This is a genomic window from Streptomyces sp. NPDC102258, assembly GCF_055584685.1.
Genome location: NZ_JBVJLO010000019.1, coordinates 1 through 110,965, shown reverse-complemented (window position 1 = coordinate 110,965; position 110,965 = coordinate 1). Strand labels below are relative to the sequence as shown.

Below are 110,965 nucleotides of genomic sequence, written 5' to 3'. Positions count from 1 at the left end.
CGCGGACGCGGTTGCCGGCGGCGTCGGGGGCCCAGGTGCTGTAGGCGTAGAGGAGGGAGATCCGGCCGGAGGCGGCGTCCACGACGGGGGCCGGGTTGCCGTAGGCGCCGGGGTCGCCGGCGCCGCGGATGACCTCCATGGGGCCCCAGGTGCGGCCGTCGTCGGTGGAGCGCTTCATGACGAGGTCGATGTCGCCGATGTCGTTGCAGCTCGCGGTGCGGGCCTCGGCGATGGCCAGCAGGGTGCCGTCCTTGGTGGTGGTGAGGGCGGGGATGCGGTAGCAGTCGTAGCCCTCGGTGAAGGCGCTGAACGGCGCGGACACGGCGGCCGTCAGCCCGGGCCGGCCGCCCCCGGGCCTGCCGTCACCGTCGCCGTCGCCGTCGCCGCCCGGGCCGCCGGTGCCGGTGGGGCCGTCGGGCAGCAGGGCGAGGAGCAACACCACGGCGAGGGCGGCCACGGCCCCGGCCGCCGCCGAAAGCCGGGCCCGGGCACCTCTGGGAAATCGGACAACCGGCTGATTCGAGCTCACCCGTGCAGGCTAACGCGGACGCGATCACGGTCGGCGCGCCGGGGCGGTGGGGTGGGGGTGTGGGGTGTGGGCCGGCCTCGGGTATGACACTCCGCCGATGTACGAAGGCCTGGGAAAAGTACATCCGCAGTGTGACGTCAACGCGGCCGGGCGTTCCTACCGTTGAGGTGTGAATCCAGGACCGGCTCCCCGAGCGGGCCGGGCTGGACCGCACGATGACGGATGGAGAGAGCCCGTGAAGCGACGCTCGTTCCTGGTGGGCGCGGCCGTGGCCGCCGCCCTGGCCGGGACCCTGACCACTGCCACTACGGCCACCGCCTCTCAGGGCCCCGCACCGGTACAACCAGCGGCGAGCGCCCTGGCGTTACCCGCTCCTTCGGGACACCAGCAGGTCGGCAGGACCACCGTCCACCTGACGGACGCGGACCGGGCCGATCCGTGGGTCCCCGCCGAGAGACGGGAGCTGATGGTCTCCCTCTGGTACCCGGCCGACGCCCCTTCGGGCGGATCCGCCCCGTACATGACGGCCGCGGAGTCCGAGCGGTACGTGGAGGCCAACCGGCTGGGCGTCGCGAAGGACCTGTTCAGCACGGTGGCCACGCACGCGACGGCCGACGCCCGCCCGGTACGGGTGCGCGGCGGGCTGCCGCTGGTCATCCTGTCCCCCGGCTTCGGCATGCCGCGCGCCACGCTCACGGGCCTGGCCGAGGAGCTCGCGAGCCGTGGCTACGCCGTCGCCGGGATCGGGCACAACTACGAGGCCGACGGCATCTCCTTCCCCGACGGGCACACGACGTCCTGTGTGGCGTGCGTGGAGCCGGACAAGGACAAGCTGTACGAGAAGGTCGGCGGCATACGGGCCGCGGACATCTCCTTCGTGATCGACGAGCTGACCGGGAAGCGGCAGCCGGCGGTCCCGCTGAACGGCGTGAACGTCGACGCGGGCCGGATAGCCGTCGTCGGGCACTCGGCGGGCGGTTTCAGCACGGTCCCGGCCCTCCTGAAGGACCCCCGCGTGAAGGCGGGGGTCAACATGGACGGCAACTTCCGCTACCCGGACCACGAGACGCCCGTGAACCGGCCGCTCCTGATGCTGGGCAACCCCGGTCACATACCCGGCGGCGGGGACCCGACCTGGGGCCAGACCTGGAACCAGTTCACCGGCTGGAAGCGCTGGCTGACCGTCGACGGCACCGCGCACCTCTCCTTCACCGACCTCGCGCCGCTGGCCAAGCAGCTCGGCATGCCCCTCCAGCCCCTGGACGGCGACCGCGCCGACACCATCGTCCGGCGCTACGTCACCGCCTTCGTCGACACCCACCTGCGCGGCCGGTGCGAGCCGCTGCTGGACGGTCCCTCGGCCGCCTTCTCCGAGGTGCGGTTCCAGCAGCCGTAAGGGCGGGTCCGGGTGGGCGTGGTCTAGCGGCGGGTGCGGAGTTCGGTCTTGAGGACCTTGCCGCTCGCGTTGCGCGGAAGGGCCGGGAGGAACTCCACCTCGCGGGGCACCTTGTAGTTGGCCATCTCGCGGCGGGACCAGGCGATCAGGTCGTCGGCGGTGAGGACGGAGCCGGGGCGCCGTACCGCGTACGCCTTGCCGACCTCGCCGAGGCGGGGGTCGGGGATGCCGACGACGGCGACGTCGGCGACGTCGGGGTGCAGGCCGAGGAGCTGCTCGATCTCGGCGGGGTATGCGTTGAAGCCGCCGACGATGAACATGTCCTTGATCCGGTCGGTGATGCGCAGGTTGCCGGCGCCGTCGAGGACGCCGACGTCACCGGTGCGCAGCCAGCCGTCGGGGGTGAGGGCGCGGGCGGTGCCCTCGGGGTCCTCGAAGTAGCCCCGCATCACGTGGTGTCCGCGGACCCAGACCTCTCCGGGCGTGCCGGCGGGCCGCTCGGCGCCGTCGGGGCCGGTGATCCGCAGCCGGGTGTCGGGGATGGCGCGTCCCGAGGTCTCGGAGACGACTTCGGCGGGGTCGCCGCGGCGGCACATGGTGACGATGCCGCTGGCCTCGGAGAGCCCGTACGCGGTGAGGACGGTGGCGATGTGCAGCTCGGTGCGGAGCCGTTCGACGAGCTGGAGGGGGACCACGGCGGCGCCGGTGACGACCAGGCGCAGGGCGGACAGGTCGTGGTGGGCGCGCTGGGGGTGGTCCAGGAGCGACTGGTGGAGGGTGGGCGGGCCGGGGAGTACGGAGATCCGCTCGGCGGCGATGTTGGCGAGGACGGTGTCCACGTCGAAGACGGGCTGGGGGACCATCGTGGCGCCGCGCATCAGGCAGGCGATGATCCCGGCCTTGTAACCGAAGGTGTGGAAGAAGGGGTTCACGATCAGGTAGCGGTCGTCTTCGCGCAGTCCGGCGAGCTCGCTCCACACGGCGTAGCAGCGCAGGGTCTGGGCGTGGGTGATGACGGCGCCCTTGGGGCTGCCGGTGGTGCCGGAGGTGAAGATGATGTCCGAGGGGGCGTCGGGGCGGATCGCCTCGGTGCGGGCGCGGACGGCGTCGGCGGGGACGGCGTCGCCGCCGGCGAGGAAGTCCTTCCAGGTGCGGAAGTCCTGCGGGGCGTCGTCGGTGAGGACCACCACCTGTTCCAGGTGCGGCAGGCCGGGCAGGGGTCCGGCGGTGCCGGGGCCTTCGGCGGCGGCGCGGCGCAGGGAGGCGACGTAGGAGGTGCCGAGGAAGGTGCCGGTGACGAAGAGGAGGCGGGCGCGGCTGCGCTGGAGGACGTACGCGGCCTCCGCGCCCTTGAAGCGGGTGTTGAGCGGGACGAGGACCGCCCCCGCGGAGACGGCGCCGAGGGCGGAGACGATCCACTCCAGGGTGTTGGGGGCCCAGACGGCGACCCGGTCGCCGGGCTCGATCCCGGCGGCGAGGCAGGCGGCGGCGGCCCGCTCGACGCGCTCGCCGAGCTGCGCGTAGCCGACCCGGATCCGGCCGTCGACCACGGCTTCACGGTCCCCGTACCGTCCGGCGGCCTCCCGGACGAGCGCACCGATGGTCCCCCACCGAAGGTCCCCCCGCGGATCGGAAGCGTCACCGCCCCCTGCCACCGACACTTCTTCCATCGTCCGCCCCTCCCCGCGATCCCAGTAGCTGACTAACCGTCAGATTAGCGGTAGCCTTCGCGGCTGTCAGCACTGGCGACGACCCCACTCCCGGAGGTGGCGATGGCGGCAACGCTCAAGGACGCTACGGCAATCGTCGGCATCGGCCAGACCGCCTTTGCCAAACAACTGCCCGCTTCCGAAAAGGAATTGGCGTGCCGCGCCATCCTCGCGGCGCTCGCCGACGCCGGCATCGCGCCCGCCGAGGTCGACGCGTTCGCCTCGTACACGATGGAGGAGACCGACGAGGTCGAGGTCGCCAAGGCGATAGGCGCCGGCGACGTCACCTTCTTCTCCAAGGTCGGTTACGGCGGCGGCGGCTCCTGCGCCACCGTCGGCCACCTCGCCTCCGCCGTCGCCACCGGCCAGGCCACCGTCGGCGTCGCCTGGCGCTCCCGCAAACGCGGCTCCGGCCCCCGCCCCTGGAAGAACACCGCCGTCCAGCTGCCCACCCCGGGCCAGTGGACCCGCCCCTTCGGGCTGCTGCGCCCCGCCGACGAGATCGGCATGCTGGCCCGCCGCTACATGCACGAGTACGGGGCCACCCGCGACCACCTCTTCAACGTCGCGATGGCCTGCCGCAACCGGGCCAACGAGAACCCGGCCGCGATGATGTACGAGCGCCCGCTGACCCGCGAGATGTACATGACCTCCCGCATGATCAGCGAGCCGCTCTGCCTCTTCGACAACTGCCTGGAGACGGACGGGGCCCTGGCCTGCGTGATCGTCTCCGCCGAGCGCGCCCGCGACTGCCGCCAGAAGCCGGTCTACGTGCACTCGGTCGCCCAGGGCCTGCCCGCCCAGCACCACGGCATGGTCAACTACTGGAACGACGACCCCCTCTCCGGCCCCGCCTGGACCGCCGCCCGGCACCTGTGGAAGCAGGCCGACTTCGGACCCCAGGACGTGGACGTCGCCCAGATCTACGACGCCTTCACCCCCCTGATCCCGCTCTCCCTGGAGGGCTACGGCTTCTGCGGGCGCGGCGAGGGCGCCGCCTTCACCGAGGGCGGGGCCCTGGAAATGGGCGGCCGGCTCCCGATCAACACCGGGGGCGGCGGGCTCAGCGAGGCCTACGTCCACGGCTTCAACCTGATCAACGAGGGCGTCAAGCAGCTGCGCGGCATCTCCACCGCCCAGGTGCCGGACGCCGCGACCTGCCTGGTGACGGCGGGCGAGGGCGTCCCGACGTCCGCGATCCTGCTGCGCGCCTGATCCCGCCCCCCCAGTCCCCAGGAGCCACCATGACGACGTCGACGACCGCGTCCGCCGAGGCGCTGCTGCTCCCCGTCCCCGACGAGGACGGCGCCCCCTTCTGGGAGTACGCCGCCCGCGGCGAACTCCGGATCCAGGCCTGCGCCGCCTGCGGCCGGCTGCGCTTCCCGCCCCGCCCCTGCTGCCCGCACTGCCAGTCCTTCGACAGCGAGTGGCGCCCGATGAGCGGGCGGGGCCGGATCTGGTCCTACGTACGCCCGCACCCGCCGCTGCTGCCCGCGTACGCCGCGCAGGCCCCGTACAACGTGATCCTCGTGGAGCTCGCCGAGGACCCGCTGATCCGGCTCGCGGGCAACCTCGTCACCTCCGCCGACGCCCCGCTGAACTCGGTGGACCCGGCCCGGCTGCGGATCGGCGCCAAGGTGCAGGCGGTCTTCACCGAGACGGGCGGGATGAGCGTGCCGCGCTGGATCCTGGAGAGGGCATGACCCTGCGGGTGGAGCGGGACACGGCGGCCGGGGTCGCCGTCGTCACCCTGGACCGGGAGCGCCGCCACAACGCCATCGACCTGGCCACGGCCGCCGCGCTGGAGTCGGCGTGGCGGGAGGTGCGGTACGACGAGGACGTCCGGGCGGTGGTGCTGACGGGCGCGGGCCCGGCCGCGTTCTGCACCGGCGTCGACCGGGGGGTGGAGGTGGCGCAGCCCGCGTCCCCGTACTCGGTCGACGACCCGCTCCTGACCATCGGCCCGAAGGCGAACGACCTGTGGAAGCCCGTGATCGCCGCCGTCAACGGCATGGCGTGCGGCGGGGCGTTCTACCTCCTGGGGGAGGCGGACTTCATCGTCGCCTCGTCGTCGGCGACGTTCTTCGACCCGCACACGACGTACGGGATGGTCAGCGCCTACGAGGCGGTGTACATGGCGCAGCGGATGCCCTTCGGGGAGGCCGCCCGGATGTCCCTGATGGGCACGGCGGAACGGCTCTCCGCGCGGCGGGCGTACGAGATCGGGCTGGTCTGCGAACTGGCCGAACCCGGGGAACTCCTGGAGGCGGCCCTGCGGTCGGCGCGCACCCTGGCGGGCTTCCCGACGGAGGCCGTACAGGGCACGGTGCGCGCCCTGTGGTCGGCGAAGCAGGCGGCCCTCCAGCAGGCTCTGTCCCAGGCCCCGGCACTGATCGCGCTGGGCAACCTGACGCCGGAACGCCAGTCGGAACTCTTCGCGGCCCGCCGCCCGGGACCGGACTTCCGCCTGCGCTGATCAGCGGGCGGGTCCGGCGGGCTTGGTGGTGGGCCGCAGGCTCTTGCTCTTCCCCGACCCGGTGTCGGGGGCGGAGGGGCTGGATGTGGCGCCGGCCGCGACGTTCCGTACGCCGGTCACGCGGCAGTTCCGCACGTCGCCGGCGCGGGCGGGGTCGGCCATCGGAACGTCGGCCGTGCCGGTGGCCCGCGCGCCGAGGGTGACCGTCCCGGAGGCCGTCCCCACGAGCACCCCGCCGGCCCCCTCACTGGTCAGGAACACCTCGAAGGTCGCCCGCCGGTCCAGCAGGGAGGTGACCTCGACGGTGGTGGAGGGCCGGGAGCCGTCCCCGCAGGAGACCACCCGGGCCGTGGCGGCCACCGCGGTGGCGGAGGGCGAGGGGGTGGCGGTGGCGCCATAGCTCCCGCTGGTGCCGCTCCGCCTGCTCGTGCTGCTCGTGCCGCTCTTACCGCTCTTACCGCTCGTGCGGCTCTTGGAACTGGAACACCCGTGGCCGCCACCGCCGCTCTTGCTCTTGCCGTTGCCCGAAAACCCGGTCAGCGCCAGCACCACGGCCACCAGCACCACCCCGAACCTGGCCCGACTGCTCCCCCGCCGCGCGAACATGACGTGAACCCCTCCCCGGGTGGTCGATGGCGGGCACGCTACCAAGCCGCGGCGGGACCTCTCAGGGCCGTTCCGCGCCCCGCCGCCCGACGTATCCGCATACGCCACCCCACAACCGGACGCACTCCCTCCACTCTGTCCGCCGCCAGCGAAGACACCGCCCCAGCCGCTCCCCCGCCCGCGAAACCGTGGTTCCATCCCGACACCCGAACCCGGCGGCAACCGCACCACCCGCGTCCCTTCGGTGAGCCCGAACCACCTTGAGGAGCACGCACCAGTGCGCACCATCGCCACCGAGATCACCATCGACGCCACGCCCGAGGAAGTCTGGGCGACGCTGACGGACCTGCCCCGTTACTGCACCTGGAACCCGTTCATCCGGGCGGCCTCCGGCGAAGCCGTGCCCGGCTCGCGGCTGCGCCTGACCATGTACGGGGAGTCGGGCAGGCCCACCACCTTCCGGCCGACCGTCCTGGTGGTGAAGCCCGCCACCGAGTTCCGCTGGTCCGGCCGCTTCCTGGTGCGCGGGCTCTTCGACGGCGAGCACTACTTCCGCCTCAGCGAAGGCCCCGGCCGCACCACCCGCATGGAACACGGCGAACGCTTCCGCGGCCTGCTGGTCCCCTTCCTCGGCAAGCTCCTGAACGGCACCGCCCGCAACTTCACGGCGATGAACGAAGCCCTCCGCACCCGCGCCGAATCGGCCCGCACCACCTCCTGACGCCCCTCACCCCACCACGGCGACGCCGAGCATGTGCGAGCTCGCGGCCAGCAGTTCCGGATACGGCTCGGCCAGTCGCGCCGCGGTGAGCGCCGCGTCGAACATCCTCGACCCGGCCAGGCTCTCCCCGGTGTGCTGCTCGGCCGCCTTCAGCGCCGCCCAGGCCGGACCCTCGACGCCGTACACCAGCGGCGTCCGGAGTCCGGCCTCGCGCATTTCCCCGTACAGCCCCTCGCCGGTGTGGAAGTAGGCGCTGGTGAAGCCCTTGCGCCCCGCTTCGTGGACCCCGCCGACGAGGATGTCGGCGACGGCGTCCCGGACCCGGTCGTCGGCGAGCCGGGTGGTGGCGACGTGCTCGAAGAGGGACGCGTACCGGCCGATGGCGGCGACGGCGACGACCCCGCCCGGCCGGACGACGCGCGCGGCCTCCCGCAGGGCCCGGATCCGGTCGCCGCGCTCGGTCAGGTGGTACAGCGGCCCCAGCACGAGCGCGACGTCGTACGCCCCGTCCCGGGCCTCCAGCGCCCGGGCGTCACCGAGCACGCTCCGGAACCCGGCGGCCCTGGCCTCCTCCACGTGCCGCGGCACGGGATCGACGAGGTCGACCTCGTACCCGTCCCCCACGAGCCACCGGGCATGCGCCCCGGACCCCGCCCCGATGTCGATGACCCGCGCCGGCGCCCCGGGCAGATGCCGCCGCAGCAACTCCTGGGTCCGCACCATTTCGAGCAGCCCGTCCGCGCTGGTGCTCAACCGCTCGGATTCGCTGATCGTCTCGCTGTAGAAGGCGATGATCTCTGGCTCGACGGAGTAAGCGCACATGCCCCCGATTCTGGGCGCTGGCAGCACGGCGCGGTAGATCCTAATGGGCGCGCACGGGAGGCCGTAGGCGCCGGGGCCCGGACGCGGCGGCGGCCCCGGTCCCCCGGTGGGGGCGGGGCCGCGCGGCGGGGGTGGGGTCAGGCGGCGTCGACGACGCCCGAGGCGGCGATTTCGACCTTGCCCTTCGGGGCGCCGGACTGGGAGCCCAGGGCCTCGATCTGGTCGACGAGCTCCTTGCCCTCGACGACCTCGCCGAAGACGACGTGCTTGCCGTCGAGCCACGAGGTGACGACGGTGGTGATGAAGAACTGCGAGCCGTTGGTGTTCTTGCCGGCGTTCGCCATCGACAGCAGGTACGGGCGGTCGTGCTTCAGCTGGAAGTTCTCGTCGGCGAACTTCTCGCCGTAAATGCTCTTGCCGCCGGTGCCGTTGTGGTTGGTGAAGTCGCCGCCCTGCAGCATGAACTGCGGGATGATGCGGTGGAAGCCGGAGCCCGCGTAGCCGAAGCCGTTCTGGCCGGTCGCCAGCTCGCGGAAGTTCTTCGCCGTCTGCGGCACGACGTCGTCGAAGAGCTGGAAGACGATGCGGCCGGCCGGGGCGCCGTTGATGGTGATGTCGAAGTAGACGTTGCTCATGGGGTCCATCCTGTCACTCCTGGTGCCGTGCGCTACCTGGAGGGGGGCCGCGTCGCCTTACGCGGACCGCGTAAGGCGACGCGGCCGGGGTCAGGAGGCCGTCCGGGTGCCGGTGCCCTTGGCCGCGTCCAGGGCGTAGACGCAGCGGTCCTTGCTGCACGCGTAGACCACGCCCGCCTCCGCGACCGGGGCGCCGGTGATCTCGCCGCCCGTCGCCAGCTTCCAGCGCAGCTGGCCGCCCGCCGCGTCCAGCGTGTACAGGCAGTGGTCGGCGGAGCCGAAGTGGACCCGGCCGTCCGCGACCGCCGGGGAGCCGGTGATCTCGCCGCCCGCCGCGAACCGCCACTTCGGGGTGCCGGTGACCGCGTCGAGGGTGTACAGCGCGCTGCCCGCGCCCAGGTGGACGTTGCCGGCCGCCACCAGCACCGGGTCCGCCGCCGGGCGCGGCTCGGTGGCGATGCGCCAGCGGTCCTTGCCGGTGGCGGCGTCGAGGGCGTAGACGGTGCCCAGGTAGTCGGCGAGGTAGACGCCGCCGCCGGTCACCGCCGGGCCGGGGGCGAAGGCCGGGGGTGCCAGGAACACCGCCGGGGCCTCGAAGTGCCAGCGGACCCGCCCGGAGGCCCGGTCCACGGACAGCACCCGGGTGCCGGCGCTGACGTACACGTTGCCGTCGGGGGCGGGGGTGACGCGGACCGGGACGTTGCCGCAGGAGGCCGCGTCGCCGACCGGGTAGGACCAGGCCTCCTGGCCGGAGCGGGCGTCGAGCGCGCGCAGCCGGGCGTCCTGCCACACGTAGACCGTGCCCTCGTGCAGGACCGGCGCCGCCTCGGGCGTCTCGAAGTCGGACTGCGCGCCGGTCAGCTCCCACAGCTTCTGGCCGTTCGACGCCTCCCAGCTCTGTACGCCGCCACCGCGCGTGGCGGTGATGACGGTGCCCCGCCCGGCGCGCAGGGCGTACACCCAGGCGTCGGTGGACAGCCGCCACCGCTCGGAGCCGTCGGCGGCGTCGAGCGCGTAGAGGGAGGGGCCGTCGGAGGCGTGGATGCGGCCGTCGGCGACGGCCATGGACCAGGCGACGTCCCGCGTCTTGAACTGGCGCCGGCCGCTGCCGACGTCCAGGGCGTGCACCTCGAAGGAGGTGACGTACAGCAGGTCGCCCGCGACGGTCGGGGTGCCCCACACCTCGTTGGACATGCGGAAGCGCCACGGCCGCCAGCGCCCGCTGTCCGGCGACGGGCCCGGGCCCGTCGCCGGTACGGACGGGGAGGCCGGCACCGCGGCCGCCACGCTGCCCAGGGGCGGCCGGACCCAGCCGGTCGCGGAGTCGGCGCCGCCGGGCGAGGCGGGTGCCGGGGCGAGCGCCGGGGCGGCGGCGCGCGGGCCGGGCCCGATCGGCACCGGCGAGGAACCCAGCAGCACGGGCGCGCCCGGCACGGAGGCGAGCGCCGCCACCGGCGGCCGGTCGGGGCGCGGCGGGGCGGCCTGCCCGGTGCGCGGGTCGGCCCACGGGTCGGCGGCGCCGCGCGGCCGGCGGTGTGTGGCGGGCCCGGCGGCGGGCCCGGCGGCGAGCCCGCCCGCGGGCTGCGACACCGGCCCGGACCGGGGTCCGATGTGCGGCTGCGGCGGGACCACGGGCGGGGCGGGCACCGTACGGTGACCGGCGCGGCGGGCCTCGATCATCGCGACGGCCCGCTCGGGCAGCCACGCGGAGGCCGTCCCGCTGTCGTCACCGCCGTCGAAGAGGTGCGGGGCCAGCTGCGCCTGGAGGTCGGCGGGGGTCGGCCGCCGGGTGGCCTCCATCTGCATGCAGGAGTCGATGAGCGGCCGCAGCTCGTCGGGCAGACCCTCCAGGTTCGGGCCCTCGCGCAGCAGCATGAACACCGTCTCCACCGGGTTCGCCCCGTGGTACGGCGGGTGCCCGGTCGCGGCGAAGACGAGCGTCGAGCCGAGGGAGAAGACGTCGGAGGCGCCCTTGACGCTGCGCGAGTCCTTCGCCTGCTCGGGCGACATGTAGGCGGGGGTGCCGACGGCGACGTTCGTCATCGTCAGCCGGGTGTTGGAGACGCCGCTGGCGATGCCGAAGTCGATCACGCGCGGGCCGTCCTCGACCACCAGCACGTTGGACGGCTTCAGGTCCCGGTGCACCAGGCCGGCGCCGTGGATCGACTGGAGCGCCTCGGCGATGCCCGCCGCGAGCCACCGTACGGCCTGGGCGGGCATGGGCCCGCACTCGTTGACGATCTCCTCCAGGGACGGCGCCGGCACGTACGCGGTGGCCAGCCACGGCACGGCGGCGCGCGGATCGGCGTCGACGACGGCGGCCGTGTAGAAGCCGGAGACGGCGCGCGCCGCCTCCACCTCCCGGGTGAACCGCACCCGGAACAGCTGGTCCTCGGCGAGCTCCGTGCGCACCGTCTTGATCGCGACCCGGCGTCCCGATGCCGACCGTGCGAGATAGACCAGCCCCATGCCGCCGGCGCCGAGCCGTCCGAGCACCTCGAAGGGGCCGATCCGTCTCGGGTCGTGCTGCGTCAGCTGCTCCACCACTCGCCTCCACACCTCCCCGTACGGGCCCCGACCGGACCCGCTGCTTCTCCCGGCACGTAGCCGGCGCGGCGCCGGCACGCGGCCGGCGCGCGCACGGCGGCACGGCGGCCGGACCGTGCGGCATCCGTCCCCGCTGCGATCCGTCCCCGCTGCGTGCAGCGTCCCACCGCGGGCGGGCCCGCGGTCGCGCACGTCGATTCTGTCAGGCCCGCGCCTGGTCCGGCCCCGGCTCCCGCGCTCGTTTCACGTGCCGGTCTTCACACGGGGCTCCGAGAGCAGCCCGAAGACGGCTCCCTGGTTGTCGGCGACGACCGCGATCCGCCCGTAGGGCGTGTCGAACGGATCGGCGGTGACGCGTCCGCCGAGCCGCTGGACGGTGGCCACGCTCTGGTCGCAGTCGGGGACGGCGAAGTAGGCGAGGAAGTGGGCCGGCATGATCTCCGGGAACGCGTCGGTGATGAGGGTGCGGCCGAGGACGGCGGTGTCGGAACCGGGGGCCGCGCCGGGCGGGGACCAGACGCGGTAGGCGATGCCGGTCTCCGGGTCGTCCTGGTCCTCGGGGACGTAGCCGAAGACCTTGGCGTAGAAGGCGTCGACGGCGTCCCGGGCCCGGGTGTAGACCTCGGACCAGCAGTACGTGTACGGCTCTTGCTGGGCCTCGAAACCGTGGTGGGTGCCCGGCTGCCAGAGCCCGAAGACGGCCCCGCCGGGGTCGGCGGCGAGTGCGGCGGTGCCGTAGGGGCCGACGGGCTGCGGGTCCATGACCATCTGGCCGCCGGCGGCGCGGATGCGCTGGGCGCAGGCGTACGCGTCGTTCGTGTACAGGTACACGCCCCAGACGGTGGGCATGCGGCCGTCGGGCTTGGGGGCGAGGGCGGCGACGTTGCGGCCGCGGCTGTAGGCCTGGGTGTAGTGGCCGTACTCGGGGCCGGCGGCGGTGGGGAAGGTCCAGCCGAACAGCTCGCCGTAGAAGCGCTTGCCCGCCTCGACGTCGGGCAGCGAGGCGTCGACCCAGCAGGGCGAGCCCTCCACGAATCCGGCCATGGGGCGAGTCCCTTCCGTTCGGGTTCGTGCTGTTTTCTTGCGTTTCGGACATGATCTGCCCGAAAACTTGTCCACACCCTGTTGATAAGACTATTCGGGGGATACGCCACGATACGGGTGGGGTCCGGCGGGGCGCGCGGGAGGGCGCGCGGGCGGGGCGGGACGGGGGCAGGGCACGGGCGGGGCGCGGGCGGGGCACAGGCGGGGCGCCGGCAGCGTGCGGTCCGGTTTGGCCGGAACGCGTCGGTTACGGCCCGTCGGGGGGCCCGTCCCACCAGGTCGGCGGGTGCGTAACCCCATTTGCAGGCGGCCGAATAGCGCGCCGATCACCCCTCGGTAAGCTGACGGCATGACAGGACAAGTACGCACCGTCGACGGGCGTGTCGCCGGCCGGCGCGGCCAGGCGACGCGGCAGAAGCTGCTCGACTGCCTCGGCGAGATGCTCAGCTCCTCGCCGTACCGCGACGTCAAGGTGATCGACGTCGCCCGCAAGGCCGGTACCTCCCCCGCGACCTTCTACCAGTACTTCCCGGACGTCGAAGGCGCCGTCCTGGAGATCGCCGAGCGCATGGCCACGGAGGGCGCCCAGTTGACGGCGCTCGTCGAGGGCCGCAACTGGGTCGGCAAGGCCGGCTGGGCGGCGGCCGAGGAACTCGTGGACGGCTTCCTGGAGTTCTGGCGGCGCAACGACGCCATCCTGCGGGTGGTCGACCTGGGCGCGGCCGAGGGTGACAAGCGGTTCTACAAGATCCGCATGAAGATCCTGAACTCCGTCACCAACTCCCTTACGGAGTCGATGAAGGAACTCCAGGCCAAGGGCAAGGTCGACAAGGACCTCAGCCCGGCGGCGATGGCGGGTTCACTGGTGGCGATGCTCGCCGCGGTGGCCTCGCACCAGAAGGGGTTCCAGACCTGGGGCGTCAAGCAGGCCGAACTCAAGCCGAACCTGGCGCTGCTCGTGCACCTGGGCATCACCGGGAAGAAGCCGACCAAGTGACGGCGGACCCTCACCTGGGGTGAGGGTCCGCCGGGCCTTGCCCTCTCCGCTTCGGGGTCAGCGACGCTCCAGGCGGAACAGCCTGATCTCCCGCTCGATGCGCGCCTGGTACGTCGCGTACGGCGGCCAGAACCGCAGCACCGCCCGCCACGCCTCCTCCCGCTCCACGCCTTCCAGCAGCCGGGCCCGTACGGGGATGTCACGTCCCTGCCAGTTCACGTCCGCGTCCGGGTGCTTCAGCAGGTTCCCGGTCCAGGCCGGATGGCCGGGGCGGCCGAAGTTGGAGCCGATCAGCAGCCAGCTCTCGCCTCCGCGCTCCGGCATGCACGCGAGCGGGGTGGTCCGCGGCTCACCCGTCTTCGCGCCCTTGGCCGTGAGGATCACACCCGGCAGCATCTGCGCGCTGAGCAGGACCTTTCCCCTGGTCAGGCGGTGCACCGCCTTGTCCATGGCGGGGATGAAGTGCGGGGCGATCCGGGCGAACAGCACGGTCGAGGAGACCTTCTGCATCAGCTTGACGCCGAGAGCCACGGCCATCAGACGGCCACCCTTTCGTTCTTGCCGCCGGCGGGGGCCGGGGCGAACAGCCCCGAGCGCTGCGCCGCGTGCGCGCGGAGCCGGTGGACGGGGCCGAAGAGCAGGTCGTCGGCCGCCGCCCGCTTGAAGTACAGGTGGGCGTCGTGCTCCCAGGTGAAGCCGATGCCGCCGTGCAGCTGGATGGCCTCGCCCGCGGTGGTCCGCAGCGCCTCCAGGGCCTGGGCGAGGGCGAGCGGGCCCTGGTCCGGGTCCCACGCGGCGTAGTAGGCGGCCGAACGGGCCGCCTGGACGTGTACGTAGAGGTCGGCGAGCCGGTGTTTGACCGCCTGGAAGGAGCCGATGGCCCGGCCGAACTGCTCGCGCTCCCGAACGTATTCCACGGTCCGGGCCAGCGCCCGGTCGGCCGCGCCGACCGCCTCGGCGGCCAGGACCGCGGCGGCGGTACGGCCGGTGGCGGCGAGGGCGGGGAGCGGGTCGGGGGCGGCGTCGCTCCGGCCTGCCGGGTCGCCGAGCAACTCGGCCGGCACCTCCCGCAGTTGTACGCGGCCCTGCGGGCGGGTCTCGTCCAGGGTGGGCTGCCGGGTCCGTACGAGTCCGGGCGCGTCCCCCCGTACGAGGAACAGCAGGGTCCGGCCGCGGGCGAAGCCGCCGGTGTGGGCCGCGACGAGCAGCAGATCGGCGGCGTGCCCGTCGAGCACCTGGGCGGCCTCACCGTAGAGCCGCCAGGCGGGAGCATCGGGAGCGCCGGAGGCGTCGGGGCCGTCCGGTGGCGGCACCGGGCGGGCTTGGACCCCGCCCGCGCGGCCCCCGCCGGCCCAGTCGCCGGGGGCGTTGTCGCCGGTGAGCCCGAGGGCGGTGGCCAGGGCGGGCCCGGGCACGGCGAGCGCGGCCGTCAGCTCCCCGGCGGCGAGCGGGGGCAGCAGGGCCGCCCGCTGTGCGGGGGTGCCGAGGGCGGTGATCAGCGGGGCGGCGAGCGCGGCGGTGGCCAGCAGGGGCGAGGGCAGCAGCACGCGGCCGGTCTCCTCGCAGGCCAGCGCCAGGTCGGCGGGGGCGCAGCCGACGCCGCCGTACTCCTCGGCGACGGCGATGCCGGGCAGGCCGAGCTCCCCGGCGAGCTGCCGCCACAGTGCGCGGTCGTGCCCGGTGTCGGTGCGGGCGGCGGCCTTGACCTCGTCGGGGCCGCAGCGTTTGCCCAGGATCTCGCGCAGGGTGCGGCGCATCTCGTGCTGCTCCGCGGTGAAGGCGGCATCCATCGTCGGGCTCCTCCCCGTAACTGACGGGGCGTCATGTTAGGGCGGCCGGAGCGAGAAGCACAGGGGGCGGGAGCGGCGGGAACGGCGGGGCCGGTCGCGGCCACGGTCGCGACCACGACCACGACCACGACCACGACCACGGTCTAGCATCTGACGACACGTCAGCTGTACCGTCCCCCCATGCCTGGACCCGCTGCCACTGCCGGACCCGCCACCGCGTCCGCCCCCCGGGCCGTCCCCCGGCCCGCCCCCGGCCCCCTCGCCCACGCGCCCGGTTCACGCCCGCGCCGCCGGGTCGCGGTGGTCGGCGTCGCCCTCTCGGACTGCGGCCGGGTCGACGGCCCGACCCCCTACGCCCTGCACGCCCAGGCCGCCCGCCGCGCCCTGGCCGACTCCGGCCTGGACCGCTCCGTCATCGACGGCTTCGCCTCGGCGGGGCTCGGCACCCTCGCCCCGGTGGAGGTCGCCGAGTACCTGGGGCTGCGCCCCACCTGGGTCGACTCCACCTCGGTCGGCGGCTCGACGTGGGAGGTCATGGCGGCCCACGCCGCCGACGCCATCGCGGCGGGCCACGCCAACGCCGTCCTGCTCGTCTACGGCTCCACCGCCCGGGCCGACATCAAGGCCCGGCGCCGCACGTCGAACCTCTCCTTCGGGGCGCGGGGACCGCTCCAGTTCGAGGTCCCGTACGGCCACACGCTGATCTCCAAGTACGCGATGGCCGCGCGCCGCCACATGCACGAGTACGGCACGACCCTGGAGCAGCTCGCCTCGGTGGCCGTCCAGGCCAGGGCGAACGCGGCCACGAACCCGGACGCGATGTTCCGCGACCCGATCACGGTCGAGAAGGTCCTCTCCGGGGAGATGATCGCGGACCCGTTCACGAAACTGCACTGCTGCATCCGCTCGGACGGCGGCTGCGCGGTGCTGCTGGCCGCGGAGGACTACGTATCGGACACGGCGAAGGCACCGGTGTGGGTGCTGGGCTCGGGCACCTCCGTCTCACACACCACGATGTCGGAGTGGGAGGACTTCACCGTCTCCCCGGCGGCGGTCTCGGGCCGGCTGGCCTTCGAGCGGGCGGGCCTGACCCCGGCGGACGTGGACGTCGCGGAGATCTACGACGCCTTCACGTACATGACCCTGGTGACCCTGGAGGACCTCGGCTTCTGCGCGAAGGGCGAGGGCGGGGCGTACGTGGAGAAGGGCCGCCTGCTGCGGGAGGGCGAGCTCCCCGTCAACACCGACGGCGGCGGCCTGTCGGCCTGCCACCCGGGCATGCGCGGCCTGTTCCTCCTGGTCGAAGCCGTACGCCAACTCCGCGGCGAATCCGGCCCGGGCCAGGTCACCACACCGGACGGCCACCACCCCCGGGTAGCCCTGACCTCGGGCACGGGAGGCTGGTTCTGCTCATCGGGAACGGTCCTGCTGGGCCGCGACTGAGGAACCGGAGCCTCAACCGGGCCGCATCACGGAAGGGTTTGGCGCTTTCCCGTCCGTCTCATCGTCCTTCCGGGGGCCGGTCGCCCATGGTCAGGACCACGACCCCGATCTTCGGCATGTTGCTGTCCGTTCCTTTCACCCGCTTGCGGTACCCGCTCGCGACCGGCTGGATCTTCCGTGCCGCCTCCCGGTTGCGGTCGGAGATGACGCCCGCGCACGAAGCCCAGGGACGCCCTACCAGTGCACCACACCCCAGTTGGGCGACCTGATCGGTGACCACGTCCAGACCGGCAGCGTGGTGATCACCCTCGGCCGGGTCACCGCCGTCGGCTGGCAGACCTCAGAACGTTGACCATGTGGCCGACGGTGATGAGCCACAGACGGCCGACGGACGCTATGCCGGGCGAAGTGTGTAGCGATCTGACGCGCCTGACCCCCTTGCGGGAGCCGGATGGTGGTCCTGTCGCCGTTTGGTGTGGTCTGGCCGCTCCCGGCCCGGAAAGGGATCGATGCCCGCCCGTGTGCCCGGCCACCCGACCGGGGGCGCTCGAAGGTCGCTGACACGGCAGGGACATCGGTACTGCCCCGTGAACGTTCTTTTGGGGGTTTCCCGGGAGTCTTCGTTTTTCCGGGGTGGGGCGGTGGGTCAAGGGTGGCCGAAGGCCATCGCGAAGCGACGCGACCGAAGGGAGCGCCCTTGACGCGCCGTCCTGCCCCGGAAGGACGAAGAGACGGACGGGAAATCACCAAATCCCTCCCTGATGCGGACCGGTTGAGGCCCCGCACCCCCGACCCGCCACACGGTCACGAAGCCCCGCTCTAGCCTGGGGCCATGACCAGCGACGACTTCCTCAGCACCCTGCACTCCCTGCGGGTGTGGGACACCCCGCTTCCCGGGTTTGACGCCGACGCCGCGCCCGACGGGCCCCTGGACCTGTTCCGGGAGTGGTTCGTGCAGGCCGCGCGGGCGGGGCAGGCCGAGCCGCACACCATGAGCCTGGCGACGGTGGATGCCGATGGGCTGCCCGACGTACGCGTGCTGATGCTGCACGACGCCGACGAGCGGGGCTGGCACTTCGCCTCGCACGCCACCAGTGCCAAGGGGCGTCAGCTGGCCACGCACCCCGTGGCGGCGCTCTGCTTCTACTGGCCCACCGTCGGGCGGCAGGTGCGGATCCGGGGCCGGGTGGGCGCGTGCGGGCCCGAGGAGAGCCGGGCGGACCTGGCGGTCCGCTCGCGCGGGGCGCTGGCGGCCGCGCTGACCGGGCGGCAGAGCGAGGTGCTCGGGTCGGCGGGGGAGCTGCTGCGGGCTTCGGAGGCGGCGTGGGAGCGGGCCGGGGCGGAGCCGGACGCGCCCGCGCCGACCTGGACCCGGTACGTACTCGACCCCACCGAGGCGGAGTTCTTCCAGGGCGACGCCGCCCGCCGCCACACCCGGCTGCGCTACCGGCGCACCCCGGCCGGCGCCTGGACGCGCGAGCTGCTCTGGCCGTAGGCGACGACCGGCCGCGACGGCCCAGCCCGACCCGGCCCGCGGACAGCCCCAGACACCCCAGGCCAACCGGCCAGGCGCGCTCCCCGTCAGCCCGCCGGACGGAACACGGCTACGTGGATGCCCTCCGACCGCTCCCGGAAGGTGACCTCCAGGGGCATGCCGATGTGGAGGTCCTCGTACGGGCAGTCGGTGATCTCCGTCATCATCCGGGGGCCCTCCGCGAGGTCGACCACGGCGGCCGCGTACGGGACGCGGGTGGCGAACGGTGGGAGGTCGTTGCGGTGGATCACCGACCAGGTGTAGAGCGTCGCCCGGCCGCTCGCCGGCTCCCAGGTCACCCGCTCCTCCCCCGCCCAGCAGAACGGGCAGAACTCGCGCGGGTAGTGGTGGGCGCGCCCGCAGTCCGCGCAGCGGCGCAGCAGCAGGCGGCCCTCGGCCGCGGCGTCCCAGTAGGGGCGGGTGAAGTCGTCCGCCTCGGGGAGGTCGTAGCGCGGTGTGCCGCTGCCGGCGCCGGTGCTCACTGGAAGATTCCGATCCACGCGTCGAGGGACCAGGTCTGCCAGGCCATCGCGAAGAGGGCGACGAGCGAGATCAGCGCCATCATGGCGTTCTGCCCCTGCTCGGCCCAGTCGTGGATCATCAGGACCAGGTAGAGCAGGTTCAGCAGCAGCCCGCCGACGAGCGCCACCGGGGTCAGGAAGCCGAGCACCAGGCCCAGGCCGAGGGCGAGTTCCGCGTACACGACGACGTACGCCATCAGCCGGGGCCGCGGCTCGACCACCTTCGCGAAGCCGCTCTTCACGAAGGGCCAGCGGTGTTTGCCCGCGACGTCGGCGGCCCAGGCGATGCCGGTGCCGCGCTCGAACCAGCCCTTCTTGTCCTTGTGGCGCCAGCTCTCCAGCCACCACAGCCCGAGCCCGACGCGCAGCACGGCGAGCCATTCGGCGCCGCTGAGCCAGATGCTCTGCATCCCTCATCCACCATCCATCCTCTATCTGACGCTACGTCAGTTCAGCGGACCGGTCGCGTTCCCGCAAGACCTCGCACCACCCCGGGCGTCCACCCACCCGCCCGCCGTGATCGATCCGCAATCGATTCCCTCCTCGTCCGAGACCCATCAACGCTGTGTGTCGATACGCTCACTCCTCATGCCCGCTGCCGACCAGACCGCCTTGACCAGCACCCAGCCCCGCCCCGTGTACGTGATCGGCGCGGGCCCCGGTGGCCTCGCCGTCGCCGCCGCCCTCCGCGCCCGCGGCGTACGCGCCGTGGTCGTCGAGAAGGCCGACGCCGTCGGGGCGTCCTGGCGGGGTCACTACGAGCGGCTGCGGCTGCACACCACCCGGCGCCTGTCGGCGTTGCCCGGGCTGGCGATACCCCGGCGCTTCGGGCGCTGGGTCGCCCGCGCGGACGTGGTGCGGTACCTGGAGAAGTACGCCGAGTTCCACGAGCTGGAGCTGGTCACGGGCGTCGAGGTGACCCGGATCGATCCGGCCGCAGACGGGGAGGGATGGACCCTGTACGCCTCGGGCGGGCGGGTGCTGGCGGCCGGGGCGGTGGTCGTGGCCACCGGGTTCAACCACACCCCGGCACTGCCCGACTGGCCGGGCGCCGACGGGTACACCGGGCGGCTGCTGCACGCCGCCGCCTACCGCGAGCCGGGCCCGTACGCCGGGCAGGACGTGCTCGTCGTCGGCGTCGGCAACACCGGGGCCGAGATCGCCGTGGACCTCGCCGAGGGCGGGGCGGCCCGGGTGCGGCTCGCCGTGCGGACGGCCCCGCACATCGTGCGCCGCTCGACCGCCGGGTGGCCGGCGCAACGGACCGGGATCCTGGTGCGACGGCTGCCGGTGCGGGTGGTGGACCGGCTGGGGGCGCTCGTCGCGCGGGTCTCCGTACCGGACCTGTCGGCGTACGGGCTGCCGCGCCCGGCGACCGGGCTGTACACGCGGGCCCGGCAGGGGGCGGTGCCGGTGCAGGACGTGGGGCTCATCGAGGCGGTGCGGCGGGGCCGGGTGGAGCCGGTGGCCGCCGTCGCCTCCTTCGACGGGGACGCGGTGGTCCTGGCGGACGGTACGCGGATCAGCCCGGACGCGGTCATCGCCGCGACGGGGTACCGGCGGGGGCTGGAGGGGCTGGTGGGGCACCTCGGCGTGCTGGACGAGCGCGGGCGTCCCCTCGCGGGCGGGGCGCGGACGCCGGCGGGGGCGCCCGGGCTGTATTTCACCGGGTACACGAACCCGATCAGCGGGATGCTCCGCGAGCTGGCCCTGGACGCCGAGCGGATCGCCCGGGCCCTGGCCCGGCACGAGCGGCGAGGCGGCCCGCGCCCCCGCACCCGCACCCGTACCCGCCGCACCCGTACCGACGCCGACGCCACCGCCGCCACCCCTACCGCCGCGTAGGCCGAAACAGATCTGGACCGCCCACGGGCCGCTCTGCCACCGTTCACGTACACACACCACCTCCACACCTTTCCGCTGCACCCCTGTTCCTGACGGCGCGTCAGTTCAGTAATCTGACTACGCGTCAGCTATGGATTTCATCGAGGTTCATCGAGCAGGAGCGGGCGGAACGATGCTTGGATCTACTCACGGCACCCTCACCACCGACTTCCGCGCACGTGTCGAGGCCTGCGGGGAGACCCCCAGGACGGCCGTCCACTCCACGGCGGCGCCGTCCGCCGAGGGCGCGGGCGCGCTGGACGTCAGCGGACGGCCCCTGCACTCCGATGTGCCCGACCTGGACCGGTTCTTCCGGCCCGAGTCCGTGGCCGTCGTCGGCGCCTCCGACGCCGACGGCAGACCGAACACGGGCATCACGCGGCAGCTCATCGCCTGGGCCGGGCGCGTCGGCGCCCGCATCCACCCGGTGCACCCCACCCGCGCCAGCGTGTTCGGGCTGCCCTGCCACGCCTCCGTGGCGGACCTGCCCGAACAGGTCGACCTCGCCGTCCTGCTGGTCTCGGACCCGCTCCCCGTCATCGAGCAACTGGCCGACACCAAGGTCAAGTTCGCGGTGGCCTTCGCCTCCGGCTTCGCCGAGACCGGCGAGGCCGGCGCCGCCGCGCAGGCCCGCCTCGCCGCCGCCGTGAAGCGCTCGGGGCTGCGGCTGCTGGGCCCGAACACCAACCTCAACGCCTTCGAGGAGTTCCGCCAGGACCTCGACGGCCCGGCCATCGCGCTCATCACCCAGTCCGGCCACCAGGGCCGCCCCGTCTACACCCTCCAGGAGCTCGGCATCCGCCTCTCCCACTGGGCTCCGACGGGCAACGAGGCCGACCTGGAGACCTCCGACTTCATCTCCTACTTCGCCGAGCGGCCCGAGGTCGGGGCCATCGCCTGTTACGTGGAGGGCCTCAAGGACGGCCGGCAGTTCCTGCTGGCCGCCGACCGGGCCGCCCGGGCCGGGGTCCCCGTCGTCGCCGTCAAGGTCGGCCGCACCGAGACCGGCGCCCGGACGGCCGCCTCCCACACCGGCAAGCTGACCGGGGCCGACACCGTCGTGGACGCCGCGATGCGGCAGTTCGGCGTGATCCGGGTCGACGGGCTCGACGAGCTCCAGGACACCGCCGCCCTGCTCGCCCGCGCCCGGCCCCCGCAGGCGGACGGGGTGGTGGTGTACTCCATCTCCGGCGGCACCGGCGCCCACTTCTCCGACCTCGCCACCGAGGCGGGCCTGACCCTGCCCACCCTCTCCGAGGAGAAGCAGCGCGAGCTGCACCAGTGGATCCCCGACTACCTGGGGGTCTCCAACCCCGTCGACAACGGCGGCCACCCCGTCGGCGACTGGCGGGGCCGCAAGATCATCGACGCGATCCTGGCCGACCCCGCCGTCGGGGTGCTGATCTGTCCCATCACCGGCCCGTTCCCGCCGATGAGCGACAAGCTCGCCCAGGACCTCGTCGACGCGGCCGAAGCGACCGACAAGCTGATCTGCGTGATCTGGGGCTCCCCCGTCGGCACCGAGGAGGCGTACCGCACCACCCTGCTCGGCTCCTCGCGGGTGGCCACGTTCCGTACGTTCGGCAACTGCATCACCGCCGTACGCGCCTACCTCGGCCACCACCGCTTCACCGCCTCCTACCGCTCCCCCTTCGACGAGGCCCCCCGCACCCCCTCCCCCTCCTTCCGCAAGGCCCAGGCGCTGATGCGGCCCGGCCAGCAGCTCAGCGAGCACGCGGCGAAGCAGCTGCTGCGCGCGTACGGGATACGGGTGCCGCGCGAGCAGCTCGTCACCAGCGCGGCGGCGGCCGTCCGGGCGGCGGGGCTGGTCGGCTACCCGGTGGTGATGAAGGCCTCGGGCCCGCAGCTCGGGCACAAGACGGAACTCGGCCTGGTCAAGATCGGGCTCACCTCGGCGAGCCAGATCCGCGACGCGTACCGGGAGCTCACCGACATCGCCCGTTACGAGAACGTCCCGCTGGACGGGGTCCTGGTCTGCCAGATGGTGGAGCGGGGCGTGGAGATGGTCGTCGGCGTCACCCAGGACGACCTCTTCGGACCCACCGTCACCGTCGGACTCGGGGGCGTCCTGGTGGAGGTCCTGCGGGACGCGGCGGTACGGGTGCCGCCCTTCGGGGAGGACCAGGCCCGGCACATGCTGACCGAGCTGCGGGGGCACCCGCTGCTGGAGGGCGTACGGGGGGCGCCGGCGGCGGACGTCGACGCGCTGGTGGAGGTCATCCTCCGGGTCCAGCGGATGGCGCTGGAACTGGGCGACGTCCTCTCCGAGCTGGACATCAACCCCCTGATGGTGCTGCCGCGCGGGCAGGGGGCGGTGGCGTTGGACGCGCTCGCCATCTGCCGCTGACCTGGCCGGTCGTTTCCGTGGCCCCCCGGCCCGGTCCGGGCTGCGGGGGCTCGCGGGTGGCCCCCGGGCCCACGGCGGGTGCGGCGCCGTTCCGGGGGCTCCGCCCCCGCGCCCCCGCGCCTCAAACGCCGGCGGGGCTGTATTCGGCCCCGCACCTCACACCCCGGGGGGCTGTATTCGGCGGCGGTGTGACCCGTACGCGCGAACCGGCAGCCGACGCCCGCCCACCACCTCCACACCGCAGGGAGTCACTCCATGGCCAGCGACGACCCCACCACCCCCACCGATGACGTCCTCCACCGCATCGAGGGCGGTGTCTCCTGGATCACCCTCAACCGGCCGCAGGCCATGAACGCCGTCACCTGGGAGCAGCGTGAGCGGGTCATCGGGCTGCTCGGGGAGGCCTCCGCCGATCCCGGTGTGCGGGCCGTCGTGCTCACCGCCACCGGCAAGGGCTTCTGCGCGGGCGCCGACCTGCGCGGCGGCCCCGCGACCCCGGCCGGGGAGCGGATCGCGGGGGACGTCGCCCGGATGATCCGGCTCGGCGCGCAGCGGCTGATCACCGCCGTCCTGGACTGCGAGAAGCCCGTCATCGCCGCCGTCAACGGCACCGCCGCCGGCATCGGCGCGCACCTCGCCCTCGCCTGCGACCTCGTCGTCGCCGCCGAGGGGGCCCGGTTCATCGAGGTGTTCGTCCGCCGTGGCCTCGTACCCGACGGCGGCGGCGCGTACCTGCTGCCCCGGCTGCTCGGCCCGCAGAAGGCCAAGGAGCTGATGTTCTTCGGGGACGCCGTCCCCGCGGCCGAGGCCGCCCGACTCGGCCTCGTCAACAAGGTGGTGCCGGACGCGGAGCTCACCGCGGCCGCCCGCGCCTGGGCGGAGCGCCTCGCGCAGGGCCCGACCCGTGCGCTGGCGCTGACGAAGCAGCTGGTCAACGCGTCCCTGGACGGGGACCGGGCGGCCGCCCTGGCCGCCGAGGCCACCGCCCAGGAGCTGAACATGTCCACCGCCGACGCGAACGAGGGCGTGGCCAGCTTCGTCGAGCGCCGCGCCCCCACCTACCTCGGGCGCTGAGGCCCGGGTCCGTCACATCCGGGGGTCCGGCTTCAGCAGCGCGAACACCGCGCCGGCCGGGTCCGCGGCCCAGGCGATGCGGCCGACCTGGGGTACGTCCGCGGCCGGCATGAGGACGCTCCCGCCGCCGCCCCGGATCTTCTCGACGGTGCCGTCCACGTCGGCGACGTGGAAGTACGGGACCCAGCGCGGCTTCTCGTCCGACCCGGCGTCCGACCCGGCGCCCTGCGGCGCGACCCCGCCGAAGGAGCCCTGCTCCTGGTCGCCGTCCGCGATGCTGAGCACCTCGTACCGCATGCCGGGCGCCTGCATCTCGGAGTGCCGCCAGCCGAAGAGGCCGGCGTAGAAGGCGATGTCCGCGAGCGGGTCCGGGACGTGCAGCTCCACCCACACCAGGGAGTTCTCCTCGGAGGCCACCTCCAGACCGCCGGTCTTCGCGGGCTGCCAGCACGCGAACTCGGCGCCCTGCGGGTCGGTGAACTGCGCCAGCCAGCCCTCGCCCATGACGTCCATGGGCTCCATCCGTACGGTGCCGCCGCCCTCGCGGACGGCCCGGGCGGTGGCCGCTGCGTCGGGGCTCTGGAAGTGGACCATCCAGGCGGACTTCGCGCCCTCCTCGGTGAGCGGGCCCAGCGCGGCGACGGTCTTGTCCCCGATGCGGAAGAAGCCGTAGCCGCCGGCCTCGGGGCCCGCGGAGGCGAACTCCCAGCCGAAGACCCGGCCGTAGAAGGCGGCGGTCGCCTGGGTGTCGGGGCTGCCGAGATCGAGCCAGTTGGGGGATCCGGTGCGGAAGTCGGTGCCGAGCATGATGCCTCCTGGGAGTGGGCGGGTCCGCGGGTACCGCCCGACACGATGCCGAGCCGCCGTGCGCGCGGACCCGTACGGGCCGTGCGGGGCGGGCCGTTTCACCCGTACGGCGGAGGGGCGCCCCGAACCGGCCCACCCCTTCCCAACTGACGTACCGTCAGGTTCAATCGTCCTGTGATGGGACACGCAGGGATGGCGGCCACCGTCGTCCGATACCTCAGGTCGGTCGGCTCGCCCACCTCCGCGGGGCCGGAGCCGGATCACGTCGACGCCCTGCCCCGCCCCGACCTGCGGGCCGTCGGGGAGGACGAGCGGGCGCCGGTCAGCCCCGCCGAGTTCCGGGCCGTCCTCGGGAACTTCGCGAGCGGCGTCACCGTCATCACCGCCCCGCCCGCCGAGCCCCCCGAGCCGGGTGGGCCCGCCGAGGGCCCGGCCGGATTCGCCTGCCAGTCCTTCGCCTCGCTCTCCCTGGACCCGCCCCTGGTCACCTTCATGGTGGCCCGTACGTCGACCACCTGGCCGCGGATCGCCCGCGCCGGGGTGTTCTGCGTCAACATCCTCGGGGCCGACCAGGGCGAGCTGTGCCGGGCCTTCGCGGTCAGCGGCGCCGACAAGTTCGCGGGCATCGCCTACCGGCCCGCCCCGGCCACCGGAGCCCCGCAGCTGGCGGACGTGCCCGCCTGGATCGACTGCCGGATCCACGCCGTCCACACCGGCGGGGACCACCTGATCGTGGTGGGCCGGGTCGAGGCCATGGGTGCGGCCGGCGAGGGCGCCCCGCTCCTCTTCCACAAGGGCCGCTTCGGCCGCCTGGCCGACTGAGCGCCGGGGTCCGGCCCCCGCCCCCGAAAGGGCGGGGCCCGGACCGCCCAGCGGGTCAGAAGGTCAGCACCCCGCGTGCCACCCGGCCGTGTCTGGCGTCGTCCACCGCCTTCGCGAAGTCCTCGACCGGGTAGGTCTCCGTCACCAGTTCGTCCAGCAGCAGCCGGCCCTGCCGGTAGAGGTCGGCGTACAGGGCGATGTCGCGCTGCGGGCGCGAGGACCCGTACCGGCAGCCCATGATCGTCTTGTCCAGGTACATGGACGAGACGAGGAACGACGCCTCCTCCCGGAAGCCCGGCACGCCCAGCAGCACCGCCTGTCCGTGCCGGTCCAACAGGTCGACGGCCTGCCGGATCAGCTTGACGTTGCCCACGCACTCGAAGGCGTGGTCCGCGCCCGTCGGCAGGATCTCGCGCACCGCCGCCGAGGAGTCGGGGACGGCGGACGCGTCGATGAAGTGCGTGGCGCCGAACTGCCGGGCCACCGCCTCCTTCGCCGGGTTCGCGTCCACCGCCACGATGGTGCCGGCCCCGGCGATCCGGGCGCCCTGGAGGACATTGAGGCCGATCCCGCCGGTGCCGATGACGACCACCGACTCCCCCTGGCCGACCTTCGCCCGGTTCAGCACCGCGCCGACGCCCGTGAGCACCCCGCAGCCGATCAGCGCCGCCGAGGCGGCCGGGATGCCGGCGGGGATCTTCACCGCCTGGACGGCCTTGACGATCGTGCGCTCCGCGAACGCCGAGTTGGAGGCGAACTGGTACAGCGGCTTCCCGCCCCGGGAGAAGGGCCGGCCGGGCATCCCGATCGCCTTGCGGCACATCGTCGGCCGCCCCCGGTCGCAGTCGGCGCACGCCCCGCAGTTCGCGAGGGTGGACAGCGACACGTGGTCGCCCGGCGCCACGTGCGTGACCCCCGCGCCGACCTCCTCCACCACCCCGGCGCCCTCGTGCCCGAGCACCACCGGCGGCGGGAACGGGATCGTCCCGTCGATCACCGAGAGGTCGCTGTGGCACAGCCCGGCCGCCGATATCGCGACCAGCACCTCCCCCGGCCCGGGATCCCGGATCTCCAGGTCGTCGACCACCTGGGCCTGCTTGCCGTCGAACACGACGCCTCTCACCTGGGCTCCTTAGGCAGGCCGAGCACCCGCTCGGCGATGATGTTCCGCTGGATCTCGTCCGAACCGCCGTAGATCGTGTCGGCCCGGGTGAACAGGAACAGGCGCTGCTCCTCGTCGAGCCCGTCCTCGTACGCCGCCCCCCGCTCCCACGGCCCCGGCCCGGCCGTCGCCGCCGCGCCCCGGACGGCCACCGCCAGCTCGCCGAGCCGCCGGTGCCAGCCGCCCCACAGCAGCTTGGCCACGCTGGGCGCGCCCGGATCGCCGCCGCCCGGGTCCCCCGCGCTGCCCAGGGTGCGCAGCGCGTTCCACCGCATGGTGCGCAGCTCCGCCCACTGCCGTACGAGACGGGCGCGCAGGACGGGATCCGGCGCGCCCGAGGCCGCGTACGCGCCGACGATGCGCTCCAGTTCGGCGGCGAAGCCGATCTGCTGGACGAGGGTGGAGACCCCGCGTTCCAGGGCGAGCAGTCCCATGGCGACGCTCCAGCCGTCGCCCTCGCCGCCGACGGTCTCCTCGGCGACGGCGCCGTCGAAGAAGACCTCGTTGAACTCCGCCGTGCCGGACATCTGCCGGATCGGGCGGACCTCGACGCGGCCCGGCTGGTCCATCCGTACGAGGAGGAAGGACAGGCCGTGGTGGCGGCGCGAGCCGGGTTCGGTGCGCGCCAGCACGAAGCACCAGTCGGCTTCGCGGGCGAGGGAGGTCCAGATCTTCTGGCCGGTGACGCGGTGGCGCCCGTCCGCCGGGTCGCGGACGGCGGCCGTACGGATCGCGGCGAGGTCGGATCCGGCGCCGGGTTCGCTGTAGCCCTGGCACCACAGTTCCTCGCCGCGGGCGATGCCGGGCAGGTAGCGGGCCTGCTGGTCGGGGGTGCCGTGGGCGATGAGGGTGGGGGCGAGGAGGTTCTCCCCGATGTGGCCGACGCGGCCGGGCGCGCGCAGCGCCGCGTACTCCTCGGCCCACACCACCTGGCCGGTGAGGGAGAGCCGGCGCTGCCCGTGGGCGCCGTCGGGGACCTCCCAGCCCTGGCCGATCCAGCCGCCGCGGCCGAGCTCGCGTTCCCAACTGCGGCGGGCGGCGACCGCCTCGTGCTCGCTGCCCGGGCCGCCGAGGCCGCGGGCGTCCTCGTACGGGCCCACGAGGTGCTCGGTGAGCCAGGCGCGGGCCCGGGCGCGCAGTTCCTCGTCCTCGGCCCCGAAGCTGAAGTCCACGCCGCCCCTTACGCGTTGGGGCGGTCCTTGGCGGCCGCCGCCCTGGCCATGGCTTCCAGCTGTGCGAGCAGGGGCATCGGGTCGGTGCCCACCGTCCCGGGCAGGAAGTCGGCGATCTTCTCGGGGGTCCAGGCGCCGTCGGCGTAGGCGGCGCGCAGTTCGCGGGGCTGCGCCCAGACGGCGATCTTGGGGCCGGCGATCGTGTAGACCTGCCCGGTGATGCCCTCGGCCTTGGCACGGTCGCTGAGGAGGTAGGTGACGAGGGCGGCGACGTCCTCGGGTTCGCCGATCTCCTTGAGCTCCATGGGCACGTTGGCGGACATACGGGTGCGGGCGACGGGGGCGACGGCGTTGGCGGTGACCCCGTACTTGCTCAGGCCCAGGGCGGCGCTGCGGACCAGGGAGATGATCCCGCCCTTGGCGGCGCTGTAGTTGGCCTGGGCGACGGAGCCCTGGTGGTTGCCGCTGGTGAAGCCGATGAGGGTGCCGGTGCCCTGCTTGCGCATGACGGCGGAGGCGGCGCGGAAGACGGTGAAGGTGCCCTTGAGGTGGGTGGCGACCACGGGGTCCCATTCCTGCTCGGACATGTTGAACAGCATCCGCTCGCGCAGGATCCCGGCGACGCAGACGACGCCGTCGACGCGCCCGTACTCGGCGAGGGCGGTGTCGACGATGCGCTGGCCGCCCGCCATGGTGGAGATGTCGTCCGCGACGGCGACGGCCTGCCCTCCGGCGGCGGTGATCTCCTTGACCACTTCCTCGGCGACCTCACTGGTGGGCTCGCCGCCCTCGATCCCCACGCCGTAGTCGTTGACGACGACCCGGGCGCCCTCGGCGGCGGCGGCGAGTGCCACGGCCCGCCCGATGCCCCGGCCCGCGCCGGTGACGGCGACGACCTTGCCTGCCAAGAAGTTCCCCACGTCCGGCCCCTTCCCGCGTTTTCTGACGGTCCGTTAGATTCTATGACCAGCCGGATCCCTTCGCACAAGCCCCCGGCGGCCGCGGACCGTTGCCGGCGGGGCCGCGGCACCCGCCGAGGAACCGAGGAGCTGATGGAAGCCATGACCCTGCCCGCCGAGTTCCACGAGATCGCCAAACGCGTCAACAACTGGGGCCGTTGGGGCGCCGACGACGAGATCGGCACCCTGAACCTGATCACGGGCGAGGTCGTCCGGGCGGCCGCCGCCGAGGTCCGTACGGGCCGCCGGATCCCGCTCGCGCTGCCGCTGCGGGAGGACGGGGTGCAGGCCGGCCTGATCCCGGGCCGGATCAACCCGCTGCACACGATGGTCCAGATCAACCAGGAGATCTTCGGCCCCGGGACGGTGGCGTGCAGCGACGACGCCGTGACGATGGGCCTCCAGTCGGCCACCCACTGGGACGCCCTGACGCACGTCTCGCACTCGGGCCGCATCTACAACGGCCGCCCCGCGTCCACGATCACCGCGCACGGGCGCGCCGAGTTCAGCGGCATCGACAAGGCCACCCCCATCGTCTCGCGCGGGGTCCTGCTGGACGTGGCCCGCGCGAAGGGCCTGGACCGGCTGCCGGGGGGCCACGCGGTCACCCCGGAGGACCTGGCGGAGGCGGAGGAATTCGGCCGGGTCACCGTACGGGCGGGGGACGTGGTCCTGGTCCGGACCGGCCAGATCCAGGTCTACCTGGCGGGCGACAGGCACGGCTACGGATTCCCGTCGCCCGGGCTGTCCGTGCGCACCCCGGAGTGGTTCCACGCGCGGGACGTGGCGGCGGTCGCGAACGACACCCTGACCTTCGAGATCTTCCCGCCGGAGATCGAGAACCTGTGGCTGCCGGTGCACGCGCTCGACCTGGTGGAGATGGGCATGCACCAGGGCCAGAACTGGAACCTGGAGGAACTGTCCACAGCCTGTGCGGAAGCGCGCCGCCACTCCTTCCTCCTCTCCGCGATGCCGGAACCCTTCACGGGCGGCACGGGCACACCGGTGGCCCCGGTGGCGGTCCTCTGAGGGGGTTCGCCCGGTTTGCACCACGCGCCCGGCGCGGCCCCGCACCCCTCGGGCCGGGCGGGCGGAACGCCCACGCCAGGCCCCGCAGAACCGTTACGGCGTGCGCTGCGACGCCCGTACTCCCGTACGAGAGGCCTGAGGTCGACGAGACGGACGGCAACCGCCGATACACCCACCAACGCCCGACAAAGCCCCCTTCGCGACCGATTCCACCCTTCATGGGCCTCTACGCCTCCGAAAGGATGGTTCGCGTCACCGAGTCGCTCCCCGGGCGCACGTCCGGGATCAGACGCAGAGGGGGACCACCATGTCAGCGCGTACGGCCCTGGCGCTCATGACCGCTACGGCGGCCCTGCTCGCGGGGCCCGTCCTGTCCGCCCAAGCCTCGACCGCCACCCCGGCCGCCACCTCGACCGCTTACGCCGCGCAGGCGCGGGCCGCCGGCCTCACCGACCAGCAGGCCGGACAGCTCCAGCGCCGGGTCGACGCCGCCCTCGCGGCGGACCCGGCGGCCCGCCAGGTCTCCGCCAACACCCTCACCACCGCCGGCGGCACTCTCACCGTCGCCATCCCGGGCCGCGCGGAAACCCGCGACCCGGCCGCCCCCGACACGGCCCTGGCGTGCAACGACGGCCACCTGTGCATCACCGACGGGCGGGGCTATACCTACGACTACTACCGCTGCGGCTCCTACGACTTCGACGGCATCGGCAACGGCACGTTCAACAACAACCAGACCTCCGGCACCCGGGCCCGCTTCTACAACGTTGACGGCAGCGAACGCTGGTCGAACGTGGCGAAGTCCACCGGCACCGCCACCTGGACCCCGATCTACAACATCCGCCCCTGCTGACCCCCTCCCCACCCCGGCGCCCGAGCCCCCGCCCACCCCCGGGCGACCGGCTCGGGCGCCGGCGCGTACCGCCGTACGGCACCGGGGGGCCGCCGGGCCGCGTGCCCCCTCAGCTCTCTGCCCACGCCCCCACCGCGAAGCTGAACCAGACGGCCTTGACGCAGTCGCCCTGCGCCACCGCGGCCCAGTCGTCGGCGCAGGCGGCGACGAGCAGGAGCCCGCGCCCCCGGGTGGCCAGCGGCGCCGGCGCGCCGCGCTCCGGCCACCGCTCGGGGGCGCAGTCGTACACGGAGACGGTGACCCGCCCGGTCGCGAGGACGACCTCGACGGCGACCTCGGGCGTATCGGTGTGCCGGTAGGCGTTGGTCACCACCTCGGACGCACACAGCCGCGCCCGCTCCCCCAACCCCCCGTACCCGGCGGCCCCCAGCACGGACACCACCCAATCCCGCGCCACCCCCACGGCCTCGGGCCGCCTGGGCACGACCATCCGATAGGTCAGGGATGGCCCGGGGTCAGGCTGTTGCACCAGGACGCTTCCGTTCATGACGCTCCTCCCACTGCGGTACGAGTTCGCGCCCCGCCTGCCTGCGCGCCGTGGCCATGGCTCACCCGGAACCCACGCGACAACGCGTGCGGGCGGCTGCACTTCGGTCTTATCGCCGTACGAGGCGGTGCGGGAACCGACTGTAGCCATTCCGTCACACAGTTTCTACGCCATCCGTAGAATCTATGCGACGTGTGGACCTCGTTCCCGACCACAGGACAAGATGAGAGCCGACAGGAGGGGACGCCGATGCCGCCAAGGAAGGCTCCGACCGCCCGGCAGCGCCGATTGGGCAGTGAGCTCCGCAAGATCCGGGAACACGCAGGCATCTCCATGACCGATGCCGCATCCCAACTGAGTACCGACCGGACCAACATGAGCAACATCGAGAGCGGTCGGTTCGGCGTCAGCAGCGAACGCGTGCGCGCCTGGGCGCGGCACTACGGCTGCCCCGACGCGGCTTACGTGGAAGCCCTCGCGGCCATGGCCGACGAACGCGGCCGGGGGTGGTGGGACGACTACCGCGACGACCTCCCGGCAGATCTGCTCGACCTGTGCGAACTAGAACACCACGCGAAGGCGCTCCGCAGCGTGCAGATCATGCACATGCCCGGGTTGTTGCAGACCGAGGACTATGCCCGCGCGGTGTTCGAGGAGGCCGTTCCGTCGCTACGTCCGCCGGACCTACGCCGCCACCTTTCACTGCGGATGCGGCGCCGGGACGTACTCGACCGCAAGGACACGCTCAGTTGCGTGTTCCTGATCCACGAGGCCGCCCTGCGCATGAGGTTCGGCGGCCGCAAGGTCACCTCTCATCAGCTCGACTACCTGCTGGATCAGTCCGAGCGGGACAACCTGACCGTCCGCGTGGTTCCCTTCGAAGCCGGGGGCTTCCCCAACGCCGGGGGCCCGACGCTCTATGCCCACGGTCCGGTGCCCCAGCTGGACACGGTCCAGACCGACGTCCCGACCGGCAGCATGGTGCTGGACGCCGAAACGCGACTCGCCAACTACCGCGCGGTTCTGGACCGGACCGAGGAGCGAGCGCTCGACCCGAAACGGTCTCGCGATTTCATCCGCGAGATGGCGCAACAACTGTGAAGGCGTGAGAACAGTGGAAATCCAATGGCGCAAGTCCTCGAAGTCCGCCGATACGGGCAACTGCCTGGAAGTCGCGATACAGGACGGCGAGATCCTCATGCGCGAGAGCGACGATCCCGGCGTGGTGATCAGGACGTCCCGGGCGAAGCTCAGGGCATTCATCGACGGGGCTGCCGCAGGCGAGTTTGACGACCTCGCCTGACCGCCGCCCGCCGGCCCCCCGTCCGCCAGGGACGGGGGGCCGCGTCATGCGCGGCCTCACCACAGGTTGGCATATGCCGTATCACTCGTTAGACGTCGAACGGTCGCTACGGCTACGTAGCTCACGCTAGCGTCGAAGCGCGCCGTTCGGCACCGCTCGCGGCGGCGCAACTCCCCTTGAACCTGCGCCAGTTCGGGGGAGTGCAACTGTTGCCCCCTTCCGGCCGCTCGTCACGGCCCGAAGGGGGCAGCGCCCCGCGACGGCAGGAGAGCGTCCATGCACGCGCACCCGCGTACCCGCACCCACCCAACGCCCGTCCGGACCGGATACTGGTTCGAGGCCCTGTGCCATCCGGATGCCTACGACCGGCCCCCCGAGCTGCTCTACCGGGTCATGGTGGACACCCCGGAGCACGCCGTCCGCCTGATCCGCCTCCAGATCAGCACCACGCACCCCTTCGCCCTGACCCCCGACGAAGTCACCCGCGCCCGCGCCTGGGCCGACGGCGGCGGCCGCGTCCAGGCCCTCGCCGCCCTCCACGAACCCGCCGGCTTCAGCATCGTCCTGCGCGACGGCACCCGCCCGGAATGGCGCGTCCGCCCCGTCCGCACCCTGGCCCTGACCCCGAACTGCCCACAGCAGAAGCTGTAAGCGTAAGACTTGGGGGTACATCGACCGCATCTCTCAGGAAGTGTGGGCACAGCGCATGACCGACGGAATCAATTGGCAGAAGTCTTCATTCTCGGGACCGGACGACAACCAAAGCTGCGTCGAGCTGGCATCCGTCGCTGGTGGGATCAAGCTGAGGGAGAGTGACGAGCCGGACGTGGTCGTGACCACGACGGTGGAGAAGCTGCGCGCCTTCGTCCTCGGCGTCAAGGCCGGAGAGTTCGACCACCTCGTGGACTGACGCGTTCGCCTGGGCCCCACCCACTTGGCTCCGCCGCAGGCGACCCGTGTCCTCAGCTGAAGACGACGTGGGGCACGCCTGCGGCGGTGGCCGCGTCGACGAGGGCGAGATTCACGACCCCTCCGACCGAGTACATGCCCGGCGCTCCGGTGGCCTTCTTTCGTGACCCCGAAGGCCACTCCTTCGAGCTCGGCCAGCACGCTTAAAGCCCCTGGACGAAGCGTTCCGCACCCGTACTCTTCGGCGGTGACGGGCGCGCGTCCGATGTCTGGTCCGGCTACGAGCCTACGAGCCGCATTCGAAGCGAGTAGTCCGACGTCGAGGCGGAACACCTCTGGGTGGGAGCGGCTGCACGCCGCTCGCGCGCGCAAATGCGCTGGCGGCAGCGGCGCCGGGCGACGGACGATGGACGCCGGGGCCCCCGACCTGCCGAAGGGAAGAAATGAAGCGGATCGATACCGACGACCCGGACGTAGACATGGACTACGGGATGCGGATCCTCTACCAGGGCGAGCTGTACACCGGTGAGGTCGCCGAGTATGAGGGGGAGCAACTGGTGGGCCTGGACGTGTACCAGGACGGAATACAGAACGGCTCGTCTCAAGCCTGGTACTCAGACGGGAGGTTGCGACTTCAGGGGACCGTCCGCCTAGGCATGCCCAAGGGCGAGTTCCAGGAGTGGCACCAGAACGGCACGCTCAAGTGCCGAAAGTTCTTCGATGACGGCCCCTACTCCCTCAGTGAGCAGACCGTCTGGGACGAGGCAGGCCGCCTGGTACGCGACTGGAAGCGCGGGTAGGGCCAGTGCCGTTGCTGCTACGTGCGCCGAAGCCGAGCGGTTCCTGGTTCTGGGACCTCGATGAGGTGAGCGAGCCCGGGCTGGAGCCGGCGCTGGCGACGGCCGCCCGGATGACGGGGGTGCTGTCCGGGCACGGGCTGCTCACACCGCAGGCCCTGGAGTGGAGCTGGTTCGAGGTCGGCGTGGGCGGACTCGGCATCGACAGCGGGCTGAGCCTCCTGCGCAGGTCCCTCACCGACGCGGACCTGGCGGACCAGATCCGGGCCTGTCGGCCGGTGGGTCATCCGGGGGCGGAGATGACGGGGTTCCACGTCGTCGGCTCGGGGACGTGGTTCGACGCCGAGGGCCTCGCCCGTACGGAAGGGCGCCTGGTGGAACTGCTGGTGTCACCCGACGCGATCGGGCCGCACGCGGAAGTTTCCGTACACCACGACGTCTGGGCCACCTGCGACTTCCACGGCACCCCGCACCCCACCGTGCACGCCCGCAACGCAGCCCGCCTCGCGGCGGCCCTGCGGGAACTCGACGCCCTGCTGGGCATCACGGCCGAGCCGGGGGAACCCACCTACTTCGGCGTACCCGAGCCCTACGGGATCCAGGCCGCGGAACTGGTCGGCGGCCGGGGCCCCGACCTCACGGACCTCATGTGAGGACGATCGACATCGACGCCCCGGACGTCGACATGGACGACGCGCTACGACTCCTCCACCAGGGCGAGCCGTACACGGGTGAGGTCGTGGAGCACCTGGGCGGCGCCCTCGTCAGCCAGGACACGTACGTCGACGGCCGCCCGCACGGCCTCTCCCGCTCGTGGCACCGGGACGGCACACCGGAGGCCGAGGGCATGCTGAGGAACGGGCGACCGGTCGGCGAGCACAGGGAATGGCACCCCGACGGCACCCTGAAGTCACGGCAGGTCTTCGACGGGAACGGCCTCGCCCTCCTGGCAGAGGACCACTGGGACGAGACCGGCCACCGGACGAAATCGTGGCGGCTCCCCGAGGGAGGTTGAGTCTCCCGCGAGGGGAGACGGCACAGTGACGGGCATGGACAGCGACAGGCTCTACTCCATCGGGGAGTTGTCCCGGCGGACCGGGCTCACGGTCAAGACGATCCGGTTCTACTCCGACCGGGGCATCGTCCCGCCGACCGACCGCACCCCGGCGGGATACCGGCTCTACGGCGCCGACGCGCTCGCCCGCCTCGACCTGGCCCGTACGCTGCGCGATCTCGGGCTCGACCTGGCCACCGTACAGCGGGTGCTGGACCGGGAGGTGTCCCTCCCGGAGGTCACGCGAGCGCACGCCGACGCCCTGGACGTGCAGATCCGGACCCTGCTCCTGCGTCGCGCCCTACTCCGCGCGGTCGCCGGACTCGACCGCCCCACCCCTCTGGAGATGGACCTCGTGCACCGACTCGCCACGCTCACCCGGACCGAACGCCACCGGCTCGTCGTCGACTTCATCGACGCCGCCTTCACCGGCCATCACGGCAACCCCGAGTTTGCGTTCCTGATGCGGTCCGCCCTGCCCGAACTCCCCGAAGGGCCCACGCCCGAGCAGGTCGGTGCCTGGGTCGAACTCGCCGGCCTCTGCCGGACCCCGGACTTCCGCGCCGCGATCCGGCGTACGGCCGAGGAGCAGGTGGCCGCGCTTTCCCGGACGGACGTCCCGGCCCTGCACGAAGCCCTCGACCGGGCGATCCGCGCCCGCATCGACGAGGCGCTGGACGCGGGCCTGCTGCCGGCCACCACCCTGGACACCACCCCGGGCGGGCTCTACGCCCAGGCGTTCGAGCACGCCGAGGAGGGCGCCCTGGGCCACTGGCTCCTCGCCCGCCTGTGGCCGAGCGCCGACCCGCTCGTGGACCGCTACTGGACGCTCCTGGCCACGGTCAACGGCTGGCCCCCCTCAGCCACCCTGGCCCCCGTGCACTCCTGGTTCACCGGAGCGGCGGCATGAGGACGCGAAGCCTGGCCTTCGCGCTATACGTGGACGTCGAGGGGCTGGAGCGGGTGCGGGGGCTCGTCAGGGAGGCCGTGGAGACCCGTAGTGCCCGTGTCGTCGGCATGAGCGCCGTCCCGGCCGACGGGTTCGGGTTCCTCGCACAGCAGTGGGACGTGGAGCATCCCGGACAGAGCAGGGGCGCGCGCCGGCCGGTCGAGTTGCGGGTGCGACTGGTGTGTTCCCTGCGGACGCGCAGGGGGCTCCGTAAGACGGTGATCGCCGCTCTGTGCCCGGAGGGGCGGGCGGAACACGTCTGCCCCGTCCCATGGATGGCGCTCTGAGCCGGGGGGGGGAGGGACGGCGTGAAGCCTTCGGCGCCGGTGGTGGCGGCGGCCCCGCCGGACGGGCGGCCACCATCGGTTCGGGGCGCCCGTCCGGACGGGCCGGTTACGCCGGGTCCCCGTCCGGGGGCTTCGGGAGTTCCGCCAGGTGTTTGATGCGGGACAGGCGGCGGTCCCAGTCGGTGGCAAGGGCGGCCATCCAGCGGGCCGTCGCGTCCAGGGCCGCGGGCCGGACCGTGTAGCGGACCTCGCGGCCCACCCGGCCGCCGCGCACCAGGCCGGCGGCCTCCAGTACCGCGAGGTGTTTGACGACCGCCTGGCGGGATACGGGGACCCCCTCGGCCAGCGTGGTCGCGGTGGCCTCACCCCGGGCGGCGAGGAGGTCGAGCAGCTGGCGTCGCGTGGGGTCGGCCAGGGCGGCGAGCACGGAGTCCACGCCCGCCGCCGGGTCGGCGTCCGTCACGCCGGCGCCCCCTGTGCCCGCGCCTTGAACGCGTCGAGCACCTGCGCCCAGCCGCCCGTGTTGTCCTCCACCGCCTTGCCGCGCAGCTCCTCCGAGCCGGCGAGCGCCGCGAAGCCGCTCTCCACGACGCGCAGCCGGGTCCCGCCGCCCTCCGGCGTCAGCGTGAACTCCACGAGGGTGCTGTTGTCGCCGCGCAGGTCCTCGCCGGGGAAGGCGCTGGCCCAGCGGTACGCCACGTACGTCTGCGGCTCGACCTTCTCCACGCGTACGGGGAAGTCCCCGTACTCAGCGTTCTTCGCCACCACCGACTCCCCCTCCCGGGCGACGGTGCCGGCCGCGGCCTGCGGCTCGGCCACCCAGAAGCCGGGTTCGGTCACCAGCGACCAGACCCGCTCCAGGGGTGCTTCGATCAGGATTTCGCGTGCGATCCGGTCCTGGATCATGACGAGCCTCCTCCGTCTGGCCGACGAACCATAGGTGCAACTTCAGGGTTGCACATCCATGCCTCATGAGCAACCTAAGGGTTGCAGGTCGGGTCAGAGCCGTCGCGGCCGACAGGCACGAAGAACCGGAAGAAACTACGGGTGGCGGCGTGCGGTCGTGCACGCCCCGAGCGCGGCACGGCAGCCGCCACCCCACGACCCGCACTCGTCAAGGCAGGACCCTTGGCGTCCCCTCGCGACGAATCGCTCACCACCAGGGTGATCACCATGTGACGAGCCGTCAACACCTCGTTAGAGGTACACGCGGGGTTCCCGCCTCCGGGCAAAGTTTTCGTCCGGACGGGTCGCCGTCCCGCCCGCCGCCGACGGCTCCGACCGGCCGGTCTCGGCCCGGCCGGTCTCCGCCCGGTCGATCTCGCACCAGATGCGTTTGCCCGCGCCCTCGCGCTGCCAGCCCCACCGGTCCGCGAGCCCGTCCACCAGCTCCAGGCCCCGCCCGCCCGTGTCGTCACCGGCGGCCTGCCGGGGCGCCGGCGCCCGGTCGCTCGCGTCGGCGACCTCGACCCGCACCCCCGGCCCCCCGAACAGCATCCGCAGCACGGCCGGACAGCCCGTGTGCACGACCGCGTTCGTTACCAGCTCCGAGATCAGCAGGATCAGCGTCTCGGCCAGCGGTTCGTCGTCCCCTATCCCCGACCCCGCCAGCCTGGACCGGGCCCACCGGCGGGCCCGGCCGACCTCGGCGGGGTCCGGTCCTACTTCCAGCTGTACCTGAAGCCCCTGCACCGCTCACACCATCCGAACCGGCGGACACTTCGCCTCGCGACAGGACGGGATCACCGACCGTGATCCCCTTGCCGAGCAGCATGGTTGACATACAGTCACCACAACAAGCGCTTCGGGCATATTCCAGCGCGAAGGAGTAGGCGTGGTGCATACTGTGCGACGCTCACGCCGCTCAACCGCTCGCATTCGTGGGAGCGTACCCGAGCACACCCCTGCCTCCGGCCCGGATCGGGGCGCACGAAGGACACAAACCGATATCAACTCTCTGTAATCGGACATGCGTCCCGCCTCGTTCCTCCCGTATCGGATCACGCCCGAACCGCACCCGGACCGCACGCGGCCCATGCGCCGCCATCACGCGCAGCTACCACCGGCTCTCCTACCCAGCCGACTCCTCCAGCAGCCGCCGCGCGAGCAGTTCCTCCGCCACCGCCGCCGTCCGCCACTGCCGCGCCCGCACCCACGCCCGCTTCAGGTGCAGGTGGATGTCCGCCTCCCAGGTGAAGCCCATCCCGCCGTGCACCTGGAGGCAGTCCCGGGCGCCGCGCACCGCCGCCTCGTCGGCGAGCAGCTTGGCCGCCGCGATCTCCGCGCCGTCCGCCGTGACCGCCGCCGCGTACACCGCCGTACGGGCCAGCTGGGCCCGCACCAGCATCCCCGCGCACAGGTGCTTGACCGCCTGGAACGCCCCGATGGGCTGCCCGAACTGCTCGCGCTCCCCCGCGTACCGCACCGCGAGCTCCACCGTCGCGAGCGCGCTCCCCGCCTGGAGGGCCGCCGTCAGCAGCGCCCCCTCCTCCCGGTGGGCCGCCGGCTCCCCGGCGGGGACGGCACCGGCGCCCACCCGCCACAGCGGGGTCAGCGGGTCCGCCGAAGCGACCGGATCACCGGCGGGGACGGCGCCCCCGCCGAGCAGCGCGTCGGCCTCGCCCAGGTGGGCCACCAGCGGCCCGTCCAGGTCGAAGGCGGTGACCACGGCGGTCCCTTCCGCCGCCCCCGGGACCGCCCCGGCCGCCAGGTGGGTGGCCACCAGCGGCCCCGGCAGCAGCGCCCGCCCGGCCTCCTCGAAGACCAGGACCGCCTCGGGCAGGCCGAGCCCCACCCCGCCGCGCTCCTCCGGCAGGCGCAGCGCGAAGAAGCCCGCCGCGCCCAGCTCCCGCCACAGGTCCCGGTCGAGGGCGCCCCCGGCGTCCACCGACGCCCTCAGGGCCTCGCGGCCGTACCGCCCCGCGAGCAGGTCCCGGACGCCCGCCCGCAGGTCCCGCTGCTCCTGCGTCGGCTGGAAGTCCATGGCGTCACCGGCCCTTCGGAAGGCCGAGGATCCGCTCGGCGACGATGTTCCGCTGGATCTGCGAGGTGCCCGCCGCGATCGTGTACGAGAGGGACGAGAGCCGGTCCAGGACCCACTCCTCCTCCAGCGCGAGGGAGTCCGCGCCCAGCACCTCCGCCGCCACGTCGTACAGCTCCTGCCGCGCGTGCGAGTACGCCAGCTTGAAGACGCTGCCACCCGCGCCCGGGACGCCGCCCGAGCGCTGTGACGCGCTGACGTTCCACTGCGTCAGCCTCCAGAGGGCGCCGAACTCCCCGTAGAGGCGACCGAGGGTGCGACGTACGACGGGATCGTCCCAGCGGCCGTTCGCCTTCGCGGTCCGGGCCAGCCGGGTCAGCGTACGGCGGCACGCGACGACCTCCCCGACGAAGGCGGTGCCCCGCTCGAAGGACAGGGTCACCATGGTCACCCGCCAGCCGTCGTTCTCCGCCCCCACCCGGTTCGCCACCGGGATGCGCACCTCGTCGAGGAAGACCTCCGCGAACTCGGCCGATCCCGCGAGCGTGCGCAGCGGCCGGACCGTGATGCCGGGCGCGTCCATCGGCATGGCCAGCCAGGTGATCCCCCGGTGTTTGGGCGCGGCGGAATCGGTGCGCACCAGCAGTTCGCACCAGTCGGCGACCTCCGCGTGCGAGGTCCAGATCTTCGAGCCGCTGACCACGTACGCGTCCCCGTCGCGCACCGCCCGCGTGCGCAGGGAGGCCAGGTCGGAGCCGGCGTCCGGCTCGCTGAAGCCCTGGCACCACACCTCGTCCCCGCGCAGCACGGGCGGCAGCCAGCGGGCGCGCTGCTCCGCGGTGCCCTCGGCGGCGATGGTGGGGCCGGCGTGCAGCAGACCGACGAAGTTCGCGCCGACGTACGGGGCGCCGGCTCGCTCGGTCTCCTCCAGGAAGATCAGGTGCTGGGTCGGGGTGGCGCCCCGGCCGCCCGCGTCGACGGGCCAGTGCAGGCCCGCGTACCCGGCGTCGTACAGCCTGCGCTGCCAGCCGAGGTCGTAGGCGCGGCGGGCGGGCCAGTCGTCCGGGGAGGGCTTGGCGGGCAGCTCGGGCAGCGTCTTGCCGAGCCACTCGCGCAGCCGGGCGCGGAAGTCGCGCTCCTCCTCGGTGTAGGTCAGGTCCATCAGCGGGCCCGCGCGCGGGAGTCGTCGGGGCCGGGGTGGAGGCCGGCTGCCCGGTCGCGGTCCCGGTCGAGGTCGAGGCCGAGCATGCGGATGGCGTTGCCGCGCATGAGCTTGTAGACGGTCTCCTCGTCGAGACCCTTCACGTGGTCGAGGGCGACCTCCCTGGTGTGCGGGAAGGTGGAGTCCACGTGCGGGTAGTCGGTCTCGAAGGTGGCGTTGTCGCGTCCGACGACGTCGAGCGAGGCGATGCCGTGCTTGTCGCGGAAGAAGCAGCAGAAGATCTGCCGGTAGTAGTACGTGGACGGCGGCTCCGGGATCAGGTCGCGGACCCCGCCCCAGGCACGGTGCTCGCGCCACACGCCGTCGGCGCGTTCCAGGGCGTACGGGATCCAGCCCATCTGGCCCTCGCTGTAAGCGAGTTTGAGCGCCGGGAACTTCACCAGCACCCCGCTGAAGAGGAAGTCCATCATCGAGGCCATGGCGTTGTTGAAGCTCAGCGAGGCCTGGACGGCGGGCGGGGCGTCGGGGGAGGCGGCGGGCATCTGGGAGCTGGAGCCGATGTGCATGTTGACGACGGTGCCGGTCTCCTGGCAGACGGCGAAGAAGGGGTCCCAGTAACCGGAGTGAATGGAGGGGAGTCCGAGATGGGTGGGGATCTCGGAGAAGGTCACGGCGCGCACGCCGCGCGCGGCGTTGCGGCGGATCTCGGCGACGGCGAGGCCGATGTCCCACAGGGGGATGATGCAGAGCGGGACGAGGCGGCCGCCGCTGTCGCCGCACCACTCCTCGACCATCCAGTCGTTGTACGCGCGCACGCAGGCCAGGGCCACCTCCTTGTCGTGCGCCTCGGCGAAGGTCTGGCCGCAGAAGCGCGGGAAGGTCGGGAAGCAGAGGGAGGCCTCGACGTGGTTGAGGTCCATGTCGGCCAGGCGCGCCTTGGGGTCCCAGCAGCCGCGGCGCATCTCCTCGCGGGTGATGCCCTCCAGGGTCATGTCGTCGCGGTCGAAGCCGACGGCGGCGATGTTGCGCTTGTACGGGAACTTGAGGTCCTCGTAGATCCACCAGTCGGTCGGCGGGCCGTCGGGGTCCATGGTGATGACGTACTTGCCCCCGGTGTAGGCGAGTTCGCCGATGCCCGCGGTGAGGGGCCGGGGGCCGCGGTCGCGGTACTTGGCGGGCAGCCAGACGTCGAAGAGGTGGGCCGGTTCGATCACGTGGTCGTCGACGCTGATGATCCGGGGCAGTTCCACGGGCTCCATAGCGCTCCCCTGTCTGATGGATCTGATGGGTCGTCAGAAACAAGCTAGCCGCGCGACCCCTGGACCGACAAGCGCCGGAGCCCTACGCTCTGCGCTTGATCTGACTTACCGTCAGACGTGTGGTCGCCTTGCCCAGGGGAGGTCCGGGATGACGGACAACGGGACGGACGCCGGGACGGCGGGCGGTACGGCGGGTGGTACGGACGCGGTAGCCCGAGCGGCCACCGCCACCGCCACCGAGCTCAGCCGCTCCGCCACCCTCTGGGAGCTGGTCTCCCGCCGGGCGGACCTCACCCCGGACGCCCCGGTCCTCATCGAGGCCGCCCCGGACCCCGCCGACGACCGGACCGTCACCTTCGGCCGGCTGCGCGAGCGCGCCGAGCGCGTCGCCGCCGGCCTGTACGGGAGGGGCGTGCGCCCCGGCACGGTCGTCGCCTGGCAGCTGCCCACCCGCATCGAGACGGTGCTGCTCTCCGTCGCCCTGGCCCGGCTCGGCGCCGTCCAGTCCCCCGTCATCCCCTTCTACCGCGACCGCGAGACCGGCTTCGCGCTGCGCGAGGCCAAGGCGGAGTTCTTCGCCGTCCCCGGCGTCTGGCGCGGCTTCGACCACACCGCGATGGCCGTCCGGCTCGGCGCCCGCGGCGTCTTCGAGGCGTACGCGGACCTCCCCGACGGCGACCCGGCCGTGCTGCCGCCACCCCCGGCCGAGGGCGCCTCCGTACGCTGGATCTACTGGACATCCGGCACCACCTCCGACCCCAAGGGCGTGCTGCACACCGACCGTTCGCTGATCGCGGGCGGCTCCTGCCTCGCCCACGCCCTGAAGCTGACGCCCGCCGACGTGGGGTCGATGGCCTTCCCGTTCGCGCACATCGCCGGCCCCGACTACACGGTGATGCTGCTGCTGTACGGGTTCCCGGCGGTGCTGTTCGAGAAGTTCGCCCTGCCGGACGCCCTGGACGGGTACCGGCGCCACGGCGTCACCGTCGCGGGCGGCTCCACCGCCTTCTACTCGATGTTCCTCGCCGAACAGCGCAAGGACCCCGGTACGCGGCTCATCCCGAGCCTGCGCCTGCTGGCGGGCGGCGGCGCCCCCAAGCCCCCGGAGATCTACCACGCGGTGGTCCGCGAACTGGGCTGCCAGCTCACCCACGGCTACGGCATGACCGAGGTCCCCATGATCACCATGGGCTCCCCGGACGACACCCCGGAGAACCTCGCCACCACCGAGGGCCGCCCGCCACGGGGCATGTCCATCCGCATCACCACCCCGGACGGCGCCGTACTGCCCGCCGGCACGGACGGCGAGGTGCGGCTGCGCGGCGAGGCGGTCTGCCAGGGCTACCTGAACCGCGAGGACACCGCGGCGGAGGTCTTCGACGCCGACGGCTACCTGATCACCGGCGACCTCGGCCACCTCACCCCCGACGGCCACCTGGTCCTCACCGGCCGCAGCAAGGACGTGATCATCCGCAAGGGGGAGAACATCTCGGCGAAGGAGATCGAGGACCTCCTCCACCAGCTCCCGGACGTCGGCGACGTCGCCGTCATCGGCCTGCCCGACCCGGAGCGCGGCGAGCGCGTCTGCGCGGTGGTGGAGCAGCCGCCCGGCGCCGCCCCGCTGACCCTGGACCGGGTGGCCGCGTACCTGCGGGGGCAGGGGCTGTCCCCGCACAAGCTGCCGGAACAGCTGGAGCTGGTCGACGCGCTGCCCCGCAACGACGCCCTGCGCAAGGTCCTCAAGTACCGGCTGCGGGAGCGCTTTTCACGGCCCTGAGGCGCGCCGGGGGGCTGGGGGCCCGCCCGCCGCCTACAGCCGGCTCAGCGAGGCCGCCGCGAAGAGGACGTCGCGGATCGCCTCGCGGTCGCCGGTCTGGCCGACGGCGGCGTCCTGCGGGGAGATGTGCCCGGCGGCGAGCTGGCAGAACTCGATGCCGTCCAGGGCCACTTCCGCTACCGTGTGCTCCCGCGAGGTCCGCGCCGCCGGGGAGTCCAGGGCGATGTCCCAGCCACCGCCGCCCGCGCCCTCGATCTCCAGGTGCAGGGTCCGCCCCGGGGCGCCCGCCGCGACCAGGCCGCGGGCCGGCGCCGCCAGGCCCGAGCGGCGCCGCAGGGCCAGCGCGCCGGGGAGCAGCCGCGCCGCGAGGTCGATCATGCCGTGCAGGTGCGGGCCCGAGGGCGGCCCGTACGGGTAGTGCACCGCCTCGGCGATGTCATAGGCGTGCACCCAGCACTCGAAGGCCCGCTCCAGGAACGCGTCGGCGAGCGGCAGCGCGAAGTCCCCGTAGTCCACGGCCAGGTCGGCCGCGCCCTGCCCGGCGAAGGAGACCGTGCGGACCAGGGTGTGGCCCTGCTCGCGCCAGGCTTCGCGGACCGCGCCGGTGGCCACCTGCGCCTGGGAGTTCCAGAAGTGCTCCGTACGTCCCTCGGGGCCGCCGTCCGGCGGGGCCTGCGGGCCCAGCGGGTCGTCCAGCCCGAGCGCGGTGGCCACCAGGCCGTCCACCGAGAGCAGGTGCCCGATGACCCCGGCCACGGTGGTCGTCCGGGTGCGGCGCTCCCGCTCCTCGAACCACTTGAGCCGTACGGGGGTGGCCCACTCGGCCTCGCCGAAGTCCCGCAGCAGCGCGTCGAGCCGCGCGGTCTCGGTGTCGTACGGGCTCGCCCACACCGGCACCGGGATGAGGGCCGGGCGCTTGCCGAGGCAGTCCGCCAGCACGCGCGAGCGCAGCAGCGGCTTGAGGTCGAGGGTCTCCTCGGGGTGCAGCAGGCCCACGGCGTCACGCAACCGCAGCGCCTCTTCCGCGCAGGGGGCGCAGGCGGTGAGGTGGTCCTCAACGGCCCGGGTCTCCTCGGCGGAGCAGGCGGCGAGCGCCCACGCCCCGAGCAGGGACTTCAGCACCCCGTGCGTCCGGGGCGTCTCGCCGGCGACCCCGGGGCCGGGCTCCGGGACGGGGCCGCCGGACGCGGCACCGGGCTCGGGCACGGGCGCGGCCTCCGGCGCGGGCGCGGGCGTGGTCCCGGGAAGGAGCGCGGGCGCAGGCGCGGGCGCGGGCGTGGTCCCGGTATTGAGCGCGGGCGCAGGCGCGAGCGCGAGCCCGCGCTCGGGGTCGAGCACAGGCGCGGGTACGGGCGCGGGCGCACGCTCCGCCGCCGACCCGGGCACAGCGTCGGGCCCGGGCGCCGACGCGGGCCCCGGCGTCGGTTCAGGGGCCGGAGTCACCGGCAGGAGCACCGGCGCGCGAAGGGTGTCGGCGGCCGGGCGGGGGCCCGGTATGCGGGCGGCGCGCGCCGGGCGCTCGTGGGCATCGTCGGGGGTGCCTTCGGCGGGGCCGGTCATCAGGTGGTTCCGTATCGGCGGGGGGCGGGGTCCTCCCGGGGGAGGGCGTGGGCGGTCGACAGCAGCTGGAGGCCGAGCCGCAGCCGGCGCCGGGCCTCGTCCTCGCTGATCCGGAGGTCGGCCGCGGCCTGCCGGTAGTCGCGGCGCTTGAAGTACGCCAGTTCGAGGGCGGCGCGCAGCGGTGCGGGCATGGAGGCGACGATGTAGTCGGCGCGGGCGGCCGCGTTGGCGCTGCGGACCTTCTGTTCCAGTTCCTCACGGGTGCCCCGGCCGCATTCGACCTGGCGCAGCCGGTCGACGGCCTGCCCCTGGGTGATCCGGGCCACCCAGGAGCGCATGGAGCCCTGCCCGGGGTCGTACGCGTCGGGGTTCTCCCAGATGTAGCCGAACACCTCGCGGGTGATCCGGTCGGCGGCCTTCTCGTCGCCGAGCACCCGGTGCGCCAGGCCGTGCACGAGGGAGGCGAAGCGGTCGTAGAGCTCGCCCAGCGCGGCGGCCTCACCACGGGCGAGGCGCTGCTGCATGCGGCGGTCCCAGCGCGGTGGAACGTCCCTCGCCATGCTGCGCCTCCCGCCGTGTGCCGACCCGTCAAATGTAGTGCGCACCTGATGGAATGCGCCTGTTTCGGGGAAAGCCCGTGCGGGGGGCGGTACGTGCGTGCTAGGGGCCGCGCGCGAACAGACGTACGCGCCCCACCGCGCTCCCCGTGCGCGGGTTCGATGCGGCCACCTCCTTGACCGCTTCGCTTAACGCTCAGGCCATCGAGGCCGTACGCTCCTGCCTGTCTTGATCTGCACCACAACTGCACCCCAACGCACATGTGAAGGCGGAACGCCGAATATGGACAGCGCAGAATACGAGCGCAAGATCGCCGCCCGATTCGCCACCTTCGACCAGGACGGGTCCGGCTACATCGACCGGGAGGACTTCAGTACGGCGGCCAGGGCCGTGCTGGCCGAATTCGGCACCACCGCGCGGTCGGACAAGGGCCAGGCCGTCTTCAACGGCGCGGAGGCGTTCTGGCAGGGGATGGCCGGGATCGCCGACGTGGACGGGGACCAGCGGGTGTCCCGGGAGGAGTTCGTCACCGGCGCCGCGAAGCGGCTGCGCGACAGTCCGCAGCGGTTCGCCGAGATCGCCCGCCCGTTCCTGGCCGCGGTGATCGCGGTGGCGGACGAGGAGGGCTCCGGCTCGGCGACCCCGGCGGCCGCGGCCCGTGTGCTGCGCGTCCTCGGCACCCCGGCGGAGCTGGCCGGCCCGGTCGCGGCGGGCCTGGACGCGGACGGCGACGGCCGCATCTCCGAGGACGAGATCCTGGCGGCCTTCGCGGGCTACTGCGGGGTGGCGGCCCCCGACGCCGACCCGGACGCCGAGCCCGACGCGTGACACCGGCATGAGGCGGCCCCGGCGGACCGTGCGCCCGCCGGGGTCTGGCGCGAAGACGAGGGTTACGCGAAGACGACCGTGCGCGAGCCGTTCAGCAGGACGCGGTGCTCGCTGTGCCACTTCACCGCGCGGGCCAGCGCCTGGCACTCCACGTCACGGCCGATGGCGACCAGCTGGTCGGGCGTGACGTCGTGGCCGACGCGCTCGACCTCCTGCTCGATGATCGGGCCCTCGTCGAGGTCGGCGGTCACGTAGTGCGCGGTGGCGCCGATCAGCTTCACCCCGCGCGCGTGCGCCTGGTGGTAGGGCTTGGCGCCCTTGAAGCTCGGCAGGAAGGAGTGGTGGATGTTGATGATCCGCCCGCTCAGCTCCTTGCACAGGGTGTCGGACAGCACCTGCATGTAGCGGGCGAGCACGACCAGCTCGACGTTCTGCTCGCGCACCAGGTCCAGCAGCCGCTGCTCGGCGGCCGCCTTCGTCTCCTTGGTCACCGGGATGTGCACGAACGGCACGTCGTAGGAGCCGACCAGCTCGGCGAAGTCGGTGTGGTTCGAGACCACGGCCGCGATCTCCACCGGCAGCGCGCCGATCCGCGAGCGGAACAGCAGGTCGTTCAGGCAGTGCCCGAACTTCGACACCATCAGCACGATCCGCATCCGCTCCTCGGAGCGGTGGATCCGCCAGTCCATCCGGAACGAGTCGCCGATCGCGGCGAAGCTGGCGCGCAGCTTGTCGAGGGTCACGGGCGTCTCGGCCTCGAAGTGCACCCGCATGAAGAAGAGCCCGGTCTCCCGGTCTCCGAACTGCTGACTGTCCACGATGTTGCAGCCGGTCATGAAGAGGTAGCTCGACACGGCGTGCACGATGCCCTGCTTGTCGGGGCAGGACACGGTCAGGACGTACTGTTCGGGCTGCTGGGGCTGGGGCTGCGGGGGCTGCGGGTCGCTCATGACGGCATAGCCTTTCACACCGCGCGGGTGAGGATCTTCAGTACGTCGACGGAGGACGGACGGTCGTCCGGGTCCTCCCCGTCCGCCGTCGCCAGCCGTACGTGCGCCTCGCGGGCGGCCCGTACGGCCTCGGGCCAGGCGTGGTGTTCCAGGTACGCGGACACGGGCGCGTCCGGCCCGACCTGGTGCAGGATCCGCAGCACCCGCAGCACGGCGAGGTCGACGACGGCCGCCTCCTGGGCGTCGCGGAAGATCGTGCCGACGTACTTCTCGGCGGACCAGCTGTCGAGCCAGGTGTCCTCGACCAGCCGGTACACGGCGTCGGTGACGTCCCCGTACCCTTCGACGCCGGCCAGCCAGACCTCCTCCTGGAACACCGGGTCGGAAAGCATGTGCAGCGCCGAGCGCACGTTGCCGCGCCAGCGCCACCACGGCATGTCGTTGAGGGGCATGCCGCCCATGGTGGAGGAGCGGCCGCCGCGGCGGGAAGAGTTCTTCGAACCTTGGGCGAATGTCACGCTTTCGATCGTACGTTCCCCCCACCTGCGATCTTGAAGCACCTGTAGGCCCACGGCCCCCCGCAATTCACCTCCGCGCCACCCGCTGTTGTGTACACCTCATCATCCAGTTCCCCCCGGGCCGGAATGGTGCGTGCACATGACCAGTCTCAGCCCCGGAACCGCCTTGTCCCGCGCGCTCCTCGCCTCGGCGATGGGCGTCTGCCTCACCGCCGCCACCGCGTGCGGAGTGCTGTCCGGGGACGCGAAGGGTTCCGGGGACACCCTGACGGTCATGACGTTCGCGCCGATCGGCACGAAAGCCACCAACATGCCCGGCATGCCCGGCATGGCCAAGGCGTACGAGCGCTGGGTCAACGCCAACGGCGGCCTCGGCGGCCGCAAGCTGCGCGTGCTGACCTGCAACGAGAAGAACACCCCGACCGGCGCCGCCGACTGCGCCCGCCAGGCCATCGCCGAGAAGGCCGTCGCCGTCGTGGGCTCGTACAGCCAGCACGGGCGCGCCTTCATGGCCCCCCTGGAGGCCGAGGGCATCCCCTTCATCGGCGGGTACGGGGTCTCGGCGGAGGAGTTCCAGAGCCCGCTGTCCTACCCGGTCAACGGCGGCCAGCCCGCCCTGCTGGCCGGCGCCGGACACCAGCTGGGCAAGGCCTGCTCCCAGGTGTCGCTGGTCCGCCCGGACACCCTCGCCGGGGACTCCATGCCGATCCTGCTGAACGCGGGGCTGCGGACCAACAAGATGCCGGACGCCTCCGACATCCGGGCCGCCGAGGACTCCGCGGACCTCACCCCGCAAGCCCGCGAGGCCCTGGCCGACGGCTCGGCGGGCGGCCCGGCGAAGGATCCCGCCAAGGACGCCGCGAAGGATTCCGCCAAGGACGCCAAGGGGACGGCGGCCGGCGCCGGGGCGGCCAAGGAGGGCAGGCCCTGTGTGACGGCCGTCCTGGGCGAGCGCACCGAGACCTTCTTCGACGCCTTCCGCCGCCTCGACAGCCAGCACCGCAACCCGCAGATCGCCTCCGTCCTCGGCAGCGTCAGTCAGAGCCTGGTCGACCGCACCGGCGGCAAGGAGAGCCCCTTCGAGGGCGCGTACGTCACCAGCTGGTACCCGGTGTCCACCGACCCGCTGTGGGCGCCGATGCGCAAGGTGATCAGCGAGCAGGCGTTCGGCGACGACACCGTCGACCCCGACGACAGCGGGGCGCAGACCACCTGGATCGCGTACACCGTCCTGAACGAGGTCGTACGGCGCTTCAAGGGCGGCGACGAGGTCACCGCCCGCAAGCTGACCCGGGAGCTGAACCAGTCCGCCAGCGTCAAGACCGCCGGCCTCACCCCGGACCTGAGCTGGCGCTACCAGGACATGCGCGCCGTGGCCGGCTTCCCGCGGCTGGTCAACGGCCGGGTCAGCTTCCAGATCGTCCAGGCGGGCCGCATCGTCGACCAGCCGAACGAACCGCCGCTGGACATGACCGCGACGCTGGAGCAGGCCCCGCGCTCGGCCTGATCACGACGGTCAGGCCACGGCGGGCCTGACCACGAAGGCCTGGCCCCGGCGGTCGGGAGGTCAGAGCTCGGACTTGTCGCGCGTCGGGAGGCCGTACTTGGCCGCGATCGTGTTCCACATCCCGGCCGCCGCGTCCTTGGCCTTCGTGGCCTCGCCGCTCGCATCGTTGCCGTCGGCGGCGTTGTCGGTCGACTTGGCCTTGCCGTCCTTGCAGGCGCCCTTGTCGTGGCTCATGTCGTCCGCCCACGCCGCGTAGCTGTTGTCGGCGGCCGCCGAGGCCTTCCAGGCCTTCGTGAGGGCCGCCGAGAGCCGGGCGTGGTTCGGCAGCAGGTCCACCTTGAGCTCCTGGAGCCGGGTGACGAGCTCCTCGCGCTGGCGGGCCGCGTCGCGCAGGTCGTCGCCCGCCTGGCCGAGGTTCTTGCAGCCCTTGATGTCGTCCACGGCCTTGATCACCGAGGCCCGGCTGTCGTTGCTGTCCGCGAGCAGCTTGTCCAGCTGGACGGCCTGCGGGCGGGCCGGGTCGACGGGGGCGTCGCCCGCCGCGCCCTTCGCCGAACCGGTGGCCGCCGGGGCCACCGCGCCCGGGTCGTTGTTCTGGGCCTTGCCGTTGCCGAGCAGCGCACCGACGCCGAGTCCGGCCACGGCCAGCCCGAAGACCCCGGCGGCGATGACCGCGGGCGGCACCCGGCGGCCGGCCGGGGCGGGCGGGGGCGGGGGCGGCGCGTACTGCTGCTGCGGGGGCCGGCGCTGCTGCGGGGGCCCGGGAGGCGGCGTACGGCGGGGCGCCGGTACCTCGGCGCGGGCCGGCGCCGGGGCGCCGTCGTCCGCGCGGAACAGCGAGTCGAACCCCTCCGCGGCGGTGGCCGGGTTCACGGGCCCGGCGGGCACGGGCGGGAGGTACTGGGTCGCGGCGTCGCCTGGAACCGGCGGGATGTACTGGGTCGCGGCGTCGCCGGACACCGGCGGGATGTATTGGGTCGCCGCGTCCCCCGGCACGGGCGGGATGTACTGGGTCGCGGCATCCCCCGGAACCGGCGGTATGTACTGCGTCGCCGCGTCCCCCGGGACCGGCGGGATGTACTGGGTGACCGCGTCCGGCAGGGGCGGGTACCCGTAGCCGTGCGGGTCTCCGGGCCCCTCGAAGCCGGGGCCGACGACGTGCCCCGACGGCGGGTACCCGTACGCGGGCGCTCCGTACGGCGGCTGCTGCTGTTGCTGCTGCTGCGCGGCGTACGGGTCCTGCCCGTACTGCGGCTGCTGCGGCTGCTGCGGCTGCTGCTCCTGCCCGTACGGGGCGTGCGGCGGCGGGTAGCCGTACCCCGGGCCGCCCCACGGCTCGCCCGCCCCCGGCGCGGGCTGCGCCGGGTACCGGGGATCCGGATCCGGCTGTGCCGGTTCCGGCGCCCCGGGCCGGGGGACGCCCCCTTGTCCGCTCTGCGTCGTCACCGGTGCTCCTCTGCCTTCTCCGACTTCCCCTGAACCTGCGGAACCGTCGGGTCACGCTACCCGGTCACGCCACGGACACGTCAGGCCACCTGAACCTCCAGCCGGGCCCCGAACTCCCGCACGGCCGCTTCCTCCCGGTACGGCTCCAGCCGCGTACGGAAATCCTCCAGGTACTCCGCACCGCGCTGCGACCGCAGCGTCCCCAGCAGGTCGGCGGCCTTCGTCGCCGTCTGGCAGGCCTGCTCCACCTCCCGCTGCTGCACCTGCGCCGCCGCCAGCAGCAGCAGCCCGATGGCCCGCCGCCGGGCCTTGGTCACCGGCAGGCCGCGCAGCGCCTCCTCGGCCCGCCGGCCCGCCGCGTCGGCCTGGCCGAGGTCGCGGTGGCAGTGCGCCAGCTCGTCCGCGAGGTAGGCCTGGTCGAAGTGCCGGATCCACACCGGGTCGTCCCCCGACTCCGGCTCCGCCCGCTCCAGCGCCGTCACCGCCCGGCCCGACAGCACCGCCGTGGCCCGGGCGTCGCCCAGCAGCGCGTGCCCGCGCGCCTCGGCGGCGTAGAACATCGCCTCCACCCTCGGGGTGACCTGCCCCCGCGTGCCCTCCTGCGCGGCCCGCGCCAGCTGCGCGATCTCCCGCGGGTTGCCCAGCTCGGCGGCGAGGTGGCTCATGGAGGCGGCGAGCACGTAGCCCCCGTACGCACGGTCGCCCGCGGCCTGCGCCAGCCGCAGGGCCTGGATGTAGTAGCGCTGGGCCAGGCCGGGCTGCCCGGTGTCCACCGCCATGTACCCGGCGAGTTCGGTGAGCCGGGCGACGGCCGCGAACAGGGCGCGCCCGACCGGCTCCCGGTAGGAGCCGCCGATCAGCCCGGAGACCACCGAGTTGAGGTAGTGCACCACCACGGGCCGGACGTGCCCGCTGCCGAAGCGGTGGTCGAGCTCGGTCAGCGCTTGCGTCGTCGCGCGGACGGCCTCCACGTCCGGCATCCCCACGCGCGCCCCGCCGTTGCGGGCGACCTGGGGATCGGCGCCGGTGATCAGCCAGTCGCGGCTGGGCTCGACGAGCGCGGAGGCGGCGACGCTCGACCCGGAGAGGAAGTCGCGCCGCCCGACGTCGCTGCGCCACAGCTCGCAGGCCTGCTCGATGGCGCCGATGACGGTCGGGGAGAACTGCAGGCCGATGCCGGAGGCGAGGTTCTTGCCGTTGGCCATGCCGATCTCGTCGATGGTGACGGTCCGGCCGAGTTTGCGGCCGAGCGCCTCGGCGATGATGCCGGGGGCCCGGCCGCGCGGCTGCTGTCCGCGCAGCCAGCGGGCCACGGAGGTCTTGTCGTAGCGGAGATCGAGGCCGTGTTCGGCTCCGCACATGTTGACGCGCCGGGCGAGCCCGGCGTTGGAGCACCCGGCTTCCTGGATGAGCGCCTGCAGCCGTTCGTTCGGCTGACGGGCGACGAGAGGCCTGGCTGTCATGTGAAAACCCCCTGAAGCCACGGGAGAGCGATGGAATGATCACTTCCCGCCTGATGTGCGGAGAATCTTCCCTACCGCGTCGTGTCGTTACCCCGGGACCGCGCCCCGGCCTTCGATGCGCCCCCGCCCGTGCACCCGTGCGCCCCGTATGCAGGATCGATGCACCGCCCACCCGCTGGTTTACGGCCGTAACCCCGGGTGACCGCGGGAGTTGTGATGGGCGTGGAAGAGACCATCGGAGTCACGGAGACCGCACCCATCCCCAAGCAGCGGGGGGAGCAGCTGCTGGACCATGCCGTGCGGTACGTGGAAGAGCGGCACTGGGACGTCTTCGCCGGTACGTGGCTGGAGTACGTCGACGGCCGCGAACTGTGCTCCTGCGGGGCGGCGGACTGCCCCGCGCCCGGTGCGCACGCCGCGACGAAGGACTGGGCGGCGCAGGCCTCGGGCAGCGCGGTCGGCGTGCGCCGGATCTGGGCCAAGCACCCCGGCGCCTCCATCCTGCTGCCGACGGGCCGCACTTTCGACGCCCTCGACGTGCCGGACGCCGCCGGGTTCCTGGCGCTGGCGCGGCTGGAGCGGATGCAGCGCACCCTCGGCCCGGTCACCCTCACCCCCGGGCACCGGATGCTGTTCTTCGTACTGCCGGGCGCCGGGGCGAAGGTCGCGGACCTGGTGCGCAAGCTGGGCTGGCTGCCGCACGCCCTCGACCTCGTCGTGCGGGGCGAGGGCGAGTACGTGGCCGCGCCGCCGACCCGCCACGGCGGCAAGGGGCCGGTGCAGTGGGCCCGTAAGCCCACGCCCGCGAACCGGTGGCTGCCGGACACCGAGGAGCTGATCGACGCCCTGGCCTACGCCTGCGGCAGCGAGGCGGCGGCGGCCCGGGGGCGGCGCCAGGACGTCCGCTGACATCCGCTGGGGTCCACCGACGTCCGCGCTGACATCCGTGCCCGCACATTCATGACATACGTAACTGCTCCTGTCCTCCCCCCTCCTCCTATGGTGAGGAACGTACGACCACGGGGATGAGAACGAGAGGCAGGCGCATGCCGGACCAGGGTTATGCGGCAGACGGGACGAACGGGACGGACGGTGCGCGACCCGCACCGTCCCCCGTCGCGGCGGTACGCGTAGAGGGGCTGTGGAAGCGGTTCGGCGAGCAGGTGGCCGTCGGGGGGATCGATCTGGAGCTGCCCGCGGGCCGGTTCATCGGGCTCGTCGGCCCCAACGGCGCCGGCAAGACCACCACCCTCTCGATGATCACGGGGCTGCTGCGCCCCGACATGGGCCGGGTGCTCGTCGCCGGACACGACGTGTGGGCCGACACCGTCGAGGTGAAGCGGCGGATCGGCGTGCTGCCCGAGGGCCTGCGCATGTTCGAGCGCCTCTCCGGCCGCGAACTGCTCGGCTACATGGGCAGGCTGCGCGGGCTGGCGGGCGAGGAGACGGACAAGCGGGCCACGCAGCTGCTGGACGTCCTCGACCTGGCGGGCGCGCAGCACAAGCTCGTCGTCGACTACTCCACGGGCATGCGCAAGAAGATCGGCCTGGCGGCGGCGCTGCTGCACAACCCCGAAGTCCTCTTCCTCGACGAGCCGTTCGAGGGCGTCGACCCGGTGTCGGCGCAGACCATCCGTGGGGTGCTGGAACGTTACACCGCGTCCGGTGCGACCGTCGTGTTCTCCTCCCACGTGATGGAGCTCGTCGAATCGCTCTGCGACTGGGTGGCCGTCATGGCCGCCGGGCAGATCCGCGCCGCCGGCCCGCTGGCCGACGTACGGGGTTCCGCGCCGTCGCTGCAGAGCGCCTTCCTCGAACTCGTCGGCGCCCGCGACCACGCCACCGGCGACTCCCTCGACTGGCTCGGCGGCGCCCGATGAGCGCGGCGGGTACGGGGGCGGGGGTCCTGAAGGCGGCGGCGCCCGCGCAGGGCGACGCGGCCGTCGAGCCCTCGCTCACCCCGCTGTTCGTCCGGCTGAAGCTGTCCCTGCTGCGCAACGGGCTCAAGGGGTCCTCGAAGCGCAAGGCCGTGTGGATCTCCAACCTGGTCTTCTGCGTCGTCGTCGGTGTCTTCGCCGCCCTCGGCCTGTCCGCCCTGCACGGCCACACCCACGCCGGCACGGTCGTCGTCCTGCTCGCGGCGCTCACGGCCCTCGCCTGGAGCGTCATGCCGCTCTTCTTCCCCACCGGGGACGAGACGCTCGACCCGAGCCGGCTCGTGATGCTGCCGCTGCGCCCGCGTCCGCTCGTACGGGCCCTGCTGGCCTCCTCGCTCGTCGGCATCGGCCCGCTGTTCACGCTCTGCCTGGCCGTCGGCTCGATGGTGGCGGTGGCGGCGGGCGCGGCCGGCGCGGTGGCGGCGGTGGTGGCCGTACCGCTGCTGCTGCTCTCCTGCGTGGCGCTGGCCCGCGCCGTGGCCACCGCGAACGTGCGGCTGCTGTCCAGCCGCAAGGGGCGTGACCTCGCGGTGCTGAGCGGGCTGGTCATCGCGGTCGGCGCCCAGCTGGTCAACTTCGGCAGCCAGCGCCTCCTCCAGCAGGGCGGTCTGACCCAGCTGGAGCCGGTCGAGGCCGTGGTGCGGTGGCTGCCGCCCGCGACGGCCGTCGGCATGGTCGACTCCGCCGGCCGGGGCGCGTACGGCACGGCCGCCGCCCAGCTCGGGCTCACCGTGGCCGCGCTGGCGGGGCTGCTGTGGTCGTGGGAGCGCAGCCTGACCAAACTGATGGTCACCCCGGACGGCTCGACCCTGATGGCCGTGACGGCCGGCAAGGAACGGGAGAACGCGGGCGGGGTCTGGTCCTTCCTCCCGGCCGGGCGCACCGGCGCGGTCATGCAGCGCACCCTGCGCTACGTGGTGCGCGACCCGAAGACGAAGTCGGCCTGGGTGAGCGCGCTCGCGGTCGGCCTGATCGTGCCGGTCTTCAACGCCCTGCAGGGCACGGGCTCCATCTACCTCGCCTGCTTCGGCTCGGGGATGCTCGGCGTACAGATGTACAACCAGTTCGGGCAGGACACCTCCGCCTTCTGGATGGTCGCCCAGACCATCTCCGGCCCGCGGGACGCGTACGAGGAACTGCGGGCCCGGGCCGCCGCGCTGGCCCTGGTCGCCGTCCCGTACGCGGTGCTGGTCACGGCGCTCACCGCGGCCCTGATCGGCGACTGGAGCGCTTTCGCGGTGGCCCTCGGGCTGTCCCTGGCGGTGGTGGGCGCGATGCTGTGCACGGGGGCACTGGCCTCGGCGCGCCTGCCGTACTCGATCCCGACGGACGGTGCCTTCAAGAACGTCGCCCCGGGCCAGGCCGGACTCGCCTGGGCGGGCATCTTCGGCGGCATGTTCAGCTCGGCGCTGATCAGCTCGCCGGTGATCGCCCTGGTGATCTGGTTCGCCGCGGCGGACGGCCCCGCCACGCTCCGCTGGACCGTCCTCCCGGCGGGCATCGCCTGGGGCACCCTGACCACCTGGGCAGGCCTCCGCCTGGCAGCCCCCACGGTCTCCCGCAAACTCCCGGAAATCCTCACAGCGGTAAGCAAGGGCTGACCCCCGACGCCAGGGGGACCGCTCCCCTGGCCGGATGTACGCACCGCCGCACCAGACCGTTTGCCCCTCCCGCGCCACCATGCAAAAGTGCGTTCGATTCGCAGGGTTCGGGTGAGGGGTCGGGGACGTTCAGGTGGGGTTCGAAGAGGAATGGGGCCGACTGCGCACCGAGGCGGCGGCCCGGCCGGCGGGGGCCGGGCGAGTGGGGGCCGAGCGGGCGGAGACCGACCCCGCGGGGGCCGAGCCGGCGGCCGAGACACACGGGGCGGCCTGGCAGCGGCTGGCGGAGTTCCGTAACCGGGTGGTCCTCGTACCGCTCGACGAACGCGGGGGCCTGTGGACGGCCGAGGTGGGCGGCCTGGACTGGATCTGCGCCTTCTCGGACGAGGAGGCGCTGTCCCGGTTCGCGGTGGCGCGCGGCGATGCGGGGCGCGAGTGGCCCTTCCGGCAGCTGCGCGGTGCCCCGTTGCTCGACGAAGTGGTGGGGGCGCTGGACTTCCCGTGCGGAGTGGCACTGAATCCGGCGGGCCCGGACGGGATGGTGTTCCCGCCGGTGCGCGGCATCGTCCCGGACGTCGTTGCGGTCGACGGCGAGGTGGCGGCATGAGCGGCGAGCAGCCCGATCTCGACGTGTCGCAGACGGCGTTGGCACAGATCGCGCAGGGCATCACGGACAGCCTGGCGGAGCTGCAGGAACTCGGCTCCACCGGGACGGCCCTCCTGGGCAACGGCTTCTCGGAGCTGAAACTGACCGGCTTGCAGAGCGGCCACTCCGGCCTGACCTCGCAACTGGACGCGTTCTGCGAACGCTGGGGCTGGGGCGTGCGCAGTTTGGTCCAGCAGGCGAACGTCTTCGCGGCCCACGTGGGCCTGTCGGCGGGACTGGTCTACGAGCACGACCATTACGTCCAGGGCGCCTTCAAGGTCCTGGCGAACTCCGTGGTCGGCGGCAGTCCGTACGCATCGGAAAAGGACGTGATCGACAAGGACTGGGGAGACGTCCTGTCCGACAACCCGTACACGAACCTGCGCGATCCCGACTACAGCGCGGCTTCCCTGGCCGAGGCCAGGGCGAACAGCGACCGGGCGTGGCAGCAGACCTGGGAGGACGTCGCGCCGAGCCGCGAGCCCGCGGCCGAGAGGCTGGCGGAGGCCTACCGCGAGCAGGCGGAGCGTGAGCAGCGGTGACGGACTGGGGCAAACTCGTCGACACGGGTCTCGGGAAGCTGGAGGACACCTGGGACGCGGCGAAGAAGAAGGCCGGCGAGGAGGTCGACAAGGCCAGTGACAGTCTCGGCGGCGTCCTCGACCGCGTGGGCGCCCATGGCCTGGCGGACCGGGTCGAGGACGCGGGTGACGCCATCGCCTCGGGCCTCGGGGCCTCCGTACGCGAGCAGTTGCTCGGGCAGACCGATCAGGCGAACGAGCTGGTGCACGGCTCGCCGTCGGCGATCCGCGCGACCGCGGCGCACCTGAAGGACTTCCAGTCGGCCTTCGACAACGTCGGCCAGGGTATGAAGGCACTGGATTCCGGCCAATGGAAGGGCGCGGCAGCCGACGCCTTCAGGGCCAAGTTCGCCGTACAGCCCACCGGTTGGCTGCACGCCGCCGACGCCTGTCAGGCGGCGGGCGGCGCGCTGGAACACTACGCGGAGACGGTGGAGTGGGCGCAGGGACAGGCCGACCAGGCCATCGCGCTGCACAAGCAGGCGGTCAAGGCCCACAAGGACGCCGAGGACGCCTACACCCGGCAGGCCGACGCCTACCGGGCGACCGCCCTGGCCGGAAAGAACCCCGGACCGGTCCCCGTACAGGACATCGACGCGGGGCGGGCCGACGCGAAGCGGGCCCAGGAGATCCTGGACGAGGCCCGGCGCCAGCGCGATGACGCCGCGGACGCCGCGGGCCGTGCCCTGAAGGCGGCGCTGGAGCACGCCCCACCCGCGCCGTCGGCACGCGAGCAGGCCGTGGCGATGGTCACCGATCAGGCGGCCGGCCAGGCCCTGGAGCTGGACCACGTCATCGGCGGAGCCATCCAGGGCACCGCGGGGACGATCAACTTCGCACGCGGGCTGAGCCCCTTCGACTCCTACAACATCACCCACCCCGCCGAGTACCACCAGAACGTCAACATGACCCTGGCCGGGCTGGTCTCCGCCCCGGCCCGTCCCGACCGCGTCGTCAGCGCTCTCGTCTCCCCCTTCCTCGACGACCCGTACGAGGCCACCGGCCGGCTCCTCCCCGAACTCATCGGCGCCAAGGGGACCGGCGGCGCCATCCGGGCGGCGGGTGCCACGGCGGCCAAGACCGCGACCCGGGAGGCGGTGGAGGCCGAAGCCCGGGCCGCGGCTCGGGCCAGGGCCGAGCTGAAGTGCGTGGGCGACCCCGTCGAGGTGGCCACGGGCCGGATGGTCCTGCCGCAGACCGACCTGGTCCTGCCGGGCTCCCTGCCGCTCGTCTTCACCCGGACCTTCGAGTCCTCGTACCGTACGGGCCGCTGGTTCGGCCCGGCATGGGTATCCACCGTCGACCAGCGGCTGGAGGCCGACGAGGAGGGCCTCGTCCTCGTCCGCGAGGACGGCAGCCTGCTCGCCTACCCGCACCCCGAACCGGGGGTCCCCGTACTGCCCGCCCACGGGCAGCGCTGGCCGCTCGTCCTGGACGCGGACGGCGGTTACACGGTCACCGATCCGGAGAGCGGCCTCGTGCGCCACTTCTCGGACGACGGGTTGCTCACGCAGCTCGACGACCGGGGCGGTGCCTGGATCTCCTTCTCCTATGACGCGTCGGGCGCCCCGATGTCCCTGTCCCACAGCGGCGGTTACGAGGTGCGCCTCGCCACGTCGGACGGGCGGGTCACCGGGCTCTCCCTCGGTGACGGCACCGAGGTCCTGCGCTACGGCTACACGGACGGCCACCTCACCCATGTCACCGATTCGTCCGGCCGGCCGCTGCGGTTCGGCTACGACGGGCGCGGCGGATCACCTCGTGGACCGACACCAACGGCCGGCGTTTCGACTACGTGTACGACGAGCGGGACCGCTGCGTCGCCCAGTCCGGCGGCAACGGCCACCTGAACGTCCGCTTCGCGTACGAGGACGGGGTCACCGTCCTCACCGACTCCCTCGGGCACACCACCCGCTTCCTCATCGACGACCACGCCCGGGTCATCGCCGAGACCGATCCGACCGGCGCCACGACCCGCTCCGCCCACGACGCCGTGGGCCGGCTGCTCAGCCGTACCGACGCGCTCGGGCACACGACCCGCTTCACGTACGACGACGCCGGACGTCTGGTCTCCGTACTCCGTCCGGACGGCGGCGAGGTCCGGGCGGCCTACGACGCACGCGGTCTGCCGGTGGAGATCGTCCAGCCGGACGGCCGGGTGTTCCGCGCCACCTACGACGAGCGCGGCAACCGCACGTCCGCCACCGCACCGGCGGGCACCACCACCCGCTTCGGCTACGACGCCCGCGGGCACCTGGCGTCGGTGACGGACACCCTCGGCGCGTCCACCACCGTGCGCTGTGACCCGGCGGGGCTGCCGCTGGAGATCGTCGACCCTCTGGGAGCGGCCACCCGGTACACCCGCGACGCCTTCGGCCGGCCGGTCAGCGTCACCGATCCCCTCGGCCACACCACCCGCCTCACCTGGAGCGTGGAGGGCCGCCTGATGCGCCGGGAGAACCCCGACGGCAGCGCGGAGTCCTGGACGTACGACGGCGAGGGCAACTGCGTCACCCACACGGACGCGCTGGGCGGGGTGACGGTCTCCGAGTACGGGGACTTCGACCTCCTGACCGCCCGCACCGGCCCGGACGGCGTCCGGCACACCTTCACCCACGACTCCGAGCTGCGCCTGACCGGCGTCACCAACCCGCAGGGCCTGACCTGGTCCTACACCTACGACCCGGCCGGCCGGCTCGCCGCGGAGACGGACTTCGACGGCCGGACGCTGACGTACGCGTACGACCCGGCGGGCCGCCTGGCCTCCCGGACGAACGCGGCCGGCGCGTGCACCACGTACGCCCACGACTCCCTCTCCCGGCTGCTCTGCAAGGAGACCGCGGACGGCACCACCTCCTACTCCTACGACGCCTTCGGCGAGCTGGAGCGGGCGGTCTCCCACGACGGGACGACCCTCGTCCGGAAGCGGGACCCTCACGGGCGGCTCCTCTCGGAGTCGGTGGACGGCCGTACGGTCTCGTACGCGTACGACGCCCTGGGGCGGCGCTCCGGCCGCACCACGCCCGGCGGCGCCCGCTCCGAGTGGACGTACGACGCGGCCGGACGCCGCACCGCGCTCACCGCGTCGGGCCGCACGCTCGCCTTCGAGCGGGACGCCGTGGGCCGCGAGGTCACGCGCGTCCTGGGGGCGGGGCTCGCGCTGGCCCAGGCGTACGACACCCTCGGCCGCCTCACCGGCCAGCATCTGACCGGCCAGGACGGCCGCACCCTCCAGCGCCGCGGGTACGCGTACCGGGCCGACGGCGCCCTCACCTCGGTCGACGACGCCCTCGCGGGTCCGAGCACCTTCACCCTGGACGCGGCGGCCCGCGTCACCGCCGTCGAGGCACCGAACTGGTCGGAGCGCTACGCGTACGACGAAGCCGGCAACCAGACGAGCGCCGCCTGGCCGACCCGCCACCCGGGCACCGAGGCCCACGGCGCCCGTACCTACACGGGTACGCGGATCACCTCGGCGGGCGCGGTCCGCTACGAGTACGACGCCCTGGGCCGCACGGTGCTGCGCCAGAAGCGCCGCCCCTCCCGCAAGCCGGACACCTGGCGCTACGAGTGGGACGCGGATGACCGCATGACCGGGGTCACGACCCCCGACGGCACGGTGTGGCGCTACCGCTACGACGCGCTGGGCCGCCGCACGGCGAAGCAGCGCCTGGCGGCCTCGGGCGAGGTGGCGCAGGAAACCCGTTTCACGTGGGACGGCACGACCCTCTGCGAGGAGACCACGGGCCCGGTCACCCTCACCTGGACCCACGACGGCCTCCACCCCCTCACCCAGGCGGAACGCGTCCTCGGCACCACGGACGAGCGCTTCTTCGCCATCGTCACGGACCTCATCGGCACCCCGAAGGAGCTGATATCCGAGTCGGGCGAGATCGCCTGGCGCTCCCGCTCCACCCTCTGGGGCACCACCACCTGGCCCCGGGACGCCGAGGCGTACACCCCCCTCCGCTTCCCGGGCCAGTACTTCGACCCCGAATCGGGCCTCCACCACAACTACTTCCGCACCTACGACCCGGAAACGGCCCGCTACCTCACCCCAGACCCCCTGGGCCTCACCCCGTCCCCAAACCCGAACACGTACGTCGACAACCCCCACACGTGGTCGGACCCGCTGGGGCTGAGCCCCTGCCCCAAACTGGGGCTGAGCGAAGATGCGATACGCGCGATAGAGAAACTGGAGAACATCAAGGCCGACCCCGTGGGTGACATAAATTCTAAACCCCGGCACAATCACTACGATGCCGCCCGCCGGGAAGCTGCCGGCGAGGTCGTAGCAAGAAAGAAAGACGGTACACCATTCGACCATATAGCCGACTTGACGAATGCACGGAACGGCTTGGATAGAATCAGAAGGACGCTAGAGCGCGAAATTCAAAACTTACCCCCCACCCTAACCGATCGTGGACTTGAGGTCCTCATCAACAAGAGGAAGGATGTTATCCAGACCCTAGACCGCCTCAACGGATTCCTGCACTCAATCGGACATCGATGAAGTCCCGTACCAACCGAAAGCGAAAAATGCACGTCGATTTTGACGCGACTCGCTCCATCGAAGACCTCGAGGGAGACCGCTGGGGTGCCCCACCGAGCGGATCGACCGGACTCGTTCGCGCAGTATACGAACTCAGGCAGCGGCCTCTCGCAAGCCTATCGGCTTATGAACTGTCGAGGCTCATCGGGCAGGATGTCGGGCTCCGCTGGACACTGGCCCTCGCGCTGGAAATTCTGCACACCACAGTGGAGGCCAATAACCGAGGGGGCTTCTACGATGACGAGCTCTTGACAGCCGCCCTTGGCCGGAATGCTGAAGTCTGGGAGGAATTTCCGGAGCTGGCAGCAGAATTGAGGGAAATCGTAACCCTCTTGAAAGACCTCGCCCCCGAAGTCACACGCGAAGTCCGACGCTTCTTGAAGGCACTTGAGGGCTCGGCTTGATCCCCGTGTTCGGTCAGCTGTCCAGGTGGGCGGTTTCCACGCCCGTGTCGCCACCTCGAAGGACATGCAGCTGATCCTCGGGGCTCTGGACGCCGCCGCGGCCCTGCTGGCCGCCCAGGGGGAGCGTCGAGGTTTCGGGGGATCGATGGTTCCCAAAGTGCGTGGAAAGCGCACCTGTTGATCCTCATGAGAAGCCTGCCGTGTGAAGTCCGCCAGCCGGGGAGACGCGGGCTCTTGTGGTGGAGCGTCGAGGATGGGGGCGTACGAGGAGCAGGCCGCGGCCTGCGTCGGCGTTGTCGGTGCGGGAGGTGGAGGGTATTGACCCAGGACCACCGTCGGCGGACCGGCGGTGACCGGTGCGCAGCTGAAGCACCTGCTGGACATGAGTGAGCGCGACCACGTCACCATCCGGAGCATCCCATTCGACCGCCTGGAAGCGGTCGCCCTCGGTCCCGCGCACACGCGGCAGCTGATCCACACCATCGCCCGCAACCTGTGAAAAGGACACGCACATGCCCGACGCCGACTGGCAGCGGTCCTCCTACTGTGCGGAGGGCAACTCCTGCGTGTACGTGGCCCGGCCCCCGATCGGCAGCGCCCTCGTCGCCGACTCCCCCGTCCCCCGGGCGGTGCTCGCCGTCTCCCCCGCCGCCTGGGGTGTTTTTGTCCGGGCGGTCGGGGGGAGCGGGGCCGGTAGGTCCGGGGGCGTCAGTGGGTGTTGGTGGTGACGGAGGACAGGAAGGGTTCCAGGGCGGCGCGCCAGGCGGTGGGGTGGTCGTAGTGGAGGTAGTGGCCGGCGTCGGGGATTTCGGCGTACTGGCCCGCCGGGAGGACGCGGACCATCTCCTGGGCCTCCGCGCGGCCCAGTTCGCCGTCGAGGCCGCGCACGACCAGGGTGGGGCAGCGGACCTGGGCCAGTTCCTCCCAGTGCGCGTCGTGCACCCAGGTCTCGCGGGCGGTCAGCATCTGGTGGCGGGAGAAGAGGGGGCGCCAGCCGTCCGGGGCCCGGTGCATGACCTCGGCGAAGAAGGCGCCGCGGCCGGGGTCGGGGCGTTCCACCCGGGGGTCGTCCTCGCCGAACCAGCGGCGGGCGGCGTCCTGGGTGGGGAAGGGCAGGGGCCAGCGGCGGAACCAGTCCTCCCACTCCTGCTGCGAGGCCTCCCCGAGCGCGGACGCCCGCATGTCGCAGATCACCACCGCCTGAACGAGCTCGGGGCGGCGGGCGGCGAGCTGCCAGGCGGTGAGGGCGCCCATGGAGTGGCCGATCAGGACCACGGGGGCCAGGCCGAGCCGGTCGATGACGGCCTCGGCGTCCGCCACGAAGGCCTCGCGGCCCAGGGAGGTCCGGCCGTCGGGGCCGCCGGGGGGCCGCTCGCTGTGGCCGTGCCCGCGCTGGTCCAGCGCCACGACCCGGCGGTCCTCGCCGAGCCAGCGCGCGGTGCCGGCCCAGTGCAGGGCGCGGCCCATCAGGCCATGGAGCAGCAGGACCGGCGGATGCCGGGGCTCCGCGGGCGCTTCCCGGAACTCCCAGGCGGCAAGGCGGACGCCGTCGGCCCCCGTCACATCGATGCGCTGTACCACCGCAGATGCACCCCCTTCGCTCCCGGCCAGACTATCGAACCCGCATTCGAAAACGGGTGTCTCGCCGATAACACCGCTCTTTCGAGTGACCTTGCTCAAGGATTGGCCGCCACTGCCGATGGAGATCCTTTCCATCAGGGAGGCGGGCCGCTCGGGGAAGACGGTCCGAAGGGGATGACCTTGAGAGCTCGGGGCTCCAGGTCAGCCAGGGGAGGACGGGTCCCGGCGCCGAAAGGCGCCGGGACCTTCCCCTGTCTCCTACGGCCGTCTCCTACAGCGTCAGCGTCGGTGTCAGCGCTTGGCGACGAACACGTGCGAGGCGATGTCCGCCCCCAGCTCGGCGGCCTCGCCGCCACTGCCGACCAGCACCCCGCCCGGGGACTCCGTCACGCTCACCACCGAACCGGGCTGCACGCCCGCCCGCCGCAGCGTGTACATCAGCTGGGCGTCGGTCTGGATCGGCTCCCCGATCCGGCGCACGATCACGGTCTTGCCCTCGCTGCCCGGGTCCAGCTCCGAGAGGCTGACCATGCCGTCCTCCAGGAACGGGTCGGCCTCGGCCTTCTCCCCCAGCTCCTCCAGCCCGGGGATCGGGTTCCCGTACGGCGACTCGGTCGGGTGGCGCAGCAGCTCCAGCACGCGCCGCTCCACCGCCTCGCTCATCACGTGCTCCCAGCGGCAGGCCTCGGCGTGCACCTGCTCCCACTCCAGGCCGATGACGTCGACGAGCAGGCACTCCGCGAGGCGGTGCTTGCGCATCACGCGCGTCGCGAGCCGGCGGCCCTCTTCGGTCAGCTCCAGGTGCCGGTCGCTGGCGACCGCCACCAGGCCATCACGCTCCATGCGCGCGACCGTCTGGCTCACCGTCGGACCGCTCTGGTCCAGCCGTTCGGCGATGCGGGCGCGCATGGGGACCACGCCTTCCTCTTCCAGTTCGAGGATGGTGCGGAGATACATCTCCGTGGTATCGATCAGTCCGGACATTCGTGCCCCTCGGATTGCGTGCGCTGGCCCTGCACCAATTCTGACGCATCACACCGACAACCGTCCCGCGCCGAGCGTCAAGGCCTGTACGCGACATGTACGGGGATCTTCACCGGAGCCCCCCTGGCGGCGCCCGCCCACGTGGCCGGGGTTTCGCCCTCGGATTGACGTTCGTATTGACACACTCTTGGTCCAGACCGCACGGTGAGCGGCGGACACCGACGACGGACCGATGACGCAGCCACCGCATCCCACCCTGGAAGGGCCTTCGGCGTATGAGCGAGAGCAAGCTGGCCGGGCAGTTCTTCGACGCGGCCATCGGCCTGCTGGAGCGGGTACGCGAAGAGGAGGGCGGCCGGATCGCCGAGGCGGGGGCCGTGATCGCGCGGGCCGTCGCGTCCGGGAACCGGCTGTTCGCCTTCGGCGCCGGGCACTCCTCGCTGCCCGCTCAGGACGTCGTGTACCGGGCGGGCGGGCTCGCGCTGATGAACTTCCTGGCCGTCCCCGGCACCGCCGGCGTGGACGTCATGCCCGCCACCCTCGGCAGCGCGCTGGAGCGGGTCGACGGCCTCGCCGGAGCGGTCCTGGACAGCAGCCCGGCCTCCGACGGCGACGTGCTCGTGGTCATCTCCCTCTCCGGGCGCAACGCGCTGCCCGTCGAGATGGCCATGAACGCCCGCGCGATCGGCCTCAAGGTCATCGGCGTGACCTCGGTGGCGTACGCGACGGAGACGAAGTCGCGGCACGTCTCGGGCACCTACCTCAAGGACCACTGCGACATCGTCCTCGACAGCAAGATCGCCGTGGGCGACGCCGAGCTGACGGCCGACGGCATCGACGCCCCCTTCGCCCCCGCCTCGACGGTGGTGACCAGCGCGATCATGCAGGCGGTGATGGCGGCGGCGGCCGGCGAGCTGGCCGCGCGCGGCGTGGAGCCGCCGCTGCTGCGCTCGGGCAACGTCGACGGCGGGCACGAGTGGAACGGCCGCGTGATGCGGGAGTACGGCGACCGGATCTTCTTCCGGCACTGAGCGCTGACGGCCGCCGCGCTGAGTTCCGCCGCGCTACCGCGTTCCCGACGCCAGGTCCAGGTCGGCCGCGACCCGGGCCGCCACCTCCTCGGCGTACAGGGCGTCCGCGCGGTCGAACGCCGGGCGCGAGGGGCCGCGTAAGAAGGTCAGGGCGCCCAGGGTGCGGCCGCGGCTGCGGAGCACCGTGCACAGGGCGTGCGTGACCCCCTGCGGCCACTGGCGGGCGCGGGCCCAGTGGCCGGCCGGGGCGCCGCCGGGGGCGCTGGCCCGCACGGGGCCGATCCGGTCGAGCGCCTGGAGCGCGGGGTGGAGGGCCTCGTACCGGACGGGGATCGCGCCGGGCCCCGGCAGCAGCAGGGCCAGCCCGGACGAGGAGACGCCCGAGCGGACGAGCCGCCGCCGCGCACCCGCCTCCTCCAGTACGTCGACCAGCGCGTGTTCCGCGAACCCGGCCAGCGCGAAGTCCAGGCGGACGGCGGCCGCCTCCGCCGGGTCCTCGCATTCGGCGGCGGCCCGCCCCGCCCGGTGCAGCTGGTGGGCCCGGAAGCGCAGCTGCCCGGTGTCCAGCTCGGCCTGCCGGGCCTCGGTGACGTCCTGGAACAGCCAGCCGACCCCGAGCGGCACCGGCTCCTCCCCGAGCGGTGAGGCCAGCCGCAGGAACCCGCTGCGCCAGCAGCGCCGCCGCACCCCCTCCGGGGTCTTCACCGACACCCACAGCTCCAGCGGGGCCGGCGGGGCGCCCTCGGCCAGCACGTGCTGGAGCGCGCCCTCCAGCTCCTCGACGCCCTGGACCAGCAGGTCCCCGAGCGGGCGCCCGAGCAGCGCGGTGCGGCCGGTCCCGAAGGCAAGGGCGGCGTGCGTGTTGACCACCGCCGGGCGCAGGTCCACGTCGACGAGGACGACCCCCCAGGAGGCGTCGTCCAGCAGGGCCTCGCTGAGGGCGATGGAGCGTTCCAGGTCGATCTGGGCGTGCACCTCGCTGAAGGCGCAGTAGACGCCCGCGGGTTTGCCGTCGGCGCCGGGCACCGCGGCGGCCTGGGCGCGGACGAGGATCCGGCCGCCCTCCTTGGTCAGCAGGGCGAACTCGTGGACCTGGCGGCCCGGCGCGTGCTGGGTCGCCATCAGCCGTTCCTGTACGTCGTCGGCGTCGGCGGGGCGGACGGCCCAGCCCGCGAAGCCGCGGCGGCCGACGGCTTCGGCGGCGCTCCAGCCGAGGATCCGTTCGGCCTCGCGGTTCCAGTGGGTGAGCACGCCGTCGGAGTCGAACGCGCACAGGGCGGTGTCCATCCCGTCGAGCAGCGCCGCGAGCAGATCGTCGGCGGTATCGGAACGTCCGGAAGCACTCACCTGGCACCCCCCGCAGGTGTTCGCGTGTGCGGCACGTCAGATCATTGAACTGGAACGTGACCCACACCACATCCGCTTCTCGGAATCGTCCCGGAATGTCCCTGCGGAAAATGGGCTTGAGGACCTCCACGAGGAGGCCTAGGCTCTGCCGTACACGAGAAGGGAGGTGGTTCCCGAAATGTACGGAAACCGGACGCGTGAGGTGACTGCGGGCTAAGGGCCCGTCGTCAGCAACGCACCCAGTGCGGTGCCCGGCGGGATCGCCGAGCGCCAATCCCAAGCAGTCACCCGACCCGCGGGCTCGCCGGTACGTCCGGCCGGCTCCTCTCACTGCAGGAGAGGAACCCGAGCCCGCGGGTCGCCTGCGTTTGCGGGCCCTTTCAGGGCGCAGCCCTCCAGGGCGCCCCCGCTACGGGCAGAGGCGCTCCACGTGCCAGCGCTCGCCGTCGAGGACGTAGCGGAGCCGGTCGTGCAGCCGGTTCTCGTGGCCCTGCCAGAACTCCACCGCGTCGGGCACCACCCGCACCCCGCCCCACTCCGGCGGCACCGGCACCTGCTCGCCCTCCGGGTAGCGCTCCTCCAGCTCCGCGTACCGGCGGTCCAGCTCCGCGCGCGAGGCGATCACCCGGGACTGCTCGCTCGCCCAGGCGCCCAGCTGGGAGCCGTGGGGGCGGGAGCGGAAGTAGGCGGCGGTCTCGTCGCGGCCGACGCGCGCGGCGGTGCCGGTGACGATGACCTGCCGGGCGATCGGGTGCCAGGGGAAGAGCAGGGAGACGTACGGGTTCGCGTCGATCTCCCGGCCCTTGCGGGAGCCGTAGTTCGTGTAGAAGACGAAGCCCCGCTCGTCGAACTGCTTGAGCAGCACCGTACGGGAGCTGGGGCGGCCCTCGGGGGTGGCGGTCGAGACGACCATCGCGTTGGGTTCGAAGACGTGCGCGACCGCGGCCTGCTGGAACCAGCGGGCGAACTGCGTCATGGGGGTGTCGGCCAGCGTCCCCTCGTCGACGAGCTCGGAGCGGTACTGCCTGCGCATGACGGCGGGGTCAAGGTCCTGATGGGTCACGCGGGCCATCCTGCCGCAGCACGGCGACGGGGCGGCGGTGGCGGGTGTGCCGTATGTCACGCTTCCGAAGCCAGGGCCGAACGGACAAAATCTTGGGGCCGGTCCGAGGGTCCCCGCACGGATGACCATCGGCCGTGCCGGGCATCAACGGGGATGACCGCGCCGGACCGCGAATCACGCCGGGAGCCGCGCGTGTTCGCACTATCTGAGGAGCCGCCTGATGTCCGATTTCGTACCCGGACTCGAAGGGGTCGTCGCGTTCGAGACGGAGATCGCCGAGCCCGACAAGGAAGGCGGATCGCTCCGCTACCGCGGGGTGGACATCGAAGACCTGGTCGGCCACGTGTCCTTCGGGAACGTCTGGGGCCTGCTGGTCGACGGTGCGTTCAACCCCGGCCTGCCGGCCGCCGAGCCCTTCCCCATCCCGGTGCACTCGGGCGACATCCGCGTCGACGTACAGTCCGCGCTCGCCATGCTCGCGCCCGTGTGGGGCCTGAAACCGCTGCTCGACATCGACGTGGAGACCGCCCGCGACGACCTCGCGCGGGCCGCCGTCATGGCGCTGTCGTACGTGGCCCAGTCCGCGCGCGGCCAGGGCCTGCCGATGGTGCCGCAGCGCGAGATCGACAAGGCCGAGTCCGTCGTGGAACGGTTCATGATCCGCTGGCGGGGCGAGCCGGACCCCAAGCACGTCAAGGCCGTCGACGCCTACTGGACCTCGGCCGCCGAGCACGGCATGAACGCCTCCACCTTCACCGCGCGGGTCATCGCCTCCACCGGCGCCGATGTCGCGGCGGCGCTGTCGGGGGCGGTCGGTGCCATGTCCGGCCCGCTGCACGGCGGGGCGCCGTCCCGGGTGCTCGGCATGATCGAGGAGATCGAGCGGACCGGCGACGCCGTCGCGTACGTGAAGAAGGCCCTCGACCAGGGCGAGCGGCTGATGGGCTTCGGGCACCGGGTGTACCGGGCCGAGGACCCCCGCGCGCGCGTGCTGCGGCGTACGGCCAAGGAGCTGGACGCGCCGCGCTACGAGGTGGCCGCCGCGCTGGAGAAGGCCGCCCTGGAGGAACTGCACGCCCGCCGGCCCGACCGGGTGCTGGCGACCAACGTGGAGTTCTGGGCCGCCATCATGCTGGACTTCGCGGAGGTCCCGGCGCACATGTTCACCTCCATGTTCAGCTGCGCCCGTACCGCCGGCTGGTCGGCGCACATCCTGGAGCAGAAGCGCACCGGACGGCTGGTGCGGCCGTCGGCCCGCTACATCGGGCCGGGACGGCGCAACCCCTCCGACATCGAGGGGTACGCGGACATCTCCGAGACCGCCTGAGGCCTCCGGCGGATCGGGTTGCCTGGTGAGGGCGCCGCGTCCCGGGTGGGAGGCGGCGCCCTCGGCCGGGGGGCCGGGGGCCGGCCGGCTACGAGAGGGCCGACTCGATGATGCGGGACCACTGGGCGACCACCCGGGCCCGGCGGGCGGTGTCGTCGGTGAGGACGTTGGCCAGGCCGAGGCCCCGGGCCATGTCCAGCAGACCCTGCACGGTCTCCCGTACGCCGGGCACCGACTCGTCGGCGCCGAGGAGTTCGACGGCGATGCGGTGGGTCTCCCGGCCCACGCGGGCCTCCAGCTCGGTGACCCGGGGGCGCAGCTGCTCCTCGTTGGAGGCCGCCACCCACAGCTGGAGGGCGGCGCGGAAGAGCACGCCGGTGTACAGGTCGACCAGCGCCTCCACGACCGCCGGGCGCGGGGCCGGGGCCGCGTGGAACAGCTCGCGCAGGGCGGTGGAGCGTTCCTCGGCGACGTACTCGACGGCCGCCGTGAAGAGGTCCTCCCGGGTCCGGAAGTGGTGCTGGGCCGCGCCCCGCGAGACCCCGGCGCGTTCGGCGACGACGCCGACGGTCGAGCCCGCCCAGCCGTGGTCGGCCAGGCAGGAGACCGCCGCCTCCAGGAGGTGGCGGCGGGTGACGCGGCTACGGGCCTGCTTGGGGTGGCGGGCGTCGGTCGCGGCGGTCGCGGCGGTCGCGGCGGCGGTCACAGCGCCCATGAGGGGTCCCGGCGTTCGAAGCGGGCGGTGATGCCCTCGCGGGCCTCGGCGGAGGCGAAGACGCGTGCGGAGAGTTCCGTCAGGCGCGCGCCGTGCTGGGCGAGGGTGGCCCGGAGTTCGGCGGTGACCAGGGCCTTCGTCTCGGCCAGGGCCTGGGGGGCGGCCTTGCGCAGGCCGTCGAGGAGGGGCTGGAGGGCCTGGTCGAGGTCCACCCCGTCCGGGCCGGTGGTGTGGAGCGTGAGGAGGCCCATGCGGGTCGCCTCGGCGGCGTCGAAGCGTTCGGCGGTCAGGAAGTAGCGGGAGGCCGCGCGGGGGTCGAGCCGGGGCAGCAGGGTCATCGAGATCACGGCCGGGGCGAGGCCGAGGTGGGTCTCCGTGAACGCGTACGAGGACCGCGGGCCGCCGGCGGCGATGTCGCAGGCGCCGAGCAGGCCGAGGCCGCCGGCTCGGACGTGGCCGGTGACGCGGGCGACGACGGGCTTGGGGAGCGCGGCGATCTCGCGGAGCAGGGCGAGGAAGTCGGCGGGGTCGCAGGGGGACTTCAGGTCGGCGCCGGCGCAGAAGGTGGTGCCGGTGTGGGTGAGGACGACCGCGCGGGTCCCGGGGTCGGCGGCGGCGGTGGCGAGGGCGGTGCGAAGTTCGGTGACCAGGGGGGTGGAGAGGGCGTTGCGGTTGGCCGGGGAGTCGAGGGTGAGCGTGGTGATGCCGGGCGCCTGGCCGGCGTGCACTAGGGGGACCATGTCTCCTCCGGAGGGGGCGGGGGCGTCGGGCGGGGGGGCGTCGGGCGGGGTGTGTGGGCGGGGTGTGTGGGCGGGGTCGGGGGTGGGGCCGGGGACGGGGTGGGGTGCGGTCCGGGGCGGGCATGATTTATGGCGCCCTGTCCGCGTCAGAGTGTGCAGGCGGTACCGCGCGCCAACAAATCACGTTTTAGCCCCGGACAGCACCCCACCCCGTCCCCGGCCCCGGCCGCGCCCCAGAGGTCTCAGTACGACTTGGGGAGGCCCAGGGACTGGTGGGAGATGTAGTTGAGGATCATTTCGCGGCTGACCGGGGCGATGCGGGCCACGCGGGAGGCGGTGATGAGGGAGGCCAGGCCGTATTCGCGGGTGAGGCCGTTGCCGCCCAGGGTGTGGACGGACTGGTCGACCGCCCTGACGCAGGCCTCGCCGGCGGCGTACTTGGCCATGTTCGCCGCCTCGCCCGCGCCCATGTCGTCGCCCGCGTCGTAGAGGTGGGCCGCCTTGCGCATCATCAGGGCCGCCAGCTCCAGTTCCACGTGGGCGGCCGCGAGGGGGTGGGCGATGGCCTGGTGGGCGCCGATGGGGTCCTTCCAGACCTGGCGGGTCTTCGCGTAGTCGACGGCCCTGGCGAGGGCGTAGCGGCCCATGCCGATCGCGAAGGCGGCCGTCATGATGCGTTCGGGGTTGAGGCCCGCGAAGAGCTGGAGGAGGCCCGCGTCCTCGTCGCCGACGAGGGCGGAGGCGGGGAGGCGGACCTCGTCCAGGGTGAGTTCGAACTGCTTCTCCGCCGCCTGGAGTTCCATGTCGATCACGGAGCGGGTGAAGCCGGGGGCGTCGCGGGGGACGATGAACAGGCACGGCTTGAGGCGGCCGGTGCGGGAGTCCTCGGTGCGGCCGACGATCAGGGTGGCTTCGGCGATGTCCACGCCGGAGATGAAGACCTTGCGGCCGGTGAGGATCCAGTCGTCGCCGTCGCGGCGGGCGGTGGTGGTGATGCGGTGGGAGTTGGATCCGGCGTCGGGTTCGGTGATGCCGAAGGCCATGGTGCGGGTGCCGTCGGCGAGACCGGGGAGCCAGGTGGCCTTCTGATCCTCGGTGCCGAAGCGGGCGATGACCGTGCCGCAGATGGCCGGGGAGACCACCATCATCAGGAGCGGGCAGCCGGCGGCGCCGAGTTCTTCGAGGACGAGGGAGAGTTCCGTGATGCCGCCGCCCCCGCCGCCGTACTCCTCGGGGAGGTTGACCCCGAGGTAGCCGAGTGCGGCGGCGTCCGCCCACAGCTCGTCGGGGTGGCCGCCCTCGCGGACGACGCGGGCCAGGTAGTCGCGGCCGTACTTCCGGCCGAGGGCGGCCACCGCGGTGCGCAGGGCCTGGTGCTCTTCGGATTCGATGGTGCTCATGCTTCCTCCTGGACTACGGCGAGCAGGGCGCCGAACTCGACCTGTTGGCCGGTGGCGGCGTGGAGCGCGGTGAGCGTGCCGGAGGCGGGGGCGAGGATGCGGTGCTCCATCTTCATGGCCTCCAGCCAGAGCAGGGGCTGCCCGGCCGTGACGGCGTCGCCGAGGGCGAGGCCCTCGGCGACGCGGACGACGGTGCCGGGCATGGGGGCGAGCAGGGAACCCGGTTCGGCGCGGTCCTCGGGATCGGGGAACCGGGGGACGGGGACGAGGGCGTGGGCGCCGAGCGGGGAGTCGACGTAGACCGTGTTCGATTTATGTTTCACGTGGAACACGCGGCGGACGCCGTCGACTTCGAGCGTGACGAGGGTGGGCGTGGCGGTCAGGACGCGGACCCCGGGACGGTCCACGGGGTGGTACCGGACCTCGTAGTCGGTGCCGGCTTCGGTGTAGCGGCGGGTCTGCGGCTGGGAGCGGAGGTTGCGCCAGCCGCCGAGGCGGGCGGCGAGCGGGCCTCCCTCGGCCGGGGCCGCCTCGGCGAGCGCGGCGGCGAGGGCGGCCAGGGTGGCGTCCGGGGCGCCTTCGGTGAGGGCGGGCAGGTGGCGCTCGTAGAAGCCGGTGTCGGGCTGCCCGGCGGTGAACTCCGGGTGGCGCAGGGACCGTACGAGGAGATCGCGGTTGGTGGTGAGGCCGTGGATGCGGGCGCCGGCCAGGGCGTGGGCCAGGACGCGTACCGCCTCGGCGCGGGTCGGGGCGTGGGCAACGACCTTGGCGAGCATCGGGTCGTAGTGGATGCCGACCTGGTCACCGGCGGTGAAGCCGGTGTCGACGCGGACCCCCTCCGGGAGGTCGAGGGTGTGCAGGGTGCCGGTCTGGGGACGCCAGTCCAGGGCCGGGTCCTCGGCGTAGAGGCGGGCCTCGACCGCGTGGCCGACGGGCTCGGGGGGTGTGACCGGGAGCGGTGCGCCCTCGGCGACGCGCAGTTGGAGGGCGACCAGGTCGAGGCCGAAGACGGCTTCGGTGACGGGGTGTTCGACCTGGAGGCGGGTGTTCATCTCCAGGAAGTACGGGCGGCCGTCGGCGGCGAGGAGGAACTCGACGGTTCCCGCGCCCTGGTAGGAGACAGCGCGGGCGGCGGCCACGGCGGCCTCGTGGAGGGTGGTGCGCAGGGCGGGGGGCAGGCCGGGGGCGGGGGCTTCCTCGATGACCTTCTGGTGGCGGCGCTGGAGGGAGCAGTCGCGGGTGCCGAGGGCCCAGACGGTGCCGTGGGCGTCGGCGAGGACCTGCACCTCGACGTGCCGGCCGCGTTCCACGTACGGCTCGGCGAAGACCTCCCCGTCGCCGAAGGCGGAGGCGGCCTCGGCGGCGGCGGCGTCCAGGGACTCCTTGAGGGTGTCGAAGTCGCGTACCACGCGCATGCCGCGGCCGCCGCCGCCCGCCGCGGCCTTCAGGAGCAGGGGCAGGTCGGCCGGGGTGGCGGTGGCCGGGTCGACGGGGTCCAGGAGGGGAACGCCCGCGGCGCGCATGAGGTCCTTGGCGCGGGTCTTGGAGGCCATGGCCTCGATGGCCGCGGGCGGCGGACCGATCCAGGTCAGCCCGGCGGCGAGGACCCGGCGGGCGAAGTCGGCGTTCTCGGAGAGGAAGCCGTAGCCGGGATGGACGGCGTCCGCGCCGGCGGCGAGGGCCGCCGCGATGACCAGGTCGGCGCGCAGGTAGGTGTCGGCGGGGGCGGCGCCCGGGAGGCGTACGGCCGCGTCGGCGCTGCGGACGTGGAGGGCGTCGGCGTCGGGGTCGGAGTGGACGGCGATGGTGGCCAGGCCGAGGGCGCGGGCCGTGCGGAAGATCCGTACGGCGATCTCCCCGCGGTTGGCGACGAGGAGGGAGGTGATCGGGTTCGTCATCTGCTCGCTCACATCCGGAAGACGCCGAAGCCGCCACGGGCGCCCTCGACGGGGGCGTTGTGGACGGCCGACAGGCACAGGCCGAGGACGGTACGGGTGTCGCGGGGGTCGATGACCCCGTCGTCGTACAGCCGCCCGGACAGGAACATCGGCAGGGACTCGGACTCGATCTGCGCCTCGACGAAGGCGCGCATCCCGGCGTCCTGTTCCTCGTCGTACGGGAGGCCCTTCGCGGCGGCGGACTGGCGGGAGACGATCGACAGGACGCCGGCGAGCTGGGCGGGGCCCATGACGGCGGACTTGGCGCTGGGCCAGGCGAAGAGGAAGCGGGGCTCGTAGGCGCGGCCGCACATGCCGTAGTGGCCGGCGCCGTAGCTGGCGCCGATGAGGACGGAGAGGTGCGGGACGCGGGAGTTGGAGACCGCGTTGATCATCATCGAGCCGTGTTTGACGATGCCGCCCTGCTCGTACTCCTTGCCCACCATGTAGCCGGTGGTGTTGTGGAGGAAGAGGAGGGGGATGTCGCGCTGGTTGGCGAGCTGGATGAACTGGGCGGCTTTCTGCGACTCGGGGCTGAACAGGACCCCTTGGGCGTTGGCGAGGATGCCGACCGGGTAGCCGTGGAGGGTGGCCCAGCCGGTGACGAGGCTGGTGCCGTAAAGGGGCTTGAACTCGTCGAAGTCGGAGGCGTCGACGATGCGGGCGATGACCTCGCGGGGGTCGAAGGGGGTCTTCAGGTCCGGCGGGACGATGCCGAGGAGTTCCTCGGGGTCGTAGAGGGGCTCGGGGGCCGGGGGCGGGTCCTGGTGCGGCTTGCGGTGGTTGAGGCGGGCGACGATGCGGCGGGCCTGGCGGATGGCGTCGTACTCGTCGAGGGCGTAGTGGTCGGCGAGGCCGGAGGTGCGGGCGTGCATGTCGGCTCCGCCGAGGGATTCGTCGTCGCTCTCCTCGCCGGTGGCCATCTTGACGAGGGGCGGACCGCCGAGGAACACCTTGGAGCGGTCCTTGATCATGACGGTGTGGTCGGACATGCCGGGGATGTACGCGCCTCCGGCGGTGGAGTTGCCGAAGACGACGGCGACGGTGGGGATGCCGTCGGCCGAGAGCCGGGTGATGTCCCGGAAGATCGCGCCGCCCGGGATGAAGATCTCCTTCTGCGAGGGGAGGTCGGCGCCGCCGGACTCGACGAGGCTGACGCAGGGGAGGCGGTTCTGCCGGGCGATCTCGTTGGCCCGCAGCGCCTTCTTGAGGGTCCAGGGGTTGGAGGCGCCGCCGCGGACGGTGGGGTCGTTGGCGGTGATCAGGCACTCGACGCCCGCGACGGTGCCGATGCCGGTGACCATCGAGGCGCCGGTGGGGTAGTCGCTGCCCCACGCCGCGAGGGGGGACAGCTCCAGGAACGGGGTGTCGGGGTCGAGGAGCAGCTCGACGCGCTCGCGGGCGAGGAGCTTGCCGCGGTGCTTGTGGCGGGCCGTGTACTTCTCGCCGCCGCCGGCGAGGGCCTTGGCGTGCTCGGCGTCGAGGGCGGCGAGGCGTTCGAGGGCGGCGGTGCGGGCGGCGGTGTGCTCGGGGGTGGCGGGGTCGACGGTGGTACGGAGCCGGGTCATATCGGGGTCCCCTCCGGGGCGGTGGGCTTCGGGGTGGGGGCTTTGGGGGGCGGGGCGGTCTCCGGGTGGGCTTCGGGGGGTGGGTCCGGGGCCGGATCCGGGGCCGGGTCCGGGGCCAGCTCGGGGGCCGGATCCGGGGTCCGTTCCGGGTTGGCTTCGCGTAGGAGGTGGGTCGGGATGTCCATGTGGCGGGCGCGGAGCCATTCGCCCAGGGCCTTGGCCTGGGGGTCGAAGCGGTGGCCGGCCGCGACGCCGTCGCCGAGGAGACCGGGGACGGTGAAGTTCAGCGCGCGGAGGTTCGGGAGGGTGTGGCGGGTGACCGGGAGGCCGGCGGTCTCGGGGAGCAGGGCCTGGAAGGCCTCCGTCGTGAGGGTGCGGTGCAGCCAGTGCCAGGCGGTGTCGGATGCGGTCCATACGCCGACGTTGGCGTCGCCGCCCTTGTCGCCGCTGCGGGCGCCGGCCACCAGGCCGAGGGGGGCGCGGGTGGTCGGTGGCTCCGGGGTGGGGGTGGCTGTGGGCGTGGGCCCTGCGGGGCTGTCCCCCACCCCGCCCCTTCCCGAAACCGGGGCTGCGCCCCGAACCCCCTCCCGGGGCTCCGCCCCGAACCCCGCCGGGGCTGCGCCCCGGACCCCTTCGGGGGCTCCGCCCCCGGACCCCCGCGCCTCAAACGCCGGCGGGGCTGGAGGGGGTGCGCTCGGCGGGGCCGGGTGGGGCCCGCTCGGCGGGGCTGGATCGATCCCGCTCCGCGAGGTCGGATGGGTGCCGCTCGACGGGGCTGGAGGGAGCCCGCTGGACGGGACCGGATGGGTGCCGCTCGACGGGGCCGGATCGGGCTGGCTCCGCGAGGCCGGTTGGGTGTCGCCCGGCGGGGCTGGATCGGGTCCGCTCGGCCGGGCCGGATCGGCCGGGGCCTGGCGGATGGGGGTTTGGGTGCCGTCTGGGAGGGTGGCTGTGTGGGGGACCCAGGGGGTGGGGATGGTGGTGCTGGTGAAGACGCCGTAGGGCTGGGGTGGGGCCGGCGGGGCGGTGACGTGGAAGCCCGGGTAGCTGGCGAGGGCCAGTTCTATCGCCGCCGACGTCAGGGCGCGGCCGACGCGGTCGGGGGAGGCGTCCCGGACCACCAGGCGCAGCAGGGCGCTGGCCGTTTCCTCGGTGGCGGCGTCGGCGTGGTCGGTGCGGGCCAGGGTCCACTCGGCCGACGCCACCTCCGCGAGGGGTCCGGCCAGCTGTTCCCGTACCAGCGCGGCCTTCGCTTCGATGTCCAGGCCGGTCAGGACGAAGACGACCTCGTTGCGCCAGCCGCCGATGCGGGTCACGCCCACCTTGAGGGTGGGGGGCGGGGGCTCGCCGACGGTTCCGGTGATGCGGACCCGGTCCTCCCCGTCGGGGTGCAGGCGGACGGTGTCCAGGCGGGCCGTGACGTCGGGGCCGAGGTACCGCGCGCCCTGGGTCTCGTACAGCAGTTGCGCGGTGACCGTGCCGCGGGTGACGGCCCCGCCGGTGCCGGGGTGTTTGGTGATCACGGCCGTCCCGTCCTCGGAGACCTCCGCGAGCGGGAAGCCGGGGCGCCGTACGTCGTGGGCGGTGAAGAAGGAGTAGTTGCCCCCGGTGGCCTGGGTCCCGCACTCCAGGACGTGGCCGGCGACGACCGCCCCCGCCAGCCGGTCGTAGTCGTCGGGGGCCCAGTCGAACCACCAGGCGGCCGGCCCGCTGACCAGCGCCGCGTCGGTGACCCGGCCCGTCACCACCACGTCGGCCCCGGCCCGCAGGCAGGCGGTGATCCCGGCGCCGCCGAGGTAGGCGTTGGCGGTGAGCGCGCCCTCCTCGTACGGCATGAGGTCGTCCCCTTCGACGTGCGCGACCGCGACCGGCACGCCCGCCCCGGCCGCCAGCTCCCGGACGGCGCCGGCGAGCGCGGCCGGGTTGAGCCCGCCCGCGTTGGTGACGATCCGTACGCCCTTCTCGTGCGCGAGGCCCAGGCAGTCCTCCAGCTGCCGCAGGAAGGTCTTGGCGTAGCCGAGGCCGGGGTCCTTCAGGCGGTCACGGCCGAGGATCAGCATGGTCAGCTCGGCCAGGTAGTCCCCGGTCAGGACGTCCAGCGGGCCGCCGGTCAGCATCTCGCGCAGGGCCCCCAGCCGGTCCCCGTAGAAGCCGGAGGCGTTGCCGATGCGCAGCGGACGGCGTCCCATCACCCCTCCCGCGGCGCGCGGCCGGGGCCGGCCGGGCCCGCGAAGGCCTGGGCGATGTCCAGCCAGCGGTCGGCGTCGGGGCCGGTGGCGGTGAGGGCGAGGTCGGCGCGGTGGGCGCGCTGGGTGACGAGCAGGCAGAAGTCGAGGGCGGGGCCGGTGACGCGCTGCGCGGCGTCGGCGGGCCCGTACGTCCACACCTCGCGCCCGTCCGGCGCGTCGAGCTCCACCCGGAACTCCCCGCCGGGCAGCGGCAGTCCCCGTACGAGGTACGCGTAGTCCCGGGCCCGTACGCCGATCCGCGCGACGTGCCGCAGCCGGTGGCCCGGGGTCCGGCGGACGCCGAGGGCGTCGGCGACGTCCTGGCCGTGCGCCCAGGTCTCCATCAGGCGGGCGCTGGCCATGGAGGCGGCCTTCATCGGGGGCCCGTACCAGGGGAAACGGGTGTCGGGCGAGGCTTCGGCGAGCGCGGCGTCGAGGGCGCGGCGGCCCTCGCGCCAGCGGGCGAGCAGCTCGGCGGGGTCCAGCCGGGCCCCCTCCTCGGCGCCGTCGTCGACGAACGTGCCGGGGGACTTCAGGGCCTCCTCGGCCTGCTTCGCGAAGCCGTCGGCGTCGGTGAGGGCGAGCAGCGCGGCCCGGTCGGTCCAGTGCAGGTGGGCGATCTGGTGGGCGACGCTCCAGCCGCTCGCGGGCGTGGGCCGCGCCCACTCGGGCTCGGGCAACCCGGCGATCAGCGCGTCGAGTTCCCCGCCCTCCTCCCGTAGATCGGTGAAGACGGCGACGGCGGACGGATCGGGCACGGCGTGCTCCCCTCTCGGCGTGGGGGGAAGCCTGGCAGCCCCGAGGAAAACAATCAAGCGTGCTTGTATGGTTTTTGCCGGGCGCCGGGCGGATCCCGCCACTGTCCTCAACCAGCTTGGGCGGGCGTTGAGTTGACGTTTCCGCGGCCCCACCCGCGGGCCGGCCCGGCGGGGCGGTGGCCGGGTCCGGAGGAATCCGGCCGCGCGTCCGGAAGCGGCGGGAGGTTTGCCGGGGGCGCGTCGATACTGGGGGCTTCTTCCGCTCGCGCAGTCGCATCCGAACACGTCCGTCCGTCCGTATCCGCGGACGCCATCGACGACATCGACATCGACGACGAGGATGAAACGCCGTGTATCCAGCAGCCTTCTCGCTCCATCCCGAACTCGACGCCACCGCCCTCGCGGCCTTCGCCGCCGCGCTGGAGAGCGGTGACACCGCCGGGCTGCCGCCCGCCCGGGCCGCCGAGGTGGGCGCCGTCCGGGAGGTCGCGGTCTTCAGCCGGGGCAAGGTGGCCGGCACCGGCGGGGACCTGCTCGACGCCGCGCTCTGGCGGCACACCGGCTCCGCGCCCCGCCCGGTGGTGGTGATGCCCGCGTCGTGGACGCGGCTCGGCTGGGTGCTGTACGCCGTACAGGCCGGCGTCCTCGCGGCGCGCGGCTACGACGTCCTCGCCTACACCGCCCGCGGGTTCACCGCCTCCGAGGGCCAGGTGGACGCCGCCGGGCCGCTCGACGTCGCCGACGGCAGCCGGGCCCTGGACCACCTGCTGGAGCGCACCGCCGGCCCCGTCACCCGGGTCGGCTTCCTCGGGCACTCGTACGGCGCGGGCATCGCCCTGCTCGTCGCCGCGCACGACCCCCGGGTGGACGCGGTGGCGGCGCTGTCCGGCTGGGGCGACCTCTGCGAGGTGTTCTACGAGAACGCCACCCCGCGCGCCGCCGCCGTCCAGGCCCTGCGCACGGCGGCGGACCGCGCCCGGCTGAGCCGGCGGACCGAGCGGGTGCTGGAGGACGTATCGGCGGGCCGGGCGGCGGCGGAGAACCTGCGGTGGGCGGAGCAGCGCTCCCCCCTCAGCCACGTCAAGGAGCTCAACCTGCGCCGGGTGCCGGTGTTCCTGTCGCACGCCTGGCACGAGACGCTCTTCCCCGTCAACCAGACGCTGAAGCTGTTCGGCGAACTCACCGGCCCCAAGCGGCTCGACCTCTCCCTCGGCGACCACGCCGCCGCCGAGGCCCCCGGGCTGGTGGGGCTGCCGAACCGGATCTGGACCGACGCCCACCGCTGGTTCGACCACCACCTGCGGGACGCCGACAACGGCATCGCCGACGAGGGCCAGGTCCTCGCCGAGGTGATGTGGAGCCGCACCCTCGAACCCCACCCCGCCTGGCACGCCCTCACCCGGCGCACCCGCCGCCTGCACCTCACCGGCGGCGGCGAACTGGCCGACGCGCCCGAGGCGGGCTGGACGGCCGGGGTGGTGTGCGGGGTGGACACCCCGGCCCGGGTCGCCGACGAGCTCGTGCGCTCCGGGTACGCGGAGCTGTCGGGCCGGCCGAAGGTCTACCGGGCCGGCGACATCGACCGTACGGTGGCCGCCGTGTGGGCCGCCGCGCCCGCCCGCGAGACCACCCGGCTGCGGGGCACGCCCCGGCTCCGCGTCACCTACCGGGCCGCGAACCCGGGGTCCTCGTTCGTCGCCTACCTGCTGGACCTGGCGCCCGACGGCTCGGCGCGCCTCGTCTCGCACGCCCCGTACAGCGACCTGGGCTCGGCGCCCGACAGTTTGGTCGGCGCGGACCTCGACCTCCAGGCCACCGCGTACGACGTCCCGCCCGGCCACCGCGTGATGCTGGTGGTGACCGGGCGGGACCCGTTCTACGGCGACGCCAACCGGCCGCGCGCCACGCTGGCGTTCACCTCCCCCGAGCCGACGCCGTCGTACCTGGACCTGCCGCTGGCCTGACCCCGGGTACGGGTCCCGGGTCAGGGGGCGAGGTCGGTGACGGTGGCCGCCACGGGGCCGAAGACGTCGGCGATGGTGGTCAGGGCCGCCCGCTGGAGGGTGGCGGCGGGTACGAGGGTGCCGTCGGGCGCGGCCAGGGAGCGGGTGGCGGTGGCGTCGGCGACGACGGTGGGCCGGAAGCCGAGGTTGAAGGCGCCCTGGGCGGTGAAGGCGACGCACATGTGGGTCATGAAGCCGGCCAGGACGAGGTCGGGTCCGGCGCCCAGGTCGCGCAGCGTCTTCTCCAGCTCGGTGGCGTGGAAGGCGTTGGGCACCTGCTTGACGACCACCGGCTCGCCCTCGGCGGGCGCCACCTCGGGGCTGATGGCGCCGAGTTCGGAGGTGAGGTCGTACCCGGCGTCCACGACGTGGACGACCGGGGTGCCGGCCGCGCGGGCGGCGGCGAGCAGCCGGGCCGCGGCGGCCAGGGCCTCCTCGACGCCGTCGAGGGCCATCACGCCGGTGCGGTAGGTGTTCTGGACGTCGATCAGGACGAGGGTGCTCGCGGCGAGGCGCGGGAGCGTGCTGTCGAGGCCGATGACGTCGCGGAGGGGTGTGGAGGGGGTCATGGGAGGGGTCCTTTCGGGAGGGATCGCTTACGTGGATGGGTGGGTGGGCGAAAGAGGGCATGGCGAAGCCGCGGGGCGGCTTGCGGGTGGGGTGAGGGGGCCGGTCAGGAGGCGGTGCGGAAGCGGCGCCGGTAGGTCGCCGGGGTGGTGCTCAGCTGTTTGCGGAACGCGCGGTGCAGGGTTTCCACCGAGCCCAGGCCGGTGGCCGTCGCGATCCGCTCCAGCGGTTCGTCGGTGGTCTCCAGCAGCCGGCGGGCCGCCTCGACCCGGGCGGCCTCCACGTACGCGGCCGGGCTCGTGCCGGTCTCCTGCCGGAAGACCCGGGCGAAATGGCGTTCGCTCAGGCACATGCGGGCGGCGAGGGCGGCGGCCGACAGGTCGCCGTCGAGGTGCTCGGTGACGAACAGCCTCAGCTCGTCGATGTCCCGGCGGGCCGAGGCGGGGTGGCTCAGGGGCACGCTGAACTGGCTCTGGCCGCCCTGCCGCCTCAGGTACATGACCAGCTGGCGGGCCACGGCCAGCGCGAGTTCCTCGCCGTGGTCCTCGGCGACCAGGGCGAGGGCCAGGTCCATGCAGGTGCTGATGCCGGCGCCGGTCCAGACGCGGCCGGAGCGGACGAAGATCGGATCGGCGTCCACCCGTACCTCCGGGTGGTCGGCGGCGAGCTGCGCGGCGGTGGACCAGTGGGTGGTGGCCCGGCGGCCGTCCAGCAGGCCGGCCGCCGCGAGGACGTGCGCGCCGACGCACACCGAGGCGATCCGGCGGGCGTGCGGGGCGGTGGCCCGGACCCACTCCACGACGGCGGCGTCGACCCGGGCCACCGGGCCGTCGGGGCCGGGCTCCACGGCGCCGGGCACGAGGAGGGTGTCCACCGCGGGCCCGACCTCCGCGAAGGTCAGGTCCGCCAGCAGCCGCACGCCGGCCGAGGTGACGACCGGGCCCGGGGTGGGGCCGGGGGCGGCGAGGCGGACCTCGTAGGCCGCCCCGCCCGCGGTCTCCTGGTTGGCCAGGGCGAAGACCTCGGCCGGGCCGGTGACGTCGAGGAGGTCGACGTCGGGGAAGACCGCGATGACGACGCGGTGGGGAGGGGGCATGCGTCCATGGTCAGGGGGGGTGCCGATGGCCGCAATGACGGCTCTCTGTCACATCCGGACACGAGTCCTTGGCAGGGGCCAGGCCCGTACGGGCGGGGCCCGTCGGGGCCAGGCCCGTACGGGCGGGGCCGAGCGGGGTGGGTGGGCTGGTCGGGGTCGGGCCGGTCGGGGTCGGGCCGCTGCGCGGGGCTGGTCCCCTACCCGCCCTTTCACCGTTTCCCGGGGCTCCGCCCCCGGACCCCGTTCCCAGGGGCTCCGCCCCCGGACCCCCGCGCCTCAAACGCCGGCGGGGCTGGAAGTGGCTGCGAACGCCGGGGCAGGCCGGAAGCGGCTGCGAGCGGGTGGGTCGGGCGGGCCAGGGGGCCGGCCGGGGGGCAGGCCCGGCAGGGCGAGCGGTCCAGCAGGTCTAGCGGGGCGGGTCCGACGGGGTGGGCGGGTCCGGGCAGGGCGGGCGGGTCCGGTGGGGCGGGGCGAGCCCGGTGGGCCGGGCAGGGCGGGCGGCGGGCGGGCCCGGCGGGCGGGCCGACCGGGTCGTTACAGGTTCGGTCCCTGGGCCCTGCGGCCGATCTGGGAGCGGACCGCGCCCATGCTGGCTGCTATCACCAGGGCGATGGCGGCCGCATCGAGCAGGGACATCGCCTGGTGCAGGATCAGGAAGCCGGCGCTTGCCGCGATGGCCGGTTCCAAGCTCATCAGGATCGCGAAGGTGGGGGCCGGGAGGCGGCGCAGGGCGAGCAGTTCCAGGGTGTACGGGAGTACCGAGGACAGCACCGCGACGCCGAGGCCCAGGGCGAGCGTGCTCGGGACCAGGAGGTCCGAGCCCGCCTCGATCGCGCCCAGCGGCAGCGAGATCACGGCCGCCACCGCCATGGCCAGGGCCAGGCCGTCCGCCTGCGGGAAGCGGCGGCCGGTACGGGCGCTGAAGACGATGTACGCGGCCCACATCGCGCCCGCGCCGACGGCGAAGGCCGCGCCCGCCGGGTCCAGGGAGCCGAAGCCGAGGCCGCCCTCGCCGTGCCCGGACAGCAGGACCACTCCGGCCAGGGCGAGTCCCGCCCACAGGAGGTTCACCAGGCGGCGCGAGACGGCCACCGACAGGGCCAGCGGGCCGAGGACCTCCAGGGTGACGGCCGGGCCGAGCGGGATGCGGTCGATGGCCTGGTAGAAGAGGCCGTTCATGCCCGCCATGGCCACGCCGAAGGCGACGACCGTGCCCCAGTCGGAGCGGGTGTAGCCGCGCAGCTTCGGCCGGCACAGGACCAGCAGCACCAGCGCGGCCGCGGCCAGCCGGAGGGTGACCACGCCCGCGGCGCCCGCGCGGGGCATGAGGGTCACCGCGAGGGCCGCCCCGAACTGCACCGACACCCCGGCGGAGACGACGAGCGCGACCGGGCCGAAGCGGGTCCGGGCCGAGGCCGATGCCGAGGCCGGCAGGGTGGGGGCGCCGGTCGTGGTGTCCCGGGAGGGGGCGGGGGAGGGTGCGGGCATATGCCCAGACTACGGGGTGCGTAAGGACCGTTCCTCTGTGTTCTGCCTTACAGCGCCGGCCCCAGACCCTCCGCCAGGAGCTCCGCCAGGTGGCGCGCCCGGGGCCCGGAGGACAGCTGCGCAATCTGCGTGCGGCAGGAGAAGCCGTCGGCGAGGACCGCGGTGCCCGGCCCCGCCGCGCGCAGCGACGGCAGCAGCCGCTCCTCGGCGCACGCCACCGAGACGGCGTGGTGGCCGGGTTCGAAGCCGAAGTTGCCCGCGAGGCCGCAGCAGCCGCCGCTGAGCTCCCCGGTGAGTCCGGCGCGCTCGCGCAGCCGGCGGTCGGCGGCGTCGCCGAGCACGGCGTGCTGGTGGCAGTGGGTCTGCCCGGCGACGGGCCGGTCCAGGCGCGGTGGGGTCCACCGGGGTGCGTACTCCTCCAGGGTCTCCGCGAAGGTGCGGACGGCCGCCGCCAGGCGGGGTGCGCGGGGGTCGTCGGGGAGCAGGCCGGGCAGGTCGGTGCGCAGGGCCGCGGCGCAGCTGGGTTCGAGGACGACCACGGGTCCCCGTACCTCCCCCACCGCGTCCAGGGTGCGCCGCAGCACGGCGCGGGCCCGGTCCAGGCGGCCGGTGGAGACGTAGGTCAGCCCGCAGCACACCCGTCGGGCCGGCACCCCGACACCGAGCCCGGCGTCCTCCAGCACCCGCACCGCCGCCCGCCCGGCCTCGGGGGCCAGGTACTCGGTGAAGGTGTCGGGCCACAGCGTCACCGGGCCCCCGGACCCGGGACGGTCCCGCCCGGCCCGCCGCCACCAGCGGCTGAAGGGTTCCGCCGCCAGCGCGGGCAGCGGCCGCTCCCGGGTCAGGCCGGGGAGGGGGAGCAGGCGGGCGGCCGCGTTCGCGGGGGCCGTCGCGTGCAGGGCGGTGACCAGGCGGAGCCACGCCGGGAGGCCGCCCAGCAGGTAGTGGGAGGCGGGGCGCAGCCGCCCGGCCCAGTGGCGGTGCAGGAACTCCGCCTTGTACGCGGCGACGTCGACGCCCACCGGGCAGTCGCGGCGGCAGCCCTTGCAGCCCAGGCACAGGTCGAGGGCCTCGGCGACCTCCGCAGAGCGCCACCCGTCCGTGATCACCTCCCCGGCGAGCATCTCGTGCAGCAGCCGCGCCCGGCCCCGCGTGGAGTGCCGCTCCTCCCCCGTGACCCGGTACGAGGGGCACATCACCTCCGCCCCGCCGGTCTCCGTGGAGCGGCACTTGGCGACGCCGACGCACTTCGCCACCTCCCCCGCGAACGGCGTCGCCGGCAGCACCGCGAAGCGGAGGTTCTCGTCGAGGCGGGCCGGGCGGACCAACGTGCCGGGGTTCATCCCGCCCGCCGGGTCCCACACGTCCTTGTACGCGGCGAAGAGGGCGATCACCTCGGGCCCGTACATGCGCGGCAGCAGTTCCGCCCGGGCCTGGCCGTCGCCGTGCTCCCCCGACAGGGAGCCGCCGTGGGCCACGACGAGGTCCGCCAGCTCCTCGGAGAACGCCCGGTAGCGGGCCACGCCCGCCGCCGTCACCAGGTCGAAGTCGATCCGGACGTGGACGCAGCCCTCCCCGAAGTGTCCGTACGGGGACCCGCGCAGCCCGTGCGCCGCCAGCAGCGCGCGGAACTCGCGCAGGTACGCGCCCAGCCGCGCGGGCGGTACCGCGCAGTCCTCCCAGCCCGGCCAGGCCATGCTCCCGTCCGGCAGCCGCGTGGCCGTGCCCGCCGCGTCCTCCCGGATCCGCCACAGCGCGCGCTGCCCGGCCGGGTCGGCGACCACCACCGCGTCCAGCGCGTCGGCGGCCCGGACCAGGGCCCGGGCGGCGCCCTCGTCCGGCATCTCCACGAACAGCCAGGCCCCGCCCCTCGGCAGTCCGGCGGCGCCGGGCACCAGGTCCTCGGCCATCCCCTCGACGGTGAGCGGCCCGTACGGCAGCAGCCCGGCGGCGGCCTCGGCGGCCGCGCCCTCGTCGGCGTACCCGAGGACGGCGAGCGCGGGCGCGGCGGGCAGCTCCACGAGCCGCACCACCGCCTCCGTGACCACCCCGAGCGTGCCCTCGGCGCCGCAGAAGGCGCGGGCGAGGTCGGTGCCGCGCTCGGGGAGCAGCGCGTCCAGCCCGCCGTAGCCGGAGATGCGGCGGGAGAAGCCGCCGGCCATCCCCGTACGCAGCACGGCGAGGTTCCCCTCGACGAGTTCCCGCAGGCCCGCCGGGGCGCCCGGCCAGCCGCGCGCGAGGCGGTGCGCGGTGCCCCCGTACGTGGTGACGGCGAGTTCCGCGACGTTGTCGGCGGTGGTGCCCCAGGCCACCGAGTGCGCCCCGCACGCGTTGTTGCCGATCATCCCGCCGAGGGTGCAGCGGGAGTGCGTGGAGGGGTCCGGGCCGAAGGTGAGCCCGTACGGGCGCACGGCGTCCCGCAGCCGGTCCAGGACCAGGCCGGGCTGGACGACGGCGGTGCGCGCGGCCGGATCGACCGACAGCAGGCCGTCCAGGTGCCGGGTGAGGTCGAGGACCACCCCGGTGCCGGTGGCCTGCCCGGCGATGGAGGTGCCGCCGCCGCGCGGTACGACGGGCACCCCGGCCCCGGCGCAGAGCGCGAGCGCGGCGGCGACGTCCTCGGCGTCGCGCGGGGCGACGACCCCGACCGGGACGCGCCGGTAGTTGGAGGCGTCCATGGTCACCAGCGCCCGCGCGGCGGCCCCGAAGTCCACCTCACCGCGCAGGTTCGCCCGCAATGTCCGTTCGAGTGCCCCGGGTGACGTCACGCCGTCCAGCCTGCCACCGCCGGCGTGCGTCTCATCGGGTGGACGCGCCTCCAGAACGCGGCACGGGACCCGATACGCTCCGCTCGTGGCTGAGATCCGGATTCCCGCTGACATCAAGCCCGCCGACGGACGCTTCGGCGCGGGCCCCTCCAAGGTGCGGACCGAGGCGCTGGACGCCCTGGCCGCCACCGGTACCTCCCTGCTCGGAACATCGCACCGCCAGGCCCCGGTCAAGAACCTGGTCGGCTCGGTGCGGCAGGGACTCCGGGACCTCTTCTCCCTCCCCGAGGGCTACGAGGTGATCCTGGGCAACGGCGGCTCCACCGCCTTCTGGGACATCGCGACCGCCGGTCTGATCGAGCGGAAGTCGCAGCACCTCACCTTCGGCGAGTTCTCCTCGAAGTTCGCCAAGGCCGCGAAGCTCGCGCCGTGGCTGGACGAGCCGTCGGTGATCTCCTCCGAGCCGGGCACGCACCCCGAGCCGGCCGCCGAGGCGGGCGTGGACGTGTACGCGTACACGCACAACGAGACCTCGACGGGTGTGGCGGCGCCGATCAAGCGCGTCGCGGGCGCCGACGCCGGTTCCCTCGTCCTGGTGGACGCGACCTCGGGTGCCGGTGGACTTCCGGTGGACATCACCGAGACCGACGTCTACTACTTCGCCCCGCAGAAGTCCTTCGCCTCCGACGGCGGCCTGTGGCTGGCGGCGTTCTCCCCGGCGGCCCTGGAGCGCGCGGCGCGCGTCCACGCGTCCGGGCGGCACATCCCCGAGTTCTTCTCGCTGCCGACGGCGATCGACAACTCGCTGAAGAACCAGACGTACAACACCCCGGCGCTGGCCACCCTCTTCCTGCTGGACCAGCAGCTGGAGTGGATGAACGGCCAGGGCGGCCTGGAGTTCACCACCGGGCGTACGGCGGCCAGCGCGCGCCACCTGTACGGCTGGGCGGAGGCGTCGAAGTACGCCACGCCGTTCGTACGGGACGCCGACAAGCGCTCGGCCGTCATCGGCACGATCGACTTCTCGGACGACATCGACGCGGCGGCGGTCGCCAAGGTGCTGCGCGCCAACGGCATCGTGGACACCGAGCCGTACCGCAAGCTCGGCCGCAACCAGCTGCGCGTCGCGATGTTCCCGGCGGTCGACCCGGCGGACGTGCAGGCGCTGACCGCGTGCGTCGACTACGTGATCGAGCAGCTCTGAGCGAAGCGGGTGCGCGGCTGCTCCGCAGCCGTTCCCCGGAGCCGTTCTCCGCAGCCGTTCCCAGAGCCCCCGGTGACCCCAGGTCGCCGGGGGCTCCGGCGTTCGCGGGCCCGGGCCGCACGGGCCCCGGGCGGGCTCCCGGGGCGGGACTTTGGACCTGAAAATCGGGGCAAAGAACCCCTAAAGGGATGTTCCGCACACCGCGCCTGACCTGCGGTTTCCTCCTCGGGACCTTCGGCGCGGCCCCTCCGCGGGGCCCGGGAGCGGTCGCAACCACGCGCCCCGTATGTCCCTCTTGTCAGGGGTGCCGGAAAAACCCCCGGCCCCTTCAGGAGGAAACCATGCGCAAGGTACTCACCCTCGCCGGAGTCGCCCTGGCCTCGGCGCTGGCCCTCGGCGCCGCCGCCCCCGCCTTCGCCACCGCGGTCGTCCCCGCGGCCGACAGCACCCCCGCGATACGCACCGCCGCCGACATACGGCTGACGCTGCCGTCCGGCCCGGTCAAGCCCGGCGACGCCATCAGCATCGGCGTCTCCGCGCCCGCCGGCTCGAAGGTCAGCGTCTCCTCCGCCGCGCTGGACTCCGTGCTGCTCACCGAGGACAAGGACGGCTGGTCCGGCACCGGGACCGTCGCCCGGGTCCAGGACGGCGGCTACGGCGTCTCCCTCACCGGCACCGGCCCCGACGGCGCCGGGTTCCAGGCCACCGCCCGGCTGAACGTGAACGCGGGCACCCCGACGACGCCGGCCCCGGCGCCGTCCGCCGTCCGGCTCTCCGGTGACTCCGGCCGGCCCGGCGACCGGGTCGCCGTCACCGTCACGACCTCCGAGAAGGACGCGTACGTCTCCTCGCTCGCCTTCACCGGCGGCCGCGTCGCCCTCAAGGGCGACGGCAAGGGCACCTTCACCGGCACCGCGACCGTCGCGGACGGGGTGCGGACCGGCTACTACGGCGTCGACGCCTTCGCGGGCGGCAAGAAGTTCGACACCGTGAAGTTCTCGACGGAGGGCAAGCGCACCGCCACCGTGCAGCCGCACACCGGCCAGGCCCCCGCCGCCGTCGCCGCCCCCGCCGCCAAGGCCCCCCGTGGCTGATCCGCTCCGCCGCCCCGCCCGCCGGAGCGGCCGCACCCGCCGTGCGGCCGCCCTGGCGGGGCGGCCGCTCCCCCGGGCCGCCCACCCGACGGGCACGGCGTAGGGCGCTCCCGGCACGCGATACCTTCAGAGCGTTCGGGGCAGGAGATCATGGCCCAGCACATCTTGGAGGCAGCGGCGTGAACGTGCGAGTGACGGCGGCCCAGAGCGGCGTGGACCCTTTCAGCACGGCCCGGCTGCGGCGCTCGGTGCTGGACGCCTGGGGCGCGGGCCCGGCCCGCTTCCGCGAGGACGCCAACGCCGAGGAGGACCTCGCGCTCGGCGGCTACCGGGACCGGCTCGTCGTCGAGCTGGCCCAGAACGCCGCCGACGCCGCGGCCCGGGCCCGCGTCCCCGGCCGGCTGCGGCTCACCCTGCACCCCGCCGGACCGGACGGCCCCGCGGTGCTCGCCGCCGCCAACACCGGTGCCCCGCTGGACGCGACGGGCGTGGAGTCGCTGAGCACCCTGCGCGCCTCCGCCAAGCGCGAGGAGGCCCAGGACGCCGTCGGCCGCTTCGGCGTCGGCTTCGCCGCCGTCCTCGCCGTCTCCGACGAGCCGGCCGTGCTGGGGCGGCACGGCGGCGTGCGCTGGTCCCTCGCCGAGGCCCGTGAGATGGCCCGCGAGGCCTCCGCCTTCAGCCCCGGGCTCGGGGACGAACTGCGCCGCCGCGACGGCCACGTACCGCTGCTGCGCCTGCCGCTGCCCGCCGAGGGCACCGCCCCCGAGGGCTACGACACCGTGGTGGTCCTGCCGCTGCGCGACAGCGCCGCCGAGGACCTCGTCGAGCGGCTGCTGACCGGCGTGGACGACGCCCTGCTCCTCACCCTGCCCGGCCTGCGCGAGATCGTCGTGGAGACCCCCGCCGACGGCTCCCGCACCCTCTACCGGCGCACCGAGGGCCCGTACACCGTCATCGAGGACTCCGCGTACGGCACCCACCGCTGGCGCACCGTCCGCCACAGCGGCCCCATCGCCCGGGAACTGCTCGCCGACCGGCCCGTCGAGGAGCGGCTGCGGCCCGTCTGGACCGTCACCTGGGCCGTGCCCGTCGACCCCGAGGGCGCGCCCGAACGCCCCCGCACCGCGCCCGTCTTCCACGCCCCGACCCCCACCGACGAGCCGCTGGGCCTGCCCGCCCTGCTCATCGCCTCCCTGCCGCTCGACACCTCGCGCCGCCACCCCGCGCCCGGGCCGCTGACCGACTTCCTCGTGGAGCGCGCGGCGGACGCGTACGCCGAACTCCTCGGCTCCTGGGACCCGGTGAGCACCGCCCTGGTGGACCTCGTACCCGGCCCGCTCGGCCAGGGCGCGCTCGACGGGGCCCTGCGCGCCGCCGTCCTCACCCGGCTGCCCCGCACCGCCTTCCTCGCCCCCGCCGCGCCCCCGGAGACCCCCGAGGAGCGGGCCGCGCTGCGCCCCTTCGAGGCCGAGGTGGTGGAGGGCGCGGGCGCCGAGACCGTACGGGTCCTCGCCGAGGTGCTCCCGACCCTGCTCCCCGCCGGGCTGGAGCGGCGCCCCGAGCTGCGCACCCTCGGGGTGGGCCGGCTGCCGCTCGGTGACGCCATCGAGCGGATCGCCGGCATCGAGCACACCCCCGAGTGGTGGCACCGGCTGTACGACACCCTCGCCGGGGTCGATCCCGACCGGCTGTCCGGGCTGCCGGTGCCGCTCGCCGACGGCCGCACCACGATCGGCCCGCGCCACGTCCTGCTGCCCTCCGAGGACACCCCCGCGACGCTGGCCCGTCTGGGCCTGAAGGTGGCCCACCCGCAGGCCGCGCACCCGCTGCTGGAGAAGCTGGGCGCCCTGCCCGCCACCCCCCGCGCCGTCCTGACGACCCCGCAGGTGCGGGCCGCCGTCGCCGCCTCGCTGGACGCGGGCGAGATCTGGGACGAGGACGCCGACGCCCCCGACGCGGAGGAGCTGGCCGAGGTGGTGCTGACCCTGGTCCGCAGCGCCGGCCTGGCCCCGGGCGACGAGCCCTGGCTGGGCGCGCTGGCCCTGCCCGACGAGGACGGGGAACCGACCCCGGCCGGGGAACTCCTGCTCGCCGGGAGCCCGCTGGCCTCGGTGCTGCGCGAGGACGAGATCCCGTACCTGGACCCCGACTTCGCCGAGCGCTGGGACGCCGACGTGCTGGCCGCCTGCGGGGTGCTGACCGCCTTCCAGCTGGTGCGTGCCACCGACGTGGTCCTCGACCCCGACGAACTGGAGCCGCGCGACGGGGAATTCGCCGAGCCGGACGACGCCGGGCTGCTGGACGCCGTCGACGTGTGGTGCGAGGACCTCCTCGACCAGCTGCCCGAGACCCCGCTGCCGCCGGTGGCCACCGAGCTGATCGCCGTACGCGACCTGGACCTCGTCGACGACGACCGCTGGCCCCAGGCCCTCGCGATGCTCGCCCAGCCCCCGCTGCGCGACGCCCTCACCCAGCCGGTGCGGATCCTGCTCCCGGACGGCACCACCCGCTCGGTGCGCCCGTACACCGCCTGGTGGCTGCGCGACCACCCCGTGCTCGACGGCCGCCGCCCCGCCGGCCTGCGCGCGGCGGGCGGCGACCCGCTGCTGGAAGGCCTCTACACCCCGGCCGACGCCACCGGCTTCGAGGACGAGCAGGTCCTGCGCGCCCTCGGCGTACGCACCACCGTGGCCGCCCTGCTCGACGAGCCCGGCGGCGCGGCCGAGCTCCTGGGCCGGCTCGCCGACCCCGACCACGAGGTGAGCGGCCACCAGCTGCACGGCCTGTACGGGGCCCTGGCCGAACTGGACCCCGAGCAGGTCACCCTCCCCGACGAGCTGCGCGCGGTGGTCGACGGGGAGGTGCTGGTGGTCGACGCGGCCGACGCGGTCATCGCCGACGCCCCCGACCTGCTCCCCCTCACCGCGGGCCTGCCCCTGCTCCCGGTGGCCCCGTCCCGGGCGGCCGACCTGGCCGACCTCCTCCAGGTGCGCCGCCTCTCGGACACCGTCCCGGCGGAGGTGACGACCCCGGGCGAGGAGCACGAGGTCCCGGAACCGGTCCGCGTCCTGCTGGGCCCGGCCACCCCGCGCACCTACCTGGAGCACGAGGAACTGGTCGCGGGCGGCACCGAACTCGACTGGCGCCGCACCCCGGACGGCACCCTGCACGCCGCCACCCTGGAAGGCGTGGCGGCCGGCCTCGCCTGGTCGGCCGGCCAATGGCCCCGCCGCTTCGAAGTGGCCGCCCTCCTGGAGGACCCCTCCCGCACCCCGGAACTGGCCCGCGACCGCTGGTTCGACTGACGGCCCGCCCCGGGGCCCGGACACCCGGGCCCCGGGCTCCCGTCAGTCGGGGAACCGGCGGGTGACCCAGCGGAAGGCGTACTCGATGGCGGCGGAGGCGGCGGCCGCGATGGCGACGGCCGTCCAGGGCATCGTGGTGCCCACCAGCTTGAGCTGGAAGAAGGTCTGGAGCCAGGGGACGACGAGGACGACCAGGAAGGCGAAGCCCATCGCGCCGACCAGGGCCACCCGCCACCACGTGTACGGGCGGGCGATGATCGCCAGGACCCACATCGAGGTGAGGAACAGGGTCAGCGTCGCCGCGCTGGTCTCGGCCTGGAGGGAGTCCGGGCCGGAGTAGTGGGAGCGGGCCAGGAGGTACGTCGCGAAGGTGGCGACGGCCGCGAGGACGCCGCCCGGGATCGCGTAGCGCATCACCCGCTTCACGAAGTGCGGCTTCGCGCGTTCCTTGTTCGGCGCCAGGGCCAGGAAGAAGGCCGGGATGCCGATGGTGAGGGTGGACAGCAGGGTCAGGTGGCGGGGCAGGAAGGGGTACTCCACCTGGGAGCAGACCACCAGGACGGCCAGGAGCACCGAGTAGACCGTCTTCGTGAGGAAGAGGGTCGCCACGCGCGTGATGTTGCCGATGACCCGGCGGCCCTCGGCGACCACCGAGGGCAGGGTGGAGAAGCTGTTGTTGAGGAGGACGATCTGCGCGACGGCGCGGGTGGCCTCCGAGCCGGAGCCCATCGAGACGCCGATGTCGGCGTCCTTGAGGGCGAGGACGTCGTTGACGCCGTCGCCGGTCATCGCGACGGTGTGGCCGTTGGACTGGAGGGCGGCGACCATGTCCCGCTTCTGCTGCGGGGTGACGCGGCCGAAGACGGCGTTCTCGTCCAGGACGGCGGCCATCTCGGCGCGCTCCGCGGGGAGCTTGCGGGCGTCGACGGTGTGCTGCGCGCCCGGCAGGCCGAGCTTGCCGGCGACGGCGCCGACGGAGACGGCGTTGTCCCCGGAGATGACCTTGGCCTTGACGTCCTGGTCCTCGAAGTAGCGCAGCGTGTCGGCGGCGTCGGGGCGCAGCCGCTGTTCGAGGACGACGAGGGCGGTGGGCCGGACGCCGTCGGCCACGGCCGGGTCGTCCAGCTCGCGGGCGGAGCGGGCCAGCAGGAGGACCCGTAGCCCCTGTTCGTTGAGACCGTCGATCTCCTCCAGCGCCGGGTCCCCGGCGGGCAGCAGCACGTCGGGGGCGCCGAGCAGCCAGGTGCTGTTCTCGCCGTCGCCCTCGCTGAAGCTGGCGCCGCTGTACTTGCGGGCGGAGGAGAAGGGCAGGGACTCGGTGCAGCGCCACTCGGCGCTGTCGGGGTAGGCGTCGATGATGGCCTGGAGGCTGGCGTTGGGGCGGGGGTCGGACTCGCCGAGCGCGCCGAGCACCTTCTCCACGTACGAGACCTCCGCGCCGCCGAGGGGGCGTAGCTCGGTGACGTCCATGCCGCCCTCGGTGAGGGTGCCGGTCTTGTCGAGGCAGACGACGTCGACGCGGGCGAGGCCCTCGATGGCGGGCAGTTCCTGGACGAGGCACTGCTGGCGGCCGAGCCGGATGACGCCGATGGCGAAGGCGACGGAGGTGAGCAGGACCAGGCCCTCGGGGATCATCGGGACGATGCCGCCGACGGTGCGGGCGATGGCGTCCTTGACGTTGTCGCCCTTGACCACGAGCTGGCTGATGATCAGGCCGATCGAGGTCGGGATCATCATCCAGGTGACGTACTTGAGGATGGTGGAGATGCCGGAGCGCAGCTCGGACTGGACGAGGGTGAACCGGGAGGCCTCTTCGGCCAGCTGGGCGGCGTAGGCCTCGCGGCCGACCTTGGTGGCGGTGAAGGCGCCGCCGCCGGCGACGACGAACGAGCCGGACATGACCGGGTCGCCGGGCTTCTTCAGGACCGGGTCGGCCTCGCCCGTGAGCAGGGACTCGTCGATCTCCAGTCCGTCGGCCTCGCCGACGAGGCCGTCGACGACGACCTTGTCGCCGGGTCCGAGTTCGATGACGTCGTCGAGCACGATCTCGGAGGTGGAGATCTCGGCGGTGGCGCCGTCGCGGCGGACACCGGGTTTGGCCTCGCCGATGACGGCGAGGCCGTCGAGGGTCTTCTTGGCGCGCAGTTCCTGGATGATGCCGATCCCGGTGTTCGCGATGATCACGAAGCCGAAGAGGCTGTCCTGAAAGGGCGCGACGCAGAGCATGATCACCCACAGCACGCCGATGATGGCGTTGAAGCGGGTGAAGACGTTCGCCCGGACGATCTCGGCGGTGGTGCGCGAGGAGCGGACGGGCACGTCGTTGACGTCGCCGCGGGCGACCCGCTCGGCGACCTCGGCGGTACTGAGCCCGCCCGGCTTGAACCGGGGGGCGGGGGGCTTCACCGGGTGGACGGGATCCAGCTCGGCGCCCGCGTCGATGGCGGGGCCGGCGCCGGAGCGCTCGGGTCCGTCGTGGTCGATCCTCGCCCGCTGCGTCATGTTTTCGACGGTAAAGGGCGCGGGGGCGCTTCACCCGCCGAGGAACCGGAAGATGCGACTTCAGGATGAGTGGAATCGTCCCCTGGTCGGGGCTCTCAGCGCTCGGCTCCGCCGGACGCCGGGGACGGACCCGCCGGTCCGGCCGGGCCGGACGGGGTGGACGGGGTGGCCGGGCCGGACGGGGTGGCCGCCGTCGCCGCCCGTTCGGCCGCGTGGCGCTTGAGCGCGGCTTCGCGGCCGCGGACGTACCAGATGCCGATCAGGCCGAGCCCGCCGCCGGCCGCGCAGGTCCACAGCCACCACAGCAGGTCCCGGTCGGCGAACCAGCCGTAGAACGGCAGCTGGACGAGGAACAGGGCGAACCAGAGGATCGTGCCGCCGATGATGGTGGCGACCACCGGGCCCTCAAGGGGCTCGGGCGCCTCGTGCTGAGCAGTCCACTTCGCCATGGCACCAGTCTAGGTGGCCGCTTTTCCGGTCTACGCGCGGAGATGGACCGGCCGCCGCTCATGTGTTCATACTGAAACGGTTTGCCTTCGGCCGGATTCGTTCGTACGAACGACCAATCGACCCGTTTGAGGACCGCATGAGCACCTCGGCACCCGCCGCGGCCCCCACCAGCAGTCTCGACCGCTACTTCAAGATCTCGGAGCGCGGCTCGACCGTCGCCCGCGAGATCCGCGGCGGCTTCGCCACGTTCTTCGCCATGGCCTACATAATCGTGCTCAACCCGATCATCCTGGGCAGCGCGAAGGACATGTACGGCCACCAGCTCGACGGGGGCCAGCTCGTCACGGCCACCGTCCTGACGGCCGCCTTCACCACGCTCCTGATGGGCGTCATCGGCAACGTCCCGATCGCGCTGGCGGCCGGCCTCGGCGTCAACACCGTCGTCGCCCTCCAGCTCGCCCCGCGCATGAGCTGGCCCGACGCCATGGGCATGGTGGTCCTGGCCGGCTTCGTGGTGATGCTGCTGGTCGCCACCGGCCTGCGCGAGCGGGTCATGAACGCCGTCCCGCTGGGCCTGCGCAAGGGCATCGCGATCGGCATCGGCCTGTTCATCATGCTGATCGGCCTGGTCGACTCCGGTTTCGTCACCCGCATCCCGGACGCCGCGCACACCACCGTCCCGCTCCAGCTCGGCAGCGACGGCCACCTGCACGGCTGGCCGGTGCTGATCTTCGTGGTCGGCGTGCTGCTCACCCTCGCGCTGCTGATCCGCAAGACGCCCGGTGCGATCCTGATCTCCATCGTGGCGATGACCGTGGCCGCCGTCGTCGTCCAGCTGATCGCCGACCTGCCCGGCCTCGCCTGGGGCCTGACTGTGCCGCAGTGGCCGGGCAACCCGGTGGCGGCGCCCGACTTCGGGCTCCTCGGCAAGGTCAGCCTGTTCGGCGGCTTCGGCAAGGTCGGCGTGCTGACCGGCGTCCTCTTCGTCTTCACCGTGCTGCTGTCCTGCTTCTTCGACGCGATGGGCACGATCCTCGGCGTCGGCGACGAGGCGAAGCTGATCGACAAGGAGACCGGCGAGTTCCCCGGGATCAACCGGGTCCTGCTGGTGGACGGCCTGGCCGTGGCCGCCGGCGGCGCCACCTCCTCCTCCGCCACCACCTGCTTCGTGGAGTCCACGGCGGGCGTCGGCGAGGGCGCGCGCACCGGCTTCGCGAACATCGTCACGGGCGGGCTCTTCACCGTCGCGCTCTTCCTGACGCCGCTGGCCACGATGGTGCCCTCGCAGGCCGCCACCCCCGCCCTCGTCGCGGTCGGCTTCCTGATCCTGGCCGGCTCCGTCCGGGACATCGACTGGAGCGACTTCACCATCGCCGTCCCGGCCTTCCTGGCCATGGTGCTGATGCCCTTCACGTACTCGATCACCAACGGCATCGGCATCGGCTTCATCAGCTTCTGCGTACTGCGCCTGGCCACCGGCCGCGGCCGCGAGGTCCCGGCCGCCATGTACGTGGTCTCGGCGGTGTTCGTCTTCTACTACGCGATGCCGGCGCTCGGCCTCACGTAAGCCCCACCCGTACGGCCGGCCCCTCAGGTCAGCCCGTAGAACTTCTCCGTCTCGTCGACCGCGGTCTTGAACCGCTCGTCGAAGTCATCGCGAATGAGCGTCCGGACGACATAGTCCTGGACGCTCATTCCGCGTTTGGCGGCATGGTGCCGGAGCCGCTCCAGCAGCTCCCCGTCTATGCGCATGCTCAGCACATGTGTCCCCATGGCCAGAAGGGTCGGGGCAGACGGTGCGGGCGCGCGTCACTTTCCGCTGCCGACTCACCCGTACGAGTGACGGGGGATACCCGGTGTTCTTTAGGTAGAGTAATGAGTTATTCTAAGTACATGCATGACCTCTCCCATGGCGACGATGCTGCCGCCGTGAACGACCTCCGCTCCGGCGTCATGCGGCTGGGCCGGCGCCTGAAGCACCAGCGCGTCGACGAATCGCTGAGCCCGACCGAGATGTCGGTGCTCGGCACGCTCGCCCGCTGCGGCCAGGCCACCCCCGGTGAGCTGGCCCGGCGCGAGCACGTCCAGCCCCCGTCGATGACCCGCATCGTCGCCTTGCTGGAGGCCAAGGGACTGGTCAGGCTGGAGCCGCACCCCGACGACCGCCGCCAGAAGGTGGTCAGCCAGACCGAGGAGGCCGAAGCGATGCTCGAAGAGAGCCGTCGCAAGCGCAACGCCTTCCTGGCCGGGCTCGCGGCCGAGCTCACCGAGGACGAATGGGCCAAGCTCCGCGCGGCCGCCCCCGTCCTGGAGAAGCTCGCGCACCTATAGGAACGACGCCAGGAGGCGAACGCTTTTGAGTACGGGAACCGGAGCAGACTCCGCACCCGGCCACACATCCACCCTCTCTACCGCGGCGCCCGCGAGGCCGAAGAACTCCATGTTCGCCTCGCTGCGGATCCGCAACTACCGGCTCTTCGCGACCGGCCAGGCCGTCTCCAACACGGGCACCTGGATGCAGCGCATCGCCCAGGACTGGCTGGTCCTCTCCCTGACCGGCTCCGCTTCCGCCGTCGGCATCACCATCGCCCTGCAGTTCCTGCCGATGCTGATGTTCGGCCTCTACGGAGGCGTCCTCGCCGACCGGCTGCCCAAGCGGCCGCTGCTGCTCGCCACGCAGGGGGCCATGGGCCTGACCGGCGTCGCGCTCGCCGTGCTCACCCTGGCCGGACACGTCCAGGTCTGGCACGTGTACCTCGCGGCCTTCGCCCTCGGCCTGGTCACCGTCGTGGACAACCCGGCGCGCCAGACCTTCGTCCCCGAGATGGTCGGCCCGGCGCAGCTCGCCAACGCGGTCAGCCTGAACTCCGCCAACTTCCAGTCCGCGCGGCTGGTCGGCCCGGCCATCGCCGGTGTGCTGATCACCGCCGTCGGCTCCGGCTGGGCCTTCCTGCTGAACGGGCTCTCCTTCGCGGCGCCGATCGCCGCGCTGCTGCTGATGCGGACCTCCGAACTGCACCCGGTGGCGCCGCAGCCGCGCGCCAAGGGCCAGCTGCGGGAGGGGCTGCGCTACGTCGCGGGCCGGCCCGAGCTGATCTGGCCGATCGTGCTGGTCGGCTTCATCGGCACCTTCGGGTTCAACTTCCCGATCTGGCTGTCGGCGTTCGTCAGCGAGGTCTTCCACGGTGACGCCGGCACGTACGGGCTGTTCAACACCCTGATAGCGGTGGGCTCCCTGGCCGGCGCGCTGCTCGCCGCCCGGCGCGGGCAGGCCCGGCTGCGGCTGCTGGTCACGGCCGCCGCGCTGTTCGGCGGCCTGCTGCTGGTGACGGCGTACGCGCCGGGCTACTGGCTGTTCGCGGCGCTGCTGGTGCCGGTCGGGATGTTCGGGCTGACCGTCAACGTCGTGGCCAACTCCAGCGTGCAGCTGGCCACCGACCCCGAGATGCGGGGACGGGTCATGGCGCTGTTCATGATGGTCTTCACCGGCGGCACCCCCGTCGGCGCCCCGCTCGTGGGCTGGATCACCGACACCTACGGCGCACGGCTCGGCATGGCCGCCGGCGGCCTGGTCTCCCTGGCCGCCGCACTCGCCATCGCGGTGGTGCTCTCCCGCGTCGGAAACCTCCGGCTACGGGTGAACCGCCACGGCGTCACCTTCGTCCCGTCGGCCCGCCGCGAAGAACTCGTCGCAGCGGCCTGACCCCTCCGGGGGCCGGGGGCGCACAGCCCCCGGCCCGTTTCCGGTGCGGGTGGGGACCACGGTGCGGTGGGAGTCGGTTGGGCGGCGGAATTCGGGGGGCGCGGGGGTTCCTCGGGGATAGGGTCGGGGCATGAGGCTCTTCGCCGCCGTACTGCCGTCCGCCGGGGCCGTGGCGGAGCTGCGGGAAGCCCTTGCCACGCTGGACCGGGGCACGGGCCTGCGGTGGACCGACGAGCCGGGGTGGCACTTCACGCTCGCCTTCCTCGGGGAGGTCCCCGACCGGCTGCTCCCCGACCTGCACGCCCGCCTCGGCCGCGCGGCCTCCCGTACCGCGCCCTTCGCGCTGCGCCTGCACGGCGCGGGCCACTTCGGCGACCGTGCCCTGTGGGCCGGAGCCGCCGGCGGCCTCGACGCCCTGCACCTGCTCGCCGAGCGGGCCGACGCCGCCGCCCGGCGGGCCGGGGTCCCGATGGAGGTGCACCGCCGTTACACCCCCCACCTCACCCTCGCCCGCAGCGGCGGCGGCGCCGACCTGCGGCCCTACGTCGACGCCCTGGCCGGCTTCGAGGGCACGCCCTGGCGGGTCGAGAGCCTGAGCCTGGTCCGCAGCAACCTCCCCACCTCCGGCATCCCCGGCGAACGCCCCCGCTACGAGGTCGCCGCCGCCTGGCCCCTCAGGGGCTGAGAGCCCGCCTCCGGGCCCCCGCCCCGGCCCTGGCACGCCGCGCTCCCGTAACGGCAGCGCGGGCGGCCCCCTGACCGCGGCCCTGACCAGCTCGTCCCGCACCGCGAGCGGCGCGAACCCGCGGGCGGCCCCCTGACCGCGGTCCTGCCCAGCCCGTCCCGCACCACGAGCGGTGTGAACCTGCGGGCGGCTCCCTGACCGTGATCCTGACCAGCAGTCCCGCACCGCGAGCGGCGCGAACCCGCGGGCGGCCCCCTGACCGCGGCCCTGACCAGCCCGTTCCGCACCGCGACCGGCACGAACCCGCAGGCGGCCCCCTGACCGCAGCCCAGAGCAGCCCGTTCCGCACCACGAGTGGCGCGAACCCGTCCTCTCCCTCGCGGCGCCGCTCGCCCCGTTCCGGGGCCCCGCCGGGCCGCCCGGCGCCCGCGCCCCGACGGGTCGGGAGCCCGCGCAGCCGAACGTTCACCCCCGCGAAACGGAACTCCACCGCTGCGCGCCCCCGGCCCCTTCACCCGAGGTCGTAGACAGGGCGCCGGTAGAAGCAGTAGAGGCGGCCCCCGCATGCTCACGCCGAGTACCGACCGCCTCCGCCCGCTGACGCCCCGCACCGCACCGCACCGCACCGCACCACCGGTCGGCCCGCACCACCTCGCGGACGACCCGGAGTCCCTCCAGCCACCCTTGAAGGAGCCCCCGTGCCGCTCACCGAGCCGATGGCCGCGCCCACCACCCCCGCCCGCACGGCCACCCGGCGAAGGCTGCTGATGTGCCGTCCCCGGCACTACGACGTCACGTACTCGATCAACCCCTGGATGCACCCGGAGAAGCGCACCGACCCCCACCTCGCCATCCGCCAGTGGGAGCGGCTGCGCGACCTGTACCTCGGACTCGGCCACCTCGTGGAGGAGATCGAACCGGTCGGCGGCCTCCCCGACATGGTGTTCGCCGCCAACGGCGCCACCGTCGTCGACGGCAAGGTCTACGGCGCCCGCTTCCGGCACGCGCAGCGCACCGCGGAGGGCCCGGCCTACCTCGACTGGTTCGAGCGCCGGGGCCACCGCGAGCTGCTGTGGCCCGAGTTCATCAACGAGGGCGAGGGCGACATCCTCACCGTCGGCCGCCGGCTCCTCGCCGGCACCGGCTTCCGCACCGATCCGCGCTCGCACGCCGAGGCCCAGGAGTTCTTCGGCCTGCCGGTGACGAGCCTGACCCTCGTCGACCCGAGGTACTACCACCTGGACACGGCCCTGGCCGTGCTCGGCGACGACGAGGTCATGTACTACCCGGCCGCCTTCTCCGAGGGCAGCCGGTCCGTGCTCCGCACGATGTTCCCCCACGCGATCCTCGCCACCGCCGAGGACGCGGCGGTCTTCGGGCTGAACGCCTTCTCCGACGGCCGCCACGTGCTGCTGCCGGACGCGGCCACCGGCCTGAAGGCCCAGCTCAGCGCGCGCGGCTTCGAGCCGATCGGCGTCGACCTCTCCGAGCTCCTCAAGGCGGGCGGCAGTGTGAAGTGCTGCACCCTGGAGCTGCGCGAGCGCTGAGTCACCGCCACCGAAGTTTCCGGAAAGGAACGCCGTGACCTCTGCGACCGCGATCGCGGACAGCTACACCCGCCTCCTGCGCCTCCTCGGCGAGGGCGGGGCCGACTACCGGCTCCTGCGCCACGCCCCCGAGGGGCAGACCGAACTCGCCAGCCTGCTGCGCGGCCACCGCCTCGAAGAGGCCGCCAAGTGCCTGGTCATCCGGGTCGCGCTGGGGCGCAAACGGCGCCGTTACGTCATCGCCGTGGTGCCGGGCCACCGCCGCGTCGACCTGGAGGCGGTGCGCGCGGCGTACGGGGGCACCAACGCCTCCTTCGCCGTGCGGGCGGTCGCGGAGGAGCTGACGGGCTGCGCCAGCGGCTCGATCATGCCGGTGAGCTTCGACCCGGCCGTGGAGGTGGTGGTCGATCCGGAGCTGCTGGAGCAGGAGGAGATCTGGTTCAACGCGGGCCGGCTCGACGTGTCGGTGGCCCTGCGCCCGGCGAGCTACCTCGCGCTGGCCCGGCCGAGGGCCGCCCGGATCACCGAGGAGGCCGCGCTGGTCCCCGTAGCCGGCTGAGGCCGGGGCGGGCCCGGCCCGGTCAGTCGCCCCGGCGGCTGAGGGTGACGTACAGGTACTCGTCGAGCACCTTCGCCAGCGGCAGCCCGGGCCGGCCCAGCTCCGCCGTCAGCGCCTCCTCGTCCAGGCCGCTCTCGGCGAGCGCGGCCCGCGCCCAGGCCCGCCCGGTCCGCAGGTGGCGCTCGAACGCGGCGGCGTCCCGGCCCCCGTGCAGCCGGGTCGCGATGGCCGCGTCCCAGGGCATCACCGTGCGCGGCCGCAGCGCGAACAGGGCCTTGGCGGCGGCGGTCGGCCCGAGGGTGCGGCGGCCCAGCGGCAGCGCCGCCAGCTCCCCGTACGCGGCGGCCAGCAGGGCGGCCTCCCGGTCGGTCAGCGCCGCGAGCGGGGCCCCGGGCAGCGCGTGCCGCTCCCACCAGGCGGCGAGCCCGCGGTCCAGCGGGTCGGGCTCGCCCTCGCGGGGATAGCGGATGCGGCAGCCCCAGGCGTTGAGCCAGCGGTGCAGGGCGGTCCGGTGCGCGGCCCGGGACAGGTCTGGCCCGGGGGCGGTGTCGGCGACCAGCGCGAGCCAGCTCCGGTCGACGCCGGGGAACGCCCCGAACACGGCGGCGGCCTCCCGCAGCCGCTCCAGCCCCGGCGCGGGCGGCAGCCCGCCGTCGAGGTGGGCGCGGGCCACCTTCGCCGGTACGCACATCCGCCAGGCGTCGGTGACCAGCTCCGCCAGCTCGGCGGGGCCGAGGGCGGCCAGCCGGGCGTGGACCCAGTGGTAGCGCATGTCTCCGGCGCCGGGCAGCGAGAAGGTGCCCGGCTCGGACGCGACGAGCGCGGCCCGCTCCTCCTTCGGGAAGGCGAAGCCGAGCTCGGTCTCGTCCCGGGACAGGGCGAGGTAGACGATCCGCCCGATCCGGAACTTCACCCGGTCGCGCACGAGGTGTTCCTCGGTGCGCGGCAGCGCGAGCGCGAGCCGCCGTACGTCTTCCACGGTCACCACCATGACCGAAGTCTCGCAGCCCCTGGCGGAAGGGCCAGGGGCTGCCGCGTTAGTCTCGACGGGTGGATCCGAAGACCAGAAACCGTGTCATGGCCGGTGTGCTCGTGCTGATGTTCGTCGTCGTCGCCGTGGCGGCCGCCGTCGGGCAGTAGCGGGCGGCAGCGGGGCGGCCGCGAAAGGGCCCGCTACCAGGCGAAAGCCTCCGGCGAGGGGCCCGGGCCGGGGAAGACCTCGTCCAGGGCGGTGAGCAGTTCCTCGGAGAGTTCCAGCTCCACCGCCCGCAGCGCGGACGTGAGCTGCTCCGGGGTGCGCGGGCCGACGATCGGGCCGGTGACGCCGGGGCGGGTCAGCAGCCAGGCCAGCGCGACGTCGCCGGGCTCCAGGCCGTGCTTGTCGAGCAGGTCCTCGTACGCCTGCACCTGCGCCCGTACCGCGCTGTTGGCCAGGGCGTCCGCCGAGCGGCCGGAGGCGGTGCGCCCGCTCTGCGCCGATTTGCGGATGGCGCCGCCGAGCAGGCCGCCGTGCAGCGGGGACCAGGGGACGACGCCGAGCCCGTACGCCTCGGCGGCCGGGATGACCTCCATCTCGGCGCGCCGCTCCGCGAGGTTGTACAGGCACTGCTCGCTGACCAGGCCGAGCCGGCCGGTGCGCGCGGCGGTCTCGTTGGCCTGGGCGATCTTCCAGCCGGGGAAGTTGGAGGAGCCGGCGTAGAGGATCTTGCCCTGCTGGACGAGGACCTCGACGGCCTGCCAGATCTCCTCGAACGGGGTCAGCCGGTCGACGTGGTGGAACTGGTAGATGTCGATGTAGTCGGTCTGGAGCCGCTTGAGGCTGGCGTCGACGGCGCGGCGGATGTTCAGCGCCGAGAGCCGGTCGTAGTTGGGCCAGGGGTCGCCCTCGGCGGCCATCGAGGCGTAGACCTTGGTGGCCAGGACCGTCTTGTCGCGACGGCCGCCGCCCTGGGCGAACCAGGTGCCGACGATCTCCTCGGTACGGCCCTTGTTCTCACCCCAGCCGTAGACGTTGGCGGTGTCGAAGTAGTTGATGCCGGCGTCGAGGGCCGCGTCCATCAGGGCGTGGCTTTCGGATTCGCCCGTCTGGGGGCCGAAGTTCATGGTGCCGAGGACCAGGCGGCTGACCTTGAGGCCGGTGCGTCCGAGCTGCGTGTACTTCATGGGGCACTAGCCAACTGCCTGGAGTGCGCTCCAGGCAAGACCCCCTCGTGCCGGGCGTGTTACGTGGCGTCCGGCGCGGGCCGGTAGGGGCCGCCGATCCCCCACGCCTGGTGCAGGGCGGCCGCGAACTCGCCGGCCAGGCGGTGTTCGCCGGAGGCGCTGGGGTGCGTGCCGTCGTAGGTGTCGTGGGCGATGTCGTACCCGGCGGGGCGGTCGGCGAGCAGGATCGGCGAGGCGTCGGTGCTCAGGTCGGCGACGGCCTTGGCGAGCAGTTCGTTGAACCGGACGACTTCCGCCGCGAAGGGCGGGTCCTGCTCGGCGCGGACGTTCGCGATGACGGGGAGGAACACCATCCGGATCCCCGGGCGGGCGGCGCGCGCCCCGGCGACGAAGCGGCGGACGTTGCCGGCGGTCTGCTCGGCGTTGGTGTAGAAGCCGAGGTCGATCAGGCCGAGGGAGACGAGCAGCACGTCGGCGCGGCCCTCGCGGACGGCGGGGCCGATGAGCGGGGCCATGTGCTGCCAGCCCTCGCCCCAGCCGGCGAGGTGGCGGCGGGCGGCGGCGGGGAAGGCGGGATCGGCGTACGCGTGGGCGGCGGGCGCGGCGGCGGTGGCGGGCGCCGGTTCTGCGGGCGCGGCGGAGCCGGTGGCGTCGAAGAGCGCCGTGCGCGGGCCGACGATCTCGAAGGGGGTCCCCAGGGTGGCGCCGAGGTGCTGCCACATCCGATAGCGCCAGGTGTAGTCGCCGGCGCGTCCGATGGTCATGGAGTCGCCGACGAACATGAAACGCATCCGGTCATCATCGCGGATCGCGCGACAGGTACTCCTGTGATGCCGGACACGCGGGCCGGGCTGGCAGGCTGGGAGGATGCGCCTGAAGCCCGTCGTACGGACCGCCCTCACCGCCGCCGTCGCCACCCTCGTGCTCGCCGCCCCGCTCGCGGGCCCCGCCGCGGCCGACGGCCGGCCGGGGGAGGCCGCCGGGTTCACGATCGGCGATCCGCGGATCACGGAATCGAGCGGGCTGGCGGCGAGCCGCGTCCACCCGGGCGTCTACTGGACGCACAACGACAGCGACGACGGCCCGTACGTGTACGCGGTGGACTCGGCGACGGGCCGGACGGTGGCCCGGGTGACCATGACCGGGATCGGCACCCCGCGCGACGTCGAGGCGATCTCGCTGGGCCCGGACGGGCAGCTGTACGTGGGCGACATCGGGGACAACCGGAACGGCACCTGGGACCACGTGTGGATCTACCGCTTCCCGGAGCCGAAGGAGCTGCACGACGTCACCGTCAAGGCCGAGCAGTTCACGGTGACGTACGCGGACGGGCCACGCGACGCGGAGGCGCTGATGGTGCATCCGGTGACGGGGCGGGTGTACATCGCCAGCAAGAACGAGCAGCGGGGCGGCCTGTACGAGGGGCCGGAGCGGCTGTCGGCGGACGGGAACAACGTGTTCCGGCGGGTCGCGGACGTGCCGTGGGTGACGGACGGGGCGTTCTCGCCGGACGGCGGCCGGCTGACGCTGCGCGGGTACTTCTCGGCCCGCACCTACCCGTGGAAGGACGGGCGCCCGCAGGGCGAGGGGGAACGGGTGGACGCGCCGTGGCAGGGCCAGGCGGAGTCCGTGACGTACACCCCGGACGGCAGGACGCTGATGTTCGGGGCGGAGGGCGCGAACAGCAAGGTGGTGGCGGTGCCGGTGCGGGAGCCGGGGGCGGCCACCGCGCCCGCCGCCTCCCCGCCCGCCGCGGGCGGTCCGTCGGGTGACGCGGTGGGCGGACCGGGCGGCGGCTACGGGAAGGGCGCCCTGGTCCTGGCGGCCGGAACCGCCCTGGTCCTCGTGGGCAAGCGCCTGTTCCGGCGCCGCCCGGCGAACTGACCCCCGGGCCCGGCCGGTCGGCCCCTGCCGTGCGACACCGACGGGGGCGAGTGCGCGGGACGGGGCGGGCCCGGGGCATGACACCGTGGCCGGATGACGAAGACGACACCGTGGCCGGACCTGCTCGTGGCGCGGGAGCGCGTCTACGGCCCGTGCGGATTCGGCTGGACGCCGCCCGTCCCCGAGGCGGAGAGCGCCGCGTACGCCGCGTGCGCGTTCACCCTGAGCGCCCCCGCGGGCCCCGACGGCTCCCGCCCGCTGGCCGTCCGCTTCCGGTCGGCCCGGACGACTCCCACCAAGGCCGGGCTGTTCGTCACCGTGTGGAAGCGGTCCGCGCCGGGCGGGCCGATCGCACCGTTCGACCTGTCGGATCCCGTCGACCTGTTCGTCGTCAGCGCCCGCGACGCGGACGGCTTCGGCCAGTTCGTCCTGCCGGCCGAAGCGCTCCACCGCCGCGGGATCGTGTCGGCGGACGGCGCCGGGGGCAAGCGGGCCTTCCGCGTGTACCCGCCGTGGGTGGCCGCCACCAGCCGCCAGGCGGAACGCACGCAGGCCTGGCAGGGCGCGTACTTCCTGCCGCTGGACCCCGGCCCCGTCGACCTCGTCCGCGCGCGGGAGCTGTACGGGTGCCGGCCGGGCCGCCGCTCGACGGCGCGTTAGAGAGTGCCTGGAGGAGCCGCCAAGCGCGGGGCGTGACATTTCCCCGTATTTCACCTTCCGGAAAGGCGATGGACCGGGCACTTTCCCCCCGCTTCGCCGCGTCTCTGCACAATGGGAAACATGACTTCCCCCGCCCGAGAGACCGCCGCGCCCACCGCGCTCGCTCCGCTGACGGTCGGCTTCGACCTCGACATGACGCTCATCGACTCCCGGCCCGGCATCAAGGCCAATTACGAGGCCCTCTCCGCCGCCACCGGCCGGTTCATCAACGCCGACGAGGCCATCACCCGCCTCGGGCCGCCGCTGGAGGACGAGCTCGCCCACTGGTTCGAGCCGGCGGAGATCCCGGAGATGCGCGACCGCTACCGGGAGATGTACTTCACGCACGCCATCGAGCCCACCCCGGCGATGCCCGGGGCGCACGAGGCCATCAAGGCCGTCCAGGCCCTCGGCGGCCGCGCGATCGTCGTCACGGCGAAGAACGAGCCCAACGCCCGCCACCACCTGGAGCACCTCGGCATCGAGCCCGACGCCGTCATCGGCTGGCTGTGGGCCGAGGCCAAGGCGGGCGCCCTGCGCGAGCACGGCGCCCAGATCTACGTGGGCGACCACGTCGGCGACGTCCGCGGCGCCCGCACCGCCGGAGCGCTCTCCGTGGTGGTCCCCACCGGCCCCTGCCCCGAGGACGAACTGCGCGCCGCCGGCGCCGACGTGGTGCTGCCCGACCTCACCGCGCTGCCGGAGTGGCTCGCGCAGTACGTGCGCACCCGCGAGGTCTGAGCCCCGTACGCGCCCCGCGCGCGGGCACCCGTACGCGCCTTCAGGCGGCCTGGGACGCCCGGGCCGCCTTGCGCTGCGCCGCGGCCGAGCGGACCACGCCCGCCGCGGCGAGGGCGAAACCGACGCCCATCAGCATGCACACGGCCCACGCGTACGACGGAAAGGGATCGGTGCCGAGGAACAGCGGGGCCATCGTCACGAGGGTCGCCACGGCGCCGACGATGAACACGATGCCGCCCGCCCGGACGAGTCCGTCACCGGGCCGCGCTTCGTCGCGCCGCGCTTCGTCGGGATGAGGAGTAACAGTCACCCCACCAGGGTAGTTCCCTGGCCGAAGCCGTGAAGCGGAAGGACCGGGGAACGACTTGTCACCCGTTTCCGGACCACTAGCCTGGAGGGGGCGGGTCACGGGACCCGCCGCACCGCTGTCCGGAGCCGTTTCACACCGGCCCACCGGACCCGACGAGTACAAGAACAGAGGACGGACGTGCCTACCGGCAAGGTCAAGTGGTTCAACAGCGAGAAGGGCTTCGGCTTTCTCTCCCGCGACGACGGCGGAGATGTCTTCGTCCACTCGTCGGTGCTTCCCGACGGGGTCGACGCCCTCAAGCCCGGCCAGCGCGTCGAGTTCGGCGTCGTCGCTGGACAGCGCGGTGACCAGGCACTTTCGGTGACGGTCCTGGATCCGGCGCCCTCCGTCGCGGCCGCCCAGCGCCGCAAGCCCGACGAGCTCGCCTCGATCGTGCAGGACCTCACGACCCTGCTGGAGAACATCACGCCGATGCTGGAGCGCGGCCGCTACCCCGACCGGGTGCACGGCACGAAGATCGCCGGTCTGCTGCGCGCGGTGGCCGACCAGCTCGACGTCTGACCCGTCCGTACCGCCGGTGCCCCGCCGCTCCCCGGAGCCGCGGGGCACCGCCGCGTCCGGGGCGCGCGGGGGGCCGGACCGTTACGGGAAGTCGAGCGCGGCGGGCCCGATGGCCGGAACGAGCCCCTCGGCGGCGGCCCTGGTCAGCAGCCCGCGGACCGCTGCGTACCCGGCGTCGCCGAGGTCGGCGGTGAACTCGTTGACGTACAGCCCGATGTGCTGGTCGGCGACCGCCGGGTCCAGCTCCTGCGCGTGGGCCCGTACGTACGGCCGCGACGCCTCGGGGTCCTCCCAGGCCATCCGCACCGACGCCCGGGCCGCGCCGGCCAGCGCGCGCAGCGCGTCCGCGCCCAGCGAGCGCTTGGCGATGATCGCGCCGAGCGGGATCGGCAGGCCGGTGGTGGACTCCCAGTGCTCGCCCATGTCGGCCAGGCAGTGCAGCCCGTAGTCCTGATAGGTGAACCGGGCCTCGTGGATGACCAGTCCGGCGTCCACCCGCCCGTCGCGCACCGCCGGCATGATCTCGTGGAACGGCAGCACCACCACCTCGCCGACCCCGTCCGGCAGCACGTCCGCCGCCCACAGCCGGAACAGCAGGTACGCCGTCGAGCGCTCGCTCGGCACCGCGACGGTCTTCCCCGCCAGGTCCAGCCCCGGCTCGCGCGTCAGCACCAGCGGCCCGCAGCCACGGCCCAGGGCCCCGCCGCAGGGCAGCAGCGCGTACTCCTCCAGCACCCACGGCAGGACCGCGTACGACACCTTCAGCACGTCCAGCTCACCGCGCTCGGCCATGCCGTTGGTGACGTCGATGTCGGCGAAGGTCACATCCAGCGCGGGGGCGTCCGGGACGCGGCCGTGCGCCCAGGCGTCGAAGACGAAGGTGTCGTTCGGACAGGGCGAAAAGGCGATGCGCAGCGGCTCAGCCGTGCTGCCCGTGGCGTTGCTCAAGGTGTTCTCCCCAATGGACGAATACGGGTCCCAGCGCGCGGAACCCCTCGGTGAGCGCGCCGAGCGCGTCGCCGATCCGCCAGGCGGCCCGGTCGCGCGGCCCGACGGTGTTCGACACGGCGCGCACCTCCAGTACGGGCAGCCCGTGCGCGGCGGCGGCCTCCGCCACCCCGAAGCCCTCCATCGCCTCGGCCCCGGCCAGCGGGTGCCGGGCCGCGAGCGCGGCGGCGCCGGCGGCGGTGCCGGTGACGGTGGACACGGTCAGGACGGGGGCGAGCAGCGCGCCGGTGGCCTCGGCGGCGCGGGCGGCGAGGTCGGCGGGCGGCAGGTGCGCGCTGCGGCCGAAGCCCAGCGCGTCCACGGAGAGGAACCCGTCGGGGGTCTCGGCGCCCAGGTCGGCCGCGACGATCGCGTCCGCGACCACGAGCGTGCCGAGCGGGGCGGCGGGCGCGAACCCGCCGCCGATGCCGACGGAGACGACGAGGGCGTAGTCGGCCAGCGCGAGCGCGGTGGCCGTGGCGGCGGCGGCCGCCGCCGGACCGACCCCGCCGACGAGCACGTCGGCGGCGAGCCCGGGCAGGTCCCGGCGGCTGATGAGGTAGCCGCCGGGCAGGGTGCGCGCCTCGGGGGTGACCGGATCCGGATGAGGGGTGAGACCGGCGGCCACGGAGTCCGCCTCCGCGGCCACCGCGGTCACGACGAGCGCGCGCACGGGGTGCGGGCCTACTTCAGCTTGAGCTTGAAGGACCAGACGGCGAGCGGCTTGCCGTCCTCGCCGACCTGCACGAAGCCGAGCATCTTCGAGGCGGGCGCCTCGCCCTGGCCGCCGGTCGCGAAGACGTCGGCGCCCTGGAAGCTGCGGTAGGTGTTCGCGGAGGGCTCGGTGATCGGCTGCCCGTCGAGGACCGCCTGCCACTTCTTGCCGTCCTCGACGACGTCGGGCTCCACGCCGAGGCGCAGCGTGTCGCCGCGGGCGTAGTCGACGGTCTTGGCGTTCTTGAGGCCGGTGAGGCACTCCTGGACCCGGTCCATGGAGAGGTCCTTGCCGTCGGCGCGGCATTCGGCCTCGGTGGACACGGAGGTGCTGCCGACGGTCACGGTCGCGAGCGGCGTCGGCTTGTCGCAGGCGGACAGGAGGAGGAGGCCGGCGGACACGGCTCCGAGGGCCGCGACGCTGCGGCGGGCCCTACCCGGGAAAAGCGGTGCGGTCATGAGCCGAAGGCTATCGGGCCACCGGCCCGCCCCGCCGCACGGGGGGTCCCCGGCCACGCCGCAGCCCTGACCGGGCACCCCAAGACCACCCGGGCGGCGCCCCTGCCCTGGCCGGGCGGTTCGGTGGTCAGCCTGCCGCCGGGCCGTTGCCGTGGCCGGTCGGCTCAGTGGCCGGCCTGCCGCCGGGCCGCTGCCCTGGCGGGGCACCCGTCCGTGCGGCGGGCGGTAGCCGAGCCGGAACGTGGGCGCCGGGCAACGTGCCCACCTGCCGCGCCGCTGCCGGGGGCCAGCCCCCGGACCCCCGCGCCTCAAACGCCGGCGA

104 protein-coding genes and 1 pseudogene (1 of these 105 cut by a window edge) are annotated in these 110,965 nt (G+C 73.6%); 52 read left to right on the top strand and 53 right to left on the bottom strand.

Translation table 11 applies throughout. From position 1 onward, the window contains the following. Positions 1-529, bottom strand: partial view of an exo-alpha-sialidase gene (locus ACZ6ZT_RS27495; protein WP_469722662.1) — the beginning only. It extends 1,448 nt beyond the left edge of the window; only the first 529 of its 1,977 coding nucleotides appear in the window; the start codon lies at positions 527-529; its stop codon lies beyond the left edge, outside the window. Positions 530-764: 235 nt separating this feature from the next. Here ACZ6ZT_RS27495 and ACZ6ZT_RS27490 point away from each other — a divergent pair, with 235 nt between their 5' ends. Next, the gene (locus ACZ6ZT_RS27490; protein ID WP_469722661.1) at positions 765-1,925 is read left to right on the top strand and encodes an alpha/beta hydrolase family protein; all 1,161 of its coding nucleotides are present in this window, start codon (positions 765-767) and stop codon (positions 1,923-1,925) included. Positions 1,926-1,948: 23 nt separating this feature from the next. On the opposite strand, the gene ACZ6ZT_RS27485 is transcribed toward ACZ6ZT_RS27490, so the two are convergent. Then, on the bottom strand, positions 1,949-3,595 hold the full coding sequence (locus ACZ6ZT_RS27485) for a FadD3 family acyl-CoA ligase (RefSeq protein ID WP_469722660.1): 1,647 nt from the start codon (positions 3,593-3,595) through the stop codon (positions 1,949-1,951). Between the two features lie 102 nt (positions 3,596-3,697). Here ACZ6ZT_RS27485 and ACZ6ZT_RS27480 point away from each other — a divergent pair, with 102 nt between their 5' ends. The 3 genes from ACZ6ZT_RS27480 to ACZ6ZT_RS27470 are packed head-to-tail and all read left to right on the top strand — an operon-like array spanning position 3,698 to position 6,110. Continuing rightward, positions 3,698-4,849 (top strand): lipid-transfer protein, encoded by a 1,152-nt coding sequence (locus tag ACZ6ZT_RS27480; RefSeq protein ID WP_469722658.1) that lies wholly within the window; start codon positions 3,698-3,700, stop codon positions 4,847-4,849. 29 nt (positions 4,850-4,878) lie between these two features. After that, positions 4,879-5,337 carry a Zn-ribbon domain-containing OB-fold protein gene (locus ACZ6ZT_RS27475; RefSeq protein ID WP_469722657.1) on the top strand — a complete coding sequence of 153 codons (459 nt, stop codon included), beginning with the start codon at positions 4,879-4,881 and terminating at the stop codon, positions 5,335-5,337. Then, positions 5,334-6,110, top strand: coding sequence for an enoyl-CoA hydratase/isomerase family protein (locus ACZ6ZT_RS27470; RefSeq protein ID WP_469722656.1), 777 nt, complete (start codon positions 5,334-5,336; stop codon positions 6,108-6,110). The genes ACZ6ZT_RS27475 and ACZ6ZT_RS27470 overlap by 4 nt, the downstream gene beginning before the upstream one ends. Here ACZ6ZT_RS27470 and ACZ6ZT_RS27465 read toward each other — a convergent pair whose 3' ends face one another. After that, complete coding sequence (locus ACZ6ZT_RS27465) at positions 6,111-6,716, bottom strand: hypothetical protein (RefSeq protein ID WP_469722655.1); 606 nt, start codon at positions 6,714-6,716, stop codon at positions 6,111-6,113. It abuts the gene before it with no gap. A 277-nt stretch (positions 6,717-6,993) separates the two neighbouring features. Here ACZ6ZT_RS27465 and ACZ6ZT_RS27460 point away from each other — a divergent pair, with 277 nt between their 5' ends. Next, positions 6,994-7,437, top strand: a complete 444-nt coding sequence (locus ACZ6ZT_RS27460) for an SRPBCC family protein (RefSeq protein WP_469722654.1) — start codon at positions 6,994-6,996, stop codon at positions 7,435-7,437. A gap of 6 nt (positions 7,438-7,443) precedes the next feature. Here the strand turns inward: ACZ6ZT_RS27460 and ACZ6ZT_RS27455 are convergent, their stop codons facing one another. From ACZ6ZT_RS27455 to ACZ6ZT_RS27440, 4 genes are all read right to left on the bottom strand, one after another. Next, a complete protein-coding gene (locus ACZ6ZT_RS27455; protein WP_469722653.1) occupies positions 7,444-8,259 on the bottom strand; it encodes a class I SAM-dependent methyltransferase in 816 nt (271 codons plus the stop codon). A 137-nt stretch (positions 8,260-8,396) separates the two neighbouring features. Beyond that, the gene (locus tag ACZ6ZT_RS27450) at positions 8,397-8,894 is read right to left on the bottom strand and encodes a peptidylprolyl isomerase (RefSeq protein WP_469722729.1); all 498 of its coding nucleotides are present in this window, start codon (positions 8,892-8,894) and stop codon (positions 8,397-8,399) included. 90 nt (positions 8,895-8,984) lie between these two features. After that, positions 8,985-11,441: a protein serine/threonine kinase AfsK gene (gene afsK, locus ACZ6ZT_RS27445; RefSeq protein WP_469722652.1), complete on the bottom strand. Its 2,457-nt coding sequence runs from the start codon at positions 11,439-11,441 to the stop codon at positions 8,985-8,987. Between the two features lie 243 nt (positions 11,442-11,684). After that, complete coding sequence (locus ACZ6ZT_RS27440; protein WP_469722651.1) at positions 11,685-12,485, bottom strand: VOC family protein; 801 nt, start codon at positions 12,483-12,485, stop codon at positions 11,685-11,687. A gap of 349 nt (positions 12,486-12,834) precedes the next feature. Between ACZ6ZT_RS27440 and ACZ6ZT_RS27435 the strand changes: the two genes are divergently transcribed. Then, positions 12,835-13,482 (top strand): TetR family transcriptional regulator, encoded by a 648-nt coding sequence (locus ACZ6ZT_RS27435; RefSeq protein ID WP_469722650.1) that lies wholly within the window; start codon positions 12,835-12,837, stop codon positions 13,480-13,482. Between the two features lie 57 nt (positions 13,483-13,539). On the opposite strand, the gene ACZ6ZT_RS27430 is transcribed toward ACZ6ZT_RS27435, so the two are convergent. Beyond that, on the bottom strand, positions 13,540-14,019 hold the full coding sequence (locus ACZ6ZT_RS27430; protein WP_469722648.1) for a nitroreductase family deazaflavin-dependent oxidoreductase: 480 nt from the start codon (positions 14,017-14,019) through the stop codon (positions 13,540-13,542). Beyond that, positions 14,019-15,272: an acyl-CoA dehydrogenase family protein gene (locus ACZ6ZT_RS27425; protein ID WP_469722647.1), complete on the bottom strand. Its 1,254-nt coding sequence runs from the start codon at positions 15,270-15,272 to the stop codon at positions 14,019-14,021. The genes ACZ6ZT_RS27430 and ACZ6ZT_RS27425 overlap by 1 nt, the downstream gene beginning before the upstream one ends. Before the next feature lie 180 nt (positions 15,273-15,452). On the opposite strand from ACZ6ZT_RS27425, the gene ACZ6ZT_RS27420 reads away from it, so the two are divergent. Both ACZ6ZT_RS27420 and ACZ6ZT_RS27415 read left to right on the top strand, forming a co-directional pair. Continuing rightward, on the top strand, positions 15,453-16,715 hold the full coding sequence (locus tag ACZ6ZT_RS27420) for a thiolase C-terminal domain-containing protein (protein WP_469722646.1): 1,263 nt from the start codon (positions 15,453-15,455) through the stop codon (positions 16,713-16,715). 832 nt (positions 16,716-17,547) lie between these two features. Further along, on the top strand, positions 17,548-18,210 hold the full coding sequence (locus tag ACZ6ZT_RS27415) for a pyridoxine/pyridoxamine 5'-phosphate oxidase (RefSeq protein WP_469722645.1): 663 nt from the start codon (positions 17,548-17,550) through the stop codon (positions 18,208-18,210). An 86-nt stretch (positions 18,211-18,296) separates the two neighbouring features. Here ACZ6ZT_RS27415 and ACZ6ZT_RS27410 read toward each other — a convergent pair whose 3' ends face one another. Together ACZ6ZT_RS27410 and ACZ6ZT_RS27405 are read right to left on the bottom strand one after the other, a co-directional pair. Further along, entirely contained in the window at positions 18,297-18,731 is a 435-nt protein-coding gene (locus ACZ6ZT_RS27410) for a Zn-ribbon domain-containing OB-fold protein (protein WP_469722644.1), read from the bottom strand. Next, positions 18,728-19,180 (bottom strand): DoxX family protein, encoded by a 453-nt coding sequence (locus ACZ6ZT_RS27405; protein WP_469722642.1) that lies wholly within the window; start codon positions 19,178-19,180, stop codon positions 18,728-18,730. The genes ACZ6ZT_RS27410 and ACZ6ZT_RS27405 overlap by 4 nt, the downstream gene beginning before the upstream one ends. A gap of 178 nt (positions 19,181-19,358) precedes the next feature. Here ACZ6ZT_RS27405 and ACZ6ZT_RS27400 point away from each other — a divergent pair, with 178 nt between their 5' ends. The 3 genes from ACZ6ZT_RS27400 (at position 19,359) to ACZ6ZT_RS27390 (ending at position 24,096) form a co-directional block, all read left to right on the top strand. Continuing rightward, positions 19,359-20,615 carry a flavin-containing monooxygenase gene (locus ACZ6ZT_RS27400; protein WP_469722641.1) on the top strand — a complete coding sequence of 419 codons (1,257 nt, stop codon included), beginning with the start codon at positions 19,359-19,361 and terminating at the stop codon, positions 20,613-20,615. 172 nt (positions 20,616-20,787) lie between these two features. Further along, positions 20,788-23,022: an acetate--CoA ligase family protein gene (locus ACZ6ZT_RS27395; RefSeq protein ID WP_469722639.1), complete on the top strand. Its 2,235-nt coding sequence runs from the start codon at positions 20,788-20,790 to the stop codon at positions 23,020-23,022. Between the two features lie 255 nt (positions 23,023-23,277). Next, on the top strand, positions 23,278-24,096 hold the full coding sequence (locus ACZ6ZT_RS27390; RefSeq protein ID WP_469722638.1) for an enoyl-CoA hydratase/isomerase family protein: 819 nt from the start codon (positions 23,278-23,280) through the stop codon (positions 24,094-24,096). A 12-nt stretch (positions 24,097-24,108) separates the two neighbouring features. Here ACZ6ZT_RS27390 and ACZ6ZT_RS27385 read toward each other — a convergent pair whose 3' ends face one another. Then, positions 24,109-24,903, bottom strand: a complete 795-nt coding sequence (locus ACZ6ZT_RS27385; protein ID WP_469722637.1) for a VOC family protein — start codon at positions 24,901-24,903, stop codon at positions 24,109-24,111. Positions 24,904-25,095: 192 nt separating this feature from the next. Here ACZ6ZT_RS27385 and ACZ6ZT_RS27380 point away from each other — a divergent pair, with 192 nt between their 5' ends. Further along, positions 25,096-25,725, top strand: coding sequence for a flavin reductase family protein (locus ACZ6ZT_RS27380; RefSeq protein WP_469722728.1), 630 nt, complete (start codon positions 25,096-25,098; stop codon positions 25,723-25,725). Between the two features lie 55 nt (positions 25,726-25,780). Here the strand turns inward: ACZ6ZT_RS27380 and ACZ6ZT_RS27375 are convergent, their stop codons facing one another. The 3 genes from ACZ6ZT_RS27375 to ACZ6ZT_RS27365 are packed head-to-tail and all read right to left on the bottom strand — an operon-like array spanning position 25,781 to position 28,979. Then, a complete protein-coding gene (locus ACZ6ZT_RS27375; protein WP_469722635.1) occupies positions 25,781-26,848 on the bottom strand; it encodes a Zn-dependent alcohol dehydrogenase in 1,068 nt (355 codons plus the stop codon). After that, positions 26,845-28,059: an acyl-CoA dehydrogenase family protein gene (locus tag ACZ6ZT_RS27370; protein ID WP_469722634.1), complete on the bottom strand. Its 1,215-nt coding sequence runs from the start codon at positions 28,057-28,059 to the stop codon at positions 26,845-26,847. Before ACZ6ZT_RS27370 ends, ACZ6ZT_RS27375 begins: the two co-directional genes overlap by 4 nt. An 8-nt stretch (positions 28,060-28,067) precedes the next feature. After that, the gene (locus ACZ6ZT_RS27365) at positions 28,068-28,979 is read right to left on the bottom strand and encodes an SDR family NAD(P)-dependent oxidoreductase (protein ID WP_469722633.1); all 912 of its coding nucleotides are present in this window, start codon (positions 28,977-28,979) and stop codon (positions 28,068-28,070) included. A 141-nt stretch (positions 28,980-29,120) separates the two neighbouring features. Between ACZ6ZT_RS27365 and ACZ6ZT_RS27360 the strand changes: the two genes are divergently transcribed. Continuing rightward, positions 29,121-30,047, top strand: a complete 927-nt coding sequence (locus ACZ6ZT_RS27360) for a cyclase family protein (protein WP_469722727.1) — start codon at positions 29,121-29,123, stop codon at positions 30,045-30,047. Positions 30,048-30,354: 307 nt separating this feature from the next. After that, entirely contained in the window at positions 30,355-30,900 is a 546-nt protein-coding gene (locus tag ACZ6ZT_RS27355) for a hypothetical protein (RefSeq protein WP_469722631.1), read from the top strand. A gap of 109 nt (positions 30,901-31,009) precedes the next feature. Here the strand turns inward: ACZ6ZT_RS27355 and ACZ6ZT_RS27350 are convergent, their stop codons facing one another. Further along, complete coding sequence (locus ACZ6ZT_RS27350; RefSeq protein ID WP_469722630.1) at positions 31,010-31,447, bottom strand: ATP-binding protein; 438 nt, start codon at positions 31,445-31,447, stop codon at positions 31,010-31,012. Positions 31,448-31,696: 249 nt separating this feature from the next. On the opposite strand from ACZ6ZT_RS27350, the gene ACZ6ZT_RS27345 reads away from it, so the two are divergent. The 9 genes from ACZ6ZT_RS27345 to ACZ6ZT_RS27305 all read left to right on the top strand — a co-directional run bounded on the left by ACZ6ZT_RS27345 (position 31,697) and on the right by ACZ6ZT_RS27305 (position 36,746). Continuing rightward, on the top strand, positions 31,697-32,548 hold the full coding sequence (locus ACZ6ZT_RS27345; RefSeq protein ID WP_469722726.1) for a Scr1 family TA system antitoxin-like transcriptional regulator: 852 nt from the start codon (positions 31,697-31,699) through the stop codon (positions 32,546-32,548). A 4-nt stretch (positions 32,549-32,552) separates the two neighbouring features. Beyond that, positions 32,553-32,750 carry a DUF397 domain-containing protein gene (locus tag ACZ6ZT_RS27340; RefSeq protein WP_469722629.1) on the top strand — a complete coding sequence of 66 codons (198 nt, stop codon included), beginning with the start codon at positions 32,553-32,555 and terminating at the stop codon, positions 32,748-32,750. 276 nt (positions 32,751-33,026) lie between these two features. Further along, on the top strand, positions 33,027-33,401 hold the full coding sequence (locus ACZ6ZT_RS27335) for a hypothetical protein (protein WP_469722628.1): 375 nt from the start codon (positions 33,027-33,029) through the stop codon (positions 33,399-33,401). A gap of 55 nt (positions 33,402-33,456) precedes the next feature. Further along, entirely contained in the window at positions 33,457-33,660 is a 204-nt protein-coding gene (locus ACZ6ZT_RS27330) for a DUF397 domain-containing protein (RefSeq protein ID WP_469722627.1), read from the top strand. 442 nt (positions 33,661-34,102) lie between these two features. Continuing rightward, positions 34,103-34,459, top strand: coding sequence for a toxin-antitoxin system YwqK family antitoxin (locus ACZ6ZT_RS27325; protein ID WP_469722626.1), 357 nt, complete (start codon positions 34,103-34,105; stop codon positions 34,457-34,459). Between the two features lie 5 nt (positions 34,460-34,464). Beyond that, positions 34,465-35,109 carry a hypothetical protein gene (locus ACZ6ZT_RS27320; protein ID WP_469722625.1) on the top strand — a complete coding sequence of 215 codons (645 nt, stop codon included), beginning with the start codon at positions 34,465-34,467 and terminating at the stop codon, positions 35,107-35,109. Beyond that, entirely contained in the window at positions 35,106-35,471 is a 366-nt protein-coding gene (locus ACZ6ZT_RS27315; protein ID WP_469722624.1) for a toxin-antitoxin system YwqK family antitoxin, read from the top strand. Before ACZ6ZT_RS27320 ends, ACZ6ZT_RS27315 begins: the two co-directional genes overlap by 4 nt. 34 nt (positions 35,472-35,505) lie before the next feature. Continuing rightward, complete coding sequence (locus tag ACZ6ZT_RS27310; RefSeq protein WP_469722623.1) at positions 35,506-36,420, top strand: MerR family transcriptional regulator; 915 nt, start codon at positions 35,506-35,508, stop codon at positions 36,418-36,420. Next, positions 36,417-36,746 (top strand): hypothetical protein, encoded by a 330-nt coding sequence (locus ACZ6ZT_RS27305; RefSeq protein ID WP_469722622.1) that lies wholly within the window; start codon positions 36,417-36,419, stop codon positions 36,744-36,746. Before ACZ6ZT_RS27310 ends, ACZ6ZT_RS27305 begins: the two co-directional genes overlap by 4 nt. Positions 36,747-36,852: 106 nt before the next feature. Here ACZ6ZT_RS27305 and ACZ6ZT_RS27300 read toward each other — a convergent pair whose 3' ends face one another. From ACZ6ZT_RS27300 to ACZ6ZT_RS27275, 6 genes are all read right to left on the bottom strand, one after another. Continuing rightward, a complete protein-coding gene (locus ACZ6ZT_RS27300; protein ID WP_469722621.1) occupies positions 36,853-37,209 on the bottom strand; it encodes an ArsR/SmtB family transcription factor in 357 nt (118 codons plus the stop codon). Next, complete coding sequence (locus ACZ6ZT_RS27295; protein WP_469722620.1) at positions 37,206-37,652, bottom strand: SRPBCC domain-containing protein; 447 nt, start codon at positions 37,650-37,652, stop codon at positions 37,206-37,208. Before ACZ6ZT_RS27295 ends, ACZ6ZT_RS27300 begins: the two co-directional genes overlap by 4 nt. A gap of 291 nt (positions 37,653-37,943) precedes the next feature. Continuing rightward, on the bottom strand, positions 37,944-38,438 hold the full coding sequence (locus tag ACZ6ZT_RS27290; protein WP_469722619.1) for an ATP-binding protein: 495 nt from the start codon (positions 38,436-38,438) through the stop codon (positions 37,944-37,946). Between the two features lie 379 nt (positions 38,439-38,817). Further along, entirely contained in the window at positions 38,818-39,729 is a 912-nt protein-coding gene (locus ACZ6ZT_RS27285) for an acyl-CoA dehydrogenase family protein (RefSeq protein WP_469722618.1), read from the bottom strand. 4 nt (positions 39,730-39,733) lie between these two features. After that, positions 39,734-40,888 (bottom strand): acyl-CoA dehydrogenase, encoded by a 1,155-nt coding sequence (locus tag ACZ6ZT_RS27280; protein ID WP_469722617.1) that lies wholly within the window; start codon positions 40,886-40,888, stop codon positions 39,734-39,736. Beyond that, on the bottom strand, positions 40,888-42,147 hold the full coding sequence (locus ACZ6ZT_RS27275) for an amidohydrolase family protein (RefSeq protein ID WP_469722616.1): 1,260 nt from the start codon (positions 42,145-42,147) through the stop codon (positions 40,888-40,890). Before ACZ6ZT_RS27275 ends, ACZ6ZT_RS27280 begins: the two co-directional genes overlap by 1 nt. A 148-nt stretch (positions 42,148-42,295) precedes the next feature. Between ACZ6ZT_RS27275 and ACZ6ZT_RS27270 the strand changes: the two genes are divergently transcribed. After that, entirely contained in the window at positions 42,296-43,924 is a 1,629-nt protein-coding gene (locus tag ACZ6ZT_RS27270; protein WP_469722615.1) for a class I adenylate-forming enzyme family protein, read from the top strand. A 33-nt stretch (positions 43,925-43,957) separates the two neighbouring features. Here the strand turns inward: ACZ6ZT_RS27270 and ACZ6ZT_RS27265 are convergent, their stop codons facing one another. Beyond that, a complete protein-coding gene (locus ACZ6ZT_RS27265) occupies positions 43,958-45,484 on the bottom strand; it encodes a zf-HC2 domain-containing protein (RefSeq protein WP_469722613.1) in 1,527 nt (508 codons plus the stop codon). Continuing rightward, positions 45,484-46,044, bottom strand: a complete 561-nt coding sequence (locus ACZ6ZT_RS27260) for a sigma-70 family RNA polymerase sigma factor (protein ID WP_469722612.1) — start codon at positions 46,042-46,044, stop codon at positions 45,484-45,486. The genes ACZ6ZT_RS27265 and ACZ6ZT_RS27260 overlap by 1 nt, the downstream gene beginning before the upstream one ends. A gap of 280 nt (positions 46,045-46,324) precedes the next feature. Between ACZ6ZT_RS27260 and ACZ6ZT_RS27255 the strand changes: the two genes are divergently transcribed. Further along, a complete protein-coding gene (locus ACZ6ZT_RS27255; protein ID WP_469722611.1) occupies positions 46,325-46,870 on the top strand; it encodes an EF-hand domain-containing protein in 546 nt (181 codons plus the stop codon). A 62-nt stretch (positions 46,871-46,932) separates the two neighbouring features. Here the strand turns inward: ACZ6ZT_RS27255 and purU are convergent, their stop codons facing one another. Then, positions 46,933-47,820, bottom strand: coding sequence for a formyltetrahydrofolate deformylase (gene purU / locus ACZ6ZT_RS27250; protein ID WP_469722609.1), 888 nt, complete (start codon positions 47,818-47,820; stop codon positions 46,933-46,935). A gap of 14 nt (positions 47,821-47,834) precedes the next feature. Continuing rightward, positions 47,835-48,281 (bottom strand): SCO4402 family protein, encoded by a 447-nt coding sequence (locus tag ACZ6ZT_RS27245; RefSeq protein ID WP_469722725.1) that lies wholly within the window; start codon positions 48,279-48,281, stop codon positions 47,835-47,837. A 196-nt stretch (positions 48,282-48,477) separates the two neighbouring features. Here ACZ6ZT_RS27245 and ACZ6ZT_RS27240 point away from each other — a divergent pair, with 196 nt between their 5' ends. Further along, complete coding sequence (locus tag ACZ6ZT_RS27240; protein WP_469722608.1) at positions 48,478-49,845, top strand: ABC transporter substrate-binding protein; 1,368 nt, start codon at positions 48,478-48,480, stop codon at positions 49,843-49,845. Positions 49,846-49,905: 60 nt separating this feature from the next. On the opposite strand, the gene ACZ6ZT_RS27235 is transcribed toward ACZ6ZT_RS27240, so the two are convergent. Together ACZ6ZT_RS27235 and ACZ6ZT_RS27230 are read right to left on the bottom strand one after the other, a co-directional pair. Next, positions 49,906-51,291, bottom strand: coding sequence for a hypothetical protein (locus tag ACZ6ZT_RS27235; protein WP_469722607.1), 1,386 nt, complete (start codon positions 51,289-51,291; stop codon positions 49,906-49,908). 80 nt (positions 51,292-51,371) lie between these two features. Continuing rightward, positions 51,372-52,754 (bottom strand): transcriptional regulator, encoded by a 1,383-nt coding sequence (locus ACZ6ZT_RS27230; protein ID WP_469722606.1) that lies wholly within the window; start codon positions 52,752-52,754, stop codon positions 51,372-51,374. Between the two features lie 216 nt (positions 52,755-52,970). On the opposite strand from ACZ6ZT_RS27230, the gene ACZ6ZT_RS27225 reads away from it, so the two are divergent. From ACZ6ZT_RS27225 to ACZ6ZT_RS27180, 10 genes and pseudogenes are all read left to right on the top strand, one after another. Continuing rightward, positions 52,971-53,663, top strand: a complete 693-nt coding sequence (locus tag ACZ6ZT_RS27225; RefSeq protein ID WP_469722605.1) for a bifunctional DNA primase/polymerase — start codon at positions 52,971-52,973, stop codon at positions 53,661-53,663. 137 nt (positions 53,664-53,800) lie between these two features. Then, positions 53,801-54,634 carry an ABC transporter ATP-binding protein gene (locus ACZ6ZT_RS27220; protein ID WP_469722604.1) on the top strand — a complete coding sequence of 278 codons (834 nt, stop codon included), beginning with the start codon at positions 53,801-53,803 and terminating at the stop codon, positions 54,632-54,634. Further along, complete coding sequence (locus ACZ6ZT_RS27215; RefSeq protein WP_469722603.1) at positions 54,631-56,292, top strand: transporter; 1,662 nt, start codon at positions 54,631-54,633, stop codon at positions 56,290-56,292. The genes ACZ6ZT_RS27220 and ACZ6ZT_RS27215 overlap by 4 nt, the downstream gene beginning before the upstream one ends. A 133-nt stretch (positions 56,293-56,425) precedes the next feature. After that, positions 56,426-56,899 carry an SseB family protein gene (locus tag ACZ6ZT_RS27210; protein WP_469722602.1) on the top strand — a complete coding sequence of 158 codons (474 nt, stop codon included), beginning with the start codon at positions 56,426-56,428 and terminating at the stop codon, positions 56,897-56,899. After that, entirely contained in the window at positions 56,896-57,480 is a 585-nt protein-coding gene (locus tag ACZ6ZT_RS27205; protein WP_469722601.1) for a hypothetical protein, read from the top strand. Before ACZ6ZT_RS27210 ends, ACZ6ZT_RS27205 begins: the two co-directional genes overlap by 4 nt. Beyond that, positions 57,477-59,369: a putative T7SS-secreted protein gene (locus ACZ6ZT_RS27200; RefSeq protein ID WP_469722600.1), complete on the top strand. Its 1,893-nt coding sequence runs from the start codon at positions 57,477-57,479 to the stop codon at positions 59,367-59,369. The genes ACZ6ZT_RS27205 and ACZ6ZT_RS27200 overlap by 4 nt, the downstream gene beginning before the upstream one ends. Further along, a complete protein-coding gene (locus ACZ6ZT_RS27195) occupies positions 59,315-62,032 on the top strand; it encodes a polymorphic toxin type 28 domain-containing protein (protein WP_469722599.1) in 2,718 nt (905 codons plus the stop codon). The genes ACZ6ZT_RS27200 and ACZ6ZT_RS27195 overlap by 55 nt, the downstream gene beginning before the upstream one ends. A 26-nt stretch (positions 62,033-62,058) precedes the next feature. Further along, positions 62,059-62,475 (top strand): contact-dependent growth inhibition system immunity protein, encoded by a 417-nt coding sequence (locus ACZ6ZT_RS27190; RefSeq protein WP_469722598.1) that lies wholly within the window; start codon positions 62,059-62,061, stop codon positions 62,473-62,475. Between the two features lie 337 nt (positions 62,476-62,812). Beyond that, a pseudogene (locus ACZ6ZT_RS27185) lies at positions 62,813-62,974 on the top strand (Scr1 family TA system antitoxin-like transcriptional regulator); the annotation flags it as partial. A 13-nt stretch (positions 62,975-62,987) separates the two neighbouring features. Beyond that, the gene (locus tag ACZ6ZT_RS27180; RefSeq protein ID WP_469722597.1) at positions 62,988-63,203 is read left to right on the top strand and encodes a DUF397 domain-containing protein; all 216 of its coding nucleotides are present in this window, start codon (positions 62,988-62,990) and stop codon (positions 63,201-63,203) included. Here the strand turns inward: ACZ6ZT_RS27180 and ACZ6ZT_RS27175 are convergent. Together ACZ6ZT_RS27175 and ACZ6ZT_RS27170 are read right to left on the bottom strand one after the other, a co-directional pair. Then, complete coding sequence (locus ACZ6ZT_RS27175; protein ID WP_469722596.1) at positions 63,184-64,056, bottom strand: alpha/beta fold hydrolase; 873 nt, start codon at positions 64,054-64,056, stop codon at positions 63,184-63,186. The genes ACZ6ZT_RS27180 and ACZ6ZT_RS27175 overlap by 20 nt on opposite strands. A gap of 291 nt (positions 64,057-64,347) precedes the next feature. Continuing rightward, positions 64,348-65,040 carry a metal-dependent transcriptional regulator gene (locus tag ACZ6ZT_RS27170; protein WP_469722594.1) on the bottom strand — a complete coding sequence of 231 codons (693 nt, stop codon included), beginning with the start codon at positions 65,038-65,040 and terminating at the stop codon, positions 64,348-64,350. 275 nt (positions 65,041-65,315) lie between these two features. Here ACZ6ZT_RS27170 and ACZ6ZT_RS27165 point away from each other — a divergent pair, with 275 nt between their 5' ends. Beyond that, complete coding sequence (locus ACZ6ZT_RS27165; protein ID WP_469722593.1) at positions 65,316-66,071, top strand: SIS domain-containing protein; 756 nt, start codon at positions 65,316-65,318, stop codon at positions 66,069-66,071. A 33-nt stretch (positions 66,072-66,104) separates the two neighbouring features. On the opposite strand, the gene ACZ6ZT_RS27160 is transcribed toward ACZ6ZT_RS27165, so the two are convergent. Further along, entirely contained in the window at positions 66,105-67,418 is a 1,314-nt protein-coding gene (locus tag ACZ6ZT_RS27160; protein WP_469722591.1) for a PAS domain-containing protein, read from the bottom strand. A gap of 409 nt (positions 67,419-67,827) precedes the next feature. Continuing rightward, complete coding sequence (gene pdxH, locus ACZ6ZT_RS27155) at positions 67,828-68,490, bottom strand: pyridoxamine 5'-phosphate oxidase (RefSeq protein ID WP_469722724.1); 663 nt, start codon at positions 68,488-68,490, stop codon at positions 67,828-67,830. Between the two features lie 211 nt (positions 68,491-68,701). Here pdxH and ACZ6ZT_RS27150 point away from each other — a divergent pair, with 211 nt between their 5' ends. After that, positions 68,702-69,808, top strand: coding sequence for a citrate synthase 2 (locus ACZ6ZT_RS27150; protein ID WP_469722590.1), 1,107 nt, complete (start codon positions 68,702-68,704; stop codon positions 69,806-69,808). 88 nt (positions 69,809-69,896) lie between these two features. On the opposite strand, the gene ACZ6ZT_RS27145 is transcribed toward ACZ6ZT_RS27150, so the two are convergent. From ACZ6ZT_RS27145 to ACZ6ZT_RS27115, 7 genes are all read right to left on the bottom strand, one after another. Next, positions 69,897-70,523 carry a TetR/AcrR family transcriptional regulator gene (locus ACZ6ZT_RS27145; RefSeq protein ID WP_469722588.1) on the bottom strand — a complete coding sequence of 209 codons (627 nt, stop codon included), beginning with the start codon at positions 70,521-70,523 and terminating at the stop codon, positions 69,897-69,899. After that, on the bottom strand, positions 70,511-71,263 hold the full coding sequence (locus ACZ6ZT_RS27140; RefSeq protein ID WP_469722587.1) for an enoyl-CoA hydratase family protein: 753 nt from the start codon (positions 71,261-71,263) through the stop codon (positions 70,511-70,513). The genes ACZ6ZT_RS27145 and ACZ6ZT_RS27140 overlap by 13 nt, the downstream gene beginning before the upstream one ends. A 242-nt stretch (positions 71,264-71,505) precedes the next feature. Beyond that, positions 71,506-72,663: an acyl-CoA dehydrogenase family protein gene (locus tag ACZ6ZT_RS27135; protein WP_469722586.1), complete on the bottom strand. Its 1,158-nt coding sequence runs from the start codon at positions 72,661-72,663 to the stop codon at positions 71,506-71,508. Continuing rightward, positions 72,660-74,561, bottom strand: a complete 1,902-nt coding sequence (locus ACZ6ZT_RS27130) for an acetyl/propionyl/methylcrotonyl-CoA carboxylase subunit alpha (RefSeq protein ID WP_469722584.1) — start codon at positions 74,559-74,561, stop codon at positions 72,660-72,662. The genes ACZ6ZT_RS27135 and ACZ6ZT_RS27130 overlap by 4 nt, the downstream gene beginning before the upstream one ends. Positions 74,562-74,569: 8 nt before the next feature. Next, positions 74,570-76,168, bottom strand: a complete 1,599-nt coding sequence (locus tag ACZ6ZT_RS27125) for an acyl-CoA carboxylase subunit beta (RefSeq protein ID WP_469722583.1) — start codon at positions 76,166-76,168, stop codon at positions 74,570-74,572. After that, the gene (locus ACZ6ZT_RS27120; RefSeq protein WP_469722581.1) at positions 76,165-78,357 is read right to left on the bottom strand and encodes an acyclic terpene utilization AtuA family protein; all 2,193 of its coding nucleotides are present in this window, start codon (positions 78,355-78,357) and stop codon (positions 76,165-76,167) included. Before ACZ6ZT_RS27120 ends, ACZ6ZT_RS27125 begins: the two co-directional genes overlap by 4 nt. Then, a complete protein-coding gene (locus ACZ6ZT_RS27115) occupies positions 78,357-79,154 on the bottom strand; it encodes a TIGR03084 family metal-binding protein (RefSeq protein WP_469722579.1) in 798 nt (265 codons plus the stop codon). The genes ACZ6ZT_RS27120 and ACZ6ZT_RS27115 overlap by 1 nt, the downstream gene beginning before the upstream one ends. Before the next feature lie 350 nt (positions 79,155-79,504). Here ACZ6ZT_RS27115 and ACZ6ZT_RS27110 point away from each other — a divergent pair, with 350 nt between their 5' ends. Then, entirely contained in the window at positions 79,505-81,118 is a 1,614-nt protein-coding gene (locus tag ACZ6ZT_RS27110; protein ID WP_469722577.1) for an alpha/beta fold hydrolase, read from the top strand. A 20-nt stretch (positions 81,119-81,138) separates the two neighbouring features. Here the strand turns inward: ACZ6ZT_RS27110 and ACZ6ZT_RS27105 are convergent, their stop codons facing one another. The 4 genes from ACZ6ZT_RS27105 to ACZ6ZT_RS27090 form a co-directional block, all read right to left on the bottom strand. Beyond that, on the bottom strand, positions 81,139-81,726 hold the full coding sequence (locus ACZ6ZT_RS27105; RefSeq protein ID WP_469722576.1) for an isochorismatase family protein: 588 nt from the start codon (positions 81,724-81,726) through the stop codon (positions 81,139-81,141). Between the two features lie 104 nt (positions 81,727-81,830). Continuing rightward, positions 81,831-82,820 (bottom strand): GlxA family transcriptional regulator, encoded by a 990-nt coding sequence (locus ACZ6ZT_RS27100; RefSeq protein ID WP_469722575.1) that lies wholly within the window; start codon positions 82,818-82,820, stop codon positions 81,831-81,833. A gap of 534 nt (positions 82,821-83,354) precedes the next feature. Beyond that, positions 83,355-84,308: an EamA family transporter gene (locus tag ACZ6ZT_RS27095; protein WP_469722573.1), complete on the bottom strand. Its 954-nt coding sequence runs from the start codon at positions 84,306-84,308 to the stop codon at positions 83,355-83,357. A 47-nt stretch (positions 84,309-84,355) separates the two neighbouring features. Continuing rightward, the gene (locus ACZ6ZT_RS27090; protein WP_469722572.1) at positions 84,356-87,076 is read right to left on the bottom strand and encodes an FAD-binding and (Fe-S)-binding domain-containing protein; all 2,721 of its coding nucleotides are present in this window, start codon (positions 87,074-87,076) and stop codon (positions 84,356-84,358) included. Between the two features lie 85 nt (positions 87,077-87,161). Here ACZ6ZT_RS27090 and serC point away from each other — a divergent pair, with 85 nt between their 5' ends. The 3 genes from serC to ACZ6ZT_RS27075 all read left to right on the top strand — a co-directional run bounded on the left by serC (position 87,162) and on the right by ACZ6ZT_RS27075 (position 92,679). After that, the gene (serC, locus tag ACZ6ZT_RS27085; RefSeq protein WP_469722571.1) at positions 87,162-88,280 is read left to right on the top strand and encodes a phosphoserine transaminase; all 1,119 of its coding nucleotides are present in this window, start codon (positions 87,162-87,164) and stop codon (positions 88,278-88,280) included. Between the two features lie 341 nt (positions 88,281-88,621). Next, the gene (locus ACZ6ZT_RS27080; RefSeq protein WP_469722570.1) at positions 88,622-89,374 is read left to right on the top strand and encodes a hypothetical protein; all 753 of its coding nucleotides are present in this window, start codon (positions 88,622-88,624) and stop codon (positions 89,372-89,374) included. Between the two features lie 179 nt (positions 89,375-89,553). Continuing rightward, positions 89,554-92,679: a sacsin N-terminal ATP-binding-like domain-containing protein gene (locus tag ACZ6ZT_RS27075; RefSeq protein ID WP_469722569.1), complete on the top strand. Its 3,126-nt coding sequence runs from the start codon at positions 89,554-89,556 to the stop codon at positions 92,677-92,679. A 42-nt stretch (positions 92,680-92,721) separates the two neighbouring features. Here ACZ6ZT_RS27075 and ACZ6ZT_RS27070 read toward each other — a convergent pair whose 3' ends face one another. Both ACZ6ZT_RS27070 and ACZ6ZT_RS27065 read right to left on the bottom strand, forming a co-directional pair. Continuing rightward, positions 92,722-95,181 carry an HAD-IC family P-type ATPase gene (locus ACZ6ZT_RS27070; RefSeq protein WP_469722567.1) on the bottom strand — a complete coding sequence of 820 codons (2,460 nt, stop codon included), beginning with the start codon at positions 95,179-95,181 and terminating at the stop codon, positions 92,722-92,724. Positions 95,182-95,276: 95 nt separating this feature from the next. Then, positions 95,277-95,630 carry a DUF2530 domain-containing protein gene (locus ACZ6ZT_RS27065; RefSeq protein ID WP_469722566.1) on the bottom strand — a complete coding sequence of 118 codons (354 nt, stop codon included), beginning with the start codon at positions 95,628-95,630 and terminating at the stop codon, positions 95,277-95,279. Positions 95,631-95,767: 137 nt separating this feature from the next. Here ACZ6ZT_RS27065 and ACZ6ZT_RS27060 point away from each other — a divergent pair, with 137 nt between their 5' ends. Then, positions 95,768-97,198 carry an NCS2 family permease gene (locus ACZ6ZT_RS27060; protein ID WP_469722565.1) on the top strand — a complete coding sequence of 477 codons (1,431 nt, stop codon included), beginning with the start codon at positions 95,768-95,770 and terminating at the stop codon, positions 97,196-97,198. Between the two features lie 23 nt (positions 97,199-97,221). Here ACZ6ZT_RS27060 and ACZ6ZT_RS27055 read toward each other — a convergent pair whose 3' ends face one another. Next, the gene (locus ACZ6ZT_RS27055) at positions 97,222-97,404 is read right to left on the bottom strand and encodes a ribbon-helix-helix protein, CopG family (protein ID WP_266574969.1); all 183 of its coding nucleotides are present in this window, start codon (positions 97,402-97,404) and stop codon (positions 97,222-97,224) included. A gap of 120 nt (positions 97,405-97,524) precedes the next feature. On the opposite strand from ACZ6ZT_RS27055, the gene ACZ6ZT_RS27050 reads away from it, so the two are divergent. The 5 genes from ACZ6ZT_RS27050 (at position 97,525) to ACZ6ZT_RS27030 (ending at position 102,125) form a co-directional block, all read left to right on the top strand. Then, complete coding sequence (locus ACZ6ZT_RS27050) at positions 97,525-97,962, top strand: MarR family winged helix-turn-helix transcriptional regulator (RefSeq protein WP_469722564.1); 438 nt, start codon at positions 97,525-97,527, stop codon at positions 97,960-97,962. Positions 97,963-97,987: 25 nt separating this feature from the next. Then, entirely contained in the window at positions 97,988-99,334 is a 1,347-nt protein-coding gene (locus ACZ6ZT_RS27045; RefSeq protein ID WP_469722562.1) for an MFS transporter, read from the top strand. Positions 99,335-99,464: 130 nt separating this feature from the next. Next, a complete protein-coding gene (gene thpR / locus ACZ6ZT_RS27040) occupies positions 99,465-100,019 on the top strand; it encodes an RNA 2',3'-cyclic phosphodiesterase (protein WP_469722561.1) in 555 nt (184 codons plus the stop codon). A 716-nt stretch (positions 100,020-100,735) separates the two neighbouring features. After that, complete coding sequence (gene ddaH, locus ACZ6ZT_RS27035) at positions 100,736-101,566, top strand: dimethylargininase (protein WP_469722723.1); 831 nt, start codon at positions 100,736-100,738, stop codon at positions 101,564-101,566. 34 nt (positions 101,567-101,600) lie between these two features. After that, positions 101,601-102,125: a YbaK/EbsC family protein gene (locus tag ACZ6ZT_RS27030; protein WP_469722559.1), complete on the top strand. Its 525-nt coding sequence runs from the start codon at positions 101,601-101,603 to the stop codon at positions 102,123-102,125. Between the two features lie 22 nt (positions 102,126-102,147). Here ACZ6ZT_RS27030 and ACZ6ZT_RS27025 read toward each other — a convergent pair whose 3' ends face one another. The 3 genes from ACZ6ZT_RS27025 to ACZ6ZT_RS27015 all read right to left on the bottom strand — a co-directional run bounded on the left by ACZ6ZT_RS27025 (position 102,148) and on the right by ACZ6ZT_RS27015 (position 105,079). Then, positions 102,148-103,116, bottom strand: a complete 969-nt coding sequence (locus ACZ6ZT_RS27025) for an MmcQ/YjbR family DNA-binding protein (protein WP_469722558.1) — start codon at positions 103,114-103,116, stop codon at positions 102,148-102,150. Positions 103,117-103,298: 182 nt separating this feature from the next. After that, the gene (locus ACZ6ZT_RS27020; RefSeq protein WP_469722556.1) at positions 103,299-104,288 is read right to left on the bottom strand and encodes an aldo/keto reductase; all 990 of its coding nucleotides are present in this window, start codon (positions 104,286-104,288) and stop codon (positions 103,299-103,301) included. Positions 104,289-104,347: 59 nt separating this feature from the next. Then, positions 104,348-105,079 carry a GDSL-type esterase/lipase family protein gene (locus tag ACZ6ZT_RS27015; protein WP_469722555.1) on the bottom strand — a complete coding sequence of 244 codons (732 nt, stop codon included), beginning with the start codon at positions 105,077-105,079 and terminating at the stop codon, positions 104,348-104,350. Between the two features lie 76 nt (positions 105,080-105,155). On the opposite strand from ACZ6ZT_RS27015, the gene ACZ6ZT_RS27010 reads away from it, so the two are divergent. From ACZ6ZT_RS27010 to ACZ6ZT_RS27000, 3 genes are all read left to right on the top strand, one after another. Next, entirely contained in the window at positions 105,156-106,172 is a 1,017-nt protein-coding gene (locus tag ACZ6ZT_RS27010; RefSeq protein WP_469722554.1) for a WD40 repeat domain-containing protein, read from the top strand. 93 nt (positions 106,173-106,265) lie between these two features. Next, a complete protein-coding gene (locus ACZ6ZT_RS27005; RefSeq protein WP_469722553.1) occupies positions 106,266-106,832 on the top strand; it encodes a MepB family protein in 567 nt (188 codons plus the stop codon). Positions 106,833-106,943: 111 nt separating this feature from the next. Beyond that, complete coding sequence (locus ACZ6ZT_RS27000) at positions 106,944-107,612, top strand: HAD family hydrolase (protein ID WP_469722552.1); 669 nt, start codon at positions 106,944-106,946, stop codon at positions 107,610-107,612. A 40-nt stretch (positions 107,613-107,652) separates the two neighbouring features. Here the strand turns inward: ACZ6ZT_RS27000 and ACZ6ZT_RS26995 are convergent, their stop codons facing one another. Next, positions 107,653-107,922 carry a hypothetical protein gene (locus ACZ6ZT_RS26995; RefSeq protein ID WP_469722550.1) on the bottom strand — a complete coding sequence of 90 codons (270 nt, stop codon included), beginning with the start codon at positions 107,920-107,922 and terminating at the stop codon, positions 107,653-107,655. 177 nt (positions 107,923-108,099) lie between these two features. On the opposite strand from ACZ6ZT_RS26995, the gene ACZ6ZT_RS26990 reads away from it, so the two are divergent. Then, positions 108,100-108,483 (top strand): cold-shock protein, encoded by a 384-nt coding sequence (locus ACZ6ZT_RS26990; protein ID WP_469722549.1) that lies wholly within the window; start codon positions 108,100-108,102, stop codon positions 108,481-108,483. Positions 108,484-108,564: 81 nt separating this feature from the next. Here ACZ6ZT_RS26990 and ACZ6ZT_RS26985 read toward each other — a convergent pair whose 3' ends face one another. The 3 genes from ACZ6ZT_RS26985 to ACZ6ZT_RS26975 are packed head-to-tail and all read right to left on the bottom strand — an operon-like array spanning position 108,565 to position 110,643. After that, the gene (locus ACZ6ZT_RS26985) at positions 108,565-109,431 is read right to left on the bottom strand and encodes a 1,4-dihydroxy-6-naphthoate synthase (RefSeq protein ID WP_469722547.1); all 867 of its coding nucleotides are present in this window, start codon (positions 109,429-109,431) and stop codon (positions 108,565-108,567) included. Then, positions 109,403-110,143 (bottom strand): futalosine hydrolase, encoded by a 741-nt coding sequence (locus tag ACZ6ZT_RS26980; RefSeq protein WP_469722546.1) that lies wholly within the window; start codon positions 110,141-110,143, stop codon positions 109,403-109,405. Before ACZ6ZT_RS26980 ends, ACZ6ZT_RS26985 begins: the two co-directional genes overlap by 29 nt. An 11-nt stretch (positions 110,144-110,154) precedes the next feature. Then, on the bottom strand, positions 110,155-110,643 hold the full coding sequence (locus tag ACZ6ZT_RS26975) for a DUF2771 domain-containing protein (RefSeq protein ID WP_469722544.1): 489 nt from the start codon (positions 110,641-110,643) through the stop codon (positions 110,155-110,157). Between the last annotated feature and the right edge of the window lie 322 nt (positions 110,644-110,965).

Coding starts and splice junctions, on each gene's coding strand:
- ACZ6ZT_RS27385 (WP_469722637.1), bottom strand. CDS start 24,903: ATGCTCGGCACCGACTTCCGCACCGGATCCCCCAACTGGCTCGATCTC.
- ACZ6ZT_RS27255 (WP_469722611.1), top strand. CDS start 46,325: ATGGACAGCGCAGAATACGAGCGCAAGATCGCCGCCCGATTCGCCACC.
- ACZ6ZT_RS27240 (WP_469722608.1), top strand. CDS start 48,478: ATGACCAGTCTCAGCCCCGGAACCGCCTTGTCCCGCGCGCTCCTCGCC.
- ACZ6ZT_RS27275 (WP_469722616.1), bottom strand. CDS start 42,147: ATGGAGCCCGTGGAACTGCCCCGGATCATCAGCGTCGACGACCACGTG.
- ACZ6ZT_RS27415 (WP_469722645.1), top strand. CDS start 17,548: ATGACCAGCGACGACTTCCTCAGCACCCTGCACTCCCTGCGGGTGTGG.
- ACZ6ZT_RS27270 (WP_469722615.1), top strand. CDS start 42,296: ATGACGGACAACGGGACGGACGCCGGGACGGCGGGCGGTACGGCGGGT.
- ACZ6ZT_RS27100 (WP_469722575.1), bottom strand. CDS start 82,820: ATGCCCCCTCCCCACCGCGTCGTCATCGCGGTCTTCCCCGACGTCGAC.
- ACZ6ZT_RS27050 (WP_469722564.1), top strand. CDS start 97,525: ATGCATGACCTCTCCCATGGCGACGATGCTGCCGCCGTGAACGACCTC.
- ACZ6ZT_RS27455 (WP_469722653.1), bottom strand. CDS start 8,259: ATGTGCGCTTACTCCGTCGAGCCAGAGATCATCGCCTTCTACAGCGAG.
- ACZ6ZT_RS27395 (WP_469722639.1), top strand. CDS start 20,788: ATGCTTGGATCTACTCACGGCACCCTCACCACCGACTTCCGCGCACGT.
- ACZ6ZT_RS27465 (WP_469722655.1), bottom strand. CDS start 6,716: ATGTTCGCGCGGCGGGGGAGCAGTCGGGCCAGGTTCGGGGTGGTGCTG.
- ACZ6ZT_RS27305 (WP_469722622.1), top strand. CDS start 36,417: ATGAGGACGCGAAGCCTGGCCTTCGCGCTATACGTGGACGTCGAGGGG.
- ACZ6ZT_RS27140 (WP_469722587.1), bottom strand. CDS start 71,263: ATGGTCCCCCTAGTGCACGCCGGCCAGGCGCCCGGCATCACCACGCTC.
- pdxH (WP_469722724.1), bottom strand. CDS start 68,490: ATGGCCCGCGTGACCCATCAGGACCTTGACCCCGCCGTCATGCGCAGG.
- ACZ6ZT_RS27390 (WP_469722638.1), top strand. CDS start 23,278: ATGGCCAGCGACGACCCCACCACCCCCACCGATGACGTCCTCCACCGC.
- ACZ6ZT_RS27170 (WP_469722594.1), bottom strand. CDS start 65,040: ATGTCCGGACTGATCGATACCACGGAGATGTATCTCCGCACCATCCTC.
- ACZ6ZT_RS27450 (WP_469722729.1), bottom strand. CDS start 8,894: ATGAGCAACGTCTACTTCGACATCACCATCAACGGCGCCCCGGCCGGC.
- ACZ6ZT_RS27010 (WP_469722554.1), top strand. CDS start 105,156: ATGCGCCTGAAGCCCGTCGTACGGACCGCCCTCACCGCCGCCGTCGCC.
- ACZ6ZT_RS27285 (WP_469722618.1), bottom strand. CDS start 39,729: ATGGACTTCCAGCCGACGCAGGAGCAGCGGGACCTGCGGGCGGGCGTC.
- ACZ6ZT_RS27215 (WP_469722603.1), top strand. CDS start 54,631: ATGAGCGCGGCGGGTACGGGGGCGGGGGTCCTGAAGGCGGCGGCGCCC.
- ACZ6ZT_RS27070 (WP_469722567.1), bottom strand. CDS start 95,181: ATGACGCAGCGGGCGAGGATCGACCACGACGGACCCGAGCGCTCCGGC.
- ACZ6ZT_RS27230 (WP_469722606.1), bottom strand. CDS start 52,754: ATGACAGCCAGGCCTCTCGTCGCCCGTCAGCCGAACGAACGGCTGCAG.
- ACZ6ZT_RS27145 (WP_469722588.1), bottom strand. CDS start 70,523: ATGGGCGCTGTGACCGCCGCCGCGACCGCCGCGACCGCCGCGACCGAC.
- ACZ6ZT_RS27205 (WP_469722601.1), top strand. CDS start 56,896: ATGAGCGGCGAGCAGCCCGATCTCGACGTGTCGCAGACGGCGTTGGCA.
- ACZ6ZT_RS27180 (WP_469722597.1), top strand. CDS start 62,988: ATGCCCGACGCCGACTGGCAGCGGTCCTCCTACTGTGCGGAGGGCAAC.
- ACZ6ZT_RS27125 (WP_469722583.1), bottom strand. CDS start 76,168: ATGACCCGGCTCCGTACCACCGTCGACCCCGCCACCCCCGAGCACACC.
- ACZ6ZT_RS27360 (WP_469722727.1), top strand. CDS start 29,121: ATGACCCTGCCCGCCGAGTTCCACGAGATCGCCAAACGCGTCAACAAC.
- ACZ6ZT_RS27000 (WP_469722552.1), top strand. CDS start 106,944: ATGGGAAACATGACTTCCCCCGCCCGAGAGACCGCCGCGCCCACCGCG.
- ACZ6ZT_RS27420 (WP_469722646.1), top strand. CDS start 15,453: ATGCCTGGACCCGCTGCCACTGCCGGACCCGCCACCGCGTCCGCCCCC.
- ACZ6ZT_RS26975 (WP_469722544.1), bottom strand. CDS start 110,643: ATGACCGCACCGCTTTTCCCGGGTAGGGCCCGCCGCAGCGTCGCGGCC.
- ACZ6ZT_RS27165 (WP_469722593.1), top strand. CDS start 65,316: ATGAGCGAGAGCAAGCTGGCCGGGCAGTTCTTCGACGCGGCCATCGGC.
- ACZ6ZT_RS27380 (WP_469722728.1), top strand. CDS start 25,096: ATGGCGGCCACCGTCGTCCGATACCTCAGGTCGGTCGGCTCGCCCACC.
- ACZ6ZT_RS27350 (WP_469722630.1), bottom strand. CDS start 31,447: ATGAACGGAAGCGTCCTGGTGCAACAGCCTGACCCCGGGCCATCCCTG.
- ACZ6ZT_RS27120 (WP_469722581.1), bottom strand. CDS start 78,357: ATGGGACGCCGTCCGCTGCGCATCGGCAACGCCTCCGGCTTCTACGGG.
- ACZ6ZT_RS27430 (WP_469722648.1), bottom strand. CDS start 14,019: ATGGCCGTGGCTCTCGGCGTCAAGCTGATGCAGAAGGTCTCCTCGACC.
- ACZ6ZT_RS27225 (WP_469722605.1), top strand. CDS start 52,971: ATGGGCGTGGAAGAGACCATCGGAGTCACGGAGACCGCACCCATCCCC.
- ACZ6ZT_RS27345 (WP_469722726.1), top strand. CDS start 31,697: ATGCCGCCAAGGAAGGCTCCGACCGCCCGGCAGCGCCGATTGGGCAGT.
- ACZ6ZT_RS27080 (WP_469722570.1), top strand. CDS start 88,622: ATGCGCAAGGTACTCACCCTCGCCGGAGTCGCCCTGGCCTCGGCGCTG.
- ACZ6ZT_RS27135 (WP_469722586.1), bottom strand. CDS start 72,663: ATGAGCACCATCGAATCCGAAGAGCACCAGGCCCTGCGCACCGCGGTG.
- ACZ6ZT_RS27245 (WP_469722725.1), bottom strand. CDS start 48,281: ATGGGCGGCATGCCCCTCAACGACATGCCGTGGTGGCGCTGGCGCGGC.
- ACZ6ZT_RS27005 (WP_469722553.1), top strand. CDS start 106,266: ATGACGAAGACGACACCGTGGCCGGACCTGCTCGTGGCGCGGGAGCGC.
- thpR (WP_469722561.1), top strand. CDS start 99,465: ATGAGGCTCTTCGCCGCCGTACTGCCGTCCGCCGGGGCCGTGGCGGAG.
- ACZ6ZT_RS27065 (WP_469722566.1), bottom strand. CDS start 95,630: ATGGCGAAGTGGACTGCTCAGCACGAGGCGCCCGAGCCCCTTGAGGGC.
- ACZ6ZT_RS27220 (WP_469722604.1), top strand. CDS start 53,801: ATGCCGGACCAGGGTTATGCGGCAGACGGGACGAACGGGACGGACGGT.
- ACZ6ZT_RS27060 (WP_469722565.1), top strand. CDS start 95,768: ATGAGCACCTCGGCACCCGCCGCGGCCCCCACCAGCAGTCTCGACCGC.
- ACZ6ZT_RS27280 (WP_469722617.1), bottom strand. CDS start 40,888: ATGGACCTGACCTACACCGAGGAGGAGCGCGACTTCCGCGCCCGGCTG.
- ACZ6ZT_RS27325 (WP_469722626.1), top strand. CDS start 34,103: ATGAAGCGGATCGATACCGACGACCCGGACGTAGACATGGACTACGGG.
- ACZ6ZT_RS27480 (WP_469722658.1), top strand. CDS start 3,698: ATGGCGGCAACGCTCAAGGACGCTACGGCAATCGTCGGCATCGGCCAG.
- ACZ6ZT_RS27310 (WP_469722623.1), top strand. CDS start 35,506: ATGGACAGCGACAGGCTCTACTCCATCGGGGAGTTGTCCCGGCGGACC.
- ACZ6ZT_RS27330 (WP_469722627.1), top strand. CDS start 33,457: ATGACCGACGGAATCAATTGGCAGAAGTCTTCATTCTCGGGACCGGAC.
- ACZ6ZT_RS27400 (WP_469722641.1), top strand. CDS start 19,359: ATGCCCGCTGCCGACCAGACCGCCTTGACCAGCACCCAGCCCCGCCCC.
- ACZ6ZT_RS27190 (WP_469722598.1), top strand. CDS start 62,059: ATGCACGTCGATTTTGACGCGACTCGCTCCATCGAAGACCTCGAGGGA.
- ACZ6ZT_RS27025 (WP_469722558.1), bottom strand. CDS start 103,116: ATGGTGGTGACCGTGGAAGACGTACGGCGGCTCGCGCTCGCGCTGCCG.
- ACZ6ZT_RS27405 (WP_469722642.1), bottom strand. CDS start 19,180: ATGCAGAGCATCTGGCTCAGCGGCGCCGAATGGCTCGCCGTGCTGCGC.
- ACZ6ZT_RS27150 (WP_469722590.1), top strand. CDS start 68,702: ATGTCCGATTTCGTACCCGGACTCGAAGGGGTCGTCGCGTTCGAGACG.
- ACZ6ZT_RS27440 (WP_469722651.1), bottom strand. CDS start 12,485: ATGGCCGGATTCGTGGAGGGCTCGCCCTGCTGGGTCGACGCCTCGCTG.
- ACZ6ZT_RS27105 (WP_469722576.1), bottom strand. CDS start 81,726: ATGACCCCCTCCACACCCCTCCGCGACGTCATCGGCCTCGACAGCACG.
- ACZ6ZT_RS27095 (WP_469722573.1), bottom strand. CDS start 84,308: ATGCCCGCACCCTCCCCCGCCCCCTCCCGGGACACCACGACCGGCGCC.
- ddaH (WP_469722723.1), top strand. CDS start 100,736: ATGGCCGCGCCCACCACCCCCGCCCGCACGGCCACCCGGCGAAGGCTG.
- purU (WP_469722609.1), bottom strand. CDS start 47,820: ATGAGCGACCCGCAGCCCCCGCAGCCCCAGCCCCAGCAGCCCGAACAG.
- ACZ6ZT_RS27435 (WP_469722650.1), top strand. CDS start 12,835: ATGACAGGACAAGTACGCACCGTCGACGGGCGTGTCGCCGGCCGGCGC.
- ACZ6ZT_RS27020 (WP_469722556.1), bottom strand. CDS start 104,288: ATGAAGTACACGCAGCTCGGACGCACCGGCCTCAAGGTCAGCCGCCTG.
- ACZ6ZT_RS27470 (WP_469722656.1), top strand. CDS start 5,334: ATGACCCTGCGGGTGGAGCGGGACACGGCGGCCGGGGTCGCCGTCGTC.
- ACZ6ZT_RS27130 (WP_469722584.1), bottom strand. CDS start 74,561: ATGACGAACCCGATCACCTCCCTCCTCGTCGCCAACCGCGGGGAGATC.
- ACZ6ZT_RS27475 (WP_469722657.1), top strand. CDS start 4,879: ATGACGACGTCGACGACCGCGTCCGCCGAGGCGCTGCTGCTCCCCGTC.
- ACZ6ZT_RS27260 (WP_469722612.1), bottom strand. CDS start 46,044: ATGGCGAGGGACGTTCCACCGCGCTGGGACCGCCGCATGCAGCAGCGC.
- ACZ6ZT_RS27055 (WP_266574969.1), bottom strand. CDS start 97,404: ATGGGGACACATGTGCTGAGCATGCGCATAGACGGGGAGCTGCTGGAG.
- ACZ6ZT_RS27295 (WP_469722620.1), bottom strand. CDS start 37,652: ATGATCCAGGACCGGATCGCACGCGAAATCCTGATCGAAGCACCCCTG.
- ACZ6ZT_RS27015 (WP_469722555.1), bottom strand. CDS start 105,079: ATGCGTTTCATGTTCGTCGGCGACTCCATGACCATCGGACGCGCCGGC.
- ACZ6ZT_RS27335 (WP_469722628.1), top strand. CDS start 33,027: ATGCACGCGCACCCGCGTACCCGCACCCACCCAACGCCCGTCCGGACC.
- ACZ6ZT_RS27355 (WP_469722631.1), top strand. CDS start 30,355: ATGTCAGCGCGTACGGCCCTGGCGCTCATGACCGCTACGGCGGCCCTG.
- ACZ6ZT_RS27265 (WP_469722613.1), bottom strand. CDS start 45,484: ATGACCGGCCCCGCCGAAGGCACCCCCGACGATGCCCACGAGCGCCCG.
- ACZ6ZT_RS27485 (WP_469722660.1), bottom strand. CDS start 3,595: ATGGAAGAAGTGTCGGTGGCAGGGGGCGGTGACGCTTCCGATCCGCGG.
- ACZ6ZT_RS27425 (WP_469722647.1), bottom strand. CDS start 15,272: ATGGATGCCGCCTTCACCGCGGAGCAGCACGAGATGCGCCGCACCCTG.